This window comes from Streptomyces kronopolitis (assembly GCF_014646275.1).
Lineage (GTDB): Bacteria > Actinomycetota > Actinomycetes > Streptomycetales > Streptomycetaceae > Streptomyces > Streptomyces kronopolitis.
In genome coordinates this window covers 1-112,514 of sequence record NZ_BMND01000022.1, presented here as the reverse complement: position 1 = coordinate 112,514, position 112,514 = coordinate 1, and the positions used below count along the sequence as shown (strand labels likewise).

111 protein-coding genes, 1 tRNA gene and 1 pseudogene (1 of these 113 running past the window's edge) are annotated in these 112,514 nt (G+C 71.1%); 92 read left to right on the top strand and 21 right to left on the bottom strand.

Annotated features, from left to right (window positions below; genetic code table 11):
- Positions 1-645, top strand: partial view of a UDP-N-acetylmuramate dehydrogenase gene (locus IEY78_RS22805; protein ID WP_189101131.1) — the 3' portion only. Its footprint begins 411 nt before the window's first position; 645 of the gene's 1,056 nt are visible here — the last part of the coding sequence; the start codon falls outside the window, past its left edge; its stop codon occupies positions 643-645.
- Positions 646-677: 32 nt separating this feature from the next.
- Here the strand turns inward: IEY78_RS22805 and IEY78_RS22800 are convergent, their stop codons facing one another.
- Both IEY78_RS22800 and IEY78_RS22795 read right to left on the bottom strand, forming a co-directional pair.
- Positions 678-1,736 (bottom strand): adenosine deaminase, encoded by a 1,059-nt coding sequence (locus tag IEY78_RS22800; RefSeq protein ID WP_189101129.1) that lies wholly within the window; start codon positions 1,734-1,736, stop codon positions 678-680.
- A 150-nt stretch (positions 1,737-1,886) separates the two neighbouring features.
- Positions 1,887-3,122 (bottom strand): pyridoxal phosphate-dependent aminotransferase, encoded by a 1,236-nt coding sequence (locus IEY78_RS22795; protein WP_189101127.1) that lies wholly within the window; start codon positions 3,120-3,122, stop codon positions 1,887-1,889.
- Positions 3,123-3,305: 183 nt separating this feature from the next.
- Between IEY78_RS22795 and IEY78_RS22790 the strand changes: the two genes are divergently transcribed.
- From IEY78_RS22790 to truA, 48 genes and pseudogenes are all read left to right on the top strand, one after another.
- Positions 3,306-3,378: transfer RNA gene (locus IEY78_RS22790), tRNA-Trp, on the top strand.
- A 107-nt stretch (positions 3,379-3,485) separates the two neighbouring features.
- The gene (gene secE, locus IEY78_RS22785) at positions 3,486-3,782 is read left to right on the top strand and encodes a preprotein translocase subunit SecE (protein WP_189101125.1); all 297 of its coding nucleotides are present in this window, start codon (positions 3,486-3,488) and stop codon (positions 3,780-3,782) included.
- Between the two features lie 73 nt (positions 3,783-3,855).
- Positions 3,856-4,722, top strand: a complete 867-nt coding sequence (nusG, locus tag IEY78_RS22780; protein WP_189101123.1) for a transcription termination/antitermination protein NusG — start codon at positions 3,856-3,858, stop codon at positions 4,720-4,722.
- 168 nt (positions 4,723-4,890) lie between these two features.
- A complete protein-coding gene (gene rplK / locus IEY78_RS22775; protein ID WP_189101121.1) occupies positions 4,891-5,325 on the top strand; it encodes a 50S ribosomal protein L11 in 435 nt (144 codons plus the stop codon).
- An 82-nt stretch (positions 5,326-5,407) separates the two neighbouring features.
- The gene (gene rplA / locus IEY78_RS22770; protein WP_159481503.1) at positions 5,408-6,124 is read left to right on the top strand and encodes a 50S ribosomal protein L1; all 717 of its coding nucleotides are present in this window, start codon (positions 5,408-5,410) and stop codon (positions 6,122-6,124) included.
- Positions 6,125-6,274: 150 nt separating this feature from the next.
- Entirely contained in the window at positions 6,275-7,129 is an 855-nt protein-coding gene (locus IEY78_RS22765; protein ID WP_229700122.1) for an SCO4651 family lipoprotein, read from the top strand.
- A gap of 317 nt (positions 7,130-7,446) precedes the next feature.
- Positions 7,447-7,998, top strand: a complete 552-nt coding sequence (gene rplJ, locus IEY78_RS22760) for a 50S ribosomal protein L10 (RefSeq protein WP_189101119.1) — start codon at positions 7,447-7,449, stop codon at positions 7,996-7,998.
- Positions 7,999-8,106: 108 nt separating this feature from the next.
- On the top strand, positions 8,107-8,493 hold the full coding sequence (gene rplL, locus IEY78_RS22755) for a 50S ribosomal protein L7/L12 (RefSeq protein ID WP_189101118.1): 387 nt from the start codon (positions 8,107-8,109) through the stop codon (positions 8,491-8,493).
- A gap of 622 nt (positions 8,494-9,115) precedes the next feature.
- A complete protein-coding gene (gene rpoB, locus IEY78_RS22750) occupies positions 9,116-12,601 on the top strand; it encodes a DNA-directed RNA polymerase subunit beta (protein ID WP_096213549.1) in 3,486 nt (1,161 codons plus the stop codon).
- Between the two features lie 100 nt (positions 12,602-12,701).
- Positions 12,702-16,601 (top strand): DNA-directed RNA polymerase subunit beta', encoded by a 3,900-nt coding sequence (locus IEY78_RS22745; RefSeq protein WP_189101116.1) that lies wholly within the window; start codon positions 12,702-12,704, stop codon positions 16,599-16,601.
- Between the two features lie 234 nt (positions 16,602-16,835).
- Positions 16,836-17,315 carry a DUF1707 and DUF4190 domain-containing protein gene (locus IEY78_RS22740; protein WP_189101114.1) on the top strand — a complete coding sequence of 160 codons (480 nt, stop codon included), beginning with the start codon at positions 16,836-16,838 and terminating at the stop codon, positions 17,313-17,315.
- A 390-nt stretch (positions 17,316-17,705) separates the two neighbouring features.
- Complete coding sequence (rpsL, locus tag IEY78_RS22735) at positions 17,706-18,077, top strand: 30S ribosomal protein S12 (protein ID WP_003948652.1); 372 nt, start codon at positions 17,706-17,708, stop codon at positions 18,075-18,077.
- 2 nt (positions 18,078-18,079) lie between these two features.
- On the top strand, positions 18,080-18,550 hold the full coding sequence (gene rpsG / locus IEY78_RS22730; protein ID WP_004571813.1) for a 30S ribosomal protein S7: 471 nt from the start codon (positions 18,080-18,082) through the stop codon (positions 18,548-18,550).
- Positions 18,551-18,589: 39 nt separating this feature from the next.
- Positions 18,590-20,710 carry an elongation factor G gene (fusA, locus tag IEY78_RS22725; RefSeq protein ID WP_189101112.1) on the top strand — a complete coding sequence of 707 codons (2,121 nt, stop codon included), beginning with the start codon at positions 18,590-18,592 and terminating at the stop codon, positions 20,708-20,710.
- A 158-nt stretch (positions 20,711-20,868) separates the two neighbouring features.
- Complete coding sequence (tuf, locus tag IEY78_RS22720) at positions 20,869-22,062, top strand: elongation factor Tu (protein ID WP_189101110.1); 1,194 nt, start codon at positions 20,869-20,871, stop codon at positions 22,060-22,062.
- A 139-nt stretch (positions 22,063-22,201) separates the two neighbouring features.
- A pseudogene (locus IEY78_RS34580) lies at positions 22,202-22,327 on the top strand (aspartate 1-decarboxylase); the annotation flags it as partial.
- A 580-nt stretch (positions 22,328-22,907) separates the two neighbouring features.
- On the top strand, positions 22,908-23,216 hold the full coding sequence (rpsJ, locus tag IEY78_RS22715) for a 30S ribosomal protein S10 (RefSeq protein WP_003948644.1): 309 nt from the start codon (positions 22,908-22,910) through the stop codon (positions 23,214-23,216).
- A gap of 14 nt (positions 23,217-23,230) precedes the next feature.
- Complete coding sequence (rplC, locus tag IEY78_RS22710) at positions 23,231-23,875, top strand: 50S ribosomal protein L3 (RefSeq protein WP_030986140.1); 645 nt, start codon at positions 23,231-23,233, stop codon at positions 23,873-23,875.
- An 8-nt stretch (positions 23,876-23,883) separates the two neighbouring features.
- Positions 23,884-24,537, top strand: a complete 654-nt coding sequence (rplD, locus tag IEY78_RS22705; RefSeq protein ID WP_189101108.1) for a 50S ribosomal protein L4 — start codon at positions 23,884-23,886, stop codon at positions 24,535-24,537.
- Positions 24,537-24,860, top strand: coding sequence for a 50S ribosomal protein L23 (gene rplW, locus IEY78_RS22700; RefSeq protein ID WP_189101106.1), 324 nt, complete (start codon positions 24,537-24,539; stop codon positions 24,858-24,860). Before rplD ends, rplW begins: the two co-directional genes overlap by 1 nt.
- 39 nt (positions 24,861-24,899) lie before the next feature.
- The gene (gene rplB, locus IEY78_RS22695) at positions 24,900-25,736 is read left to right on the top strand and encodes a 50S ribosomal protein L2 (RefSeq protein ID WP_018090900.1); all 837 of its coding nucleotides are present in this window, start codon (positions 24,900-24,902) and stop codon (positions 25,734-25,736) included.
- Between the two features lie 12 nt (positions 25,737-25,748).
- Positions 25,749-26,030 carry a 30S ribosomal protein S19 gene (rpsS, locus tag IEY78_RS22690; RefSeq protein WP_018090899.1) on the top strand — a complete coding sequence of 94 codons (282 nt, stop codon included), beginning with the start codon at positions 25,749-25,751 and terminating at the stop codon, positions 26,028-26,030.
- 43 nt (positions 26,031-26,073) lie between these two features.
- Positions 26,074-26,421 (top strand): 50S ribosomal protein L22, encoded by a 348-nt coding sequence (gene rplV / locus IEY78_RS22685; protein ID WP_037839423.1) that lies wholly within the window; start codon positions 26,074-26,076, stop codon positions 26,419-26,421.
- A complete protein-coding gene (gene rpsC, locus IEY78_RS22680) occupies positions 26,421-27,248 on the top strand; it encodes a 30S ribosomal protein S3 (RefSeq protein WP_189101104.1) in 828 nt (275 codons plus the stop codon). The genes rplV and rpsC overlap by 1 nt, the downstream gene beginning before the upstream one ends.
- Positions 27,249-27,253: 5 nt before the next feature.
- Complete coding sequence (gene rplP / locus IEY78_RS22675; protein ID WP_006604880.1) at positions 27,254-27,673, top strand: 50S ribosomal protein L16; 420 nt, start codon at positions 27,254-27,256, stop codon at positions 27,671-27,673.
- Positions 27,673-27,897 carry a 50S ribosomal protein L29 gene (gene rpmC, locus IEY78_RS22670; protein ID WP_018090896.1) on the top strand — a complete coding sequence of 75 codons (225 nt, stop codon included), beginning with the start codon at positions 27,673-27,675 and terminating at the stop codon, positions 27,895-27,897. The genes rplP and rpmC overlap by 1 nt, the downstream gene beginning before the upstream one ends.
- A complete protein-coding gene (rpsQ, locus tag IEY78_RS22665; protein ID WP_006604882.1) occupies positions 27,897-28,178 on the top strand; it encodes a 30S ribosomal protein S17 in 282 nt (93 codons plus the stop codon). Before rpmC ends, rpsQ begins: the two co-directional genes overlap by 1 nt.
- Before the next feature lie 104 nt (positions 28,179-28,282).
- Positions 28,283-28,651 (top strand): 50S ribosomal protein L14, encoded by a 369-nt coding sequence (rplN, locus tag IEY78_RS22660; protein ID WP_003998823.1) that lies wholly within the window; start codon positions 28,283-28,285, stop codon positions 28,649-28,651.
- Between the two features lie 3 nt (positions 28,652-28,654).
- Positions 28,655-28,978, top strand: coding sequence for a 50S ribosomal protein L24 (rplX, locus tag IEY78_RS22655; protein ID WP_006604883.1), 324 nt, complete (start codon positions 28,655-28,657; stop codon positions 28,976-28,978).
- On the top strand, positions 28,978-29,538 hold the full coding sequence (rplE, locus tag IEY78_RS22650; RefSeq protein ID WP_006604884.1) for a 50S ribosomal protein L5: 561 nt from the start codon (positions 28,978-28,980) through the stop codon (positions 29,536-29,538). Before rplX ends, rplE begins: the two co-directional genes overlap by 1 nt.
- A 5-nt stretch (positions 29,539-29,543) precedes the next feature.
- On the top strand, positions 29,544-29,729 hold the full coding sequence (locus tag IEY78_RS22645; RefSeq protein ID WP_003956452.1) for a type Z 30S ribosomal protein S14: 186 nt from the start codon (positions 29,544-29,546) through the stop codon (positions 29,727-29,729).
- Positions 29,730-29,968: 239 nt separating this feature from the next.
- Positions 29,969-30,367 (top strand): 30S ribosomal protein S8, encoded by a 399-nt coding sequence (gene rpsH / locus IEY78_RS22640; RefSeq protein ID WP_189101102.1) that lies wholly within the window; start codon positions 29,969-29,971, stop codon positions 30,365-30,367.
- A 22-nt stretch (positions 30,368-30,389) separates the two neighbouring features.
- The gene (gene rplF / locus IEY78_RS22635; protein WP_189101100.1) at positions 30,390-30,929 is read left to right on the top strand and encodes a 50S ribosomal protein L6; all 540 of its coding nucleotides are present in this window, start codon (positions 30,390-30,392) and stop codon (positions 30,927-30,929) included.
- A 3-nt stretch (positions 30,930-30,932) separates the two neighbouring features.
- The gene (gene rplR / locus IEY78_RS22630; RefSeq protein ID WP_189101098.1) at positions 30,933-31,316 is read left to right on the top strand and encodes a 50S ribosomal protein L18; all 384 of its coding nucleotides are present in this window, start codon (positions 30,933-30,935) and stop codon (positions 31,314-31,316) included.
- A 46-nt stretch (positions 31,317-31,362) separates the two neighbouring features.
- Positions 31,363-31,965 carry a 30S ribosomal protein S5 gene (gene rpsE / locus IEY78_RS22625; protein ID WP_006604888.1) on the top strand — a complete coding sequence of 201 codons (603 nt, stop codon included), beginning with the start codon at positions 31,363-31,365 and terminating at the stop codon, positions 31,963-31,965.
- Positions 31,965-32,147, top strand: coding sequence for a 50S ribosomal protein L30 (gene rpmD / locus IEY78_RS22620; RefSeq protein ID WP_030074796.1), 183 nt, complete (start codon positions 31,965-31,967; stop codon positions 32,145-32,147). Before rpsE ends, rpmD begins: the two co-directional genes overlap by 1 nt.
- A 1-nt stretch (position 32,148) precedes the next feature.
- Positions 32,149-32,604 carry a 50S ribosomal protein L15 gene (gene rplO, locus IEY78_RS22615; protein WP_189101096.1) on the top strand — a complete coding sequence of 152 codons (456 nt, stop codon included), beginning with the start codon at positions 32,149-32,151 and terminating at the stop codon, positions 32,602-32,604.
- A gap of 226 nt (positions 32,605-32,830) precedes the next feature.
- A complete protein-coding gene (gene secY, locus IEY78_RS22610; protein WP_189101094.1) occupies positions 32,831-34,144 on the top strand; it encodes a preprotein translocase subunit SecY in 1,314 nt (437 codons plus the stop codon).
- Positions 34,144-34,797, top strand: a complete 654-nt coding sequence (locus IEY78_RS22605; protein WP_189101092.1) for an adenylate kinase — start codon at positions 34,144-34,146, stop codon at positions 34,795-34,797. The genes secY and IEY78_RS22605 overlap by 1 nt, the downstream gene beginning before the upstream one ends.
- A 177-nt stretch (positions 34,798-34,974) precedes the next feature.
- Positions 34,975-35,817 (top strand): type I methionyl aminopeptidase, encoded by an 843-nt coding sequence (gene map / locus IEY78_RS22600; protein WP_189101090.1) that lies wholly within the window; start codon positions 34,975-34,977, stop codon positions 35,815-35,817.
- 214 nt (positions 35,818-36,031) lie between these two features.
- Positions 36,032-36,253: a translation initiation factor IF-1 gene (gene infA / locus IEY78_RS22595; protein WP_003956442.1), complete on the top strand. Its 222-nt coding sequence runs from the start codon at positions 36,032-36,034 to the stop codon at positions 36,251-36,253.
- 62 nt (positions 36,254-36,315) lie between these two features.
- Positions 36,316-36,429, top strand: coding sequence for a 50S ribosomal protein L36 (gene rpmJ, locus IEY78_RS22590; RefSeq protein ID WP_003956441.1), 114 nt, complete (start codon positions 36,316-36,318; stop codon positions 36,427-36,429).
- 197 nt (positions 36,430-36,626) lie between these two features.
- The gene (gene rpsM / locus IEY78_RS22585) at positions 36,627-37,007 is read left to right on the top strand and encodes a 30S ribosomal protein S13 (RefSeq protein ID WP_129295752.1); all 381 of its coding nucleotides are present in this window, start codon (positions 36,627-36,629) and stop codon (positions 37,005-37,007) included.
- Positions 37,008-37,071: 64 nt separating this feature from the next.
- On the top strand, positions 37,072-37,476 hold the full coding sequence (gene rpsK / locus IEY78_RS22580) for a 30S ribosomal protein S11 (protein WP_004571845.1): 405 nt from the start codon (positions 37,072-37,074) through the stop codon (positions 37,474-37,476).
- 28 nt (positions 37,477-37,504) lie between these two features.
- Complete coding sequence (rpsD, locus tag IEY78_RS22575; protein WP_042155896.1) at positions 37,505-38,131, top strand: 30S ribosomal protein S4; 627 nt, start codon at positions 37,505-37,507, stop codon at positions 38,129-38,131.
- A 109-nt stretch (positions 38,132-38,240) separates the two neighbouring features.
- Positions 38,241-39,263 (top strand): DNA-directed RNA polymerase subunit alpha, encoded by a 1,023-nt coding sequence (locus IEY78_RS22570; RefSeq protein ID WP_003956430.1) that lies wholly within the window; start codon positions 38,241-38,243, stop codon positions 39,261-39,263.
- A gap of 141 nt (positions 39,264-39,404) precedes the next feature.
- Positions 39,405-39,872 (top strand): 50S ribosomal protein L17, encoded by a 468-nt coding sequence (gene rplQ / locus IEY78_RS22565; protein WP_189101088.1) that lies wholly within the window; start codon positions 39,405-39,407, stop codon positions 39,870-39,872.
- A gap of 90 nt (positions 39,873-39,962) precedes the next feature.
- Positions 39,963-40,817: a tRNA pseudouridine(38-40) synthase TruA gene (gene truA, locus IEY78_RS22560; RefSeq protein WP_189101086.1), complete on the top strand. Its 855-nt coding sequence runs from the start codon at positions 39,963-39,965 to the stop codon at positions 40,815-40,817.
- Between the two features lie 64 nt (positions 40,818-40,881).
- Here truA and IEY78_RS22555 read toward each other — a convergent pair whose 3' ends face one another.
- The gene (locus tag IEY78_RS22555) at positions 40,882-41,754 is read right to left on the bottom strand and encodes a hypothetical protein (RefSeq protein ID WP_189101084.1); all 873 of its coding nucleotides are present in this window, start codon (positions 41,752-41,754) and stop codon (positions 40,882-40,884) included.
- Positions 41,755-41,810: 56 nt separating this feature from the next.
- On the opposite strand from IEY78_RS22555, the gene IEY78_RS22550 reads away from it, so the two are divergent.
- The 4 genes from IEY78_RS22550 to glmM all read left to right on the top strand — a co-directional run bounded on the left by IEY78_RS22550 (position 41,811) and on the right by glmM (position 46,252).
- Positions 41,811-43,445 (top strand): ABC-F family ATP-binding cassette domain-containing protein, encoded by a 1,635-nt coding sequence (locus tag IEY78_RS22550; protein ID WP_189101082.1) that lies wholly within the window; start codon positions 41,811-41,813, stop codon positions 43,443-43,445.
- A 319-nt stretch (positions 43,446-43,764) separates the two neighbouring features.
- The gene (gene rplM, locus IEY78_RS22545; protein WP_006604900.1) at positions 43,765-44,208 is read left to right on the top strand and encodes a 50S ribosomal protein L13; all 444 of its coding nucleotides are present in this window, start codon (positions 43,765-43,767) and stop codon (positions 44,206-44,208) included.
- Positions 44,209-44,251: 43 nt separating this feature from the next.
- Positions 44,252-44,755: a 30S ribosomal protein S9 gene (rpsI, locus tag IEY78_RS22540; protein WP_086719508.1), complete on the top strand. Its 504-nt coding sequence runs from the start codon at positions 44,252-44,254 to the stop codon at positions 44,753-44,755.
- A 138-nt stretch (positions 44,756-44,893) separates the two neighbouring features.
- Positions 44,894-46,252 carry a phosphoglucosamine mutase gene (gene glmM / locus IEY78_RS22535; protein ID WP_189101081.1) on the top strand — a complete coding sequence of 453 codons (1,359 nt, stop codon included), beginning with the start codon at positions 44,894-44,896 and terminating at the stop codon, positions 46,250-46,252.
- A gap of 97 nt (positions 46,253-46,349) precedes the next feature.
- Here glmM and coaA read toward each other — a convergent pair whose 3' ends face one another.
- Entirely contained in the window at positions 46,350-47,333 is a 984-nt protein-coding gene (gene coaA / locus IEY78_RS22530) for a type I pantothenate kinase (protein ID WP_189101079.1), read from the bottom strand.
- A gap of 246 nt (positions 47,334-47,579) precedes the next feature.
- Between coaA and IEY78_RS22525 the strand changes: the two genes are divergently transcribed.
- From IEY78_RS22525 to IEY78_RS22485, 9 genes are all read left to right on the top strand, one after another.
- Positions 47,580-47,807: a hypothetical protein gene (locus IEY78_RS22525; protein ID WP_189101077.1), complete on the top strand. Its 228-nt coding sequence runs from the start codon at positions 47,580-47,582 to the stop codon at positions 47,805-47,807.
- 80 nt (positions 47,808-47,887) lie between these two features.
- Positions 47,888-49,735: a glutamine--fructose-6-phosphate transaminase (isomerizing) gene (gene glmS / locus IEY78_RS22520; RefSeq protein ID WP_189101075.1), complete on the top strand. Its 1,848-nt coding sequence runs from the start codon at positions 47,888-47,890 to the stop codon at positions 49,733-49,735.
- Positions 49,732-50,100: a holo-ACP synthase gene (locus IEY78_RS22515; protein ID WP_189101073.1), complete on the top strand. Its 369-nt coding sequence runs from the start codon at positions 49,732-49,734 to the stop codon at positions 50,098-50,100. The genes glmS and IEY78_RS22515 overlap by 4 nt, the downstream gene beginning before the upstream one ends.
- 81 nt (positions 50,101-50,181) lie before the next feature.
- Positions 50,182-51,606 (top strand): NAD(P)H-hydrate dehydratase, encoded by a 1,425-nt coding sequence (locus IEY78_RS22510; RefSeq protein ID WP_189101071.1) that lies wholly within the window; start codon positions 50,182-50,184, stop codon positions 51,604-51,606.
- A 108-nt stretch (positions 51,607-51,714) separates the two neighbouring features.
- On the top strand, positions 51,715-52,524 hold the full coding sequence (locus tag IEY78_RS22505) for a L,D-transpeptidase (protein WP_229700121.1): 810 nt from the start codon (positions 51,715-51,717) through the stop codon (positions 52,522-52,524).
- Between the two features lie 59 nt (positions 52,525-52,583).
- Positions 52,584-53,771: an alanine racemase gene (alr, locus tag IEY78_RS22500; protein WP_189101068.1), complete on the top strand. Its 1,188-nt coding sequence runs from the start codon at positions 52,584-52,586 to the stop codon at positions 53,769-53,771.
- Positions 53,768-55,105, top strand: coding sequence for an alpha/beta fold hydrolase (locus IEY78_RS22495; protein ID WP_189101066.1), 1,338 nt, complete (start codon positions 53,768-53,770; stop codon positions 55,103-55,105). The genes alr and IEY78_RS22495 overlap by 4 nt, the downstream gene beginning before the upstream one ends.
- 136 nt (positions 55,106-55,241) lie before the next feature.
- Complete coding sequence (gene tsaE / locus IEY78_RS22490) at positions 55,242-55,760, top strand: tRNA (adenosine(37)-N6)-threonylcarbamoyltransferase complex ATPase subunit type 1 TsaE (RefSeq protein WP_189101064.1); 519 nt, start codon at positions 55,242-55,244, stop codon at positions 55,758-55,760.
- A 207-nt stretch (positions 55,761-55,967) separates the two neighbouring features.
- A complete protein-coding gene (locus IEY78_RS22485) occupies positions 55,968-56,249 on the top strand; it encodes a hypothetical protein (RefSeq protein ID WP_189101062.1) in 282 nt (93 codons plus the stop codon).
- A gap of 41 nt (positions 56,250-56,290) precedes the next feature.
- On the opposite strand, the gene IEY78_RS22480 is transcribed toward IEY78_RS22485, so the two are convergent.
- Positions 56,291-56,866, bottom strand: a complete 576-nt coding sequence (locus IEY78_RS22480) for a hypothetical protein (protein ID WP_189101060.1) — start codon at positions 56,864-56,866, stop codon at positions 56,291-56,293.
- A 129-nt stretch (positions 56,867-56,995) separates the two neighbouring features.
- Here IEY78_RS22480 and tsaB point away from each other — a divergent pair, with 129 nt between their 5' ends.
- The 4 genes from tsaB to IEY78_RS22460 all read left to right on the top strand — a co-directional run bounded on the left by tsaB (position 56,996) and on the right by IEY78_RS22460 (position 59,869).
- Complete coding sequence (gene tsaB / locus IEY78_RS22475) at positions 56,996-57,670, top strand: tRNA (adenosine(37)-N6)-threonylcarbamoyltransferase complex dimerization subunit type 1 TsaB (RefSeq protein ID WP_189101058.1); 675 nt, start codon at positions 56,996-56,998, stop codon at positions 57,668-57,670.
- Positions 57,667-58,224, top strand: a complete 558-nt coding sequence (gene rimI / locus IEY78_RS22470; protein ID WP_373294220.1) for a ribosomal protein S18-alanine N-acetyltransferase — start codon at positions 57,667-57,669, stop codon at positions 58,222-58,224. Before tsaB ends, rimI begins: the two co-directional genes overlap by 4 nt.
- A gap of 5 nt (positions 58,225-58,229) precedes the next feature.
- Positions 58,230-59,375: a tRNA (adenosine(37)-N6)-threonylcarbamoyltransferase complex transferase subunit TsaD gene (tsaD, locus tag IEY78_RS22465; protein ID WP_189101056.1), complete on the top strand. Its 1,146-nt coding sequence runs from the start codon at positions 58,230-58,232 to the stop codon at positions 59,373-59,375.
- A 128-nt stretch (positions 59,376-59,503) separates the two neighbouring features.
- Positions 59,504-59,869, top strand: a complete 366-nt coding sequence (locus tag IEY78_RS22460) for a hypothetical protein (protein ID WP_189101054.1) — start codon at positions 59,504-59,506, stop codon at positions 59,867-59,869.
- Here the strand turns inward: IEY78_RS22460 and IEY78_RS22455 are convergent.
- Together IEY78_RS22455 and IEY78_RS22450 are read right to left on the bottom strand one after the other, a co-directional pair.
- The gene (locus tag IEY78_RS22455; RefSeq protein ID WP_189101052.1) at positions 59,853-61,136 is read right to left on the bottom strand and encodes a THUMP-like domain-containing protein; all 1,284 of its coding nucleotides are present in this window, start codon (positions 61,134-61,136) and stop codon (positions 59,853-59,855) included. The two genes, IEY78_RS22460 and IEY78_RS22455, sit on opposite strands and share 17 nt — an antisense overlap.
- Before the next feature lie 648 nt (positions 61,137-61,784).
- Positions 61,785-63,143, bottom strand: coding sequence for an FtsW/RodA/SpoVE family cell cycle protein (locus IEY78_RS22450; protein ID WP_189101050.1), 1,359 nt, complete (start codon positions 63,141-63,143; stop codon positions 61,785-61,787).
- Between the two features lie 568 nt (positions 63,144-63,711).
- Between IEY78_RS22450 and groES the strand changes: the two genes are divergently transcribed.
- Positions 63,712-64,020, top strand: coding sequence for a co-chaperone GroES (groES, locus tag IEY78_RS22445; protein WP_189101048.1), 309 nt, complete (start codon positions 63,712-63,714; stop codon positions 64,018-64,020).
- A 134-nt stretch (positions 64,021-64,154) separates the two neighbouring features.
- Positions 64,155-65,780: a chaperonin GroEL gene (groL, locus tag IEY78_RS22440; protein WP_189101158.1), complete on the top strand. Its 1,626-nt coding sequence runs from the start codon at positions 64,155-64,157 to the stop codon at positions 65,778-65,780.
- 375 nt (positions 65,781-66,155) lie between these two features.
- Here the strand turns inward: groL and IEY78_RS22435 are convergent, their stop codons facing one another.
- Positions 66,156-67,214: a hydroxyacid dehydrogenase gene (locus tag IEY78_RS22435; RefSeq protein ID WP_189101046.1), complete on the bottom strand. Its 1,059-nt coding sequence runs from the start codon at positions 67,212-67,214 to the stop codon at positions 66,156-66,158.
- Between the two features lie 308 nt (positions 67,215-67,522).
- Between IEY78_RS22435 and IEY78_RS22430 the strand changes: the two genes are divergently transcribed.
- Positions 67,523-69,487, top strand: coding sequence for a DUF2264 domain-containing protein (locus IEY78_RS22430; protein WP_189101044.1), 1,965 nt, complete (start codon positions 67,523-67,525; stop codon positions 69,485-69,487).
- 158 nt (positions 69,488-69,645) lie between these two features.
- On the opposite strand, the gene IEY78_RS22425 is transcribed toward IEY78_RS22430, so the two are convergent.
- On the bottom strand, positions 69,646-70,419 hold the full coding sequence (locus IEY78_RS22425) for an SDR family NAD(P)-dependent oxidoreductase (protein ID WP_189101042.1): 774 nt from the start codon (positions 70,417-70,419) through the stop codon (positions 69,646-69,648).
- Between the two features lie 180 nt (positions 70,420-70,599).
- A complete protein-coding gene (locus IEY78_RS22420; protein WP_189101040.1) occupies positions 70,600-71,265 on the bottom strand; it encodes an MOSC domain-containing protein in 666 nt (221 codons plus the stop codon).
- Positions 71,266-71,449: 184 nt separating this feature from the next.
- Between IEY78_RS22420 and IEY78_RS22415 the strand changes: the two genes are divergently transcribed.
- Positions 71,450-72,361, top strand: a complete 912-nt coding sequence (locus tag IEY78_RS22415; protein WP_189101039.1) for a LysR family transcriptional regulator — start codon at positions 71,450-71,452, stop codon at positions 72,359-72,361.
- 836 nt (positions 72,362-73,197) lie between these two features.
- Here the strand turns inward: IEY78_RS22415 and IEY78_RS22410 are convergent.
- A complete protein-coding gene (locus IEY78_RS22410) occupies positions 73,198-73,530 on the bottom strand; it encodes a WhiB family transcriptional regulator (protein ID WP_189101037.1) in 333 nt (110 codons plus the stop codon).
- 380 nt (positions 73,531-73,910) lie between these two features.
- On the opposite strand from IEY78_RS22410, the gene IEY78_RS22405 reads away from it, so the two are divergent.
- The 4 genes from IEY78_RS22405 (at position 73,911) to IEY78_RS22390 (ending at position 78,247) form a co-directional block, all read left to right on the top strand.
- Entirely contained in the window at positions 73,911-74,522 is a 612-nt protein-coding gene (locus IEY78_RS22405) for a response regulator transcription factor (RefSeq protein ID WP_003948568.1), read from the top strand.
- A 279-nt stretch (positions 74,523-74,801) separates the two neighbouring features.
- Complete coding sequence (locus IEY78_RS22400) at positions 74,802-75,374, top strand: sigma-70 family RNA polymerase sigma factor (RefSeq protein WP_283781113.1); 573 nt, start codon at positions 74,802-74,804, stop codon at positions 75,372-75,374.
- A gap of 139 nt (positions 75,375-75,513) precedes the next feature.
- Positions 75,514-77,016 (top strand): IMP dehydrogenase, encoded by a 1,503-nt coding sequence (gene guaB / locus IEY78_RS22395; RefSeq protein WP_189101035.1) that lies wholly within the window; start codon positions 75,514-75,516, stop codon positions 77,014-77,016.
- A gap of 115 nt (positions 77,017-77,131) precedes the next feature.
- Positions 77,132-78,247, top strand: coding sequence for a GuaB3 family IMP dehydrogenase-related protein (locus IEY78_RS22390; RefSeq protein ID WP_189101033.1), 1,116 nt, complete (start codon positions 77,132-77,134; stop codon positions 78,245-78,247).
- 561 nt (positions 78,248-78,808) lie between these two features.
- Here the strand turns inward: IEY78_RS22390 and IEY78_RS22385 are convergent.
- Complete coding sequence (locus IEY78_RS22385) at positions 78,809-80,056, bottom strand: nucleotide sugar dehydrogenase (RefSeq protein ID WP_189101031.1); 1,248 nt, start codon at positions 80,054-80,056, stop codon at positions 78,809-78,811.
- A 218-nt stretch (positions 80,057-80,274) separates the two neighbouring features.
- On the opposite strand from IEY78_RS22385, the gene IEY78_RS22380 reads away from it, so the two are divergent.
- A complete protein-coding gene (locus IEY78_RS22380) occupies positions 80,275-81,981 on the top strand; it encodes a glycerol-3-phosphate dehydrogenase/oxidase (protein WP_189101029.1) in 1,707 nt (568 codons plus the stop codon).
- 25 nt (positions 81,982-82,006) lie between these two features.
- On the opposite strand, the gene IEY78_RS22375 is transcribed toward IEY78_RS22380, so the two are convergent.
- Positions 82,007-83,314, bottom strand: coding sequence for a serine hydrolase domain-containing protein (locus IEY78_RS22375; RefSeq protein WP_189101027.1), 1,308 nt, complete (start codon positions 83,312-83,314; stop codon positions 82,007-82,009).
- Positions 83,315-83,503: 189 nt separating this feature from the next.
- Here IEY78_RS22375 and IEY78_RS22370 point away from each other — a divergent pair, with 189 nt between their 5' ends.
- The 5 genes from IEY78_RS22370 (at position 83,504) to IEY78_RS22350 (ending at position 91,546) form a co-directional block, all read left to right on the top strand.
- A complete protein-coding gene (locus tag IEY78_RS22370) occupies positions 83,504-85,651 on the top strand; it encodes a serine/threonine-protein kinase (protein ID WP_189101025.1) in 2,148 nt (715 codons plus the stop codon).
- 206 nt (positions 85,652-85,857) lie between these two features.
- Positions 85,858-88,134, top strand: coding sequence for a serine/threonine kinase C-terminal domain-containing protein (locus tag IEY78_RS22365; protein WP_189101023.1), 2,277 nt, complete (start codon positions 85,858-85,860; stop codon positions 88,132-88,134).
- Positions 88,135-88,421: 287 nt separating this feature from the next.
- On the top strand, positions 88,422-89,597 hold the full coding sequence (locus tag IEY78_RS22360; RefSeq protein WP_189101022.1) for an acyl-CoA dehydrogenase family protein: 1,176 nt from the start codon (positions 88,422-88,424) through the stop codon (positions 89,595-89,597).
- 7 nt (positions 89,598-89,604) lie between these two features.
- On the top strand, positions 89,605-90,591 hold the full coding sequence (locus IEY78_RS22355; RefSeq protein WP_189101020.1) for an acyl-CoA dehydrogenase family protein: 987 nt from the start codon (positions 89,605-89,607) through the stop codon (positions 90,589-90,591).
- Positions 90,592-91,060: 469 nt separating this feature from the next.
- On the top strand, positions 91,061-91,546 hold the full coding sequence (locus tag IEY78_RS22350; protein ID WP_189101018.1) for an ATP-binding protein: 486 nt from the start codon (positions 91,061-91,063) through the stop codon (positions 91,544-91,546).
- Between the two features lie 67 nt (positions 91,547-91,613).
- Here the strand turns inward: IEY78_RS22350 and IEY78_RS22345 are convergent, their stop codons facing one another.
- Entirely contained in the window at positions 91,614-92,540 is a 927-nt protein-coding gene (locus IEY78_RS22345) for a cyclase family protein (protein WP_189101016.1), read from the bottom strand.
- Between the two features lie 107 nt (positions 92,541-92,647).
- Between IEY78_RS22345 and IEY78_RS22340 the strand changes: the two genes are divergently transcribed.
- From IEY78_RS22340 to IEY78_RS22330, 3 genes are all read left to right on the top strand, one after another.
- Positions 92,648-93,556, top strand: a complete 909-nt coding sequence (locus IEY78_RS22340; RefSeq protein WP_189101014.1) for an SDR family oxidoreductase — start codon at positions 92,648-92,650, stop codon at positions 93,554-93,556.
- Between the two features lie 70 nt (positions 93,557-93,626).
- The gene (locus IEY78_RS22335; protein WP_189101012.1) at positions 93,627-94,817 is read left to right on the top strand and encodes an acyl-CoA dehydrogenase family protein; all 1,191 of its coding nucleotides are present in this window, start codon (positions 93,627-93,629) and stop codon (positions 94,815-94,817) included.
- Positions 94,817-95,887 (top strand): Zn-dependent alcohol dehydrogenase, encoded by a 1,071-nt coding sequence (locus IEY78_RS22330; protein WP_189101010.1) that lies wholly within the window; start codon positions 94,817-94,819, stop codon positions 95,885-95,887. Before IEY78_RS22335 ends, IEY78_RS22330 begins: the two co-directional genes overlap by 1 nt.
- Positions 95,888-96,060: 173 nt before the next feature.
- On the opposite strand, the gene IEY78_RS22325 is transcribed toward IEY78_RS22330, so the two are convergent.
- Complete coding sequence (locus tag IEY78_RS22325) at positions 96,061-96,690, bottom strand: flavin reductase family protein (protein WP_229700120.1); 630 nt, start codon at positions 96,688-96,690, stop codon at positions 96,061-96,063.
- 194 nt (positions 96,691-96,884) lie between these two features.
- Here IEY78_RS22325 and IEY78_RS22320 point away from each other — a divergent pair, with 194 nt between their 5' ends.
- Both IEY78_RS22320 and IEY78_RS22315 read left to right on the top strand, forming a co-directional pair.
- Positions 96,885-97,460, top strand: coding sequence for an RNA polymerase sigma factor (locus tag IEY78_RS22320; protein WP_189101008.1), 576 nt, complete (start codon positions 96,885-96,887; stop codon positions 97,458-97,460).
- 8 nt (positions 97,461-97,468) lie between these two features.
- The gene (locus IEY78_RS22315) at positions 97,469-98,113 is read left to right on the top strand and encodes a hypothetical protein (protein WP_229700119.1); all 645 of its coding nucleotides are present in this window, start codon (positions 97,469-97,471) and stop codon (positions 98,111-98,113) included.
- 55 nt (positions 98,114-98,168) lie between these two features.
- Here the strand turns inward: IEY78_RS22315 and IEY78_RS22310 are convergent, their stop codons facing one another.
- Both IEY78_RS22310 and IEY78_RS22305 read right to left on the bottom strand, forming a co-directional pair.
- Entirely contained in the window at positions 98,169-99,065 is an 897-nt protein-coding gene (locus tag IEY78_RS22310) for an enoyl-CoA hydratase/isomerase family protein (RefSeq protein WP_189101004.1), read from the bottom strand.
- 127 nt (positions 99,066-99,192) lie between these two features.
- Positions 99,193-101,448 carry an acetate--CoA ligase family protein gene (locus tag IEY78_RS22305; RefSeq protein ID WP_189101002.1) on the bottom strand — a complete coding sequence of 752 codons (2,256 nt, stop codon included), beginning with the start codon at positions 101,446-101,448 and terminating at the stop codon, positions 99,193-99,195.
- A 374-nt stretch (positions 101,449-101,822) separates the two neighbouring features.
- On the opposite strand from IEY78_RS22305, the gene IEY78_RS22300 reads away from it, so the two are divergent.
- Together IEY78_RS22300 and IEY78_RS22295 are read left to right on the top strand one after the other, a co-directional pair.
- A complete protein-coding gene (locus IEY78_RS22300) occupies positions 101,823-102,332 on the top strand; it encodes a Zn-ribbon domain-containing OB-fold protein (RefSeq protein ID WP_189101000.1) in 510 nt (169 codons plus the stop codon).
- A gap of 62 nt (positions 102,333-102,394) precedes the next feature.
- Positions 102,395-102,883, top strand: coding sequence for a GNAT family N-acetyltransferase (locus tag IEY78_RS22295; protein ID WP_189100998.1), 489 nt, complete (start codon positions 102,395-102,397; stop codon positions 102,881-102,883).
- A gap of 48 nt (positions 102,884-102,931) precedes the next feature.
- Here IEY78_RS22295 and IEY78_RS22290 read toward each other — a convergent pair whose 3' ends face one another.
- Both IEY78_RS22290 and IEY78_RS22285 read right to left on the bottom strand, forming a co-directional pair.
- Complete coding sequence (locus IEY78_RS22290) at positions 102,932-103,669, bottom strand: pyridoxine/pyridoxamine 5'-phosphate oxidase (protein ID WP_189100996.1); 738 nt, start codon at positions 103,667-103,669, stop codon at positions 102,932-102,934.
- Between the two features lie 80 nt (positions 103,670-103,749).
- Complete coding sequence (locus IEY78_RS22285; RefSeq protein WP_189100994.1) at positions 103,750-104,286, bottom strand: MOSC domain-containing protein; 537 nt, start codon at positions 104,284-104,286, stop codon at positions 103,750-103,752.
- A 205-nt stretch (positions 104,287-104,491) separates the two neighbouring features.
- On the opposite strand from IEY78_RS22285, the gene IEY78_RS22280 reads away from it, so the two are divergent.
- Entirely contained in the window at positions 104,492-105,265 is a 774-nt protein-coding gene (locus IEY78_RS22280) for a VOC family protein (RefSeq protein WP_189100992.1), read from the top strand.
- A gap of 27 nt (positions 105,266-105,292) precedes the next feature.
- Here the strand turns inward: IEY78_RS22280 and IEY78_RS22275 are convergent, their stop codons facing one another.
- The gene (locus IEY78_RS22275; RefSeq protein ID WP_189100990.1) at positions 105,293-106,477 is read right to left on the bottom strand and encodes a thiolase C-terminal domain-containing protein; all 1,185 of its coding nucleotides are present in this window, start codon (positions 106,475-106,477) and stop codon (positions 105,293-105,295) included.
- 657 nt (positions 106,478-107,134) lie between these two features.
- Between IEY78_RS22275 and IEY78_RS22270 the strand changes: the two genes are divergently transcribed.
- The 3 genes from IEY78_RS22270 (at position 107,135) to IEY78_RS22260 (ending at position 109,700) form a co-directional block, all read left to right on the top strand.
- Positions 107,135-107,647 (top strand): allene oxide cyclase barrel-like domain-containing protein, encoded by a 513-nt coding sequence (locus tag IEY78_RS22270; protein ID WP_189100988.1) that lies wholly within the window; start codon positions 107,135-107,137, stop codon positions 107,645-107,647.
- Between the two features lie 251 nt (positions 107,648-107,898).
- On the top strand, positions 107,899-109,230 hold the full coding sequence (locus IEY78_RS22265; protein ID WP_189100986.1) for an acyl-CoA dehydrogenase family protein: 1,332 nt from the start codon (positions 107,899-107,901) through the stop codon (positions 109,228-109,230).
- Complete coding sequence (locus IEY78_RS22260) at positions 109,230-109,700, top strand: nitroreductase/quinone reductase family protein (RefSeq protein WP_189100984.1); 471 nt, start codon at positions 109,230-109,232, stop codon at positions 109,698-109,700. The genes IEY78_RS22265 and IEY78_RS22260 overlap by 1 nt, the downstream gene beginning before the upstream one ends.
- Positions 109,701-109,950: 250 nt before the next feature.
- Here IEY78_RS22260 and IEY78_RS22255 read toward each other — a convergent pair whose 3' ends face one another.
- The gene (locus IEY78_RS22255) at positions 109,951-110,598 is read right to left on the bottom strand and encodes a TetR family transcriptional regulator (protein ID WP_189100982.1); all 648 of its coding nucleotides are present in this window, start codon (positions 110,596-110,598) and stop codon (positions 109,951-109,953) included.
- Positions 110,599-111,549: 951 nt separating this feature from the next.
- On the opposite strand from IEY78_RS22255, the gene IEY78_RS22250 reads away from it, so the two are divergent.
- Positions 111,550-112,514 (top strand): serine/threonine-protein kinase (locus IEY78_RS22250; protein WP_229700123.1); only part of this gene is annotated, 965 nt, incomplete at its 3' end.

Genomic DNA, 112,514 nt, shown 5'->3' with positions numbered 1-112,514 from the left:
GTCGCCTACGACCGCCGGGCCGGCGAGACCGTCACGATCCCGAACGAGGAGTGCGGCTTCTCCTACCGCCACAGCCGCTTCAAGGAGCACCCCGACCGCTTCGTGGTGCTGCGCGTGCGCTTCGCCCTGGAGGACGCCGGGGGCCTGTCCGCGCCCCTGAAGTACCCCGAGACCGCCCGCGCCCTCGGCGTCGGGGCCGGTGACCGGGTCCCGGCCGCCGCCGCCCGGGAGACCGTGCTGGCGCTGCGGGCCGGCAAGGGCATGGTGCTGGACCCCGCCGACCACGACACCTGGTCGGCCGGCTCCTTCTTCACCAACCCGATCCTCACCGAGGCCGAGCACGCCGCCTTCCTCCAGCGGGTCCACGACCGGCTCGGCCCCGAGACCGCCCCGCCCGCCTTCCCGGCCGGCGAGGGCCTGGTCAAGACCTCCGCCGCCTGGCTGATCGACCGGGCCGGCTTCACCAAGGGCTACGGCAGCGGCCCGGCCCGCATCTCCACCAAGCACACCCTCGCGCTCACCAACCGCGGCCAGGCCACCACCGAGGACCTGCTCGCCCTGGCCCGCGAGGTCCGCGACGGCGTCCACGAGGCCTTCGGCGTCACGCTCGTCAACGAACCGGTGACGGTCGGCGTCAGCCTCTAGGCTCCGCCGCTCGCCGGGCGCCGCCGTTCGGATCAGGCCGCCGCGCCCGGCCCGGCCAGCCAGGCGTCGATCCCCGCCAGCAGCCGCTGCTTCTCGTCCTGCGGGGCGCACGAGCCGCGGACCGACTGCCGGGCCAGCTCGGCGAGTTCGGCATCGGTGAAGTCGTGCACACCGCGGGCGATCTCGTACTGCGCGGCCAGCCGCGACCCGAACAGCAGCGGGTCGTCGGCGCCCAGCGCCATCGGCACGCCCGCGTCGAACAGCGTCCGCAGCGGCACGTCCTCCGGCTTCTCGTAGACCCCCAGCGCCACATTCGACGACGGGCACACCTCGCAGGTCACCCCGCGCGCGGCCAGCCGGCGCAGCAGCGCGGGGTCCTCCGCGGCCCGCACGCCGTGCCCCACCCGGCCGGCGTGCAGATCGTCCAGGCAGTCGCGGACGCTGGCCGGCCCGGACAGCTCCCCGCCGTGCGGCGCCGCCAGCAGACCGCCCTCGCGCGCGATGGCGAAGGCGCGGTCGAAGTCCCGGGCGAACCCCCGGCGTTCGTCGTTGGACAGCCCGAAACCGATCACTCCGTGGTCGGCGTAGCGCACCGCGAGCCGGGCCAGCGTGCGGGCGTCCAGCGGGTGCTTCATACGGTTCGCGGCGACCAGCACGCGGATGCCGAGCCCGGTGTCCCGCGACGCGCCGCGCACCGCGTCCAGAATGATCTCCAGGGCCGGGATCAGCCCGCCCAGCCGCGGCGCGTACGAGGTCGGGTCGACCTGGATCTCCAGCCACCGCGAGCCGTCGCGGACGTCCTCCTCGGCGGCCTCACGCACCAGCCGCTGGATGTCCTCGGGCTCCCGCAGACACGACCGTGCGAGGTCGTACAGCCGCTGGAAGCGGAACCAGCCGCGCTCGTCCGTGGCGCGCAGCTGGGGCGGCTCACCGCCGCGCAGCGCCTCCGGCAGGTGGACGCCGTACTTGTCGGCGAGCTCCAGCAGGGTGGCGGGCCGCATCGAACCGGTGAAATGCAGGTGCAGATGGGCCTTCGGCAGCTGGCGCAGGTCTCGAATGGCGGCTCCGCCGCGGGCACGAACGCTCTCCATCCCAAGATCTTGCCGCATGGGACCGGCGCGCCGGTAGGGCCTTTCCCGAAGGGGTGTCCGGGAGAACGGACGAGCGGGCGCCGGGAAGGTCTCCCGGCGCCCGCTCGTGTCACCCCCGGATTTCCGGAGGTGCTGACCGCTTTCGAGGGTCTACTTGGCCTCCGCCAGCAGCTTCTGCAGCCGCGACACGCCCTCGACCAGGTCCTCGTCGCCCAGTGCGTAGGAGAGCCGCAGGTAGCCGGGGGTGCCGAAGGCCTCACCCGGGACGACGGCGACCTCCGCCTCCTCCAGGATCAGCCCGGCCAGCTCGACGCTGGTCTGCGGGCGCTTGCCGCGGATCTCCTTGCCCAGCAGCTCCTTGACCGACGGGTACGCGTAGAACGCGCCCTCCGGCTCCGGGCACAGCACGCCGTCGATCTCGTTGAGCATCCGCACGATGGTGCGACGCCGGCGGTCGAAGGCGACCTTCATCTCCTCGACGGCCGTCAGATCGCCGGAGACCGCCGCGATGGCCGCGGCCTGGGCGACGTTGGAGACGTTGGACGTGGCGTGCGACTGGAGGTTCGCCGCGGCCTTGATGACGTCCTTGGGGCCGATCGCCCAGCCCACCCGCCAGCCGGTCATCGCGTACGTCTTGGCGACACCGTTGACGATGATGCACTTGTCGCGCAGCTCGGGCACGACCACCGGCAGCGACGAGAACTCGGCGTCGCCGTAGACCAGGTGCTCGTAGATCTCGTCGGTCAGCACCCACAGGCCGTGCTCGGCGGCCCAGCGGCCGACCGCCTCGACCTGCTCGCGGGTGTAGACCGCGCCGGTCGGGTTCGACGGCGAGACGAACAGCAGCACCTTGGTGCGCTCCGTGCGGGCCGCCTCCAGCTGCTCCACGGTCACGCGGTAGCCGGTGGTCTCGTCGGCGACCACGTCCACCGGCACACCGCCGGCTAGGCGGATCGACTCGGGGTAGGTGGTCCAGTACGGCGCCGGGACGATGACCTCGTCGCCCGGGTCGAGGATCGCTGCGAACGCCTCGTAGATCGCCTGCTTGCCACCGTTCGTCACCAGGACGTTCGCGGCCTCGATCTCGTAGCCGGAGTCGCGCAGCGTCTTCGCGGCGATCGCGGTCTTCAGCTCGGGCAGGCCGCCGGCCGGGGTGTAGCGGTGGTACTTCGGGTTGCGGCAGGCCTCGACGGCCGCCTCGACGATGTAGTCGGGCGTGGGGAAGTCGGGCTCACCGGCGCCGAAGCCGATCACCGGACGTCCGGCGGCCTTGAGGGCCTTCGCCTTGGCGTCGACGGCGAGGGTCGCCGACTCGGAGATCGAACCGACGCGGGCCGAGACCCGGCGTTCGGTGGGGGACGATGCGGAAGGGGTTGCAGCGCTCATACATGCATCGTTGCAGACCCCCGACGAGCCCGGCACACGGGTTTGCGGGCACCACCCGCATGGATCGTGTTCGACGCCCGGCCCCGAAGCACGTACACTCGCTGACCGTTGGCTCCCAACAGGTCGCCGCGGGACATGCACCAGGTGCAGTCGCCCGTATGCGGTAGGTTGGGGGAACCACAAAGGGTCGTAGCTCAATTGGTAGAGCACTGGTCTCCAAAACCAGCGGTTGGGGGTTCAAGTCCCTCCGGCCCTGCTACACGCACTCTCCACCACGGTGCGTGCACGCGTACGTAGGAAATGCACCGCCGTGCGGCAGGGCAAGGCGCGGCACGGCCACGATCCGGATTCAGGTGAGGACGAGTGACGGACGCCCTGGGCTCCATCGACATGCCTGAGCGCGGTCATTCCGAGGACGACACCGCGGATTCCCAGAAGAAGCCCCGTCGCGGCGGCAAGCGCGGCAAGAAGGGCCCTTTCGCGCGGCTCGCGCTTTTCTACCGCCAGATCGTGGCGGAGCTCCGCAAGGTCGTCTGGCCCACGCGCAGCCAGCTGTCGACGTACACCAGTGTGGTGATCGTCTTCGTTGTCATCATCATCGGTCTCGTAACCGTGATTGACTTGGGAATCAACCGAGTCGTCGGGTACGTCTTCGGCTGATCCCGCGGAGGGCGCCTCAGCGGGCGCCCGTTTCGCATGTTCAACCCCTTGAAGCCAGGAAGAAGCAGCCACCGTGTCTGACCCGAACCTGAACGACGCCGCCGACTCCGCCGAAACGGCAGCGGCCGACGTGGACGCGGCCGCCTCGGCCGAGGTCGAGGGCGACGACACCGCGCGTGACATCGTCGAGAACGCCGACGCGGTCGACGAGGTCGACGCCGAGGACGCCGCCGCCGGTGAGCCCGCCGAAGAGGCCGCTGTGCACGTCGAGGAGGACGCCGAGGCCACCGCCGAGGTCGCCGAGGACGAGGAGCAGGAGCCGGTCGACCCGGTCGCCGCCCTCCGCGAGGAACTCCGCGGCCTGCCCGGTGAGTGGTACGTCATCCACACCTACGCGGGCTACGAGAACCGCGTGAAGACCAACCTCGAACAGCGTGCCGTCTCGCTGAACGTCGAGGACTTCATCTTCCAGGCCGAGGTGCCGCAGGAAGAGGTCGCGCAGATCAAGAACGGCGAGCGCAAGACCATCCGCCAGAACAAGCTCCCGGGCTACGTTCTCGTGCGCATGGACCTGACGAACGAGTCCTGGGGCGTCGTCCGCAACACCCCGGGTGTCACCGGCTTCGTCGGCAACGCCTACGACCCCTACCCGCTGACGCTGGACGAGATCGTCAAGATGCTCGCTCCGGAGGCCGAGGAGAAGGCCGCCAAGGAGGCCGCCGCGGCCGAGGGCAAGCCGGCGCCGTCCCGCAAGGTCGAGGTCCAGGTGCTGGACTTCGAGGTGGGCGACTCCGTCACCGTCACCGACGGCCCGTTCGCGACGCTGCAGGCGACGATCAACGAGATCAACGCCGACTCGAAGAAGGTCAAGGGCCTCGTCGAGATCTTCGGCCGCGAGACCCCGGTCGAGCTGAGCTTCGACCAGATCCAGAAGAACTAGGTTCTTCCGGACCACCAGCCAAACCGACCAGGTCAGACGGGCTCACAGCCGGTCTGACCTGCTCGGTTTTTGGCCGCACGACGATACCCGTTATCGTGGTGCGGTATGCCTCCATCCGGATGACCGGATGGCTCGGCGAAACACCTCTCACTAGGACCCGGAGAGAGCATGCCTCCCAAGAAGAAGAAGGTCACGGGGCTTATCAAGCTCCAGATCAGCGCCGGCGCCGCAAACCCGGCTCCGCCGGTCGGCCCCGCGCTGGGCCAGCACGGCGTCAACATCATGGAGTTCTGCAAGGCCTACAACGCCGCGACCGAGTCGCAGCGTGGCATGGTCGTGCCGGTGGAGATCACGGTCTACGAGGACCGTTCCTTCACCTTCATCACCAAGACCCCGCCGGCCGCGAAGCTCATCCTGAAGGCCGCGGGCGTGGAGAAGGGCTCCGGCGAGCCGCACAAGACCAAGGTCGCCAAGATCACCCGCGACCAGGTCCGCGACATCGCCACCACCAAGATGCCCGACCTGAACGCCAACGACCTGGACGCCGCCGAGAAGATCATCGCCGGCACCGCCCGTTCCATGGGCGTCACGGTCGAGGGCTGATCCCCAGCCCCTCACGGCACCCCGTGGCAGGACCAGGCGCTGGTCCGCACCACGACTCCACCCCACTGCACCAGGAGCAGAAGTGAAGCGCAGCAAGACTCTTCGCAACGCGGACGCGAAGATCGACCGGGAGCGCGTGTACGCCCCGCTCGAGGCCGTCCGTCTCGCCAAGGAGACCACCTCCGTCAAGTTCGACGCGACCGTCGAGGTCGCCATGCGTCTGGGTGTCGACCCGCGCAAGGCGGACCAGATGGTCCGTGGCACCGTGAACCTCCCGCACGGCACCGGTAAGACCGCCCGGGTCCTGGTCTTCGCGACCGGTGACCGTGCTGCGGCCGCGGAAGCCGCCGGCGCCGACATCGTCGGCTCGGACGAACTGATCGACGAGGTCTCCAAGGGCCGTCTGGACTTCGACGCCGTCGTCGCGACCCCGGACCTCATGGGCAAGGTCGGCCGCCTCGGCCGCGTGCTCGGTCCCCGTGGTCTGATGCCGAACCCGAAGACCGGCACCGTCACCCCGGATGTCGCCAAGGCTGTCACCGACATCAAGGGCGGCAAGATCGAGTTCCGCGTGGACAAGCACGCGAACCTCCACTTCATCATCGGCAAGGTCTCCTTCGACGAGACCAAGCTGGTGGAGAACTACGCCGCGGCGCTCGAGGAGATCAACCGCCTCAAGCCGTCCGCCGCCAAGGGCCGCTACATCAAGAAGGCGACCGTCACCACCACGATGGGCCCCGGCATCCCGCTGGACGCCAACCGCACCCGCAACCTCCTCGTCGAGGACGAGGCCGTCTGATCTTCGCGATCAGCGCCTCGTAGCGCGTGATGTTCCACGTCAGGCCCCGTCTCCCCTTCGGGAGGGACGGGGCCTGACGCATGCGTTGTCGGTGCCCTGCATTACAGTCGCCCGCGAGGTCCATAAAGATGATCTAAGGGGGAGCCTCACATGCGGAGCACGCGTATCGCCGCCGCCGTGGCGGGTGCGGTGATGTTGGTCGGCAGCCTGAGCGCCTGCAACGACGACGGCGGCAAGGCGGCCGGCAGCGGCGGTGGGAGCGGCGACGCGGCGGGCGGCAAGCAGGACTCGGCGCAGAGCCCGGTGGACGCGCTGAAGGCCGCCCAGGAGGCGACCGCCGGCAAGAAGACCGCGCAGATCGACGGCACCACGCTCACGACCACCCCGCGCGGCCGGATCACGCAGTCCACCAAGGGCGGGCTGGACTGGACGCACGGCATGCAGATGAACGTGGCGAACACCATGAGCGGCGGGGGCAGCCCCGGTAAGCCGGTCAAGTCGATCTACACCAAGGACGCCGTGTACATGAACATGAGCGCCGTCATGCCGGGTGTGGGCGGCAAGCCCTGGATGAAGTACTCGTACGAGGCACTGTCGAAGGGGCTGGGCGGCTCCGGCACGCTCTTCCAGGACGTCCTGCGGAACGCCGACCCGAGCCAGCCGATCGAGCTGCTGATCGCCTCCGGCACGGCCAAGGCCGTCGGCAAGGAGAACGTGAACGGTGTCCAGGCGACGCACTACACCGGCACCGTCACGATGGACCAGCTGAGCGGCAAGGCCGGCAAGTCGGTCCGGGACCTCGTCCGGAAGCAGCTCGCGAAGGGCGGCGCCAAGAGCGAGCAGCTCGACGTCTGGATCGACGACCACGACCTGCTGGTCAAGAAGGTGGAGAAGCTCGGAGGCAAGCAGCCGAGCAGCTCCACGGCGCTCTTCTCGGACTACGGCAGCAAGGTCGACCTGACCCCGCCGCCGGCCGGCCAGACGAGCACCGCGCCCGGCGCCTGACCGGCTCCACGACGCGTGCGCCGGCCCGGGCGGGGGCCCGCCGATCGCCCCCGCCCGGGCCGATTTGCCTGACCGCGGTCGGCTCCCGTATCTTTTCCCGGAAGCCAAAGACCGCTGGTTGTCTCTGTGCGTCCGGACTCCGGACGTGCGGTGGCCGAAGGATCCGCTAGCTGCGGACGGCCTGCGCAGGTGTGTATGGATGAACTCCCGGACGGATTTCCGTGCGGTGGAGTACGCCCCGTGCGCCTGCGCCGGGGCGTTTGTTTTGCCCAGCCCCTTCTGCGCGGTCCTCATCACCCGGAAGGAGGCCGAGGCTCATGGCGACGTCTGACAAGAACGCAGCCGTTGCGGAGATCACGGAGAAGCTCCGCGACTCCAACGCAGCTGTTGTGACTTCTTACACCGGACTGAGTGTGGCGCAGCTCAAGGAGCTGCGTCGTTCTCTCGGCGAGAACGCTCAGTACCGTGTGGTGAAGAACACGCTGACCAAGATCGCGGCCAAGGAGGCCGGGATTCAGCTGGACGAGCACCTCAAGGGCTCGACCGCTGTCGCCTTCGTGACCGGTGACCCGGTCACGGCGGCGAAGGGTCTTCGTGACTTCGCCAAGGAAAACCCCGCTCTCGTCATCAAGGGCGGTGTCCTTGACGGCAAGGCGCTGTCCGCCGACGAGATCAAGAAGCTTGCGGACCTCGAGTCCCGTGAGGTTCTGCTCGCCAAGCTGGCGGGTGGCATGAAGGCGTCCATGGCCAAGGCCGCGGCGACCTTCCAGGCCCCGCTCACGAAGTTCGCCCGCACCGCGGACGCGCTTCGCAGCAAGGTCGAGCAGGGCGGTGCCGGTACGCCGGCTCCCGCCGAGGCTGCCGAATAGCCACACTCATGCCCCTGCCGGGGCGTGGCATTCGTAGGCCCAGCGGGCCCGTACGCCCGCCATTCATGTACATCCGGCACCCGCCGAATTAGTGGAAGGACCGCCACCATGGCGAAGCTCAGCCAGGAAGACCTGCTCGCGCAGTTCGAGGAGATGACCCTCATCGAGCTCTCCGAGTTCGTGAAGCTCTTCGAGGACAAGTTCGACGTCGAGGCTGCCGCCCCGGTCGCCGTTGCCGCCGCCGGTGCCCCGGGCGCCCCGGCCGCCGCCGCCGAGGAGGAGAAGGACGAGTTCGACGTCATCCTCACCGGTGCGGGCGACAAGAAGATCCAGGTCATCAAGGTCGTGCGTGAGCTGACCTCCCTGGGTCTGAAGGAGGCCAAGGACCTCGTCGACGGCACCCCGAAGCCCGTCCTCGAGAAGGTCGCCAAGGACGCCGCCGAGAAGGCCGCCGAGTCCCTCAAGGGCGCCGGCGCCTCCGTCGAGGTCAAGTGACTTCACTGAGTCTTCCGACTCACGTCCCGGGCGCCTGAGGCGTCAGGGACACGCGCCAAGGGCGATCACCCATGCGGGTGGTCGCCCTTCGGCGTGCTCGTCACGGCTGCATTCCCTCGCGCCTGCGTGCGAGTATGGTGATCTTCGTTGCCCGGACCTGCCCCCATGTGACGATCTCCCAGAGGTGGGGGGCCTTGACGAACCGGACGCGGCGCGCAATTCTCGGGACGCGACGCAGAAGCGATCCAGGGTTCGAGGCATGGATCGCCGACGAAGAGGGAAGCATCGGTGTGCGCCAGTGGCGCAGGGCTTTCGGCAGGCGCAGGGCATTGAGAAGAACAAATGAGGGCTTCCTCCGGTGCGGAGGACACGGCCTCCCGGAGGGAGAAGATCGGTATCACGGTGCTGAACCGGTCTCCGGAAACTCGCTCTGGACATCAGTGTGCCAAGTGGCTACACTGACCCTTTGCGCTGCCTGTTAGCTGCTCCCTGCCCGTCACCAGGGGCATACCCGAGCCCGAGCAAAGCTGAATGATCTGCCCTGACCTGGGCTTTCCCTCAGTCTGTTCGGTTCGGGACCGGTACGCGCGTAGTGAGTCCGAGCCCTCGGAAGGACCCCCTCTTGGCCGCCTCGCGCAACGCCTCGACTGCCAATACGAACAACGGCGACAGCACCGCCCCGCTGCGCATCTCTTTTGCGAAGATCAAGGAGCCCCTCGGGGTTCCGAACCTCCTTGCGCTGCAGACCGAAAGCTTCGACTGGCTGCTCGGCAATGCCGCATGGAAGGGTCGCGTCGAGGCTGCGCTGGAGAGTGGGCAGGAAGTCCCCACCAAGTCCGGTCTGGAAGAGATCTTCGAAGAGATCTCCCCGATCGAGGACTTCTCCGGGTCGATGTCGCTGACGTTCCGCGACCACCGCTTCGAGCCCCCGAAGAACTCCATCGACGAGTGCAAGGAGCGCGACTTCACGTACGCGGCTCCGCTCTTCGTCACCGCTGAGTTCACGAACAACGAGACCGGCGAGATCAAGTCCCAGACGGTCTTCATGGGCGACTTCCCGCTCATGACCAACAAGGGAACCTTCTGCATCAACGGCACCGAGCGTGTCGTCGTCTCGCAGCTGGTCCGCTCGCCGGGCGTGTACTTCGACAGCTCCATCGACAAGACGTCCGACAAGGACATCTTCTCCGCCAAGATCATCCCGTCCCGGGGTGCCTGGCTGGAGATGGAGATCGACAAGCGCGACATGGTCGGTGTCCGCATCGACCGCAAGCGCAAGCAGTCCGTCACCGTCCTGCTCAAGGCGCTCGGGTGGACCACCGAGCAGATCCTCGAGGAGTTCGGCGAGTACGAGTCGATGCGCGCCACCCTGGAGAAGGACCACACCCAGGGCCAGGACGACGCGCTGCTCGACATCTACCGCAAGCTGCGTCCGGGCGAGCCGCCGACCCGTGAGGCCGCGCAGACGCTGCTCGAGAACCTCTACTTCAACCCGAAGCGCTACGACCTCGCGAAGGTCGGCCGCTACAAGGTCAACAAGAAGCTCGGCGGCGACGAGCCGCTCGACGCCGGCGTGCTGACCACCGATGACGTCATCGCCACGATCAAGTACCTGGTCAAGCTGCACGCCGGCGAGACCGAGACGATCGGCGAGAACGGCAACTCCATCGTTGTCGAGACCGACGACATCGACCACTTCGGCAACCGCCGTCTGCGCAACGTCGGCGAGCTGATCCAGAACCAGGTCCGTACGGGTCTCGCCCGTATGGAGCGCGTCGTGCGTGAGCGCATGACCACCCAGGACGTCGAGGCGATCACGCCGCAGACCCTGATCAACATCCGGCCGGTCGTCGCCTCCATCAAGGAGTTCTTCGGCACCAGCCAGCTGTCGCAGTTCATGGACCAGACCAACCCGCTGTCGGGTCTGACCCACAAGCGCCGCCTGTCGGCGCTGGGCCCGGGTGGTCTCTCCCGTGAGCGGGCCGGCCTGGACGTCCGTGACGTGCACCCCTCGCACTACGGCCGCATGTGCCCGATCGAGACCCCTGAAGGTCCCAACATCGGTCTGATCGGCTCGCTGGCCTCCTACGGCCGGGTCAACGTCTTCGGCTTCATCGAGACGCCCTACCGCAAGGTCGTCGACGGCCAGGTCACCGAGGAGGTGGACTACCTCACCGCTGATGAGGAGGACCGCTTCCTGATCGCCCAGGCCAACGCGAAGCTCTCCGAGGACATGCGCTTCTCCGAGCAGCGTGTCCTGGTCCGCCGCCGCGGCGGCGAGGTCGACCTGGTCCCGGCCGACGAGGTCGACTTCATGGACGTCTCGCCGCGCCAGATGGTGTCGGCCGCGACCGCCATGATCCCGTTCCTCGAGCACGACGACGCCAACCGCGCGCTCATGGGATCGAACATGATGCGCCAGGCCGTTCCGCTGATCAAGGCGGAGTCGCCGCTGGTCGGCACCGGCATGGAGTACCGCTGCGCGGTCGACGCCGGCGACGTCATCAAGGCCGAGAAGGACGGTGTGGTCCAGGAGGTCTCCGCGGACTACATCACCGTCGCCAACGACGACGGCACGTACACCACGTACCGCGTCGCCAAGTTCACCCGCTCCAACCAGGGCACCTCCTTCAACCAGAAGGTCGTCGTGGACGAGGGCGCGCGGGTCATCGAGGGCCAGGTCCTCGCCGACGGTCCGTCCACGGACGAAGGCGAGATGGCGCTCGGCAAGAACCTGCTCGTGGCGTTCATGCCGTGGGAGGGCCACAACTACGAGGACGCGATCATCCTGTCGCAGCGCCTCGTGCAGGACGACGTCCTCTCCTCGATCCACATCGAGGAGCACGAGGTCGACGCCCGTGACACCAAGCTGGGCCCCGAGGAGATCACCCGGGACATCCCGAACGTCTCCGAGGAGGTCCTCTCCGACCTCGACGAGCGCGGCATCATCCGTATCGGTGCCGAGGTCGTCGCCGGCGACATCCTCGTCGGCAAGGTCACGCCCAAGGGTGAGACCGAGCTGACCCCCGAGGAGCGCCTGCTCCGCGCGATCTTCGGTGAGAAGGCGCGCGAGGTGCGCGACACCTCGCTGAAGGTGCCGCACGGTGAGATCGGCAAGGTCATCGGCGTCCGCGTCTTCGACCGCGAAGAGGGCGACGAGCTGCCCCCGGGCGTGAACCAGCTGGTCCGCGTCTACGTCGCCCAGAAGCGCAAGATCACCGACGGCGACAAGCTCGCCGGCCGGCACGGCAACAAGGGCGTCATCTCGAAGATCCTGCCGGTCGAGGACATGCCGTTCCTCGAGGACGGCACCCCGGTCGACATCATCCTCAACCCGCTGGGTGTCCCGTCCCGAATGAACCCGGGACAGGTCCTGGAGATCCACCTCGGCTGGCTCGCCAGCCAGGGCTGGAAGGTCGAGGGCGTCGAGGAGGAGTGGAAGAAGCGTCTCCACTCGATCTCCGCCGACGAGGTCGCCCCCGGCTCCAACGTCGCCACCCCGGTGTTCGACGGTGCGCGCGAGGACGAGATCTCCGGTCTCTTCGAGTCGACGATCCCCAACCGCGACGGCGAGCGGATGGTCAAGGGCTCCGGCAAGGCCCGGCTGTTCGACGGCCGCTCCGGTGAGCCGTTCCCGGACCCGATCTCGATCGGGTACATGTACATCCTCAAGCTGCACCACCTGGTCGACGACAAGCTCCACGCGCGTTCGACCGGTCCGTACTCGATGATCACCCAGCAGCCGCTGGGTGGTAAGGCTCAGTTCGGTGGCCAGCGGTTCGGTGAGATGGAGGTGTGGGCGCTGGAGGCATACGGCGCCGCATACGCCCTCCAGGAGCTGCTGACGATCAAGTCCGACGACGTGACCGGCCGCGTGAAGGTCTACGAGGCCATCGTCAAGGGCGAGAACATCCCCGAGCCCGGCATTCCCGAGTCCTTCAAGGTGCTCATCAAGGAAATGCAGTCCCTGTGCCTCAACGTGGAGGTGCTGTCCTCGGACGGCATGTCCATCGAGATGCGCGACACCGACGAGGACGTCTTCCGCGCTGCGGAGGAGCTCGGCATCGACCTGTCCCGGCGCGAGCCGAGCAGCGTCGAAGAGGTCTGACGGGAGTCCGGCCGGGGAGCCAGCGATGGCTCCCCCGGCCGGCCCCAGGACCCCCGTTTCAGACCCCAAGACTTACAACCCTGAGAGGGATTGACGCATAGTGCTCGACGTCAACTTCTTCGATGAGCTCCGGATCGGTCTGGCAACCGCTGACGACATCCGTCAGTGGAGCCACGGCGAGGTCAAGAAGCCCGAGACCATCAACTACCGCACGCTCAAGCCCGAAAAGGACGGACTCTTCTGCGAGAAGATCTTCGGTCCGACCCGGGACTGGGAGTGCTACTGCGGTAAGTACAAGCGCGTCCGCTTCAAGGGCATCATCTGCGAGCGCTGCGGCGTCGAGGTCACTCGCGCCAAGGTGCGGCGTGAGCGGATGGGCCACATCGAGCTTGCCGCTCCCGTGACCCACATCTGGTACTTCAAGGGCGTGCCGAGCCGGCTGGGCTACCTGCTGGACCTCGCGCCCAAGGACCTCGAGAAGGTCATCTACTTCGCCGCCTACATGATCACGTGGGTGGACGAGGAGCGCCGTACGCGCGACCTGCCCTCGCTGGAGGCGCACGTCTCCGTCGAGCGCCAGCAGATCGAGCAGCGCCGCGACTCCGACCTGGAGGCCCGCGCCAAGAAGCTCGAGACCGACCTGGCCGAGCTGGAGGCCGAGGGCGCCAAGGCGGACGTGCGCCGCAAGGTGCGCGAGGGTGCCGAGCGCGAGATGAAGCAGCTGCGCGACCGTGCGCAGCGCGAGATCGACCGTCTCGACGAGGTCTGGAACCGCTTCAAGAACCTCAAGGTCCAGGACCTGGAGGGCGACGAGCTGCTCTACCGCGAGCTGCGGGACCGCTTCGGCACGTACTTCGACGGCTCCATGGGCGCCGCTGCCCTGCAGAAGCGCCTGGAGACCTTCGACCTCGACGAGGAGGCCGAGCGCCTCCGCGAGATCATCCGCACCGGCAAGGGCCAGAAGAAGACCCGTGCGCTCAAGCGCCTCAAGGTCGTCTCCGCCTTCCTGCAGACCCGCAACAGCCCCAAGGGCATGGTGCTGGACTGCATCCCGGTGATCCCGCCGGACCTGCGTCCGATGGTGCAGCTGGACGGTGGCCGCTTCGCGACCTCCGACCTGAACGACCTGTACCGCCGTGTGATCAACCGCAACAACCGCCTCAAGCGGCTTCTCGACCTCGGCGCGCCCGAGATCATCGTGAACAACGAGAAGCGGATGCTGCAGGAGGCCGTCGACGCGCTGTTCGACAACGGCCGCCGCGGCCGCCCGGTCACCGGTCCCGGTAACCGCCCGCTGAAGTCCCTCAGCGACATGCTGAAGGGCAAGCAGGGCCGCTTCCGTCAGAACCTGCTCGGTAAGCGAGTCGACTACTCGGCGCGTTCCGTCATCGTCGTCGGCCCGCAGCTCAAGCTGCACCAGTGTGGTCTGCCCAAGGCCATGGCGCTGGAGCTCTTCAAGCCGTTCGTGATGAAGCGCCTGGTGGACCTCAACCACGCGCAGAACATCAAGTCGGCCAAGCGCATGGTCGAGCGCGGTCGCACCGTGGTGTACGACGTCCTCGAAGAGGTCATCGCCGAGCACCCGGTGCTGCTGAACCGTGCGCCCACCCTGCACCGCCTGGGCATCCAGGCCTTCGAGCCGCAGCTGGTCGAGGGCAAGGCCATTCAGATCCACCCGCTCGTCTGCACCGCGTTCAACGCGGACTTCGACGGTGACCAGATGGCCGTCCACCTCCCGCTGTCCGCGGAGGCCCAGGCCGAGGCCCGCATCCTGATGCTGTCCTCGAACAACATCCTCAAGCCGGCCGACGGCCGTCCGGTCACCATGCCGACCCAGGACATGGTGCTCGGTCTCTTCTTCCTCACCACGGATGAGGAGGAGCGCAAGGTCATCGGTGAGGGCCGGGCGTTCGGCTCGACCGCCGAGGCGATCATGGCGTTCGACGCCAAGGAGCTCTCGCTCCAGGCGAAGGTCGACATCCGCTTCCCGATCGGCACCGTCCCGCCGCGCGGCTGGACCCCGCCGGTTCCGGAGGAGGGCGAGCCCGAGTGGCAGCCCGGTGACAGCTTCCGCCTGCGGACGACCCTGGGCCGCGCGCTCTTCAACGAGCTGCTGCCCGAGGACTACCCGTTCGTCGACTACTCGGTGGGCAAGAAGCAGCTCTCCGCGATCGTCAACGACCTGGCCGAGCGCTACCCCAAGGTCATCGTGGCGGCGACGCTCGACAACCTGAAGGCGGCCGGCTTCCACTGGGCGACCCGTTCCGGCGTCACCGTCGCCGTCTCGGACATCGTCGTGCCGGAGGCCAAGAAGGCCATCGTCGCGGGCTACGAGGCCCAGGACGAGAAGGTCCAGAAGCAGTACGAGCGCGGTCTGATCACCAAGGACGAGCGCACGCAGGAACTCATCAACATCTGGACCAAGGCGACCAACGAGGTCTCCGAGGCGATGAATGAGAACTTCCCCAAGACGAACCCCATCTTCATGATGGTTGACTCGGGTGCCCGAGGAAACATGATGCAGATGCGGCAGATCGCGGGTATGCGTGGTCTGGTGTCGAACGCGAAGAACGAGACCATCCCGCGTCCGATCAAGGCCTCGTTCCGCGAGGGTCTGTCCGTGCTGGAGTACTTCATCTCCACGCACGGTGCCCGTAAGGGTCTGGCGGACACCGCTCTGCGTACCGCCGACTCCGGTTACCTCACCCGTCGTCTGGTCGACGTCTCCCAGGACGTCATCATTCGCGAGGAGGACTGCGGCACCGAGCGCGGTCTCAAGCTGCGGATCGCCTCGAAGGACGCCGCGGGTGTCCTGCGCAAGGCGGACGACGTCGAGTCCAGCGTCTACGCGCGCATGCTCGCCGAGGATGTCGTCGTCGACGGCAAGGTCGTCGCCCCGGCGAACGTCGACCTCGGTGACGTGCTCATCGACGCGCTGGTCAACGCGGGCGTCGAGGAGGTCAAGACCCGCTCGGTCCTGACCTGTGAGTCCGCGGTCGGCACCTGTGCCTTCTGCTACGGCCGTTCGCTGGCCACCGGCAAGCTGGTCGACATCGGTGAGGCGGTCGGCATCATCGCCGCCCAGTCCATCGGTGAGCCCGGCACCCAGCTGACGATGCGTACCTTCCACACCGGTGGTGTGGCCGGTGACGACATCACCCTGGGTCTGCCGCGTGTCGTCGAGCTCTTCGAGGCCCGTACGCCCAAGGGCGTCGCCCCGATCTCGGAGGCGGCCGGCCGCGTCCGGATCGAGGAGACCGAGAAGACCAAGAAGGTCGTCGTCACCCCGGACGACGGCAGCGACGAGATGGCCTACGGCGTCTCCAAGCGTGCCCGTCTCCTGGTGGGCGAGGGCGACCACGTCACGGTCGGCCAGCCGATGACCGTCGGTGCCGTCAACCCGCACGACGTGCTGCGGATCCTCGGCCAGCGTGCCGTCCAGGTCCACCTGGTCGGCGAGGTCCAGAAGGTCTACAACAGCCAGGGCGTGGCGATCCACGACAAGCACATCGAGATCATCATCCGGCAGATGCTGCGCCGTGTGACGATCATCGAGTCCGGCGACGCGGAGCTGCTGCCGGGCGAGCTGGTGGAGCGCACGAAGTTCGAGGGTGAGAACCGTCGGGTCGTGGCGGAGGGTGGCCACCCGGCCTCCGGCCGTCCGCAGCTGATGGGTATCACCAAGGCGTCGCTGGCCACCGAGTCGTGGCTGTCGGCGGCGTCCTTCCAGGAGACGACCAGGGTCCTGACCGACGCGGCGATCAACGCCAAGTCGGACTCCCTGATCGGCCTCAAGGAGAACGTCATCATCGGTAAGCTCATCCCGGCCGGTACGGGCCTGTCCCGCTACCGCAACATCCGGGTCGAGCCCACCGAGGAGGCGAAGGCCGCGATGTACTCGGCCGTCGGTTACGACGACATCGACTACTCGCCCTTCGGCACCGGCTCCGGCCAGGCGGTCCCGCTGGAGGACTACGACTACGGTCCGTACAACCAGTAATCCTGGTCCGTACGACAGCGACAGGGCGGTCACCCCTCGGGGTGGCCGCCCTGCGGCGTGTGCGGCGGCCGGTCTCCCACCGCGGCGGGTGTCCCGCGCGGGGGAACTTGTCCTCCCTTCTCTGCGTCTCTGATGAGAAGATGGGGGAACTGTCGAGCGGGGGAGGTTCGCGAAGTGGCATTCCAGCCGTGGCAGGGTGGGCAGCCTGCTCAGCCGTCGAATCAGGTGCCTGTCATGCGTGCCTCGCACGCCGATCGTGAGCGGGCGGTCGATGTGCTCAAGGCGGGATTCGCCGAGGGCCGGCTGCAGCAGCGGGAGTACGAGCAGCGGATCACCCGGGCCTACCAGGCCCAGACCCACGCCGAGCTGCAGATGCTGGTCGCGGATCTGCCGCAGGGGCCGGTGCCGCAGGCGCAGTTCCTGCCGCAGCGGCCGATGCCGGCGACCTTCATGCCGATGCAGATGCCGCCGCCGGTGGCGACGAACGGTGCGGCGACGGGTGCCCTGGTCTGCGGGATCATGACACCGGTGAGCTGGGGGCTGACGGCGATCCCGGCCGTGATCCTGGGGCACAAGGCGCGCGCCGAGATCCGCCGCACCGGTGAGCGCGGGGACGGGCAGGCCCTTGTCGGCCTGGTGCTCGGCTGGCTGGGCATCGGCGGCTGGACGCTGTTCTTCCTGCTGTCGATCTTGCTGGCCGTGACCCGTCTGTAGGCGGGGTCCGGGCCGCGGGGTGCCGTTTTGGCCCGGGCGGTGACGGGGCGCGGTGCCTTCTTCCGTAGGGCCCTGGATCGCACTACGGTGGCCGCAACGCCGTGAGGAGTCCGGCGTGTCCTTCGCGTGTGCATTTGTTTTGACCGCAGCCCATGCGGTAGGTACGCTCTGACCTTGTGCCTGGGGTGTCCCTGGGCTGCCGCATGCGCAATCTCCCGAGCTTCTGCCGGGAGTGCCCTCACCGCGGTGGCCAGGTTTTGACACCGCAATCTGCCGCCACGCTCGTTCCAGCGAGGGTTCGGACTGCAGTATTCGACACACCCGACCGCGTGGGTCGGGGAAGTTCCAGGTTAGCTTTACCGAGACTGGCACACAGAAACCGGAGAAACGGTGCCTACGATCCAGCAGCTGGTCCGCAAGGGCCGGCAGGACAAGGTCGAGAAGAACAAGACGCCCGCGCTCGAGGGTTCCCCCCAGCGCCGTGGCGTCTGCACGCGTGTTTTCACGACCACCCCGAAGAAGCCGAACTCGGCCCTGCGTAAGGTCGCGCGTGTGCGTCTGACCAGCGGGATCGAGGTCACCGCTTACATTCCGGGTGAGGGCCACAACCTGCAGGAGCACTCGATCGTGCTCGTGCGTGGTGGTCGTGTGAAGGACCTGCCGGGTGTTCGGTACAAGATCATCCGCGGCTCCCTCGACACGCAGGGCGTCAAGAACCGCAAGCAGGCTCGCAGCCGCTACGGCGCCAAGAAGGAGAAGTAAGAATGCCTCGTAAGGGCCCCGCCCCGAAGCGCCCGGTCATCATCGACCCGGTCTACGGTTCTCCTCTGGTGACCTCCCTCATCAACAAGGTGCTGCTGAACGGCAAGCGCTCCACCGCCGAGCGCATCGTCTACGGCGCCATGGAGGGTCTGCGCGAGAAGACCGGTAACGACCCGGTCATCACGCTCAAGCGCGCGCTCGAGAACATCAAGCCGACCCTTGAGGTCAAGTCCCGCCGTGTCGGTGGCGCGACCTACCAGGTCCCGGTCGAGGTCAAGCCCGGCCGCGCCGCCACCCTCTCGCTCCGCTGGCTCGTGGGCTACTCCCGCGCCCGCCGCGAGAAGACCATGACCGAGCGCCTCATGAACGAACTGCTCGACGCCTCCAACGGCCTCGGCGCTTCGGTCAAGAAGCGTGAGGACACGCACAAGATGGCCGAGTCCAACAAGGCCTTCGCGCACTACCGCTGGTAGTCGCAACCCACATCGAGACCGAGAGAAGATTGAGCCACTATGGCCACCACTTCGCTTGACCTGGCCAAGGTCCGCAACATTGGGATCATGGCCCACATCGACGCGGGCAAGACGACCACCACCGAGCGGATCCTGTTCTACACCGGTGTTTCGTACAAGATCGGTGAGGTCCACGACGGCGCTGCCACGATGGACTGGATGGAGCAGGAGCAGGAGCGCGGCATCACCATCACGTCTGCCGCGACGACCTGCCACTGGCCGCTGGAAGACGTCGACAACACCATCAACATCATCGACACCCCGGGCCACGTCGACTTCACGGTCGAGGTGGAGCGCTCGCTGCGCGTCCTGGACGGTGCGGTGACGGTGTTCGACGGCGTTGCCGGTGTCGAGCCCCAGTCCGAGACCGTCTGGCGTCAGGCGGACCGCTACGGCGTGCCGCGTATCTGCTTCGTCAACAAGCTCGACCGCACGGGTGCCGAGTTCCACCGCTGCGTCGACATGATCGTCGACCGCCTGGGCGCGACCCCGATCGTGATGCAGCTGCCGATCGGCACCGAGGCCGACTTCAAGGGCGTCGTCGACCTCGTGACGATGAAGGCCCTGGTCTGGTCGGCCGAGGCCGCCAAGGGCGAGATGTACGACACCGTCGACATCCCGGACACCCACATCGAGGCTGCCGACGAGTGGCGCGGCAAGCTGCTCGAGGCCGTTGCCGAGAACGATGAAGAGGTCATGGAGCTGTACCTGGAGGGCCAGGAGCCCACCGTGGAGCAGCTCTACGCGGCGATCCGCCGGATCACCATCGCTTCGGGCAAGGCCGACAGCACCACCGTCACCCCGGTGTTCTGCGGCACCGCGTTCAAGAACAAGGGCGTGCAGCCCCTGCTCGACGCGGTCGTGCGCTACCTCCCCTCCCCGCTGGACGTCGAGGCCATCGAGGGCCACGCGGTCAACGACTCGGACGAGGTCATCAAGCGCAAGCCGTCCGTGGACGAGCCGCTTTCCGCCCTCGCGTTCAAGATTGCGAGCGACCCCCACCTGGGCAAGCTCACCTTCATCCGGGTGTACTCGGGCCGCCTTGAGGCCGGCTCGCAGGTGCAGAACTCGGTGAAGGGCAAGAAGGAGCGCATCGGCAAGATCTACCGGATGCACGCGAACAAGCGTGAGGAGATCGACTCGGTGGGTGCCGGTGACATCGTCGCCGTCATGGGTCTGAAGCAGACCACCACCGGTGAGACCCTCTGTGACTCCGCCAACCAGGTCATCCTGGAGTCGATGGAGTTCCCGGCCCCGGTCATCCAGGTCGCCATTGAGCCCAAGTCCAAGGGCGACCAGGAGAAGCTGGGTGTCGCCATCCAGCGTCTCGCCGAAGAGGACCCCTCGTTCCAGGTTCACACCGACGAGGAGACCGGCCAGACCATCATCGCGGGTATGGGCGAACTGCACCTCGACGTGCTGGTCGACCGTATGAAGCGTGAGTTCCGGGTCGAGGCCAACGTCGGCAAGCCGCAGGTCGCGTACCGCGAGACCCTGCGCAAGCCGGTCGAGCGTCTCGACTACACGCACAAGAAGCAGACTGGTGGTTCCGGCCAGTTCGCGAAGGTGCAGATCGCGATCGCGCCGCTCGAGGGCGACGGGTACGAGTTCGAGAACAAGGTCACCGGTGGCCGTATCCCGCGGGAGTACATCCCGTCCGTGGACGCGGGCTGCCAGGAGGCCATGGAGTTCGGTGTTCTCGCCGGCTACCCGCTGACCGGTGTCAAGGTCACCCTCCTCGACGGTGCCTTCCACGAGGTCGACTCGTCGGAAATGGCCTTCAAGATCGCCGGTTCGATGGCCTTCAAGGAGGCCGCCCGCAAGGCCTCCCCGGCCCTGCTCGAGCCGATGATGAAGGTCGAGGTCACCACGCCCGAGGACTACATGGGCGATGTGATCGGCGACATCAACTCCCGCCGTGGTCAGATCCAGTCCATGGAGGACCGCAGCGGCGCCAAGCTCGTCACGGGCCTGGTTCCGCTCTCGGAGATGTTCGGCTACGTCGGAGACCTCCGCAGCAAGACGTCGGGTCGCGCAAGCTACTCGATGCAGTTCGACTCCTACGCCGAGGTTCCCCGGAACGTCGCCGAGGAGATCATCGCGAAGGCCAAGGGCGAATAGCTCCGTCTCCCGAGAGCCGGAACACGCTTTAGGCTTGACACCGTCTGGTGGGGCATTCCCCGCAATCCGTGAGGATTGCCCCGCCAGCCGGCACCCCAGCAAAGATCACCTGGCGCCGATGAGTAAGGCGTACAGAACCACTCTTCAGGAGGACCCCCGTGGCGAAGGCGAAGTTCGAGCGGACTAAGCCGCACGTCAACATCGGCACCATCGGTCACGTCGACCACGGTAAGACGACTCTTACCGCGGCGATCACCAAGGTGCTGCACGACGAGTTCCCTGACCTGAACCCCTTCACGCCTTTCGAGGACATCGACAAGGCGCCGGAGGAGCGGCAGCGCGGTATCACGATTTCGATCGCGCACGTGGAGTACCAGACGGCCAACCGTCACTACGCCCACGTCGACTGCCCGGGTCACGCTGACTACATCAAGAACATGATCACCGGTGCCGCCCAGATGGACGGCGCGATCCTCGTGGTCGCCGCGACCGATGGTCCCATGCCGCAGACCAAGGAGCACGTGCTCCTGGCCCGCCAGTCCGGTGTTCCGTACATCGTTGTCGCCCTGAACAAGGCCGACATGGTGGACGACGAGGAGATCATGGAGCTCGTTGAGCTCGAGGTCCGTGAGCTCCTGTCCGAGTACGAGTTCCCGGGCGACGACCTGCCGGTCGTCAAGGTCTCCGCTCTCAAGGCGCTCGAGGGCGACCCGGAGTGGACCAAGACCGTCGTCGAGCTGATGAAGGCCGTGGACGAGAACGTCCCCGAGCCCAAGCGTGACGTCGACCAGCCGTTCCTGATGCCGATCGAGGACGTCTTCACGATCACCGGTCGTGGCACCGTCGTCACCGGCCGCATCGAGCGCGGTGTCCTCAAGGTCAACGAGACCGTCGACATCATCGGCATCAAGACCGAGAAGACCACCACCACGGTCACCGGTATCGAGATGTTCCGCAAGCTGCTCGACGAGGGCCAGGCCGGTGAGAACGTCGGTCTGCTGCTCCGCGGCATCAAGCGCGAGGACGTCGAGCGCGGCCAGTGCATCATCAAGCCGGGTTCGGTCACCCCGCACACCGAGTTCGAGGCCACGGCCTACATCCTGTCGAAGGACGAGGGTGGCCGTCACACCCCGTTCTTCAACAACTACCGCCCGCAGTTCTACTTCCGTACGACTGACGTGACCGGCGTGGTGACCCTCCAGGAGGGCACCGAGATGGTCATGCCGGGCGACAACGCCACCATGAACGTCTCGCTGATTCAGCCTGTCGCCATGGAGGAGGGCCTGCGGTTCACCATCCGTGAGGGTGGCCGTACCGTCGGCGCCGGCCAGGTCACCAAGGTCATCAAGTAATTGGTGAGCTGACCCGGTAGCTCCTCGGAGCGTGCGAGCCGTGTGCTCGTGAGAAGTGGCCGAACGACCTCGGTCGTTCGGCCACTTCTGCGTGCGGCGGGGGAGGGGCGGCGCCGGCCCCGCGGGCCTTGTCGGGCGGGCGCGCACGCTGCGGCCGCGGGTGGTCCGTGTCGACGCCGGCAACCGCGTCGTCGACCTGGGCGCGGACCCCTCGGAGCCGGCCCCGGGCGCAGCGGGACGGCTCCCTCCGGAGGCGGTGGGGGCGCCCCTCGCCGCGCGGCGCGGCGCGGGGGTCCAGGGCGCCGCCTTCCCCGGCGGAGGGCCGGAGCGGGGCGACGAGCCGTCCTCCCGGGCGGTCGCAGTCGGGGTGCCGCGGTCGGGGCGCCGCGGTCGGGTTCCCGTCGCGTGACGCGGGGGAAATCCGGCGACTTTCCCGCGAGTTCCCCCTCCCGGGGGCGCCGCCCCGTCCGTCGGTCGGGTAGTGTCTCCCGCTTCGGTTGGCCAGTCGTATAGCACGTGTGGCACACTGTCCAGGTTGCTCGGTTGAGTGCCGATGCTGCGCGCCTCCCGCCGGGAGGACCGGAAGCGAGTCCCAGGTATTCGTCGTCCCTTCTCAGGGCCGGAAATACGGGAATCTTCCGGGAAGCGTCAGCGGGGTGCCTCGGCCAGGCACCCGGTGGGTGTTCTTCCCCCGCCATCTCCTTCTTGAAGGATCCCCCGTGTGGGGATTTACGAGAAGGGGTGCGACACGCCCGACCGCGTGGGTCGGAGAAGAACAGCGCTTCCCAGGAGGCGCAGCGCACCGGGTCCCAGAGCGTTACGAGAGACAGGACTACGAAGTAGCCATGGCGGGACAGAAGATCCGCATCCGGCTCAAGGCCTACGACCACGAGGTCATCGACTCTTCGGCGAAGAAGATCGTCGAGACGGTGACCCGTACTGGTGCGTCGGTCGCGGGCCCGGTGCCGCTGCCCACTGAAAAGAACGTGTACTGCGTCATCAAGTCGCCGCACAAGTACAAGGACTCGCGCGAGCACTTCGAGATGCGCACGCACAAGCGCCTGATCGACATCCTCGACCCGACGCCCAAGACCGTTGACTCGCTGATGCGCCTGGACCTTCCGGCCGGCGTTGACATCGAGATCAAGCTCTGAGAGGCGCGGAAGAGATGGCAAAGCAGATCAAGGGCATCCTGGGCGAGAAGCTCGGCATGACCCAGGTCTGGGACGAGAACAACCGTGTCGTCCCGGTGACCGTGGTGAAGGCCGGCCCCTGTGTCGTTACCCAGGTGCGCACCAATGACCAGGACGGCTACGACTCCGTCCAGATCGCCTTCGGCGAGATCGACCCGCGCAAGGTGAACAAGCCCCTCAAGGGCCACTTCGCGAAGGCCGACGTCACCCCCCGTCGCCACCTCGTCGAGGTCCGTACCACCGATGCCGGTGAGTACACCCTCGGCCAGGAAGTGACCGCTGAGACCTTCGAGTCCGGCGTCAAGGTGGATGTGACCGGCAAGAGCAAGGGCAAGGGCTTCGCCGGTGTCATGAAGCGTCACGGCTTCCATGGCGGCAAGGCCTCCCACGGTGCCCACCGCGTGCACCGTAAGCCTGGCTCCATCGGTGGCTGTGCCACCCCGGGCCGCGTGTTCAAGGGCATGCGGATGGCCGGCCGTATGGGCAATGAGCGGGTCACCACCCAGAACCTGACCGTCCATGCCGTTGACGCGGAGAAGGGCCTGCTGCTCATCAAGGGCGCAGTTCCTGGTCCGAACGGCGGCCTCGTCCTGGTCCGTACCGCGGCCAAGGGGGCCTGAGGTAACCGATGAGCACCATTGACATCCTTTCGCCGGCAGGCGACAAGGCCGGTAGCGTCGAGCTCCCCACGGAGATCTTCGACGCCAAGGTCAGCGTTCCGCTGATCCACCAGGTCGTTGTCGCACAGCTGGCCGCGGCCCGTCAGGGCACGCACAAGACCAAGACTCGCGGCGAGGTCCGCGGCGGTGGCAAGAAGCCTTACCGCCAGAAGGGCACCGGCCGGGCGCGTCAGGGTTCGACCCGTGCGCCGCAGTTCGCCGGCGGTGGCATCGTCCACGGCCCCGTGCCGCGTGACTACAGCCAGCGGACCCCGAAGAAGATGAAGGTCGCCGCCCTGCGCGGTGCCCTCACCGACCGGGCCCGCAACAGCCGTATCCACGTCGTTTCCGGCGTGGTCGAGGGCGACATCTCCACCAAGGCCGCCAAGACTCTCCTCGGCAAGGTCAGCGAGCGCAAGAACGTGCTCCTGGTCGTCGAGCGCAGCGACGAGGCCGCGTGGCTGTCCGCCCGCAACCTGCCCCAGGTGCACATCCTGGAGCCGGGCCAGCTGAACACGTACGACGTGCTCGTCTCCGACGACGTGGTCTTCACCAAGGCCGCCTTCGAGTCCTTCGTGTCTGGCCCCAAGGCCAACGCTGAGACCGAAGGGAGCGACGCCTGATGACTGAGGCCGTCGTCACCAGCAAGACCTTCACGGACCCGCGTGACGTTCTCGTCAAGCCGGTGGTTTCCGAGAAGAGCTACGCGCTGCTGGACGAGAACAAGTACACGTTCATCGTCGCGCCCGGCTCGAACAAGACCCAGATCAAGCAGGCCGTCGAGGCGGTCTTCTCGGTCAAGGTCACCGGGGTCAACACGATCAACCGGCAGGGCAAGCGCAAGCGCACCCGCACCGGTTACGGCAAGCGCGCGAACACCAAGCGCGCCATCGTGACCCTCGCCGAGGGCGACCGTATCGACATCTTCGGCGGCCCGGTCTCCTAACGGAGTCCGAGTCGTCCGGAATCGGACGAGGACTGAGAAATGGGTATCCGCAAGTACAAGCCGACGACCCCGGGCCGTCGTGGCTCCAGCGTCGCCGACTTTGTCGAGATCACGCGGTCCACGCCGGAGAAGTCGCTGGTCCGCCCCCTGCACAGCAAGGGCGGCCGTAACAACGCCGGTCGTGTGACCGTTCGCCACCAGGGCGGTGGCCACAAGCGCGCCTACCGAGTGATCGACTTCCGTCGTCACGACAAGGACGGCGTGCCGGCCAAGGTCGCGCACATCGAGTACGACCCCAACCGCACCGCGCGCATCGCGCTCCTGCACTACGCAGACGGCGAGAAGCGCTACATCATCGCGCCCCGTGGCCTGGCCCAGGGTGCTCGGATTGAGAACGGCCCTGGCGCCGACATCAAGCCGGGCAACAACCTGCCGCTGCGTCACATCCCCGTGGGTACGACGATCCACGCGATCGAGCTGCGTCCGGGCGGCGGTGCGAAGTTCGCCCGCTCGGCCGGTGCCTCCGTGCAGCTGCTGGCGAAGGAGGGCCGCATGGCCCACCTCCGTATGCCGTCCGGTGAGATCCGCCTGGTCGACGTGCGCTGCCGCGCCACCGTCGGCGAGGTCGGCAACGCCGAGCAGTCGAACATCAACTGGGGCAAGGCCGGCCGTATGCGCTGGAAGGGCGTCCGCCCGACCGTGCGTGGTGTCGTCATGAACCCGGTCGACCACCCGCACGGTGGTGGTGAGGGCAAGACCTCCGGTGGTCGCCACCCGGTCTCGCCCTGGGGTCAGAAGGAGGGTCGTACTCGTTCGCCGAAGAAGGCGAGCAACAAGTACATCGTCCGCCGCCGCAAGACGAACAAGAAGCGCTAGGAGCGGGTTTAGATGCCGCGCAGTCTCAAGAAGGGGCCCTTCGTCGACGACCACCTTTCCAAGAAGGTGGATGTTCAGAACGATGCCGGCACCAAGAACGTCATCAAGACCTGGTCCCGCCGCTCCATGATCGTCCCGGCCATGCTCGGCCACACGATCGCGGTGCACGACGGCCGCAAGCACGTCCCGGTGTTCGTCACCGAGTCGATGGTCGGCCACAAGCTCGGCGAGTTTGCGCCGACCCGCACCTTCCGCGGCCACGAGAAGGACGACCGCAAGTCGCGGCGTCGTTGATCGGCGGAGTGCGAAGACTATGACTGACACCGAAGGGACAACCATGGAAGCCAGGGCCCAGGCGCGGTACATCCGCGTCACGCCCATGAAGGCCCGCCGCGTGGTGGACCTTATCCGTGGCATGAATGCCACGGAGGCTCAGGCGGTCCTGCGTTTCGCCCCGCAGGCCGCGAGCGTGCCGGTGGGCAAGGTGCTGGACAGCGCCATTGCCAACGCCGCGCACAACTACGACCACACCGACGCCGGCAGCCTCGTCATCTCCGAGGCATACGTCGACGAGGGCCCGACCCTGAAGCGGTTCCGTCCGCGTGCCCAGGGCCGTGCCTACCGGATCCGCAAGCGGACCAGCCACATCACCGTGGTCGTCAGCAGCAAGGAAGGAACCCGGTAATGGGCCAGAAGGTTAACCCGCACGGGTTCCGGCTCGGCATCACCACCGACTTCAAGTCGCGTTGGTACGCCGACAAGCTGTACAAGGACTACGTCAAGGAAGACGTCGCCATTCGTCGCATGATGACGAAGGGCATGGAGCGCGCCGGTATCTCCAAGGTGGAGATCGAGCGCACCCGTGAGCGCGTCCGCGTTGACATCCACACCGCTCGTCCGGGCATCGTCATCGGCCGCCGCGGCGCCGAGGCGGACCGCATCCGCGGCGAGCTGGAGAAGCTGACCGGCAAGCAGGTCCAGCTGAACATCCTCGAGGTCAAGAACCCCGAGGTGGACGCTCAGCTGGTGGCCCAGGCCGTCGCCGAGCAGCTGTCCTCCCGCGTCTCCTTCCGTCGCGCCATGCGTAAGAGCATGCAGTCGACGATGAAGGCCGGCGCCAAGGGCATCAAGATCCAGTGCGGTGGCCGCCTCGGCGGCGCCGAGATGTCCCGCTCGGAGTTCTACCGCGAGGGCCGTGTGCCCCTGCACACGCTCCGCGCGAACGTCGACTACGGCTTCTTCGAGGCCAAGACCACCTTCGGCCGCATCGGCGTGAAGGTCTGGATCTACAAGGGCGACGTCAAGAACATCGCCGAGGTGCGTGCCGAGAACGCTGCCGCCCGTGCGGGTAACCGCCCGGCCCGCGGTGGCGGCAACGACCGCCCGCGCCGCGGTGGCGAGCGTGGCGGCCGCGGTGGCCGCAAGCCGCAGCAGCAGAACGCCGCTGCCGAGGCCCCCAAGGCCGAGGCCGCAGCCGCTGCTCCGGCGGAGACCCCCGGAACGGAGGCCTGACCGACATGCTGATCCCTCGCAGGGTCAAGCACCGCAAGCAGCACCACCCGAAGCGCAGCGGTATGGCCAAGGGTGGCACCGAGCTGGCCTTCGGTGAGTACGGCATTCAGGCCGTCACCCCGGCTTACGTGACGAACCGTCAGATCGAGTCCGCTCGTATCGCGATGACCCGTCACATCAAGCGTGGCGGCAAGGTCTGGATCAACATTTACCCGGACCGCCCGCTCACGAAGAAGCCGGCCGAAACCCGCATGGGTTCCGGTAAGGGTTCTCCGGAGTGGTGGGTCGCGAACGTCAAGCCCGGTCGGGTGATGTTCGAGCTGTCCTTCCCGAACGAAAAGGTTGCCAAGGAGGCGCTGACCCGCGCCGCCCACAAGCTTCCGATGAAGTGCCGCATCGTGCGGCGCGAGGCAGGTGAGTCGTGATGGCGGCCGGTACCAAGGCGACCGAGCTGCGCGAGCTGAATGACGAGGACCTCGTCGGCAAGCTTCGTGAGGCCAAGGAGGAGCTGTTCAACCTCCGCTTCCAGGCGGCGACCGGACAGCTCGAGAACCACGGTCGGCTCAAGTCCGTCCGTAAGGACATCGCCCGGATCTACACCCTGATGCGTGAGCGCGAGCTGGGCATCGAGACGGTGGAGAGCGCCTGATGAGCGAGAAGAATGTGACTGAGACGAACGAGCGCGGCTTCCGCAAGACCCGTGAGGGTCTCGTCGTCAGCGACAAGATGGACAAGACCGTCGTCGTCGCTGTCGAGGACCGCGTCAAGCACGCGCTGTACGGCAAGGTCATCCGCCGTACCAACAAGCTCAAGGCGCACGACGAGCAGAACGCTGCCGGTGTCGGCGACCGCGTCCTCCTGATGGAGACCCGGCCGCTGTCCGCCACCAAGCGCTGGCGCATCGTCGAGATCCTCGAGAAGGCCAAGTAATCACTCCTAGGGGTACGCCCTAGGAGCAGTTCCGCCAGGCTCGGTGAGAAGCGCGAAGCACTCGCGCTTCTCGCCGGGAACCGGCAGACAATCAGGAGATAGACGTGATCCAGCAGGAGTCGCGACTGCGTGTCGCCGACAACACTGGTGCGAAGGAGATCCTTTGCATCCGTGTTCTCGGTGGTTCCGGTCGCCGCTACGCGGGCATCGGTGACGTCATCGTCGCCACCGTCAAGGATGCGATCCCCGGTGGCAACGTGAAGAAGGGTGACGTCGTCAAGGCCGTCATCGTTCGCACCGTCAAGGAGCGCCGCCGTCCGGACGGCTCGTACATCCGCTTCGACGAAAACGCGGCCGTCATCCTCAAGAACGATGGCGACCCCCGCGGCACCCGCATCTTCGGCCCCGTGGGCCGGGAGCTGCGCGAGAAGAAGTTCATGAAGATCATCTCGCTCGCGCCGGAGGTGCTGTAACCGATGAAGATCAAGAAGGGCGACCTGGTCCAGGTCATCACCGGTAAGGACAAGGGCAAGCAGGGCAAGGTCATCCAGGCCTTCCCCCGCGAGGACCGCGTCCTGGTCGAGGGTGTCAACCGGGTCAAGAAGCACACCAAGGCCGGACAGACCGCTCGTGGGTCGAAGACCGGCGGCATCGTGACGACCGAGGCTCCCGTCCACGTCAGCAACGTGCAGCTGGTTGTGGAGAAGGACGGGAACAAGGTCGTCACCCGCGTCGGATACCGCTTCGACGACGAGGGCAACAAGATCCGCGTTGCCAAGCGGACCGGTGAGGACATCTGATGACTGCCACCACCAACGCGCCGCGTCTCAAGACGCGCTACCGCGAAGAGATCGCCGGGAAGCTGAAGGACGAGTTCTCGCTCGAGAACGTCATGCAGATCCCCGGTCTGACCAAGATCGTGGTCAACATGGGTGTGGGCGACGCCGCCCGCGACTCCAAGCTGATCGAGGGCGCCATCCGCGACCTCACCACGATCACCGGCCAGAAGCCGGCCGTCACCAAGGCCCGGAAGTCCATCGCGCAGTTCAAGCTGCGTGAGGGTCAGCCGATCGGCGCCCACGTCACCCTCCGCGGTGACCGCATGTGGGAGTTCCTGGACCGTCTGCTGTCGCTCGCGCTGCCGCGCATCCGCGACTTCCGTGGTCTGTCCCCGAAGCAGTTCGACGGCCGGGGCAACTACACCTTCGGTCTCACGGAGCAGGTCATGTTCCACGAGATCGACCAGGACAAGATCGACCGTACCCGGGGTATGGACATCACCGTGGTCACCACGGCGACCAACGACGACGAGGGCCGTGCCCTCCTTCGTCACCTCGGCTTCCCGTTCAAGGAGGCGTGAGCGAGATGGCGAAGAAGGCTCTGATTGCCAAGGCTGCTCGCAAGCCGAAGTTCGGTGTGCGTGCGTACACGCGCTGCCAGCGCTGCGGCCGTCCGCACTCCGTTTACCGCAAGTTCGGCCTGTGCCGCGTGTGCCTTCGTGAGATGGCTCACCGTGGCGAGCTGCCGGGCGTGACCAAGAGCTCCTGGTAATCCCTTAGTTGGGATGACCAGAAGCTCTCGGTAAGCATTCGGTCGGTGGGCGCCCGGGCCCTTCTTTCCCGTAGGGTGGAAGGGTTTGGGCGCACCGCCGCCGAGACCGACCGCGGGCCGAGCCCGCATAACGTCGCTTACTACGCCGTAGGTCCCCGCGCCGCACCCGTCCCGACTCTGATCGGGGAGAGGGATGGCGCACATAGGAAACCCCGGCGAGAGAGGCCGAAGGCCAATTCATGACCATGACTGATCCCATCGCAGACATGCTGACCCGTCTGCGGAACGCGAACTCGGCGTACCACGACACCGTCGGGATGCCGCACAGCAAGATCAAGTCGCACATCGCGGAGATCCTCCAGCAGGAGGGCTACATCACCGGCTGGAAGGTCGAGGACGCCGAGGTGGGCAAGAACCTCGTCCTCGAGCTGAAGTTCGGCCCGAACCGCGAGCGCTCGATCGCCGGCATCAAGCGGATCTCGAAGCCGGGCCTCCGGGTCTACGCAAAGTCCACCAACCTGCCGAAGGTCCTCGGCGGCCTGGGCGTGGCGATCATCTCCACGTCCCACGGTCTCCTGACCGGTCAGCAGGCCAGCAAGAAGGGCGTGGGTGGGGAAGTCCTCGCCTACGTCTGGTAACCAGGGAACGGAGGAATAGCTAATGTCGCGTATTGGCAAGCTGCCCATCCAGGTTCCCGCTGGTGTGGACGTCACCATCGAGGGCCGCACGGTCGCGGTGAAGGGCCCCAAGGGTTCCCTCTCGCACACCGTTGTGGCGCCCATCGAGGTCGCCAAGGGTGAGGACGGCGTGATCAACGTCTCCCGCCCGAACGACGAGCGTCAGAACAAGGCCCTGCACGGCCTGTCCCGCACGCTGGTGGCGAACATGATCACCGGCGTGACCCAGGGGTACAGCAAGGCGCTCGAGATCAGCGGTGTCGGCTACCGCGTCCAGGCGAAGGGCTCCAACCTGGAGTTCTCGCTGGGCTACAGCCACCCCATCATCGTCGAGGCGCCCGAGGGCATCTCCTTCAAGGTCGAGTCCCCGACCAAGCTCAGCGTCGAGGGCATCGACAAGCAGAAGGTCGGCGAGGTTGCGGCGAACATCCGCAAGCTGCGCAAGCCTGACCCGTACAAGGCCAAGGGCGTCAAGTACGCCGGCGAGGTCATCCGCCGCAAGGTCGGAAAGGCTGGTAAGTAAGCCATGGCATACGGTGTGAAGATCGCCAAGGGCGACGCTTACAAGCGGGCCGCCGCCAAGCGGCGCCACATCCGCATCCGTAAGCGGATTTCGGGTACCCCGGAGCGTCCGCGTCTGGTGGTGACGCGGTCCAACCGTGGCATCACCGCGCAGGTCATCGACGACATCCAGGGCCACACGCTGGCCTCGGCGTCGAGCCTGGACGCGTCGATCCGCGGTGGCGAGGGCGACAAGAGCGCCCAGGCCCAGAAGGTCGGCTCCCTGGTCGCTGAGCGTGCCAAGGCCGCCGGTGTCGAGGCCGTCGTGTTCGACCGTGGTGGCAAGCAGTACGCCGGGCGGATTGCCGCTCTGGCCGACGCCGCCCGCGAAGCCGGGCTGAAGTTCTAAGCCCCGGTTCCGGAGCTAGCGGACGTAACAGAGAGAGGTAATTCCAATGGCTGGACCCCAGCGCCGCGGGAGCGGTGCCGGTGGCGGCGAGCGGCGGGACCGGAAGGGTCGCGACGGTGGCGCTGCCGCCGAGAAGACCGCGTACGTTGAGCGCGTTGTCGCGATCAACCGCGTCGCCAAGGTTGTCAAGGGTGGCCGTCGCTTCAGCTTCACCGCGCTGGTCGTGGTGGGCGACGGTGACGGCACCGTAGGTGTCGGTTACGGCAAGGCCAAGGAAGTTCCGGCTGCCATCGCCAAGGGCGTGGAAGAGGCCAAGAAGAACTTCTTCAAGGTCCCCCGTATCCAGGGCACCATCCCTCACCCCATCCAGGGCGAGAAGGCTGCGGGCGTCGTCCTGCTCAAGCCGGCTTCCCCCGGTACCGGTGTGATCGCCGGTGGCCCCGTGCGTGCCGTTCTGGAGTGCGCGGGCATCCACGACGTGCTGAGCAAGTCGCTCGGCTCGTCGAACCCGATCAACATCGTGCACGCCACGGTGACCGCGCTTCAGGGCCTTCAGCGCCCCGAGGAGATCGCGGCCCGTCGTGGCCTGCCGCTGGAGGACGTTGCTCCCGCCGCTCTGCTGCGGGCGCGTGCAGGGGTGACCGCGTAATGGCGCACCTCAAGATCACGCAGACGAAGTCCTTCATCGGTAGCAAGCAGAATCACCGCGACACCCTTCGTTCGCTGGGCCTCAAGCGGCTCAACGACGTGGTTGTCAAGGAGGACCGTCCCGAGTTCCGCGGCATGGTGCACACCGTCCGCCACCTCGTGACGGTTGAGGAGGTCGACTGACATGGCGGAAAACAACCCGCTGAAGGTCCACAACCTCCGGCCCGCCCCGGGTGCCAAGACCGCCAAGACCCGTGTCGGTCGTGGTGAGGCGTCCAAGGGTAAGACCGCTGGTCGTGGTACCAAGGGCACGAAGGCCCGTTACCAGGTTCCGGAGCGCTTCGAGGGCGGGCAGATGCCCCTCCACATGCGCCTCCCGAAGCTGAAGGGCTTCAAGAACCCCGCCCACAAGCAGTTCCAGGTCGTGAACCTGGACAAGCTGGCCGCGCTCTACCCGCAGGGTGGCGAGGTCACGGTGGCCGATCTGGTCGCCAAGGGCGCGGTGCGCAAGAACGAGCTCGTCAAGGTGCTCGGCGCCGGCGAGGTCTCCGTGGCGCTGCAGGTTTCGGTTGACGCCGTTTCCGGCTCCGCCAAGGAGAAGATCGCCGCTGCCGGCGGCAGCGTGACCGAGCTCATCTGAGCTGTTCGGTTCAACTGACCGGGGATGCCCATCGATTGGGGCATCCCCGGTTGGTCGTTCCACGGGGGTTCCGTCGCCGGTAAGGTGGCATGGACCGTTATTTCCGGGGCCCCGGCCCCGGCCCCCGCCGCGCGGACCGATTTCCGCACGGTTGTGGCCGCCAAGTATTCGTCGATCCTCAAGACCGTCACCTCCCGCATTCGAGGCGGGAGGCGCAGGAGGCACCGTGCTCACCGCGTTCGCCCGAGCGTTCAAGACGCCCGACCTGCGCAAGAAGCTGCTGTTCACGTTGGGCATCGTTGTGCTCTACCGGATCGGCGCACATGTCCCGGTCCCCGGGGTGAACTACGCGAACGTCGAGACCTGCATGAAGCAGGCCGGCGGCAACAGCGGGTTGTTCGCCCTGGTGAACATGTTCAGCGGTGGTGCGCTGCTGCAGATCACGATCTTCGCGCTGGGGATCATGCCGTACATCACGGCGAGCATCATCCTCCAGCTGCTGACCGTGGTGATCCCGCGGCTGGAGGCCCTCAAGAAAGAGGGGCAGTCCGGCCAGGCGAAGATCACCCAGTACACCCGCTATCTGACCGTGGCGCTCGCCATCCTGCAGGGCACCGGCCTGGTGGCCACCGCCCGCAGCGGCGCGCTCTTCCAGAGCTGCCCGGTCGCCAGTGAGATCGTGCCCAGCGACTCGATCTTCACCACCATCACCATGGTCATCACGATGACCGCCGGCACCGGCCTGATCATGTGGCTCGGTGAGCTCGTGACCGACCGCGGCATCGGCAACGGCATGTCGATCCTGATGTTCATCTCGATCGCCGCCGGCTTCCCGGGCGCGCTGTGGCAGATCAAGCTCCAGGGCAAGCTGGCCGACGGCTGGATCGAGTTCTTCGCCGTCATCGCGGTCGGCCTGGCGATGGTCGCCCTGGTGGTCTTCGTCGAGCAGGCCCAGCGGCGCATCCCTGTGCAGTACGCGAAGCGGATGATCGGCCGCCGGTCCTATGGCGGTACGTCCACGTACATCCCGCTCAAGGTGAATCAGGCGGGTGTGATTCCCGTCATCTTCGCGTCATCGCTGCTCTACATTCCAGCCCTCATCGCACAGTTCAGCGGGTCGAAGGCGGCATGGGCGACGTGGATCGCCACCAACTTCACCAAGGGAAATCACCCGGTTTACATCGTTACGTACTTCCTGCTGATCGTGTTCTTCGCCTTCTTCTACGTGGCCATCAGCTTCAACCCCGAAGAAGTTGCCGACAACATGAAGAAGTATGGTGGCTTCATCCCGGGTATCCGGGCTGGTCGCCCGACGGCCGAGTACCTCAGCTACGTGCTCAACCGGATCACGTGGCCGGGCTCGCTGTACCTGGGGCTGATCGCGCTCGTACCAACAGTGGCGTTGGTGCTTTTCAACGCGAACCAGAACTTCCCGTTCGGCGGGACGAGCATCCTCATCATCGTGGGTGTGGGCCTGGAGACCGTGAAGCAGATCGAGAGCCAGCTTCAGCAGCGCAACTACGAAGGGTTCCTCCGCTGATGCGAATCGTCCTCGTCGGACCCCCGGGGGCCGGCAAGGGTACGCAGGCTGCGTACCTTGCCAAGAACCTCGCGATCCCGCACATCTCCACGGGGGACCTGTTCCGCGCCAACATCAGTCAGGGCACGCCCCTGGGTGTCGAGGCGAAGTCATACATGGACGCCGGCAACCTGGTCCCGGACTCGGTGACCATCGGGATGGCCGAGGACCGTATGGAGCAGGCCGACGCCGCCGAGGGTTTCCTTCTGGACGGCTTCCCGCGCAACCTCGGCCAGGCCGAGGCGCTGGACGAGTACCTCAAGAACAGCGGCCTCAAGCTGGACGCCGTTCTGGACCTGGAGGTCCCCGAGGAGGAGGTCGTCAAGCGGATCGCCGGCCGGCGCATCTGCCGCAACGACTCCAGCCATGTCTTCCACGCGGAGTACAACAAGCCCAAGGCCGAGGGCGTCTGCGACGTCTGCGGCGGCGAGCTGTACCAGCGCGACGACGACCGCGAGGCGACCGTCCGCAAGCGGCTGGAGGTCTACCACACGGAGACCGAGCCGATCATCGACTACTACAAGGACCAGGATCTGGTCGTCACGATCCCGGCCCTCGGCAAGGTCGAAGAGGTCACCAAGCGCGCGATGGACGCCCTCCAGCGCGGCGAATAAGCAGCAGGCCGACGGCCGCGGTGCCCCTGGCGGGTACCGCGGCCGCGGTGTATCCGGGGTGCGCCGGTCCGGCTTCCGAACGGTTACCGTAGGCATCGACCATCGAGTGAGAGACCACAGCGGCGGTCGGCCGGCCCCGCGGGAGCGGCGGCGGCCCAGCCGCGAAGGAAGGCCGTAATGGTGGAGATCAAGACCCCCGAGCAGATCGCGAAGATGCGCGAGGCGGGGCTGGTGGTCGCCGCCATCCACGCGGCCACCCGGAAGGCCGCGGTGCCCGGCGCCACGACCAAGGACCTGGACGACGCGGCACGCGCGGTGCTCGCCGATCACGGAGCGAAGTCGAACTTCCTCGGGTACGGGGGCTTCCCCGCGACGATCTGCACCTCGGTGAACGACGTCGTGGTCCATGGCATCCCGGACAGCGAAACGGTCCTGCAAGACGGCGACATCATCTCCATCGACTGCGGCGCGATCATCGACGGCTGGCACGGCGACGCGGCCTACACGGCCTTCGTCGGCACCGGTCACTCCGAGGAGCTGATCGAGCTCAGCCGGGTCACCGAGGAGTCGATGTGGGCGGGCATCGCGGCGGTCGCCAAGGGCAACCGGCTGGTCGACATCTCCAAGGCGATCGAGGGCTACATCCGCCGCCAGCCGCGGCCGGCCGGCGGTAAGTACGGCATCGTCGAGGACTACGGCGGCCACGGCATCGGCTCGCAGATGCACATGGACCCGCACCTGCTGAACTACGTCGACCGCAAGCGCGGCCGCGGCCCCAAGCTGGTGCCCGGCTTCTGCATCGCCATCGAGCCGATGGTCAACCTCGGCACGGCCAAGACCCACGTCCTGGACGACGACTGGACGGTCAAGTCGAACGACGGCAGCTGGTCCTCGCACTGGGAGCACTCGGTCGCGCTGACCGAGGAGGGCCCGCTGGTGCTCACCGCCCCGGACGGCGGCAAGGCCAAGCTGGCCGAGCTGGGGATCACGGTCGCCCCCGACCCCGCCGCACGGTCGTAAGGACCCGGTGGAGACACCCCGCGGACGGGCCGGAGCGGGGCGCGCGGCGCCCTGGGCGCGTAAGGATCACTCGCCGTGGGCAATAATGCTGGATTCGTCTTTTCCCAGGCACTGACGTAGACTGACGCGTCGGCTCTCGTGCATCCGTATGCCCTCTTGGTTGAGGGCGTGAGGCGAGAGAGTCGATCAAGGTAGCCGATTCGAAGGGCGAAGCGTGGCCAAGAAGCAAGGTGCCATCGAGATCGAGGGCACCGTGATCGAGTCCCTCCCGAACGCCATGTTCAAGGTGGAGCTCCAGAACGGTCACAAGGTCCTCGCGCACATCAGCGGCAAGATGCGGATGCACTACATCCGTATCCTCCCGGATGACCGGGTCGTCGTGGAGCTCTCTCCCTACGACCTGACGCGTGGCCGGATCGTCTACCGCTACAAGTAGATCTTGTCGCCGCCCCGCTCTCCCGTGGGGTGACGGCACTGACCCGGAGAACCTCACATCCCATGAAGGTCAAGCCGAGCGTCAAGAAGATCTGCGACAAGTGCAAGGTGATCCGCCGCCACGGCCGGGTCATGGTCATCTGCGACAACCTGCGCCACAAGCAGCGCCAGGGCTGACGCACGCCGACCACCTGCATTTCGCAGTTTTCGCGCGACGCAAGCACATACGTACATACGCAGTCACCCGACCCCCGCATCTCTCGCGTGGGACGACACCCCCGGCTCGGAGGCCGGGGACCCGGCTCGTAATTCTCCAGAGTCTTACGGGAACGGTGCTGCGGAAGACCTCCGAATAGCCATCAGGAGCCACATCAATGGCACGCCTCGCAGGCGTTGATCTCCCGCGCGAAAAGCGCGTGGAGGTCGCCCTCACCTACGTCTTCGGTATCGGGCGGACGCTCTCGCAGCAGACCCTTGCCGCCACCGGCGTGGACCCGAACACCCGGGTTCGCGACCTGGCCGAGGAAGACCTGATCAAGATCCGCGAATTCGTGGACAACAACCTCAAGACCGAGGGTGACCTCCGTCGCGAGATCCAGGCCGACATCCGCCGCAAGGTGGAGATCGGCTGCTACCAGGGTCTGCGTCACCGTCGTGGTCTGCCGGTGCACGGTCAGCGCACCAGCACGAACGCCCGTACCCGCAAGGGTCCGCGTCGCGCGATCGCCGGCAAGAAGAAGCCGGGCAAGAAGTAGTCCTCAGCAGGACGCTCACCAGCGGTCTTCGCTGTAGGACCGACCACCTCCACGGGAGTAATGAATGCCTCCGAAGGGCCGTACGGCCGGCGCCAAGAAGGTGCGCCGCAAGGAGAAGAAGAACGTTGCCCACGGGCACGCTCACATCAAGAGCACGTTCAACAACACGATCGTCTCGATCACGGACCCCACGGGCAACGTGATCTCTTGGGCCTCTGCCGGCCACGTCGGCTTCAAGGGCTCGCGCAAGTCCACCCCCTTCGCCGCGCAGATGGCCGCCGAGTCGGCCGCCCGTCGCGCGCAGGAGCACGGCATGCGCAAGGTCGACGTCTTCGTCAAGGGTCCCGGCTCCGGCCGTGAGACCGCGATCCGCTCCCTCCAGGCCACCGGCCTCGAGGTGGGTTCGATCCAGGACGTCACGCCCACTCCGCACAACGGATGCCGCCCGCCCAAGCGTCGCCGCGTCTGACCACCCTGAAGTAGGAGACAACTAGACAATGGCGCGTTACACCGGGGCCGACTGCAAGCGTTGCCGTCGGGAGAAGCAGAAGCTCTTCCTCAAGGGGAGCAAGTGCGAGAGCGCGAAGTGTCCGATCGAGATCCGTCCTTACCCCCCGGGTGAGCACGGTCGCGGGCGCACCAAGGACAGCGAGTACCTGCTCCAGCTTCGTGAGAAGCAGAAGTGCAGCCGTATCTACGGTGTCCTTGAGAAGCAGTTCGTGAACTACTACAAGGAAGCGAACCAGAAGACCGGCAAGACCGGTGAGAACCTTCTGCGCATCCTTGAGACCCGCCTCGACAACGTGGTCTACCGGGCCGGCTTCGCCAAGTCCCGCGACCACGCCCGTCAGCTGGTGCGTCACGGACACATCACCGTGAACGGCCGCAAGACCGACATTCCGTCGGCCCGCGTGGCCGTGAACGACATCGTCGAGGTCCGCGAGGGCTCTCGGAACCTGACCCCCTTCGAGGTGGCCAAGGCCGAGGCCGGCGAGAAGACGGTTCCGGCCTGGCTGGAAGCGATTCCGTCGAACCTGCGGATCCTCGTGCACAGCATGCCCGAGCGCCAGGTGATCGACACCCAGGTGCAGGAGCAGCTGATCGTTGAGCTCTACTCCAAGTAAGAGCTGACCGGTGGGGGCGGTACGGAGCGTAATGCGCCGTGCCGCCCGTACCCTTGTCAGTACAGCGGGCGTCAAATAGCGGGCGTCCACGACTGAAGGATCGAACACCATGCTGATTGCTCAGCGTCCCTCGTTGACCGAAGAGGTCGTCGACGAATACCGCTCCCGGTTCGTGATCGAGCCGCTGGAGCCGGGCTTCGGCTACACCCTCGGCAACTCCCTGCGTCGCACCCTCCTCTCCTCGATCCCCGGTGCTGCCGTGACCAGCATCCGGATCGACGGTGTCCTGCACGAGTTCACCACCGTGCCGGGCGTCAAGGAGGACGTCACCGACCTGATCCTCAACATCAAGCAGCTGGTCGTCTCCTCGGAGCACGACGAGCCCGTCGTGATGTACCTGCGCAAGCAGGGCCCGGGTCTGGTCACCGCCGCGGACATCGCCCCGCCGGCCGGCGTCGAGGTGCACAACCCCGACCTGGTCCTCGCCACGCTCAACGGCAAGGGCAAGCTGGAGATGGAGCTGACCGTCGAGCGCGGCCGCGGCTACGTCTCCGCCGTCCAGAACAAGCAGGTGGGCCAGGAGATCGGCCGTATCCCGGTCGACTCCATCTACTCGCCGGTGCTCAAGGTCACCTACAAGGTCGAGGCGACCCGTGTCGAGCAGCGCACCGACTTCGACAAGCTGATCGTCGACGTCGAGACCAAGCAGGCCATGCGCCCGCGTGACGCCATGGCGTCGGCCGGTAAGACCCTGGTCGAGCTGTTCGGTCTGGCCCGCGAGCTCAACATCGACGCCGAGGGCATCGACATGGGCCCGTCCCCCACGGACGCCGCCCTCGCCGCCGACCTGGCGCTGCCGATCGAGGAGCTGGAGCTCACGGTCCGCTCCTACAACTGCCTCAAGCGTGAGGGCATCCACTCCGTGGGTGAGCTCGTGGCGCGCTCCGAGGCCGACCTGCTCGACATCCGCAACTTCGGTGCGAAGTCGATCGACGAGGTCAAGGCGAAGCTGGCCGGCATGGGCCTGGCCCTCAAGGACAGCCCGCCCGGATTCGACCCGACCGCCGCGGCGGACGCGTTTGGCGCCGACGACGACGCCGATGCGGGTTTCGTGGAGACCGAGCAGTACTGAGCCTGCGGGTTCGTTGTGCCTGAGGCTTTGTCCTCAAGCGCCGGACGGGCTGATTTTTTTGAATCTTCCGCGGGGCGGCCGCCTCGTGGGAACTGACACCGGTACCTGATACGGCCGGTGCAGCAATGAAGGAGAAACACCATGCCGAAGCCCGCCAAGGGTGCCCGTCTGGGCGGCAGCGCGGCGCACGAGCGTCTCATGCTGCGCAACCTGGCCACCGCGCTCTTCGAGCACGGCCGCATCACGACGACCGAGGCCAAGGCCCGCCGTCTGCGTCCGTACGCCGAGCGTCTGGTGACCAAGGCGAAGAAGGCGGACCTGCACAACCGCCGCCAGGTCATGCAGCTGATCTCGGACAAGAGCGTCGTCCACACGCTCTTCACCGAGATCGCCCCGCGGTTCGAGAACCGTCCGGGTGGCTACACCCGCATCACCAAGATCGGTAACCGCCGTGGCGACAACGCGCCCATGGCCGTCATCGAGCTGGTGGAGGCCCTGACCGTGGCCCAGCAGGCCACCGGTGAGGCCGAGGCCGCGACCAAGCGTGCCGCCAAGGACGCCGAGGCCGCCCCGGCGACCGAGGCGACCGAGGAGTCGAAGGACGCCTGAGTCCTGCCGTGCGTGAGCGGGTCCGCCCTTCGGGGCGGGCCCGCTTTCGTGTGTGCGGGGCCGTCCGGGGCGTGAGGGAGGATGGCTGTCGTGAGTGACGAAGTGGAGCCCGGGTTCGTACGGGTGCGGCTGGACCTGTCGTACGACGGAGCGGAGTTCTCCGGCTGGGCCAAGCAGCCCGGCGGCCGGCGGACCGTGCAGGGAGAGATCGAGGACGCGCTGCGGACCGTGACGCGGTCCGAGGAGACCCATGAGCTGACCGTCGCCGGGCGGACGGACGCGGGGGTGCACGCGCGCGGCCAGGTGGCGCACGTCGACCTGCCGGCCGAGGTGTGGGCCGCGCACGCGGACAAGCTGCTGCGGCGGCTGGCCGGGCGGCTGCCGAAGGACGTGCGGGTGTGGCAGGTCAGCGAGGCGCCGTACGGCTTCAACGCGCGGTTCTCGGCCGTCTGGCGGCGCTATGCCTACCGGGTCACCGACCACCACGGGGGCGTGGACCCGCTGCTGCGCAGCCATGTGCTGTGGCACGACTGGGAGCTGGACGTCGACGCCATGAACGAGGCGTCGCGGCCGCTGCTGGGGGAGCACGACTTCGCGGCGTACTGCAAGCGGCGGGAGGGCGCGACGACGATCCGCACGCTGCAGCGGCTCAGCTGGGAGCGGGGCGCGGACGGGATCATCACGGCGACCGTGCGGGCCGACGCCTTCTGCCACAACATGGTGCGCTCGCTGGTCGGCGCGATGCTGTTCGTCGGGGACGGGCACCGGCCGCCGGACTGGCCCGGCAAGGTGCTGGCGGCCGGGGTGCGGGACTCCGCGGTGCACGTCGTGCGGCCGCACGGGCTGACGCTGGAGGAGGTCGGCTATCCGGCCGACGAGCTGCTGATGGCGCGCAACCAGGAGGCGCGGAACAAGCGGACGCTGCCGGGGGGCGGCTGCTGCTGAGGCGGCGGGGCACCCGGCCCGGCGGGGGCGCCGCCCGCCCCGCGGGCGGCGCCACCGGTCGGCGTCAGGAGTGGCCGGCCTTGCGCCGGGCTTCCTTGAGCTGGCGCTCGGCGGCCTTCGCGGCCTGGTCCTTGCCGCGCTGGGTGATCTGGGCGAAGGCGTAGGCCCCGCCGTCCCGGGCGATCTGCCGGGCCCTGGTCTCGGAGCCGGTGACGTCCTTGCCGTTGAGGTAGCCGGCGATCGTGAAGTAGGCGTAGCGGCCGGTGGCGTTGGTCGCCATCCGGCACTTGGTGCCCTGGCAGAAGTCCGACGGGACGCCGCCGCCGGCCAGCGGCATCAGGTTGGGCCTGCCCTCGTTCATGACCTTGGCGGCCCGGGCGGGCGAGTCGAAGACCGCGACGCCGATGGTGACCGCGACGCCGCCCTTGGAGTACGTGGCCCTCAGCAGCTGCTTGCAGCCGTTGTGGGACAGCGAGGAGACCAGCGCGCCCTGGGCCGCGGCGGTGCAGTCCTTGGTGGTGGCGGTCGCGGTGCGCGGGTAGCTGTGCTCGCCGACGACCATGGTCTTCTGCGGGAAGAGGGTGGCCGGGGTGAGCGGCGCGGTGTCCTTCTTCGGGTCGGTGATGTAGTCCCGCGGGTTCGGCGGGGGCGGCACCGAGACGTCGGGGAAGGACGGCTTGTCGTCCGGCGCCGCGGCCTGGTCGGACGCGGTGGGAGCCGCCGTCGGCCCGCCGCCCGCCGAGCCGCCGCCGCTGGCCATGACGGCCGCGGTCACGATGCCGGCCACCGCGAGGGTCGCCAGGGCGCCGCCGCCGATCCACAGCCGGCGTTTGCGGCGGGCCTGCGCCTCGCTCTCCTCGGCGAGCGCGCCCCAGTCCGGCGTGGACGACGAAGAACCCCCGGGGCCGTCGAACGGCCCCCCTTGCCCAAAGCTCATGCCGCGCATCCTAATCGGGTTGGTGGAACGCGGAACGACCGGTGACAATCGCGCTCATGGGACATCTTGAGGCCGGGCATCTGGAGTACTACCTGCCGGACGGGAGGGTCCTGCTGGGAGATGTGTCCTTCCGTGTGGGCGAGGGCGCGTCGGTCGCACTGGTGGGAGCCAACGGCGCCGGGAAGACGACGCTGCTGCGGCTGATCGCGGGGGAGCTGCAGCCGCACGGCGGGGCGGTGACGGTCAGCGGCGGGCTGGGGGTGATGCCGCAGTTCGTGGGCTCGGTGCGGGACGAACGCACGGTGCGTGACCTGCTGGTCTCGGTGGCGCAGCCCCGGATCAGGGAGGCGGCCGCGGCGGTGGACGCCGCCGAGCTGGCCATGATGAGCGCCGAGGGCGACGACGAGGCCGCGCAGATGGGCTACGCGCAGGCGCTCAGCGACTGGGCCGAGGCGCGCGGCTACGAGGCCGAGACGGTCTGGGACATGTGCACGATGGCGGCGCTGGGGATGCCGTACGAGAAGGCGCAGTGGCGGCAGGTGCGCACGCTGTCCGGGGGCGAGCAGAAGCGGCTGGTGCTGGAGTCGCTGCTGCGCGGCACCGACGAGGTGCTGCTGCTGGACGAGCCGGACAACTATCTGGACGTCCCCGGCAAGCGCTGGCTGGAGGAGCAGCTGCGCACCACCCGCAAGACCGTGTTGTTCGTCTCCCACGACCGGGAGCTGCTGGCCCGGGCCGCGGAGAAGATCGTCAGCGTCGAGCCGGGCCCGGCGGGCTCCGACGTCTGGGTGCACGGCGGCGGCTTCGGCACGTACCACGCCGCGCGCAAGGAGCGCTTCGCCCGCTTCGAGGAGCTGCGGCGGCGCTGGGACGAGAAGCACGCGCAGCTGAAGAAGCTGGTGGTCTCGCTGCGGCAGGCCGCCTCGGTCAGCCATGAGCTGGCCTCGCGCTATGCGGCGGCGCAGACCCGGCTGCGGAAGTTCGAGGAGGCCGGGCCGCCGCCGGAGCCGCCGCGCGAGCAGGACATCACGATGCGGCTGCGCGGCGGGCGCACCGGCGTCCGGGCGGTGACCTGCGAGGACCTGGAGCTGACCGGTCTGATGCGCCCGTTCGACCTGGAGATCTTCTACGGCGAGCGGGTCGCGGTGCTGGGCTCCAACGGCTCGGGCAAGTCCCACTTCCTGCGGCTGCTGGCCGGGGACACCGACCGCCCCGTGCCGCACACCGGCAGCTGGAAGCTGGGCGCCCGGGTGGTCCCCGGCCACTTCGCCCAGACGCACGCCCACCCCGAGCTGATGGGCCGCCCGCTGCTCGACATCCTGTGGACCGAGCATGCCAGGGACAAGGGCCAGGCCATGTCGGCGCTGCGCCGCTACGAGCTGGAGAAGCAGGCCGAGCAGCGCTTCGAGCGGCTCTCCGGCGGCCAGCAGGCCCGCTTCCAGATCCTGCTGCTGGAGCTGGCCGGCACCACCGCCCTGCTGCTCGACGAGCCCACGGACAACCTGGACCTGGAGTCCGCTGAGGCGCTCCAGGAGGGGCTGGAGGCGTACGAGGGCACGGTGGTGGCGGTGACCCACGACCGGTGGTTCGCGAAGGCCTTCGACCGGTTCCTGGTGTTCGGGTCGGACGGGCTGGTGCGGGAGACCGCCGAGCCGGTGTGGGACGAGCGCCGGGTGGAGCGCAAGCGGTAGCGGCGGGCGGCGGCGGGCGCCGGGCGGCGGATGCCCGCCGTAGGGCGGGGGGTACCGACGGTGACCGGGCGGAAGGCGGCGGCCCGGAACCGTACGCCGGTTCGGGGCGTGTTTTGACCCCACTGGGGACGGCCCGGTATTCTGCCAGTTCGTTATGCGTATTGGCTTGCTCTATCTCACGTGAGGGGCCCTTACGCCGGTCCCTGGGCCGATAACCAGCGGCGGACGATCGGGTTGCGTCACCCGTAGTGCCGCCCTGCTGTGTGTCAGCCACGGCGACCAGTACAGGACCCATTCACTCAGAAGCGAAGGCTAAGACGTGCGTACGTTCAGCCCCAAGCCCGGCGATGTCCAGCGCCAGTGGCACATCATTGACGCGCAGGACGTTGTCCTGGGCCGTCTGGCCACCCAGGCCGCGTCCCTCCTGCGGGGCAAGCACAAGCCGGTCTACGCGCCGCACGTTGACATGGGTGACTTCGTCATCATCGTCAACGCCGACAAGGTGCACCTGTCCGGCAACAAGCGGACCCAGAAGATGGCCTACCGTCACTCCGGCTTCCCGGGTGGTCTGCGCTCCGTCCGCTACGACGAGCTGCTCGACAAGAACCCCGAGAAGGCCGTCGAGAAGGCCATCAAGGGCATGCTCCCCAAGAACACCCTCGGCCGTCAGATGCTCTCGAAGCTGAAGGTCTACGCGGGTGCCGAGCACCCGCACGCTGCGCAGCAGCCGGTCCCGTTCGAGATCACCCAGGTCGCGCAGTAAGTCCGGCCACCCCCTAAGACGACAGAGAATTCTGAGGAGCATCGTGGCTGAGACCACCCCCGAGACCCCGCTGGACGAGGTCGAGGAGTACACCACCGAGACCGAGGTCGTGGAGTCGGAGTACACCTCCGAGTCCCTCGCGTCCCGCTTCGGCGACCCGCAGCCGGCGGCCGGCCTGGGCCGTCGCAAGAACGCCATCGCCCGCGTCCGGATCGTCCCGGGCACCGGCCAGTGGAAGATCAACGGTCGCACCCTTGAGGGCTACTTCCCCAACAAGGTGCACCAGCAGGAAGTCAACGAGCCCTTCAAGGTGCTCGAGCTCGACAACCGCTACGACGTCGTGGCCCGCATCTCCGGCGGCGGCATCTCCGGCCAGGCCGGTGCGCTGCGCCTGGGCGTGGCCCGTGCGCTGAACGAGGCGGACGTGGACAACAACCGCGGCGCGCTGAAGAAGGCCGGGTTCCTCAAGCGTGACGACCGTGCGGTCGAGCGCAAGAAGGCCGGTCTGAAGAAGGCCCGCAAGGCGCCGCAGTACAGCAAGCGCTAACCGCGCGCTGCTCCATGCAGCCCTTGGCGTACGCCCCGGTGGCACCTCCGTGCTGCCGGGGCGTTCGGCTATCCGGGACCGGACGCGTATACCTGGACGTACATCTCTGGTCCAAGCTCATCTACTCGGAGGACACCAGTGGGACGACTCTTCGGCACGGACGGTGTGCGCGGTGTCGCCAATGCGGACCTGACGGCGGAGCTGGCGCTCGGTCTGTCGGTCGCTGCGGCGCACGTGCTCGCCGAAGCGGGCACCTTCGAAGGTCACCGGCCGGTGGCCGTGGTCGGGCGCGATCCACGCGCTTCCGGGGAATTCCTGGAGGCCGCGGTCGTCGCGGGCCTGGCCAGCGCCGGGGTGGACGTGCTGCGGGTGGGCGTGCTCCCGACCCCGGCGGTCGCGTATCTGACCGGCTCGCTCGGTGCGGACCTCGGTGTGATGCTCTCGGCCAGCCACAACCCGATGCCCGACAACGGCATCAAGTTCTTCGCCCGCGGCGGCCACAAGCTCGCCGACGAGCTGGAGGACCGGATCGAGCGGACCTACCGCGCGCACAGCTCCGGTGAGCCCTGGGAGCGGCCGACCGGCGCCGGCGTGGGCCGGGTCACCGTCTACGACGAGGGCTTCGACAACTATGTCGCGCACCTCGTCGGTGTCCTGCCCAACCGCCTGGACGGGCTGAAGATCGTCATCGACGGCGCGCACGGCGCGGCGGCGCGGGTCTCGCCCGAGGCGTTCGCCCGGGCCGGCGCCGATGTCATCACCCTCGGCACCGAGCCCGACGGCCTGAACATCAACGACGGCTGCGGCTCCACCCACCTCGCGCTGCTGCGCGCGGCCGTCGTCGAGCACGGCGCCGACCTGGGTGTCGCCCACGACGGCGACGCGGACCGCTGCCTGGCCGTGGACCGCGAGGGCAACGAGGTCGACGGGGACCAGATCCTGGCGGTGCTGGCGCTGGGGATGCGCGAGGCCGGCACGCTGCGCCAGAACACCGTGGTCGCCACCGTCATGTCGAACCTGGGCTTCAAGCTGGCCATGGAGCGCGCGGGCATCGAGCTGATCCAGACGGCGGTCGGCGACCGCTACGTCCTGGAGGAGATGAAGGCGCACGGCTTCGCGCTGGGCGGCGAGCAGTCCGGGCACGTCATCGTGCTGGACCACGCCACCACCGGTGACGGCACGCTGACCGGTCTGATGCTGGCCGCGCGGGTCGCCGCGACCGGGCGTCCGCTGGCCGAGCTGGCGGGCGTCATGGAGCGGCTGCCGCAGATCCTGATCAACGTCCCCGACGTCGACAAGGCGCGGGTGGCCACCTCGCCGGAGCTGACCGCGGCGGTCACCGAGGCGGAGCGGGAGCTGGGCGCGACCGGGCGGGTGCTGCTGCGGCCCTCCGGCACGGAGCCGCTGGTGCGCGTGATGGTGGAGGCGGCCGACATCGAGCAGGCCCGGGCGGTCGCCGGACGGCTGGCCGACGCGGTCAAGTCCGCACTGGGCTGAGCGCGGCGGGGTGCTTTTGCGGGCGGGTTCCTGACGGTGGTCGGGGGCCCGCCCGCTCGCATCGGCGGCGCCGCCGGGGTCCGTGGCCGGTGGCCGTTCAGAGCTTGCGCAGTGACAGCCGCTGCACCTTGTGGTCCGGCCCCTTGCGCAGGACCAGGTTCGCGCGGCCGCGGGTCGGGGCCACGTTCTGCTGCAGGTTGGGCTTGTTGATGGTCCGCCACATCTTCCGGGCGTAGTCGAGGGCCTCGTCCTCGGAGACCTGGGTGTACTTGCGGAAGTACGAGAACGGGTTCTGGAAGGCGGTCTCGCGCAGCTTGCGGAAGCGGCCGAGGTACCACCGCTCGATGTCCTCGGTGCGGGCGTCGACGTAGACGGAGAAGTCGAAGAAGTCGGCGAGGCCCAGGCGGGTGCGGCCGTCCTTGCCGGGCAGCGCCGGCTGGAGGACGTTCAGCCCCTCGACGATGAGGATGTCCGGGCGGCGTACGGTCAGCCGCTCGTCGGGCACGATGTCGTAGATCAGGTGGGAGTAGACGGGCGCGGAGACCTCGGCCCGGCCGGACTTCACGTCCGCGACGAAGCGGGTCAGCGCCCGCCGGTCGTAGGACTCCGGGAAGCCCTTGCGGGACATCAGGCCGCGCCGGTGCAGCTCGGCGTTGGGGAAGAGGAACCCGTCGGTGGTGACCAGCTCCACCCGCGGGTGCTCGGGCCAGCGGGCCAGCAGGGCCTGGAGCAGCCGGGCGGTGGTGGACTTGCCGACCGCCACGCTGCCGGCGACCCCGATGACGAAGGGGGTGCCGGTCTGCGGGCCGCCGCCGGCGTCGCCGAGGAAGGTGTTGAGCGCGCCGCGCAGATTGCTGGTGGCGCCGACGTAGAGGTTGAGCAGCCGGGACAGCGGGAGGTAGACGTCGCGCACCTCGTCGAGGTCGATGACGTCGCCGAGCCCCCGCAGCCGTTCGACCTCGTCGGCCGTCAGGGGCAGCGGGGTCTTCTCCCGCAGGGCGCTCCACTGCGCGCGCGTCAGATCGACGTACGGGGAGCTGTCGGCGCGGCGTCGTTGCTGCGGATCGGTCGTCGAGGGCACGCGCCCATTGTGCTCAGGCGTCATGTGCCGTTCACCTCCGGGTGCCAGGCTGACGTCTGCGAGGGGGGTTGTGCCTGTCAGGGCGGGCTTGGGTGCATCTCCACCTCGCTGTCTGTACCCGAATGGATATTGCCCGGTACGGTCGGTGGCGGGGACACGCCCGCCCAGGGCCGTGGACGACGCAAGGGGGCACGTGTGGGAGCGCGTAAGGCCGGTCTGCTGGGACAGCGACCGTGGGGGAGGACCGTGAGCGCGGTCCGGGGCCGGGGTACGAAGGCCGCGTCGGACTGTTTCGCCGCGCGGGTGTACGCCGAGCTGGCGGAGGATCTGCCGGACGAGGACCTGGGTGAGGACCTCGGCGATTTCCTGGAGCGCTACGAGCCGGTCAGCGGGCTCGGCGTGGACGCGGAGGCGGACGAGGAGTTCCTGGAGACGGTGCGCGAGGCGCACGACCGGATAGCGCTCGGGTACTGACCCGCGGGCCGGTTCTCCGGCCGTGACCCGCCGCGACGTGACGCTGCGGACCGTGCAGGCCCGCAGCGTACGCTGCCCCCATGTGCGGAATCGTGGGATATGTGGGCGGGCAGAGCGCCCTGGATGTCGTCCTGGCCGGGCTGAAGCGGCTGGAGTACCGCGGCTACGACTCGGCGGGCGTGGCCGTGCTCGCCGACGGCGGACTGGCCGCGGCCAGAAAGGCCGGCAAACTCGCCAATCTGGAGAAGGAGCTGGCGGACCGTCCGCTGCCCGCGGGCGCGGCCGGTATCGGGCACACCCGGTGGGCCACCCACGGCGCGCCCACCGACGCCAACGCCCATCCGCATCTGGACAACGCCGGCCGGGTCTGCGTCGTGCACAACGGCATCATCGAGAACTTCGCCGCCCTGCGCGCCGAACTCACCGACCGCGGGCATGAGTTGACATCCGAGACGGACACCGAGGCGGTGGCCCATCTGCTGGCCGAGGCCTATTCGTCCTGCGGGGAGCTGGCCGAGGCGATGCGGCAGGTGTGCCGGCGGCTGGAGGGCGCCTTCACGCTGGTCGCGGTGCATGCCGACGAGCCGGACGTGGTGGTCGGGGCGCGCCGCAACTCGCCGCTGGTGGTGGGTGTCGGGGACGGCGAGGCCTTTCTCGCCTCGGACGTCGCGGCGTTCATCGCGCACACCCGCGAGGCGATCGAGCTGGGCCAGGACCAGGTGGTGGAGCTGCGCCGGGAGGCGGTGACGGTCACCGGCTTCGACGGGGCGCCCGCCGAGGTGCGGGAGTACCACGTCGACTGGGACGCCTCGGCCGCCGAGAAGGGCGGCTACGACTACTTCATGCTCAAGGAGATCGCCGAGCAGCCGAAGGCCGTCGCGGACACCCTGCTGGGCCGGATCGACGCCTCGGGGGTGCTGTCCCTGGACGAGGTGCGGATCCCGCCGGAGGTGCTGCGCGAGGTCGACAAGGTCGTCATCGTGGCGTGCGGGACGGCGTACCACGCGGGGATGATCGCCAAGTACGCGATCGAGCACTGGACGCGGATCCCCTGCGAGACCGAGCTGGCCAGCGAGTTCCGCTACCGCGACCCGATCCTGGACCGGCACACCCTGGTCATCGCCATCAGCCAGTCCGGCGAGACCATGGACACCCTGATGGCGCTGCGGCACGCCCGTGAGCAGGGCGCGAAGGTGCTCGCCATCTGCAACACCAACGGGTCGACCATCCCGCGGGAGTCGGACGCGGTGCTGTACACCCACGCCGGGCCCGAGGTCGCGGTGGCGTCCACGAAGGCGTTCCTGACCCAGCTGGTGGCCTGCTACCTGGTGGCGCTGTACGTGGCGCAGGTGCGGGGCACGAAGTGGGGGGACGAGATCCGGGCCGTGGTGCGCGAACTCGCCGCCATCGGCACCCAGGTCGAGCAGGTGCTCGGCACGATGGAGCCGGTACGGGAGCTGGCGCGCAGCCTCGCCGACAAGAACACGGTGCTCTTCCTCGGCCGGCACGTGGGCTATCCGGTGGCGCTGGAGGGCGCGCTGAAGCTCAAGGAACTCGCGTACATGCACGCGGAGGGCTTCGCGGCCGGCGAGCTGAAGCACGGGCCGATCGCGCTGATCGAGCAGGATCTGCCGGTGGTGGTGGTCGTGCCGTCGCCGCGCGGGCGGTCCGTGCTGCACGACAAGATCGTGTCCAACATCCAGGAGATCCGGGCCCGCGGCGCGCGGACCATCGTGATCGCGGAGGAGGGCGACGAGACGGTGGTGCCCTACGCCGATCACCTCGTACGGATCCCGCGGACGCCGGTGCTGCTGCAGCCGCTGGTGTCCACGGTGCCGTTGCAGGTCTTCGCCTGCGAGCTGGCCACCGCCCGCGGCAACGAGGTCGACCAGCCGCGCAACCTCGCCAAGTCGGTGACCGTCGAATGATCATCGGGGTGGGGATCGACGTGGCGGAGATCGAGCGCTTCGGGGCGGCGCTGGACCGCACGCCCGAGCTGGCGGGGCGGCTGTTCCTCCCCTCGGAGCTGTGTCTGCCGAGCGGGGAGCGCCGCGGCACCGCCTCGCTGGCGGCCCGGTTCGCCGCGAAGGAGGCGCTGGCCAAGGCGCTGGGGGCGCCGGGCGGGCTGCACTGGAGCGATGCCGAGGTGTACGTCGAGGACAGCGGACAGCCGCGGCTGCGGGTGCGCGGGACGGTCGAGGCGCGCGCCGCGGAACTCGGCGTCCGGTCCTGGCACGTCTCGCTGAGCCATGACGCGGGCGTGGCCTCCGCCGTGGTGATCGCCGAGGGGTGACGCGGTCTCCGGCGGGCGCCGCCGTGGTGCGGCGGGTGGGAAATCCGCCGCACCCCGTCGGCGAGGGGCGAGACTTGGCGTATGAGGACTGCCTACAGCGTGGAGACCGTGCGGGCCGCCGAGCGGGAGCTCATGGCCCGGCTGCCCGAAGGGGCCCTGATGCAGCGGGCCGCGGCCGGACTGGCCGTGGCCTGCGCGGAGTTGCTGGGGCGGGTGTACGGCGCCCGGGTGGTGCTGCTGGTGGGCAGCGGCGACAACGGAGGGGACGCGCTGTACGCCGGCGCCCGGCTGGCGAGGCGGGGGGCCGGGGTGGCGGCCGTGCTGCTGTCGCCCGGGCGGGCCCACTCCGGCGGGCTCGCCGCCCTGCGGTCGGCCGGCGGGCGGGTGTCGGACGACGCGCCGCGGGACCTGGCCCGGGCGGATCTGGTGGTGGACGGCATCGTCGGGATCGGGGGACGCGGCGGACTGCGGCCCGAGGCGGCCCGACTGGCCCGGGTGGCACGGGAGTCGGCGCCGGTGGTGGCCGTCGACCTGCCGAGCGGGGTGGACGCGGACACCGGCGAGGTGAGCGGGGAGGCGGTGCGGGCCGACGCCACGGTGACCTTCGGCGCGTACAAGCCGGGCCTGCTGGTTGACCCGGCGCGGGAGCGGGCCGGCGCGCTGCGGCTGGTGGACATCGGGCTCACGCTGCCCCCGGAGGCCGCCATGGAGGCGTTGCAGCACGCGGACGTGGCACGGCTGCTGCCGCGCCCGTCGGCCGAGAGCGACAAGTACCGGCGGGGCGTGGTGGGCGTGGTCGCCGGGTCCGCGCGGTATCCGGGGGCGGCGGTGCTCGCGGTGGCCGGGGCGCTGCGCGGCGGCGCGGGCGCGGTGCGCTACGTCGGCCCGGCCGCGGACGCGGTCCTGGCCCGCTTCCCGGAGACGCTGGTGCACGCCGGGCCGCCGGACAAGGCCGGGCGGGTGCAGGCATGGGTGATCGGGCCCGGCATCGGGGACGAGTCGGACGCGCTGGAGGACGTGCTGGCGTCGGACGTGCCGGTGCTGGTGGACGCGGACGGGCTGCGGTTCCTGACGCCGCGTCGGGTGCGGGAGCGGGCCGCGCAGACGCTGCTGACGCCGCACGCCGGGGAGGCGGCGGCGCTGCTCGGGTGCGGGCGCGCGGAGGTCGAGGCGGCACGGCTGGCGTCCGTACGGGAGTTGGCGCGGAGCTTCGGCGCCACGGTGCTGCTCAAGGGCTCGACGACGCTGGTCGCGGGGGCCGGCGGCCCGGTGCGGGTGAACCCCACCGGGACGGGCTGGCTGGCGACGGCCGGGAGCGGGGACGTGCTGTCGGGGGTGACGGGCTCGCTGCTCGCCGCGGGGCTGCCGGCCCTGGACGCGGGATCCGTCGGCGCGTATCTGCACGGGCTGGCCGCGCGCCGGGCGGCCGGGCGGGAGGGCGCCCCGATCCTCGCCTCCGAGGTGGCCGCCCATCTGGACGCGGCCTGGCGGGATGTGACGGACTGACAGCTCTCGCGCGAGCGTTACGCCCCGCGGGGGAAAGGGTCGGGCACCAGGGCGAACCTGGCGTCCGGAGGGCTTGTATGACCGCGCGGCCACGGCATGCGTGAGGGCATGAAACGCACCTTTTCGGCGCTGCTGGTCTGCGCCTCGCTGCTCGCCGCCGCCGGACCGTCCGCGGTGGCCGTCGCCCCGCCGTCCGCGCCGTGGCAGGTGACCGGGCTGGTACCGGGCCGCCCGCAGGAGCCGGGCCGGGCGGCCGCGGTCTCCCCGGGAGCGCCGCGGCCGCACCTGGAGTACGTGCCGCGGTCCGGGGCGGTGCGCGGCCTGCGGGAGCCGGCGTGCAGCCGGACGACCGGGCCCTACCAGCGGCAGGCGGAGCGCTATCTGGGGCGCGAGGTGGACGGGCGGCAGAGCCAGGGGGACTGCCGGGCGATCCGGCGCTTCCAGCAGGCGCACCGGATCGCGCCGGCCACCGGCTTCGCCGGGCCGGTCACCGGTGCGACGGTGCGGCTGATGCGGGCCAGGAAGGACCCCAACCGGGCCGGGCACTGCCCCGACACCGCCGAGCGCACGGCCTGCGTCGATCTGGACCGGCAGCTGATGTGGGTGCAGCAGGACGGGCGGGTGATCCTCGACCCGGTCACGATCCGCTCCGGCGCGCCGACGATGGAGACCCGCACCGGGGCGTACCGGATCTATCTGCGCCACCGGCGGCACATCTCGAACCTCTACCACACGGCCATGCCCTACGCGCAGTTCTTCGACCGCGGGGAGGCGCTGCACGGCGTCTACGAGGACATCTACTCCGGACCGGGCTCGCACGGCTGCGTCAACCTCACCATGACGGACGCGCGCCGGGTCTGGGAAGTGCTGAGGAAGGGCGACGTCGTGTACGTCTGGGGGCGGAAACCCAGCGTGTGAGCGTGGTTTTCCCGCCCGTCCCCCGGGGTGTCGCGGTGCCGCCTGCGACACTGAGGGGGATGAACGAGACAGCGAAGCGCGCCCGCGCCACCATCGACCTCGCCGCCGTGCGGTCGAACGTGCGTGCCCTGGGGGACCGCGCACCCCGGGCAGAGCTGATGGCCGTGGTCAAGTCCGACGGCTACGGACACGGGGCGGTGCGCTGTGCGCGCGCCGCCCGTGAGGCCGGCGCGGGCTGGCTGGGTACGGCGCTGCCCGAGGAGGCGTTCGCGCTGCGCGCGGCCGGCGACACCGGACGGCTGATGTGCTGGCTGTGGACGCCGGGCGGCCCCTGGCGCCGGGCCGTCGAGCAGGACATCGACATCTCTGTGAGCGGGCTGTGGGCACTGCGCGAGGTGACCGCGGCGGCGCGGGAGTGCGGCCGCACCGCCCGCGTCCAGCTCAAGATCGACACCGGCCTCGGCCGCAACGGCTGCGCGCCCGCCGACTGGCCGGAGCTGACCGCCGCGGCCCGCGCCGCCGAGGCCGAGGGCACGCTGCGGGTCACCGGCGTCTGGTCGCACTTCGCCTGCGCCGACGAGCCCGGCCACCCCTCGATCGCCCTCCAGCTGACCGCCTTCCACGAGGCGTTGGCGATCGCCGGTCGGGCCGGGCTGCGCCCCGAGGTCCGGCACATCGCCAACACCCCGGCGCTGCTGACCCTCCCCGAGGCGCACTTCGACCTGGTCCGCACCGGCATCGGCATCTACGGCATCTCGCCCAGCCCCGACCTCGGCACCTCGCAGGAGCTGGGGCTGCGGCCGGCCATGACGCTGGAGGCCGCGCTGGCGTCGGTCAAGCGCGTCCCGGGCGGCCACGGCGTGTCGTACGGGCACCAGTACACGACGCCCCGCGAGACGACCCTGGCGCTGGTCCCGCTCGGCTACGCCGACGGCATCCCGCGGCACGCCTCCAACGGCGGCCCGGTGCTGATCGCCGGCGCGTGGCGGACGGTCGCCGGGCGGATCGCGATGGACCAGTTCGTGGTCGACCTGGGCGGCGACCACGCCGAGCCGGGCGACCGGGCGGTGCTGTTCGGCCCCGGCGACGGCGGCGAGCCGACCGCCGAGGACTGGGCCCGGGTGGCCGGAACCATCGGCTATGAGATCGTCACCCGGATCGGAACCCGGGTCCCGCGCGTCCATGTGGACAGCGCCACACGCAGCGAAGCCGGAGGAGACCGCACGCTCACGGGGGGTACGGCATGACCGAGGGGCAGGAGGCCGCCGCGGCGGCGGTGGAGGCGGCGGCCGAGGCCGCCGGCAACTGGGCACGGGCGGGCCGGCACGCCGGTATCGCCGGCGCTGCCATCGGCGTGGTCGCGGCGGGTGCCGCGGCCGGGGTGGCGATAGAGCGGATGACGGTCGGCCGCGGGATGCGCCGCCGGGCCCGGCTCGCGCTGGACGCCGCCGGCCCGTACGGCACGCTGCGCGGCACACCGGGCGCGGCGATCGCCGAGGACGGCACCGAGCTGTACTACGAGGTCGACGAGCCGGGCCCGGAGCCGGGCGGCGCGGAGAAGGACGAGCGGACGGCCAAGGGCGCCAAGAACGCGAAGAACGGCAAGGGCGACCGTTCGGCCAAGCCCGTCCGCGGCAAGGAGGCCCGTGCCGCGCAGGAGGCCCACAGCGGTCTGCGCAAGCGGCTGACCGCGGCGCTCGGCCGGCGGGCCACGGCTCCCACGGTCGTTTTCAGCCATGGCTACTGCCTCAGCCAGGACTCCTGGCACTTCCAGCGCTCGGCGCTGCGCGGCACGGTCCGCACCGTCCACTGGGACCAGCGCAGCCACGGCCGCTCCTCGCGCGGCCACGGCCAGATCGACGGCACCGAGGAGGTCACCATCGACCTGCTGGGCCGCGACCTGAAGGCGGTGCTGGACGCCGCGGTCCCCGAGGGGCCGATCGTGCTGGTCGGGCACTCCATGGGCGGGATGACCGTGATGGCGCTGGCCGACCAGTTCCCGGAGTTCGTCGCGGAGCGGGTGGTCGGGGTGGCCCTGATCGGCACGTCCGCGGGGCGGCTGAGCGAGGTCACCTACGGGCTGCCGTCGATGGGCATGAAGGCCTTCCACTGGCTCGCGCCGGGCGTGCTCAAGGCGCTGGGCTGGCAGCACGAGATCGTCGAGCGCGGGCGGCGGGCCACCGCCGACCTCTTCGCCGGGCTGATCAAGCGCTATTCGTTCGGGACGCCGGAGAAGGTGGACCCGGGCATCGCGCGGTTCGGCGAGCGGCTGATCGAGGCGACCCCGATCGATGTGGTCGCCGAGTTCTTCCCGGCCTTCGCGGTGCACGACAAGACCGAGTCGCTGGTGGCGTACGACGCGGTGCCCGCGCTGGTGCTCGCCGGGGAGAGCGACCTGATCACCCCCGCCGACCACAGCCGGACGATCGCCGAGGTGCTGCCCGACGCCGAGCTGGTGTGCGTACCGGAGGCCGGGCACCTGGTGATGCTGGAGCGGCCCGAGCTGGTCAACGAGCACCTGGTGTCGCTGGTGGAGCGGGCGAGCGCGGCGGCCCGCAGCTCCCGGCACGCCCGCGCCTGAGCCACGGTCGGGGTGCCGGGGCGGCCCGGCCCCGCGCCGCCGCCGGGCCCCCGACCAGGCATGATCCACTTTCCGGGCGGCCCGCCCGAACCCCGGCCCGGAGCCGCCACCGCGTCCGGGCCGTACCATTTGCGGCATGAGCACCACCGGCGCGATGGCGCACGTAACCGTCAAGTCCCCCGACCAGATGCAGGAGTTGGGCCGTCGGCTGGCCCCGCTGCTGCGCCCCGGCGACCTGGTGCTGCTCACCGGTGAGCTGGGGGCCGGCAAGACCACGCTGACCCGCGGCCTGGGGGAGGGGCTGGGCGTGCGCGGCGCCGTCACCTCCCCCACGTTTGTCATCGCCCGGGTCCACCCCTCGCTGGTAGGCGGCCCCGCGCTGGTGCACGTCGACGCCTACCGGCTCGGCGGCGGCCTGGACGAGATGGAGGATCTCGACCTCGATGTCTCGCTGCCGGAGTCGGTGGTGGTCGTGGAGTGGGGCGAGGGCAAGGTCGAGGAGCTGTCCGAGAACCGGCTCCAGGTGGTCATCGGGCGCGCCCTGGGCAGCGACGGGGTGCCGGAGGACGACGCGGACGACGTCCGCGAGGTGACGGTGACCGGCCTCGGCCCGCGCTGGGCGGACGCCGGGCTGCCCGCGCTGGAGGCCTGCTGACCTCGGTGGCCGGGAGGCCGCCCGGGCCGGGGAGGGATTCGCGGGGGCCGGAGCCGGTCGCGGCCCGGTAGTTTCCGACAAGCCGTCGGTAAGATGTTGCGCACCCGGTGCCGGGCGTGGTGACATGGGAAGAGACCCCTAGTTAGGTCAGCCTAAGTAGCCAGCCTAGCTTCTGTCGCTTTGCCCCAGGAGCCCCGGGAGGCGTCCATGTCCGCCCACCAGCCCACTCCCACGCCCGACGGGCGCGGGATCGCCGCCCTCGCGGCGGCCGGGCGCGCCGCCGACGAGGCGCGCGAGACGCCGACCATGGATGAACTGCTGGCGGCCTGCGCGGCGGCGAGCGCCGTCTCCACACCCCCCGACGCAGCCGACGAGGCCCGCAGCGACGCCGCGGGGCCGGACGGCGAGACGCGGGAGCAGGACGAGCCGGATGGGGCGGACGGGGCCGGGAGCGGCCCGCTGTCCACCGGCGGCCGCGACGCGGCGTAGCCCGTAGGGGCGACAACCGGCGGCGGCCCGGCCACGCGCGGTCAGGGGACGACGACGACCTTGGTGCCGTGCAGCGCGAAGTCCCACATCGCCTTGCCGTCCTCGCGCGACTCACGGATGCCGCCGGTCTTCTTCCCCGCGCCCGGATCGGGCCGCGAGCCGTCCACGGCCGCGCTGAAGCCGACCGTGACGCCGCTGACGCCGGCGAACCGCACGACGTGCTCGATGGCGACGCCGTCCGAGCCCATGACGCTCACCGACCGCGAGCCGACCGCGTAGGTGCCGCGCGGCGGGCTGACCGTGCTGGGCGTGACCGCGAACGTCCGCTGCGCGGTGCCCTTCGGGCCGACCAGCCAGACCCGCTTGGCGGCGAGCGAGTAGACGATCCGCCGGCCCGCGCCGGAGGCGGCGGGGACCGGGGCCGGGGCGGGGGCGCGGTCCTTCGTGTCCTTCTTGCCGTGCCCGTCCGGGTGGCCCTCGGGGGCCTGGTGGCCGCCCTTGCGGGCCTGGCTGAGGGTGTCCGGGGCGGACGCCGAGGCCTGGTACCCGAGCACCCCGACCGCGACCAGGGCCGCCGCCGTCAGCGCGGTGACGATCGTGCTGCTCTTAGCGGGCACCGCTGTGCACCTTTCCTCCCTCTCCCCGGCGGGGAGACCCGGTCCTGGCGCCGGGCTGCGTGCTGCTGACTACGGGGGCGACGGTAGCACCGGAACGGGGACCGCCCGCCGAGCCGTAGTCTTGAGGGCGTGCTGCTGCTAGCTCTTGACACCGCCACCCCCGCCGTCACCGTCGCGCTCCACGACGGATCCGGCGTCCTCGCCGAGTCCCGCCAGGTGGACGCCCGCCGGCACGGCGAACTGCTGCTGCCCGCCGTCGACCGGGTACTGGCCGAGGCCGGCCGCACGCTCGACGCGGTCAGCGACATCGTGGTCGGCGTGGGCCCGGGTCCCTACACCGGCCTGCGGGTCGGCCTGGTGACCGCCGCCACCTTCGGGTCGGTGCTCGGCGTCCCCGTCCACGGCCTGTGCACGCTGGACGGCCTCGCCCACGCCGCCGGGCTCACCGAACCCTTCGTCGTGGCCACCGACGCCCGCCGCAAGGAGGTCTACTGGGCGCGCTACGAGCCCGGTACGGCGTCCGCCCCGGCGACCCGGGTGACCGAGCCGGCCGTCGACCGCCCCGCCGACATCGCCGCCGAGGTGGCCGGCGTCCCCGCCGTGGGCGCCGGCGCGCTGCTCTACGACACGGTGTTCACCGGCGTACGGCGCGACGGGCCCGAGCACCAGTCGGCCGCAGCCCTGGCCGGGCTGGCCGTGCGGAAGCTGGCGGCGGGCGAGGAGCTGCTGCCCCCGCAGCCGCTGTACCTGCGCCGCCCGGACGCCCAGGTCCCGGCCAACTACAAGGTGGTCACGCCCCGGTGAGCGTCCGCCCCTCGCCCGACCCGCGTCCCCCGGCGCCGCCGCCGGCCGGCTCCGCGGACCGCGACCCGGTGCTGCGCGAGATGCGCTGGTGGGACCTCGGGCCGGTGCTGGAGCTGGAGCGGGAGCTGTTCCCCGAGGACGCCTGGTCGCCCGGCATGTTCTGGTCCGAGCTGGCCCACGCGCGCGGCCCGCGCGCCAGCCGCCGCTACCTCGTCGCCGAGCGGGACGGCCGGCTGCTCGGCTACGGCGGGCTGGCCGCCGTCGACGGCACCGGCGACATCCAGACCATCGCCACCGCCCGCGACCAGTGGGGCTCCGGCCTCGGCTCCCGGATGCTGACCGAACTCCTCGGCGCCGCCACCGACTTCGAGTGCCACGAGGTGCTGCTGGAGGTGCGGGTCGACAACCTCCGCGCCCAGCGCCTCTACGAGCGATTCGGCTTCGAGCCGGTCGGCTTCCGCCGCGGCTACTACCAGCCCGGCAACATCGACGCCCTGGTGATGCGCCGCACCACCCAGACCTCCTCCGAAGCACCTCCCGTACAAGGAACTTGAGACTCATGGCTGACTCACGCGGCGGACCGCTCGTCCTCGGCATCGAGACCTCCTGCGACGAGACCGGTGTCGGCATCGTCCGCGGCCACACCCTGCTCGCGGACGCGGTCGCCTCCAGCGTCGACGAGCACGCCCGCTTCGGAGGGGTGGTGCCCGAGGTCGCCTCGCGCGCCCACCTGGAGGCGATGGTCCCCACCATCCAGCGTGCCCTGAAGGACGCCGGCGTCGCCGCCTCCGACCTGGACGGGATCGCGGTCACCGCCGGACCGGGCCTGGCCGGCGCGCTGCTGGTGGGCGTCTCGGCCGCCAAGGCGTACGCCTACGCCCTCGGCAAGCCGCTCTACGGCGTCAACCACCTCGCCTCGCACATCTGCGTCGACCAGCTGGAGCACGGCCCGCTGCCGGAGCCGACGATGGCGCTGCTGGTCTCCGGCGGCCACTCCTCCCTGCTCCTCGCGCCCGACATCACCTCCGACGTGCGCCCCCTGGGCTCGACGATCGACGACGCGGCCGGCGAGGCCTTCGACAAGATCGCGCGGGTGCTCCACCTCGGCTTCCCCGGCGGGCCGGTCATCGACCGCTACGCCCGCGAGGGCAACCCCGACGCGATCCGCTTCCCGCGCGGGCTGACCGGCCCCCGCGACCCGGTCTACGACTTCTCCTTCTCCGGCCTGAAGACGGCGGTCGCCCGCTGGATCGAGGCCAAGCGGGCGGCCGGCGAGGAGGTGCCGGTGGCGGACGTCTCGGCGTCCTTCCAGGAGGCCGTGGTGGACGTGCTGACCCGCAAGGCCGTCCGGGCCTGCAAGGACAACGGCGTGGACCACCTGATGATCGGCGGCGGGGTGGCGGCCAACTCCCGGCTGCGGGCGATGGCCCAGCGCCGCTGCGAGGACGCCGGCATCACGCTGCGGGTGCCGCGGCCCAAGCTGTGCACCGACAACGGCGCGATGGTCGCTGCCCTGGGCGCGGAGATGGTGGCCCGCGGCCGGGCGGCCTCCGCCTGGGACCTGTCCGCGGACTCCTCGCTGCCGGTCACCGAGCCGCACGTCCCCGGCGAGCCCGCCGCCCCGGAAGCGCACGGCCACAGCCGCGGGCACGGCCACGATCACGACCACGTCCACGAGGTGAGCAAGCACAACCTCTACTCCTGACCGGGCACCGCCCGCCGGGGCGTCGTTTGTCGTTCTTCGCGCGCAGGTGCCTCCGCCCGCCCGGTGCGCGGCCCGAGGTCTTACCCTGGCAACCAGCACCGGGCGCGCACGTGGGGAGGCGGCAGGCTGTGGACTGGTTCTGGTGGGTCTTCATCTTCTTCATGGCGGGCGGATTCGCGAAGGTCGCCGACACCGCCCGCACGGCGCTGCGCACCCGTCACGAACGGAAGATGGAGCGGCTGGAGTCCGCGCGCCAGGAGCGCCAGGAACTCGCCGCCGCCCACAAGCAGCCCGAGCCGGTGTGCGGCTGCACCCACCACCTCGCCAAGCACGACAAGCGGGGCAAGTGCCATGAGCGGGTGGAGGTGGCGGTGGTCTGGGACGAGGAGCACCGGCCGGTGCAGTACGAGGCCGGGCAGTGCACCTGCCAGCAGTACATCGGCCCGCAGCCACTCTCCCAGGTCTACGCCGAGGACCTCACCGACCTGGCGTGACCGGCCCTTCGGCCGCCTCGGCGGCCGGCCGGCCCAGCAGCATCGCGGGGGCGCCGCCGACCCGGGTGAGGAAGATCGTGCAGGAGGTGCGGCCGCCGCCCAGCTTCAGCTTCTTGCGCAGCTCCTCGGGCTCCACCGCGGACCCCCGCTTCTTGATCACCGCGATCCCGACCCCGCGCTCGCGCAGCAGCGCCTTGAGCTTCTTGACGTTGAACGGCAGCACGTCGGTGAGCGCGTAGGCGGTCGCGTACGGCGTGGCCGTCAGCCGGTCCGCGGTGATGTACGCGATGGTCGGGTCGATCAGCCGGCCGTCGAGCTGCCCGGCGACGTCCGCGACCAGATGGGCCCGGATCACCGCGCCGTCCGGCTCGTACAGCCAGTCCCCGACCGGTCCCACGGGGGCGCGGTCCGCCTCGTCCCCGGCCGGGTCCAGCCGCGCCGCGCCGAGAAGGGAGTCGCCGGCCGGCAGCAGGGTGGCGCGGCGGCCGCCCGGGACCGGACCGCCCGGGCCGAACCACACCACGGCCTCCTTGACGTCGCCCCCGTCCGAGATCCACTCCGTCTCGGCGTCCGCGGGCAGGGCCTCGTGCGGGACCCCGGGCGCGATCTTCAGCGCCGCGCACGGTGCCGCGCGGGCCGCCTCGACGGCCCACGACAGCGGCGGCTCGTACGCCTCCGGGTCGAAGATGCGCCCACCCGCCGGCCGGCCCGAGCCGCCGCGCCCGGCCCCTCGTGCCGGGGTCTTGCCGCGCCGGGCCGGATCGACGAACACCGCGTCAAATCCGGCGGTGTCCACCTCCGTCACGTCCGCGCAGCGCACCTCGATCAGCTCGGCGAGCCCCAGCGCCTCCGCGTTGGCCCGGGCCGCCGCGCAGGCCAGCGGATCCCGGTCGACGGCCAGCACCCGGATCCCGGCCCGGGCCAGCGCCAGCGCGTCACCGCCGATGCCGCAGCACAGATCGGCCAGCGTACGGACGCCGAGCGCGGCGAAGCGGGCCGCGCGGTGGTCGGCGACGGTGGCGCGGGTGGACTGCTCGACGCCGTTCGGCGTGAAGTACATCCGCCCCGCGTCCGCCCCGAACTTCGCCACCGCGCGCTGCCGCAGCCGCGCCTGGCCGAGAGCGGCCGAGACCAGCGCCGCGGGATGCTCACGCCGCAACCGGGTGGCCGCCGCCAGCTCGTCTGCCGGGTCATGGTCCCGCAACTCGGCCAGCAGAGCCTGTCCCTCCGGGGCGAGGAGGTTGGCGAAAACGTCGAGGTCATTCACGGTGCCATTGTCTCCCCACGCTTTTGTCTTTCCCGCCGTGGGGGTTTCCCGCCGCTTTACGCCCGCTTCGCGGTGCGCCTCCGCTGCGCTTGGCGGCCCTCCCGCGTTGTTTTCTGCGGCGGCGCAGTGGTTTTTCGCCGTTGCGCCTGCGGCGGGCGGTGGGTGTTGGGTGCGGTGACGGACCTCCGGGGCTGGTCTGTGGACTGCTTCGCTTTACGTCCACAGACCAGGCCCCTCCGGCCCGTCCCCTCCCGTGGGGGAGTACGTAACGGTGGGTGGGGGCGGGCGTCGTGCCCGGCCAGGGCCTCGGTCCGTCGTCGGTCGTTTTGGTACGACCACGAGGCGCACTCGCCCACCCACGTGCACCCCCACCGGCCTTTCCCCCACCCCTCAACGGGAGGGGGCGGGCCGGAGGGGTCGGTGTGTGGGACGTAAAGCGAAGCAGTCCCACACACCGACCCCGGAGGACCGTCACCGCACCCGACAGCCCCGCGCAGCGGACCCGCCCGCCGCAGGCGCAACGGCGAGAAGCCCCACGGCGGGCCAGCCGACAACGTGGGCGCAGCCCGCGCAGCGGAGACGCACCGCGAAGCGGGCGTAAGACGGCGAGCAACCCGCACGGCGGGAAAGACAAAAACGTGGGAAGACTTACACCGGCTCACGCCGGCGCTGCGCATGGTCGCTGATGCGGAGCAGTAGGGCCACCATCACCCAGTTCGCGACGAGGGAGGAGCCGCCCTTGGCGAGGAAGGGGAGGGCCTTGCCGGTCAGGGGGATGAGGCCGGTGACTCCGCCGGCGACGACGAAGACCTGGAGCAGGAGGGCCCCGGAGAGGCCGACCGCCAGCAGCTTGCCGAACGGGTCGCGTGCCGTCAGGCCGACCCGCATCCCGCGCTGGGCGAGCAGCACGTACAGCATCAGGACGACCATCACCCCGGCCAGGCCCAGTTCCTCGCCGACGGTGGTGAGGATGAAGTCGCTGTTGCCGGCGAAGCCGATCAGCTCGGGGTGGCCCTGGCCGAGGCCGCTGCCCGAGATGCCGCCGCTGCCGAAGCTGAACAGGGCCTGCGCGGCCTGGTCGGAGATCAGGCCCGGCGGCCGCTTCCCCTCGGGCAGGAAGATGTCCATGGGGTGCAGCCAGGCCATGATCCGGCCCTTGACGTGCGGTTCCGTCGAGCCGACGACGGTGGCGCCGACCACGGCCATGGCGAGGCCGCACAGCACCCAACTGGTGCGCTCGGTCGCCATGTAGAGCATGATCACGAAGACCCCGAAGAAGATCAGCGAGGTGCCCAGGTCCCGTTCGAAGACCAGTACCAGCAGGCTGATCACCCAGATCGTGAAGATCGGCGCGAGCTGCCGTCCCGGGGGCAGCTGGACGCCCAGGACCCGCCGTCCGGCCAGCGCCAGCGCATCGCGGTTGACGGTGAGATAGCCCGCGAAGAACACCGAGATCATTATCTTCACGAACTCGCCCGGCTGCAGCGACAGCGGGCCCAGCAGGATCCAGCGCTTGGCGCCGTACATGTCGGCGCCGAAGAAGGCCGGTGCCATCAGCAGGACCAGCGCGACCGCCATCGTCAGATAGATGTAGCGCTGGAGGATGCGGTGGTCGCGCAGCACCAGCAGGATGACGATGCAGCTCGCCACCCCGATCACCGTCCACACCAGCTGGCCGCTGGCCGCCTCGGCGATCTTCAGCCGGGGCGTCTGCGCGTACGTGACGTCCAGGCGGTGCAGCAGCACCAGGCCGATCCCGGTCAGCAGCGTCGCCAGCGGCAGGATCAGCGGATCGGCGCGCGGCGCGTAGCGGCGCAGCACCAGATGCGGGACCAGCGCCACGAACAGCATGCTGACCGCGAAGCCGGTCATCCCGCCGGGCAGCCGGCCGGTCATCGACAGCCCGGTGTAGGCGTAGCCGAAGTCCGCGATCAGGACGACGAGGGCGAGCAGCCACGCCTCGGTCCGCCGCCGGTCCGGTGCCCGGGCCAGCGCGGCGAACGTCATGGTGCGTTCCGCTTCGCTCTCCGGCCGCGCGGCAGCCCGGGGAACGCTGGTCAGTCCACGCACGGGAGTCCTCCGCCATCGGTCGTCGAGGCCGCCGGCCGGCCGGGAGGGCTCCCCGGTTCCCCGGTTCGGCAACCGGGGAGGTAGACGAGGCAGCCGGTGGCGTGGTTGCGAGGGAAGGGAAGGTGTGTCGTTTTTGACGGAAAACGGCCGGAGAATGCCCCCGAATCCGCCCGGATCCCGTCGCGAGGGAACGCCCGAATCCGCCGGGGCCCGTCGCGGGAGTGCCCGAACCCGCCCGGAACTCGCCGCGGATGGGCCGCGATCGGGCGGCGGGGGCCGGTCCGTCGCGGGGCGGGTCAACCGGCGGTGGCGGAACCTCCCCCCGCCGCGCTGGCACTCCGCTTGACCGAGTGCTAACCGCGTCATAGTCTCGGCGTTGGCACTCTCCAGTGGGGAGTGCCAGACATACAGCGACGGGCAGGTCCGGCACCCGCGACGACGGATCGACCTGGTCGCCACCTCAGACAGTTAACCCCGTGAGATCTCCGAAGGGGGAGGTCGGATCGTGACGACCACCAGCTCCAAGGTTGCCATCAAGCCGCTCGAGGACCGCATTGTGGTCCAGCCGCTCGACGCCGAGCAGACCACGGCCTCGGGCCTGGTCATTCCGGACACCGCCAAGGAGAAGCCCCAGGAGGGCGTCGTCCTGGCCGTGGGCCCGGGCCGGGTCGAAGACGGTAAGCGCATCGAGCTCGACGTCACCGTCGGCGACGTCGTTCTCTACAGCAAGTACGGCGGCACCGAGGTGAAGTACAACAACGAGGAGTACCTCGTTCTCTCGGCTCGCGACGTTCTCGCGATCGTCGAGAAGTAAGTCACCGGATTTGCCGTGATCTGCGCCCCTGGTTCCCGCGTCTAAACAACCCGGGGCAGGGGCGCAGTTCGTTTGAGCGACAGCGGTCCCCACTGCGTGGCCGAGGATCGCAATGAGAGGACTTGAAGCAACCCATGGCGAAGATCCTGAAGTTCGACGAGGACGCCCGTCGCGCCCTTGAGCGCGGCGTCAACAAGCTTGCCGACACCGTCAAGGTGACGATCGGCCCCAAGGGCCGCAACGTCGTCATCGACAAGAAGTTCGGCGCCCCGACCATCACCAACGACGGTGTCACCATCGCTCGTGAGGTCGAGATCGACGACCCGTACGAGAACCTTGGCGCGCAGCTCGTCAAGGAGGTCGCGACCAAGACCAACGACATCGCGGGTGACGGCACCACCACCGCCACCGTGCTGGCCCAGGCGCTGGTCCGCGAGGGTCTGCGCAACGTCGCCGCGGGTGCCTCCCCGGCCGCGCTCAAGAAGGGCATCGACGCCGCCGTCAAGGCCGTGTCCGACGAGCTCCTCGCGACCGCGCGCCCGATCGACGACAAGTCCGACATCGCCGCCGTGGCCGGCCTGTCCGCCCAGGACAAGCAGGTCGGCGAGCTGATCGCCGAGGCGATGGACAAGGTCGGCAAGGACGGTGTCATCACCGTCGAGGAGTCCAACACCTTCGGCCTGGAGCTCGACTTCACCGAGGGCATGGCCTTCGACAAGGGCTACCTCTCGCCGTACATGGTCACCGACCAGGAGCGTATGGAGGCCGTCCTCGAGGACCCGTACATCCTGATCCACCAGGGCAAGATCGCCTCGATCCAGGACCTGCTGCCGCTGCTGGAGAAGGTCATCCAGGCCGGCGCCTCGAAGCCGCTGCTGATCATCGCCGAGGACGTCGAGGGCGAGGCCCTGTCGACCCTGGTCGTGAACAAGATCCGTGGCACCTTCAACGCCGTGGCCGTCAAGGCCCCCGGCTTCGGTGACCGCCGCAAGGCCATGCTCGGCGACATCGCCACCCTCACCGGTGCCACCGTCATCGCCGAGGAGGTCGGCCTCAAGCTCGACCAGGCCGGTCTGGACGTGCTGGGCACCGCCCGCCGCGTGACCGTCACCAAGGACGACACCACCATCGTCGACGGTGGCGGCAAGTCCGAGGACGTCACCGGTCGCGTCGCGCAGATCAAGGCCGAGATCGAGAGCACCGACTCGGACTGGGACCGCGAGAAGCTCCAGGAGCGCCTCGCCAAGCTCGCCGGTGGCGTCTGCGTCATCCGCGTGGGTGCGGCCACCGAGGTCGAGCTCAAGGAGAAGAAGCACCGTCTGGAGGACGCCATCTCCGCGACCCGCGCCGCGGTCGAGGAGGGCATCGTCTCCGGTGGTGGCTCCGCTCTGGTCCACGCCGCCAAGGTGCTGGAAGGCTCCCTCGGCAAGGAGGGCGACGAGGCCACCGGTGTCGCCGTCGTCCGCCGCGCCGTCGTCGAGCCGCTGCGCTGGATCGCGGAGAACGCGGGCCTCGAGGGCTACGTCATCACCTCGAAGGTCGCCGAGCAGGACAAGGGCAACGGCTTCAACGCCGCCACCGGCGAGTACGGCGACCTGGTCAAGGCCGGCGTCATCGACCCGGTCAAGGTCACCCGCTCCGCCCTGGAGAATGCCGCGTCCATCGCGTCGCTGCTGCTGACGACCGAGACCCTGGTCGTCGAGAAGCCCGCCGAGGACGACGCGGCCGAGGCCGGCCACGGCCACGGCCACGCGCACTGACGTGCTGACACGGTGACGGTGGGCCTTCGGGCTCGCCGCGGACCGTCTTCCGAAAACCCGGTTTCCGCTTTGGCGGGGGCCGGGTTTTCGGGGTTTTGGGGGCCCGGGAGGGCTCGGGCCTCAGGGGCCCCGGATTGGGCTGGGCTTTCGGGTTCCCCGGGGCGGCCGCCGACTTCAGGGGTCCCGGGGTGATGGCTTCCGTGGCCCATCCCCAGGGGTGTTGTTTCCCCGCCGCCCGCCCCCTGGTGTGTTGTTTCCCCGCCGCCCACCCCCCTTCGGGGGGTGGGCGGGACTGGAGGGGAGTTTCGTGTGCGGCCGCGTGGGTGTCGAGGCCGCCCTCCGTGCACGCGCCTGCCGCGCCCCCGGCCCGTCGCGCTAGGCCGAGTGGTGCAGATGCTCCGGCAGTACGGGGGCGCTGAAGGGGCGGCCGTGTGCGTAGCGTTCGAGTTCGTCGAGGGCGTGGTCGGCCAGGCGGTGGAGTTCGGTGCCCAGGGACCCCGCCACGTGAGGCGTCAGCAGGACGTTCGGGAGGTCCCACAACGGCGACGCGGGCGGCGGGAGTTCGGGCTCGGTGACGTCGAGGACGGCGTGCAGGCGGCCGCTGACCAGCTCGGGGAGCAGCGCGTCCGGGTCGACGAGGGAGCCGCGGGCGGTGTTGATCAGGGTGGCGCCGTCCGGCATCAGGGCCAGTTCGGGGGCGCCGAGCAGATGGCGGGTGGCGGGCAGTTGCGGGGCGTGCACGGTGACGAGGTCGCTGCCGCCGCAGAGCGCGTCCAGCGGGACCGGCGTCACGCCGAGCCGGGCGGCTTCGTCCGCGTCCACGTACGGGTCGTACAGCAGCACCCGCAGGTCGAACGGGCGCAGCAGCTCGATGACGCGGCGGCCGATACGGGAGGCGCCGATGATGCCGATGGTGCGGTGGTGGTTGCCGGTGCCGTCGAGTGCGTCGGCCCAGTCGTGTGGTGCGCGCAGGTCCCGGTAGCGGTGGGCGGCGTGCAGCACGCGTTTGTTGGCGAAGAGGATCGCGGCGAGCGTGTACTCGGCGACCGGGAGCGCGTTGGCGGCGGCGGCCGAGCTGACGGCGATGCCTCGCTCCCAGCAGGCGTCGGTGAGGTGGTGCCGTACCGAGCCGGCGGCGTGGACGACGGCGCGCAGCCGGGGCGCCGCGGCCAGGACGGTGCTGGTGAGCGGTGGGGCGCCCCAGCAGGTGAGAAGGACCTCGGCCTCGGCGAGGGCGGCGGCGACCGCGGGGGTGGGGGCGGTCAGTTCGTGGGCGACGAGGCGCGGATCGGTACGGGCCAGGGTCGTCAGGCGGGTGCGATGGCGGGTGTCGAGCAGCCGGGCGGCGATGTCGGGCGCCATCGACAGCAGCACGGAGGGCCGGGCAGGAGGGTTATCCACAGGCCTGGCGGCGTGGTCAGGGGTCGGGTGCATAGTGAGGAACGTGCTCCTTCGCGGTCGCCCGTCAGTGCGCGTCACCTGCCGCCACCGTCGAGCGGGAGCGGCATCTCAGTGTGTCGCCGCGGAGCCGTCGGTGCGAGGGCGCCGGCGGCGGACGGCGGGGAGTTGACCGGTACGGAAGGAGAGGAGCGGAGACGTGAGGGTGCGGGGGAGCGCGAGGCGCGGGAGTGCGGGGCGCGGGAGGAAGAGGGAGCGTGGGCCGGATGCCCGGTCGACGTGTCGGTCTGTCGCGGCTGAAGGGTGCCGGCGCCCGGCCACCATCCGCCGTATCAGGGGGAGTCATGGCCGAGTCGCAGCCTGAGTGGCAGCCCGATTTCCCCGCCGTGCGTCGTCGGCCTCCTCCGGGGCATCCGCCCTGGGCGCTGCCGCCCGAAGACCGCCGCCGCAGCCCGTACACCGGCTGGACCCGGGCCCATTGGGAGGTGACTGCCGATGCCCTGCTGCGGGCCACCGCCCGTTATGCCTCCCCGCGCCACGGCCTGATCGTGCTCCCCGGAGCCCGCCCCAGCTCCTCCGGTCCCCGTTCGGACGGTCTCGAAGGCTTCGCCCGTACGTTCCTGCTCGCCGCGCTCCGGGTGGCCGGCGACGGCGGGCGTGACCCGCACGGCCATCTCCCCCGTTACGCCGAGGGGCTCGCCGCGGGCACCCGCAGGCCTGGCGCCGCACGCGAACCGACCCCCGCCGACCCGGAGTCCTGGCCCCGCATCGAGACCGTGCGCCAGGCCCGCGTCGAGGCCGCCTCGCTCGCCCTCGGGCTGCGCCTGACCCGGCGATGGCTGTGGGACACCCTCGACGAGAGCGTCCGCAGCCGCGTCGCCGAGTGGCTGCTGCCGGCCCTGGGCCCGTCCCCCGTCGACAACAACTGGTGGCTCTTCGGGCTCACCGTCGGCGGTTTCCTGCGTGAGGTGGGCATCGAGACCGACCGTGCCGGGGCGGCCATCGACCGTGCGCTGACCCGCATCGAGGACTGGTACCAGGGAGACGGCTGGTACGCGGACGGCGACAACCGCGCCTTCGACCACTACAACGGCTGGGCACTGCACTTCTACCCGGTCCTGCACGCCCATCTGGCGGCCGACCGGGCCCTGCTGGCGACCCACGGCCCCCGTCTGCACGCCCAACTGGACGCCTGCACCCGCCTCTTCGACACCGATGGCGCGCCCCTGCCCTTCGGCCGCTCCCTCACCTACCGCTTCGCCGCCGCGGCCGCCCCGTGGCTCGGTGCGCTCACCGGCCACACCCCGCTCACCCCCGGTGCCACCCGCCGCCTCGCCTCCGGCGCCGTGCGCCACTTCCTCGACCGCGGCGCCGTCACCCGAGACGGCCTGTTACCCCTTGGCTGGTACGGACCGTACGCGCCGATGCTCCAGAGCTACTCCGGCCCGGCCTCGCCGTACTGGGCGGCCAAGGGCTTCCTCGGCCTGCTGCTCCCCGCCGGCCATCCCGCCTGGACCGCCACCGAGGAGGCGCTGCCCGCCGAAACCGCCGACGCCGCCGGGCCCTTCGGCACCACGGGCCTGCTGCTCCAGTCCACCGCCTCCGACGGACTGGTCCGGCTCCACAACCACGGCAGCAACTCCGTCCGCACCACCCCCGACCCCTATTACGCCCGCTTCGCCTACTCCACCCGCACCGGGCCCACGGCACCCACCGACGACGACCCGGCCCTGCCCGACAACCACTTTGCCCTGCTCCTCGACGGCCGCCCGACCACCCGCGGCCCCGCCACCCCGCAGGCCACCGGACCCGACCGGGCCTCCTCCGTCCACACCCCGCGCGCCCCCGACGGCACCGAACTCGCCGGTGTCCGCATCCTGTCCGCCACCCTCGTCCACGGCAGCGCCGAAATCCGCGCCCACCGGGTCACCGGCGCCGCCCCCGGCACCCGCGTCCGCCAGACCGGCTGGGCCACCACCCCCGGCGGTCCCACCGCCCAACTCCACCCCGTCCACGGCTACGACACCCCGGCCCGCCGCACCCCTACGGGAAGCACCCTCATCGGCCCCCGTACCGCGACCCTCTCCGTGGAGGGCACCGTCACCGCCGACCCCGGGGGCACCCTCTTCGCGGCCCTGGTGTCGCTGACCGCCGACCCCGACCCGGCGCCCGTCCACACCCTGGCGACCGTCCGCCCCACCCGCCACGGCATGGAGGTCACCTGGCAGGACGGCACCCGCACCCACCTGGACCTGCCCCCGCCGGGCACGGAGGGTGGCGAGGTGTCAGGGCAGGTGGCCCGGCCATGACGCGAATCCTCCCCGGACTCGGGCCCCGGCCCGCCACCGCCCGCCGCCACCGCTCCCTGCGCCACCGCTCCCTGCCGTCATGGCTCTGCGCGCTCCTGCGCTCCGGGCCGGCGCACCCCCACGGCGCCGCGCCCGCCGGCACGGAAGGCGACCGTGCGTCAGCGCGGCCCGAACTTCCGGCCCGTACGGGAGGTGACCCCGCCCAGCACGCCGCGGGGCGCCAGCTTCACCGCGCCCATCAGCGCCTTGTAGCGGGGGTCCGGAATGGACAGCGACTTGCCCCGCGTCAGGTCCTTCATCGCGGCGTCGACGAGCTTGTCCGCGTCCAGCCACATCCACCCGGGGATGTTGTCCGTCCCCATCCCGGCCCGCTGGTGGAACTCGGTCCGGACGAACCCGGGGCACAGCGCCATCAGCCGCACCCCGCTGCCCGCCAGATCCCGCGCGGCGCCCTGGGTGAACTGCACGACCCACGCCTTGCTCGCGCCGTAGGTGCCGCGCGGCACGAACGCCGCCACCGACGCCACATTGACCACGGCGCCCCGCCGGCGGTCCCGCATCCCGCGCACCCCGGCCGTGGTCAGCCGCAGTACGGCCTCGCAGTGCACCTTCAGCATCGTCAGCTCGTCGGCCATCGGGACTTCGAGGTACTCGCCCTTGTTGCCGAACCCGGCATTGTTCACCAGCAGATCCACCGGGTGCCTGGTGTCCGAGAGCCGCGCCTCGACGGCCGCGATGCCCTCCTCGGTGGCCAGGTCGGCGCTCAGCACCTCCGCCTCGATGCCGTGCCGGTCGTGCAACTCGGTGGCCTGCTCGTGCAGTCGCTTCTCGTCCCGGGCCACCAGCACCACGCTGTGGCCGTCGCTCGCGAGTCGTCGGGCGAACGCCGCTCCGATGCCCGCCGTGGCTCCTGTGATCAGTGCAGTCGTCATACGGGCACGCTATCCGCACCGGCCGCGGGGCCCGAGCCCCAACCCCACCGACGCGGCCACCCTCTCCGGCCGCCGGGCCGCCGCTTGCCGCCCGGCCCGGGAGCCCACCGCCCCCCGTCCGCAGGGGCCTTGCCGCCCGAGCACCCCGCACCGCCGGTGCCGGCCGCCCGGCCCCGGGGCTCAGCCGCGCTTTCGCTCCTGGTACGCCAGCACCCGCCGCCGTGCCTCCTCCGGGAGCGCCTCGCCCGCCTCCAGCAGCCGCGGCAGCAGTTCCCGACGGAGGGTCAGGGCCTGGAACATCAGCTGGATGGTCACCTCGTGCGCCGGGCGGTGCACCAGCTCGACGGCGTCCCCGGCGCGGATCTCGCCCGATTCGATCACCCGCAGATAGGCGCCCGGCACCGCGGTCTGGGTGAACCGCTTCAGCCAGCCGTGCTCGCCCAGCCACCCCTGGAACGTCCGGCAGGGAATGCGCGGACAGCTCACCTCCAGCAGCAGCCGCGGACCGACCCGCCAGCGGTCACCGATCAGCGCACCGGTGAGTTCCACGCCCGCCGTGGTGAGGTTCTCGCCGAACGACCCGTTGGCCAGCTCGCGGCCCAGCTCCCGCTCCCATTCGTCCAGATCCTCCCGGGCATAGGCGTAAACGGCCTGGTCGTCGCCGCCGTGATGGCGCAGATCGACCACCGCGTCACCGGCCAGCCCGCTGCCGCCGGTGCCCTTGGGCCCCGGGGCGGTCACCGCCACCGGGCCGTCCACGGGACGCTTGTCGATACCCGTGCCGCCCGCCGCGTCGGTGTGCTCGGACGGTTCGGGCCGCCCCACGTTCACGGTCAGCAGCTTCATGTGGCGCTCCGATTGCTCGCTCGACGTGGCCCCCGAGGGCCTTATCTGCATCTTCATCTGCATCTTCCCCGTTCATCGCCCGTCATGGACCACCGCAGCGGGTGGGGGCCACGTATCGCGCAGCCGCCCAAAAGCATCGGCGCACTTTTTCCCGATCAACCCAAGACCCGCTTATGCTTGAGGCATGATCGAGGCCCGTCATCTCCGTGTGCTGCGTGCGGTCGCCCGGACCGGTTCGTTCTCCGCCGCCGCGCGCGAACTGGGCTGTACCCAACCGGCCGTCAGCCAGCAGATGAAGGCGCTGGAGCAGTCCGCCGGCACCCCGCTGCTGGTCCGTACGGGCCGGGAGATGCGGCTGACCCAGGCGGGCGAGTCCCTCGTGCGGCACGCCGTCGGCATCCTCGCCGGCCTCACCGCCGCCGAGGAGGAGATCGCGGCCATCGCGGGCCTGCGCGCCGGGCGGGTGCGGCTGGTGTCCTTCCCCTCCGGCAGCTCGACGCTGGTCCCGACCGCCTTGGCGGCCATGCGCGCGGCCCACCCGGGCACCCGGGTCTCGCTGGTCGAGGCCGAGCCCCCGCGCTCGATCGAGATGCTGCGCAACGGCGACTGCGAGATCGCCCTCGCCTTCCGCTATCCGGAAGTGCGCGGCGCGGACCCGGCGGCCGCCGCCGAGTGGGACGACCTGGTGGTGCGGCCGATCCTGGCGGACCGGCTGGTGGGCCTGGTGCCGGACGGCCACCGGCTGGCGACGGCGAAGAGCGCGCACTTCTCCGAGCTGGCCGACGAGCCCTGGATCGCGGGCTGCCCGCGCTGCCGCCGGCATCTCGTGGAGGTCTGCGAGAGCGCCGGCTTCACCCCGCGCATCGACTTCGCGACGGACGACTACCCCGCGGTGATCGGCCTGGTCGGCGTCGGCCTGGGGGTCGCCGCGCTGCCCGAGCTGACCCTGACGTCGGTACGCCTCAAAGGGGCGACGGCCGTACGGATGGAGCCCGCCGTCCACCGCGAGATCGTCGCGCTCACGCTGCCGGACCTGGCGCACGTCCCCGCCGTCGAGGCCACGCTCGACCAGCTGGCGGACGCCGCGGGCCGCTGAACGGCCCCACGCACCCGACCGCTCCGGCTCCGCCTGTACGCCCCGATTCCGGCACTCCGCGGCCGCCCGCTCCGTCTCATTGCGCCCGGCCGCATCCGGCCGCTCCCGTTCCGCCCTCCGCCGCGGATTCAGGCACGCCGACACCGCCCGCCCGCCCCGCCTCCGTCGCCGCGCCCGGCAGCACACGCGTCCGGCCGTACTCGCAGCCCCGACTCCGCACCGCACTCGGCCGCACGCGTCCGCCCGCTTCTGTAACCGCCCGGCCGCATCCGCACCCGCGCCGGGCCGCACCCGCGCCCAGCACCACCCGCGGCCGACAGCGCCCTCCCGCCCCGCCTCCGTAACTGCGCTCGGCAGCACCCGCACCCGCCCGACCCGCCTCCGTGACCACGCCCGGCCGTACCCGCCCGTCCCGTCGCCGCGCCCAGCAGCATCCGCCGCACCCGCACCCGCACCCGCACCCGCACCCGCACCCGACCGCACCCGCCCGTCCCGTCGCCGCGCCCAGCAGCATCCGCCGCACCCGCGCTCGACTGCCCCGCCTGCGTCACCGCGCCAAGCCGTACCCGCCCCGCACTCGCACCCGCGCATGGCCGCACCCACGGCCGACCGCACCCGGCCGCTCGGCCGCCCCGCCTCAGTCACCCCCCGACCGCACCCGCACCTGCGCCCGCCCGCGCCCGGCTACACCTCCACCCGCACCCGACCGCACCCGCACCCGGCCCGCCGCTCCCGCTGCCCACCACTCACCACTCACCGCAAAAACTCCCCACCCAGCCCCGCAGGTGCACAGCATTTGCAGGAACGTTTCTTCAGGGGTGATCCGCTGTCGTGGGTCAGGCGCCCGGGGTGCCCGCGTGGCCGGTCATGGAGGAGGCGGGGATCAGGCGGTGGCGGGCCCGGCCCATGAGCTCCTCGCGTTCGTCCTCCGTCAGGCCGCCCCACACCCCGTAGGGCTCGCGGACGGCCAGTGCATGTGCCGCGCACTCGGCCCGTACCGGGCAGCGCATGCAGACCTCCTTCGCCGATGTCTCACGCGCGCTGCGGGCCGCTCCGCGCTCACCCTCCGGATGGAAGAAGAGGGAGCTGTCCACGCCACGGCAGGCGGCCAGCAGCTGCCAGTCCCACAGGTCGGCGTTCGGGCCCGGGAGGCGGGAGAAATCTGCCATTGCGTGTCCCCTCGAAGCGATGCTGATGCGGGCTCGGTGCTCACGACGGTACATCTACTGTCGAAGTAGATGTAAATATGACTCATTGCGAATCTAGTCATAGTCACCACGAAAATGGAAGAAAGAGAGCCAAATAGGGCATAGGGTGCACGCGCGGATGCCGGTCGCCCGTTGAGTCGTCTGCGTATCCGGCTCCTCACGGAGCGTGCTGAACTCGGTCGCCGAAGCCGTAACTCTTTCGAGTGACCGTCGTTGAGTGTGCGGAGGCGATTGGCAGAGGTAGCCGTAGGGCAGGTGTCCGAGGCCGTCAATCGCAACAGGTGACGATACGTACCAGCCTGGAGGCTCAAGGTGACGCGCATCAGCTGCGGAGGACGGTCATGACATCCGTCCTCGTCTGCGACGACTCCCCGCTTGCCCGAGAGGCGCTCCGTCGGGCGGTTGCGACCGTGCCCGGCGTCGAGCGCGTGACGACCGCGGCCAACGGCGAGGAAGTCCTCCGCCGCTGGGGCGCCGATCGCTCGGACCTTATTTTGATGGACGTACGGATGCCCGGTCTCGGCGGTGTCGAGACCGTGCGCCGGCTGCTGTCCGCCGATCCCGGCGCCCGGATCATCATGCTCACGGTGGCCGAGGATCTGGACGGGGTCGCGCTCGCGGTCGCCGCCGGTGCCCGCGGCTATCTGCACAAGGACGCCTCGCGCGCCGAACTGCGGGCGACGGTGACCCAGGCGCTGGCCGACCCGACGTGGCGGCTCGCCCCGCGGCGGCTGCGGTCCGCCGAGATGGGCGCCGCACCGACGCTCACCGCGCGGGAGATCCAGGTGCTGGAGGGTATGAGTCACGGCCGCTCCAACGCCGAGATCGGCCGTGAGCTGTTCCTCTCCGAGGACACCGTCAAGACGCATGCCCGGCGCCTCTTCAAGAAGCTCGGCGCCTCGGACCGCGCGCATGCGGTGGCCCTCGGCTTCCGCTGGGGACTGGTCCGCTAAGGCGTTATGACGTGCAGCGATGCGGGGGAGTGAAGATCCCCGCCCGCCCTGCGGCGGGCGGGGTGACAGGGTGCCCCGCAGGCCGCCGCGTCCGCCGGCGGTCCGATTCGCCGCGCGGTGCCGCATCCTTGAGGTATGGAGTTCCTCGGGGACGGGTCGGTCGGGCACGAGGGGAGGGCGCAGGACATGACAGCCGGCGCACCTGCCGCGCATAACGCTTCAGTGCACAAGTACGGACCTGATGCCGCGGATCGTGCGGCGCCAAGGCACCATGGTCCGATGCGTGAGGACGGGAAGCAGGAAATCGGCGATCTCGTCGCCCGCGCAGTCGAGGGCGACCAACGGGCCACCCACGACCTGCTGGCCCATGTGCACCCCCTCGCCCTGCGCTACTGCCGCACCCGGCTGTCACGGCTGCCGGGTGACGCCCGGCACTTCGTCGAGGATCTGGCACAGGAAGTGTGTGTCGCGGTGCTCTGTGCGCTGCCGCGCTACCGCGACACCGGCAAGCCCTTCGAGGCGTTCGTCTTCGCCATCGCCGGCCACAAGGTCGCCGATCTGCAGCGGGCGGCGATGCGGCACGGCAGCACGGCCGTGCCGTCCGACGAGATGCCGGAGCAGCCGGACGACTCCCTCGGTCCCGAGGAGCGGGCGCTGCTGAGCAGCGACGCGGAGTGGGCCAAGAAGCTGCTGGCGAATCTTCCGGAGAACCAGCGGGAGCTGGTCCTGCTGCGGGTCGCCGTCGGGCTGACGGCGGAGGAGACCGGGCAGATGCTGGGGATGTCGCCCGGCGCCGTCCGGGTCGCCCAGCACCGTGCGCTGAGCAGGCTGCGGGCGCTCGCCGAGCAGTAGCAGATTCCCGCCCCGCGCGGCGGGGATTCGCCGTAGAAATACACAAGTGACGAGGCCCTCACCGCTCGTGGATTGGGACACTTCCTTAGGCCGTTAGCATGGGAGTCCGCGCTGAGGCAAGAGCATTGGGGAAGGTGTCATGAGTGACAACGTCGACGGTATGCCCGCCAAATTCGCCATGCTCGGGCTGACATACGACGACGTGCTGCTGCTGCCGGGTGCGTCGGAGGTGCTGCCCAACGCGGTGAGCACCGCGTCCCGGGTCTCGCGCAATGTCACGGTGAACATCCCGCTGCTGTCGGCGGCGATGGACAAGGTGACCGAGGCGCGGATGGCCATCGCCATGGCGCGGCAGGGCGGCGCGGGCGTACTGCACCGCAATCTGTCCATCGAGGACCAGGCCAACCAGGTCGACCTGGTCAAGCGCTCCGAGTCCGGCATGGTCACCGACCCGATCACGGTCCGTCCGGACGCCGAGCTGTCCGAGGCCGACGCCCTGTGTGCCAAGTTCCGCATCAGCGGGGTGCCGGTCACCGACGCCGCGGGCAAGCTGCTGGGCATCGTCACCAACCGTGACATGGCCTTCGAGATGGACCGCAGCCGTCAGGTCCGCGAGGTCATGACGCCGATGCCGCTGGTCACCGGCAAGGTCGGCATCTCCGGCGAGGACGCCATCGAGCTGCTGCGCCGCCACAAGATCGAGAAGCTGCCGCTGGTCGACGACGCGGGCGTGCTCAAGGGCCTGATCACGGTCAAGGACTTCGTGAAGGCGGAGAAGTACCCGAACGCCGCCAAGGACGCCGAGGGCCGGCTGGTCGTCGGTGCCGCGGTGGGCGTCGGCGGTGAGGCGTACGAGCGGGCGCAGGCGCTGGTCGAGGCCGGTGCCGACTTCCTCGTCATCGACAGCGCGCACGGCCACAGCCGCGGCATCCTCGACATGATCGCCAAGGTCAAGTCCAACATCAGCGTCGATGTCGTCGGCGGCAACGTCGCCACCCGCGACGGCGCGCAGGCGCTGATCGACGCGGGCGCCGACGGCATCAAGGTCGGGGTCGGCCCCGGCTCCATCTGCACCACCCGCGTCGTCGCCGGTGTCGGCGTCCCGCAGGTCACCGCGATCTATGAGGCGGCGCGGGCCGCGCACGCCGCGGGCGTACCGCTGATCGGTGACGGCGGCCTCCAGTTCTCCGGTGACATCGCCAAGGCCATCGCGGCCGGCGCGGACACCGTCATGCTGGGCTCGCTGCTGGCCGGCTGCGAGGAGTCGCCCGGCGAGATGGTCTTCATCAACGGCAAGCAGTTCAAGTCCTACCGCGGCATGGGCTCGCTGGGCGCGATGCAGTCCCGCGGCCAGGGCCGCTCCTTCTCCAAGGACCGCTACTTCCAGGACAACGTGCTGTCCGAGGACAAGCTGGTCCCCGAGGGCATCGAGGGCCAGGTGCCCTACCGCGGCCCGCTCTCCTCGGTCGCCCACCAGCTCGTCGGCGGTCTGCGGGCCTCCATGGGCTACGTCGGCTCCGCCGACATCCCCGAGCTCAAGGAGAAGGGCCACTTCGTGCGCATCACCTCCGCGGGTCTCAAGGAGAGCCACCCGCACGACATCCAGATGACCACCGAGGCTCCGAACTACACTCGGCGCTGACCTGCGCGTACGGCACCGCCCGTACGCGTGCACAAGCCCGTGGCCGCACCCCGGCCGCGGGCTTCGGCGTGTCGGGGATACTGGTACGGCAGACGTAGAGGGAAAGGCCACACACGTGACTGAGATCGAGATCGGGCGCGGCAAGCGCGGCCGCCGGGCATACGCATTCGACGACATCGCCGTCGTACCGAGTCGCCGCACCCGCGACCCGAAGGAGGTCTCGATCGCCTGGCAGATCGACGCCTACCGCTTCGAGCTGCCCTTCCTGGCCGCTCCCATGGACTCCGTGGTCTCGCCGCAGACCGCCATCCGCATCGGCGAGCTGGGCGGCCTGGGCGTCCTCAACCTCGAAGGCCTGTGGACCCGGTACGAGGACCCGGAGCCGCTGCTCGCCGAGATCGCGGAGCTGAACGGCCCCACAGCCACCAAGCGGCTCCAGGAGATCTACGCCGCGCCGATCAGGGAAGAGCTGATCGGCCAGCGCATCAAGGAGGTGCGGGACGCGGGCGTCGTCACCGCCGCCGCGCTCTCCCCGCAGCGCACGGCCCAGTTCTCCAAGGCCGTCGTGGACGCCGGCGTCGACATCTTCGTCATCCGCGGCACGACCGTCTCCGCCGAGCACGTCTCCTCCGCGGCCGAGCCGCTGAACCTCAAGCAGTTCATCTACGAGCTGGACGTCCCGGTCATCGTCGGCGGCTGCGCGACCTACACCGCGGCGCTGCACCTGATGAGGACCGGCGCGGCCGGTGTGCTGGTCGGCTTCGGCGGCGGCGCCGCGCACACCACCCGCAACGTCCTGGGTATCCAGGTCCCGATGGCGACCGCCGTCGCCGATGTCGCGGCCGCCCGCCGTGACTACATGGACGAGTCCGGCGGCCGCTACGTCCACGTCATCGCCGACGGCGGCGTGGGCTGGTCCGGCGACCTCCCCAAGGCGATCGCCTGCGGCGCCGACGCCGTGATGATGGGCTCCCCGCTGGCCCGCGCCACGGATGCGCCCGGGCGCGGTCACCACTGGGGCATGGAAGCCGTGCACGAGGACGTGCCGCGCGGCAAGCGGATGGACCTCGGGGCGGTCGGCACCACCGAGGAGGTGCTGCTGGGGCCGTCGACGGTTCCCGACGGCTCGATGAACTTCTTCGGCGCACTGCGCCGGGCGATGGCGACGACCGGCTACTCGGAGCTGAAGGAATTCCAGCGGGTCGAGGTGACGGTCGCGCCACGGCGCTGAGGCCTTCCCACGTTGCCGGGTGTCCCGCCGTGCTTGTTTCTGTTCGTTTTTTTCGCCTTTGGCGGGGCGGGGTTGGTTGTGGGGTGGGGTCCGGTTGCTGCGTGGGTGGTGGCGGTGGCAGGGGCTCCGGGGTGTGTTGTCGGACTGCTTCGCTTTACGTCCGACAACACACCCCTCCGCCCCTGCCCCCTCCCGTAGTTGTGGGGCCCCACCCCGGCGGGGGGAGTGTCAAAGACAAAAGCCAGAAGCTCGGCCTATCCATTGGGAGGCCGAGCTTCTGGCTTTTTGACCATTCCCCTCACCGGGCGGGGGTGCCGATCCGGACGGGAGGGGGTGGGCCGGAGGGGCCTGTGTGTGGACGTAAAGCGAAGCAGTCCACACACAGGCCCCGGAGGTCCACCACCGGCACCCACCACACACCAAAGGCGCCCCCGCCCAACCACACCCCACCCCGCCGGAGGCGAAAGGCGCCCCCGCCCAACCACCCCACCCCGCCGAAGGCGAAAGACAGAACAGACGAGGCACGGTGCCACAGCCGAAAACGTCCGCCGCTGCCCGGCGCTAAAGCCGATGCGCCGCACCGGCCGGCGTCGCCCCCCGCGTGTCCAGGAGGAGTTGGGCCTTGACCGACAGGCCCTGGAGGTCATACGTGCGATGGGCCTGGAGCAGCACGGTGAGGTCCGCGGCGGCAGCCGCTTCGTAGAGGGAGTCGGCGCGGGGGACGGGGCGGTCCAGGACGTTCCACCGGTGGACGTAGGGGTCGTGGTAGGTGAGGTGCGCGCCCAGTTCCCGCAGGCGGGAGGCGATCTCGTGGGCCGGGGAGCCGGTCAGGTCGGCGATGTCCGGCTTGTAGGTGACGCCGAGCAGCAGGACGCGGGCGCCGCGGGCGGATTTGCCGTGGTGGTTGAGGAGGGTGGCGCAGCGCTGGATGACGTAGCGGGGCATCCGGGCGTTGACCTCGTGGGCGAGTTCCACCATGCGGAGCGGGTGGCCCGGTGAACGCCCCGTGCGGGCGAGGTGGTTGGGGTCGATGGGGGCGGCGTGGCCGCCGACGCCGGGGCCGGGGCGGAAGGACTGGAAGCCGAACGGCTTGGTCTCTGCGCAGCGGATGACGTCCCACAGGTCGACGCCGATGTCATGGCAGAAGACCGCCATCTCGTTCATCAGCGCGATGTTGAGGTGGCGGTAGTTGGTCTCCAGCAGCTTGGTGGTCTCGGCCTCGCGCAGGCCGCGGGCGCGGACGACCTTGTCGGTGAGGCGGTTGTAGAAGGCGGCGGCCGCCTCCGTGCAGGCGGGGGTGAGGCCGCCGATGACCTTGGGGGTGTTGGCGTAGTGGTGGGTGCGGTTGCCGGGGTCGTGGCGGCCGGGGGAGCAGGCGAGGTGGAAGTCGCGTCCGGCGGTGAGGCCGGAGCCCTCCTCCAGGAGGGGGCGCAGGAATTCCTCGGTGGTGCCGGGGTACGCGGTGGATTCGAGGATCACCGTGGTGTGCGGGCGCAGCTGTGCGGCCAGGGTGCGGGCGGCGTCGGCGATGCCGCCCAGGTCCAGGGTGCGGTCCTCGCCGAGGGGGGTGGGCGCACAGATGACGGCGGTGCGGACGCGGCTGAGGGCGGTGGGGTCGGTGGTGGTGCGGAAGCCGGCCGAGAGCAGGCGGCGGAGTTCGGTGGCGGACAGCGGCCCGTCGGCGCCCGAGAGGGCGGCGGAGTGCGGGTCGGGGTCGTAGCCGAGGGTGGTGATGCCGGCGGTGGTGGCGGCCTGGGCGAGGGGGAGGCCGAGGTGACCGAGTCCGATGACGGCGAGATCTGCGGGCATGCTGCGGCCGTCCTTCCCGAGCGACTGCGAATGACGTGTGCGCATGACGTATGCGGATGGCGCATAAGTAGACTAAGCGGATATTTGACCCAGAATAGGGATTGGTGGATCAAGGCGGCGGGGTGTTGCCGTCGTGAGCGGAGGGTGGATACCGGAACGCAGCGCGGACAGAATCGACGGACCAGGGGGTGTGGCCCCGATCACAGCGGGAGGCAGCGGTGCAGACAGCGATACTGGGACCGGCGCAGCGGGCCGAGGCGCTCGCCCGAATGGCGGAGCGGGAGCTGGACATCCTCGTGGTCGGCGGGGGAGTCGTCGGCGCGGGGACCGCGCTGGACGCGGCGACCCGCGGCCTGTCCACCGGGCTCGTCGAGGCGCGGGACTGGGCCTCGGGCACGTCCAGCAGGTCGAGCAAGCTCATCCACGGCGGTCTGCGGTATCTGGAGATGCTGGACTTCGCGCTGGTCAGAGAGGCGTTGAAGGAGCGGGGGCTGCTGCTGGAGCGGCTGGCGCCGCATCTGGTCAAGCCGGTGCCGTTCCTCTATCCGCTGCGGCACAAGGGCTGGGAGCGCTGGTACGCGGGCGCGGGCGTGGCGCTGTACGACGCGATGTCGGTCTCCTCGGGGCACGGCCGCGGGCTGCCCGTGCACCGGCACCTCTCGCACAAGCGGGCCCTGCGGGTCGCGCCCTGTCTGAAGAAGGGCGCGCTGGTCGGGGCGTTGCAGTACTACGACGCCCAGATGGACGACGCGCGCTATGTGGCGACGATGGTGCGGACCGCGGCGTCCTACGGGGCGGCGGTCGCCAACCGGGCGCGGGTGGTGGGCTTCCTGCGCGAGGGCGAGCGGGTGGTCGGCGCGCGGGTGGAGGACGTCGAGGGCGGCGGTGAGTACGAGATCCGGGCGCGGCAGATCGTCAATTCCACCGGGGTGTGGACGGACGACACCCAGGCGCTGATCGGGGAGCGCGGGCAGTTCCACGTCCGGGCGTCGAAGGGGATCCACCTGGTCGTCCCGAAGGACCGGATCCATTCGACGAGCGGGCTGATCCTGCGGACCGAGAAGAGCGTGCTGTTCGTCATCCCGTGGGGGCGGCACTGGATCGTGGGGACCACGGACACCGACTGGGATCTCGACAAGGCGCATCCGGCGGCCTCCAGCGCGGACATCGACTATCTGCTGGAACACGTCAACGAGGTGCTCGCGACACCGCTGACCAGGGACGACGTGGAGGGCGTCTACGCCGGGCTGCGTCCGCTGCTGGCCGGGGAGTCGGACGCCACCAGCAAGCTGTCGCGCGAGCACACCGTCGCCCATCCGGTACCGGGCCTGGTCGTGGTCGCGGGCGGCAAGTACACGACGTACCGGGTGATGGCGAAGGACGCGGTGGACGAGGCGGTGCACGCGCTCGACCAGCGGGTCGCGGAGTGTGTGACCGAGGACGTGCCGCTGGTCGGGGCGGAGGGCTACCGGGCGCTGTGGAACGCGCGGGCCCGGATCGCGGCGCGCACCGGGCTGCACGTGGCGCGCATCGAGCATCTGTTGAACCGTTACGGCGCGCTGGCCGAGGAGCTGCTGGAGCTGGTGGTGGCCGACCCGTCGCTGGGCGAACCGCTGGCGGCCGCGGACGACTATCTGCGGGCCGAGGCGGTCTACGCCTGTACGCACGAGGGCGCCCGGCACCTCGACGACGTGCTGACCCGGCGCACCCGCATCTCCTTCGAGACCTTCGACCGCGGCGCCCGCAGCGCCCGCGAGGTGGCCGAGCTGATCGCCCCGGCGCTGGGCTGGGACGACGACCAGGTCGAGAAGGAGATCGCGCACTACCACAAGCGGGTCGAGGCGGAACGCGAATCGCAGCGCCAGCCGGACGATCTGACGGCGGATGCGGCGCGGCTGGGCGCGCCGGACATCGTGCCGCTGTAGGCCGCGAGCCCTACGGCCGGGAGTCCTACGGCCGGGGCGGCGGGCCGGTGCTGGTGCCGGGCCGGTCCTCGGGTCGCCGGGGGCAGAACTCCGCGGTCAGGACGTCGGTGCCGTGCGCCGGGTCGGCCAGATGGTCGGTGTTGAGGCGGTAGCTGACGACGTGACGGCCGTCGGCGGTGCCCGCGGTCCGGGCGAAGGAGCCGTTGATGTCGCCGTCGTGGCCCCAGACCGTGACGCCGCAGGGCAGCTCGGTGGCGTACAGGCCGAGGCCGTAGGCGCCGCCGGTGCCCTTCTCGCTGCGTATCTCGGCCATCTGGCGCGGCGCCAGGAACCGGCCGCCGAGCAGCGCGGAGAAGAAGCGGTTGAGATCGCCGAGGGTGGTGATCATCTCGCCGGCCGCGCCGGCCCGGCTGGGGTCCAGGGAGGTGGCGTCGACGCGGTGGTGGCCGACGCGGGAGTAGGCCCGGCCGTGCGGCTCGGGCAGCGCCGGGTCGGTGCCGGGGAAGGAGGTGTGGCCGAGACCGGCGGGGGTCAGGAGGCGGTGGCGGATCTCCGTGGCGTACGGGTGCCCGGTGACGGCCTCGATGACCAGTCCGAGGACGAGGTAGTTGGTGTTGGAGTAGGCGTAGCGGGCGCCCGGCGCGGCCACCGGGGGGTGGCCGAGCGCGATCCGCAGCAGCTCGCCCGGGGTGTGGCTGTCGTAGCGGTGGGTGCCGAAGCCCGCGCCGCTCAGCTGCCGGGACAGCCGGGGGTCCGCGGTGTAGTTGAACAAACCACTCGTGTGGTCCAGCAGCTGGCGGATCGTCACCCGCCGCAGATCGCTGCCGGTGCCGTTCCCCCTGGTCGGGAGGCCGGGCGGGAGGTGGGCGGCGGCGCTGTCGTGGAGGGTCAGCCGGCCCTCGCCGACGAGTTGCAGGATCACCGTCGCGACCAGGGTCTTGGTGATGGAGCCGGCCCGGAAGTGGTCCTGCCGCCCGATCCGGCGGCCGCTGTGCAGATCGGCGACCCCGGCCGTGGCGAACCGCGCGGCCGAGGGGGCGCCCGCGCGGGTGGTGAGGGCGGCGGCGCCCGGCGCACCGTCGCGGACCAGACGGCGCAGTGCGGACGCGGCCTTCTCGCCGGACGGACCGGGCGGGGCCGGGCGGGCCGTCGCCGTCCCCGCCGCCGGCGTTCGGTGGGCGACGTGCGCGGGTGGGGCGGGGGAGAGGACCGGCCGGGCGGTGCAGGCCACCAGGGCCAGCGCGGCCAGCACGCCCGTGTGGACCGCGGCGTGGCGGCGCCCGGCCGGGCGCGGGTCACCGGCCGGGGCCGGGCGCGGCGGGCGCATCGTCATCGGGACTCCCGTTCGTCCGGGCCATCATGACGGGTACGCGGTGTCGCCCGGCACCGACCCGGGCCTTCCGCATGGCTCCGGATGAGGGAGAATGAAGGCTCTGCCAGGGTGGGTTGTCCGAGTTGGGTCAGTTTGGTGATCGATGGGACGTCGAAGCTGCCAACTCGACTGGATTGCAGAGGGGATTCAGTGGGTGACGAGGTCGAGATGGACGGCAAGGAGGGCAGGCTGCTCGCCGGCCGGTACCGGCTCGCCGATGTTCTCGGCCGGGGCGGTATGGGCACCGTATGGCGGGCACGCGACGAGGTCCTGGGCCGTACGGTCGCAGTCAAGGAACTGCGCTTCCCGGGCGGGGTCGAGGAGGACGAGAAGCGTCGTCTGATCACCCGTACGCTCCGCGAGGCCAAGGCGATCGCCCGGATCCGGAACAACGGCGCCGTGACGGTCTATGACGTGGTCGACGAGGACGACCGCCCGTGGATCGTGATGGAGCTGGTCGAGGGCCGCTCGCTGGCCGAGGTCGTCCGTGACGACGGACCGCTCACCCCGCGCCGCGCCGGCGAGGTGGGCCTGGCCGTGCTCGACGTGCTGCGTGCCGCGCACAGCGAGGGCATCCTGCACCGCGATGTGAAGCCGTCCAACGTCCTGATGTCCGACGACGGCCGGGTCGTGCTGACCGACTTCGGCATCGCCCAGGTCGAGGGCGACCCCTCCGTGACCTCGACCGGCATGCTCGTCGGCGCCCCCTCCTACATCTCCCCGGAGCGCGCCCGCGGCCACAAGCCCGGCCCGCCGGCCGACATGTGGTCGCTGGGCGGCCTGCTGTACGCCTGCGTCGAGGGCGTGCCGCCGTACGACAAGGGCTCGGCCATCGCCACCCTGACCGCGGTCATGACCGAGCCGGTCGAGCCGCCGAAGAGCGCCGGCGTCCTGGAAGAGGTCATCTACGGGCTGCTGGTGAAGGACCCGGCGGCCCGGCTGGACGACGCCGGCGCGCGGGCGCTGCTGCTGGACGTGGTGCACGCCCCCGAGCCGCAGAAGCCCGAGCCCCCGCTGGACGAGACCCGCGCCATGGTGCTGCCGACGGCGCCCAAGGAGCGGGCGGAGGCGAAGCCCAAGGCCGCGCCGAAGCCCGCCCCGAAGGCGCGGCCGGCGCGCAAGCCGAAGGCGAAGCCGGCCGCCTCGACGGCCGCCGAGCCGGCGGCCGGGAGCGCGAGCGGATCCGGTAGCGCCCCCGTGGACGAGAAGCCGGCCGCGCCCGGCAAAACCGCCGCGGCGCGTACGCCGGAGCGGACCGGGCGCCCGCAGAAGGCGGCCGCGAAGCCCGCCCCGGACGCCGCCGGTGCCGCGCCGGCGAAGGCGGAGGCGGCGAGCAAGACGACCGCCGTGGAAGCGGACCGTCCGGCGGGCGCCCGCCCCGGGTTCGACACCGAGGCCGCCAAGGAGCGGATGCGCGGGGCCCTGCAGACCGTGCGCGCCGCTGCCGCCGCCGCGAAGGCCCGTGTGGAGGCCCGTGCGGACGCCGGGTCCGGCGGCGGCAACCGCCCGTCCACCCGGGCGTCGGTGACCGATGTCGTCCCGCGCCGCACGCTGATCATCGTGGCCGTGGTCGTCGCCCTGGCGGTGCTGGGCACAGTGCTGGCCCTCACGCTCAGCGGCGACGACTCCGCGCAGACGCACGGCAAGGCGGCCGGCGCGCACGACAAGGCGGCCTCCGCGGGCCGGACCAAGCCCTCGGCGGAGTCGGACACCTCCGGCGGGGACACCGCGAAGGACGCGCCGGGCGATCCTGCCCCGCAGTCGACGGAGGTCACACCGGCCGGCGACACGAGCGGTACGGACGCCGGGGACGGCAAGGGAGACAAGGGCGGCAAGGCGGTGCCGGACGGCTTCACGGATGTCTCCAACGGCGGCTACCACTTCCGTATGGCGATGCCCAAGGACTTCCACCAGACGGGCACCGCGGGCCAGGGCTCCGGCGTCATCTACAGCGCCTCGGGCGGCTTCCCGCGGGTCCAGATCGACTACAACGCCAAGCCCGGCACCGACGCGGCGGCCTCCTGGCGCAGCCTGGAGCCGGCCGTCCGCGGCTCCAGCGAGGACTACCACCTCATCGGCATCAAGTCGGTGAAGTGGCGGGACTATCCGACGGTCGCCGACTGGTCGTTCACCCGCCGGCAGAGCGGGCAGAAGGTCCGGGTCCTCGACCGCGGCTTCCGGGCCGACGACCAGCACGGCTACGCGATCATGATCACCTGCAAGGCGGACGCCTGGTCGGACAAGGCGTGCCAGGAGCTGATCCACACCGCCTTCAAGACCTTCGCGCTCAAGGACTGAGGACGGTCCGGGTGAAGAACGGACGGGGCGCGCGTCGTTGGGCCGAGCGGGCCGCGCGCTCCGGCGGTGGCACGTATCGTGAGACGGCGAGGACCGTACGCATCCGCAATCGGCGGGAATGCGACCGGAAGTGACCGGAGGCGCCGGCGCCGATGGGCGGCTCCGGCGCGCGACGGCAGACACAGTGCGCGCTGCGGGGAGGCGTCGTGGACGAGTACGCGGGACGGGTGCTCGCCGAGAGATACCGCCTGCCGTTGCGGCCCCTCGGCGAGGACGAGTTCGCCGAGACCCGGGCCTTTGACACCTTCAGCGGGCAGGAGGTCCTGCTCCGCCAGGTGCCGCTGCCGGAGGTCGTCGAGGCGGAGGTCGTGGGGGCCGAGCCGGTGGGTCCGCCTGCGGCGGGGCCCGGCGGCCGTCCGGGCGGGGCGCGCCCGCCGGGCGTGTCCGCGGCCGACCGCAACCCCCGGGATCCCGCCGTGCGGCGCGCGCTGGAGGCCGCGACGACGGCGGCCCAGCTGGCCGACCACCCCCGGCTGGAGCAGGTCTTCGACGTCTTCGTGCAGGACGGCAGCCTGTGGGTGGTCGCGGAACTCCTCACCGCGCGCCCGCTATCCGCGCTGCTCGCCGAGCGGGCGCTGTCCCCGCACCGCGCCGCGGAGATCGCCGCGGATCTGCTGGCCGCGCTGCGGGTGCTGCACGCGGACGGCTGGCTGCACCGCAACATCACCGCCCGTACGGTCCTGGTCTGCGACGACGGCCGGGCCATCCTGACCGGTCTGGCGGCGGGCGCGGCCCAGGAGGCGCTGTGCGGGGACGAGCCGCCCGCCGCGGCCGGGACCCCGCATGCCGCGGCGGCACCGGACGGCCCGGCGGCGAAGGCCCCCGCGCCGGGCGGATCCGTCGACCGGACCTCACTGACCAAGTCCGCGCCGGACGAGCGGCCCGCGGCGGACGGCGCCGCCACCGCCTTCGGCCGCCCCAGCGCCGGGCTCGCCGCCGAGCGGGCGCGGCAGGCGCGGCTGACGGTGATCGGCCCGGTCACCGAGCGCTGGGCGCCGGAGCAGGCCGGACCGGTCCACACGAACTGGCAGCTGGCGCCGCCGGTCGGTCCGGCCACCGACCTGTGGGCGGTCGGCGCGCTGCTCTACCGGTGTGTGCAGGGGGAGCCGCCGTTCCCGGAGGACAGCGCCGCCGAGCTGGCGCAGCTGGTCTGCTCCCGGCCCCCGGCGGTGGCCGAGGAGTGCGGGGCGCTGCGGCCCGTCGTCGAATCGCTGCTGCGTCAGGACCCCGTCGACCGTCCGGACTTCGAGGAGCTGAACGGCTGGCTGCGGTCGCTGATCCGTACGGCGCCGGAGCCGGTGGCGCAGAGCCGGCCGGTGACCGTGCCGGCGCTGGAGCAGGAGGCCGATCCGCGGCGGCTGCCGATCGTGCGGCGCCGCGGTGAACTCGTGCGCAAGGGGCGGCACAAGAAGACCCGGGCGTCCCGGCGGGCCCGGCCGCAGCCCGCACCGGCCGCCGTCGCGGCCGCCGCACCGCTCGCCCCACCGCCGACCGCGCCGCTCGCCCCACCACCCGCCGCACCGGCGCCGCGCGATGCCGCGCCGGAAGCGGAGCAGTCCACTCCGCTCGCCCCCGCCCCCCGTCCGCCCCGCCCCCCGAAGCAGCCCAAGCCGCTCCGGCCGCCCCGGCAGGCCCGGCCCGTCCGGCCGTCCGCGCCGATGGGGGCCGGGACCTCGGCAAGCGAACCGGCCGGGCAGCACGGCCCGGACGCCGCGCCCCCGTCGCCGCGCCCGGCCCGCGGCCCGCGCCCGCCGGTCCGGCTGCTGCTGGTCGCGGTGGTGGTGCTGCTCGTCGGCGCGGTCGTCTACGCGCTGGCGTTCCTGCCGGACTCCGGCCAGGACTCCAAGGCCGGCGGGCACGGCGCGGCACATCCGGGCGCGAGCGCGGCGCCCGGCCGCAGCACCGCACCGTCCGACGGCGGCGAGCGGGGCGGCGGCACCGGCGCGTCGCAGACCACCGCGCCCGCGGGCGTCGCCAAGGGCTTCGAGGTACGCACCGACCCGGAGGGCTTCCAGGTCGCGGTCCGCAAGGGCTGGCAGCGGCGCGGGGCCAACGACCGGCGCCAGGTGCGGTATGTCGGCGGGGACTACGAGCTGGTGGTCGTGCCCGGCCGGGACACCACGGCGCGCTTCGGCACCGACCCGATGGCGTACCTCCAGAACAAGGAAGCCGAGCTGGCGCCGTACCGCTCCTCGGGCTGGGCCTCGGCCTCCGGTCTCCAGCGGATCGACGTCGGGAAGACGGCGATGGCCGAGGGCACCTTCTCCTGGCGCGACAACAGCGGCCGGGTGGTCTACGTCCGCAACCTCGCGATGATCCACAACGGCCGCTACCACCTCGTCCTGGTGATCGGCCCGGACAGCGGGCGGCGCGAGATCGACCAGCTGTACGCGCAGGCGACCAGCGCCTACCGCCCGGGCTGAGCCGGGTCCGTGCGAGGGGTCGCTCGCGAAGACTTGTAACTGACGAATCGTCAAATCACTTGCAGCAGTGGGGAGTCGACGTCTTGTTGACTCGCCGCGCTCGCGGTTAAGCTATTTCTGACGGAGCGTCAGTTTCATCGACGCCTGTCGGCCCGGCCGGACACGGGGTGAGGGGACGACGATGGGAAACCCCATGGAGCCACCGCGCCTGCCCGGCGCCGACGACCTGGTGAGCCCGCCCGCGAGCCGCCGCCCGCCCGGCGCGGGCCCCGGTCGGTAGGCGCGCCATGGACCTCACCTTCACGGAGGAGGAGGACGCCTTCCGGGCGCGGCTGCGGCGATGGCTCGGCGAGGTGATGCCCGCCCTCCCCGCGAAGCCCGCGGCGGACGACTGGCCCGGCCGGCGGGCGTATGACGCGGCCTGGCAGCGGATGCTGTACGACGCCGGATACGCGGGCCTGCACTGGCCCGAGGACGCCGGCGGGCGGGGCGCCACCCCCACCCAGCACCTGATCTTCCTGGAGGAGACCGAACGGGCCGGCGCCCCCTATGTCGGGGCGAACTTCGTCGGGCTGCTGCACGCCGGGCCGACCGTCGCCGCCGAGGGGAGCGCGGAGCAGCGGGCCCGCTGGCTGCCGCCGATCCTGCGCGGCGACGAGATCTGGTGCCAGGGCTTCAGCGAACCGGACGCCGGCTCCGACCTCGCCGCGCTGCGCACCACGGCGGTGCGCGACGGGGACCACTACGTCGTCAGCGGCACCAAGCTGTGGACCTCGCACGCCGAGGTCGCCGACTGGTGCGAACTCCTCGTCCGCACCGACCCGGACGCGCCCCGGCACCGCGGCATCAGCTGGCTGGCGATGCCCATGGACGCCCCGGGGGTGACGGTCCGGCCGCTGCGCACCCTCGCCGGCTCGGCGGAGTTCGCCGAGATGTTCCTCGACGAGGTCCGGGTGCCGATCAGCCACCGGGTCGGCGCGGAGAACGACGGCTGGCGGGTGACGATGGTGACGCTGTCCTTCGAGCGTGGCACCGCCTTCGTCGGCGAGGTGGTGGCGTGCCGCCGGATGCTCGGCGCCCTCGCCCGCACGGCCCGCGACAACGGCCGCTGGGACGACGCCGTGCTGCGCCGCCGGCTGGGCCGGCTGCACGCGGAGTTCGCGGCGCTGTGGCGGCTGACCCAGTGGAACGTGAGCGAGGCGGCCGCCGCCCGGCCGCCCGGCGGTGGGGGCGGGGGCGTCCCGGGGACCGGCGGCTCCGTCTTCAAGTTGCGCTACTCGCACGCCCGCCAGGAGCTGTACGACGCGGCGGCCGAGGTGCTGGGGGCCGGTGCGCTGGACGCGGACCACGAGTGGGTGGCCGGCCGGCTGTCGTCCCTCTCGTACACCATCGCGGCCGGCACCTCGCAGATCCAGCGCAACATCGTCGCCGAGCGGATCCTCGGCCTGCCGAAGGGGCGGTGACCGGCCGGTGGACTTCCAACTCACCGAGGACCAGCGGGCGTTGCGGCGGGCCGCCCGGGAGCTGCTGGCCAAGCGGTTCGGGCCGGACCGGCTGCGGGCCGCGGTCGGTGACCCGGCGCCGGACCGTGCGCTGTGGCGGGAGCTGGGCGCGGCCGGGTTCTTCGCGCTGCGGCTGCCTGAGGAGGCCGGCGGGGTGGGGCTGGGGCTGCCGGAGGCGGTGCTGGTCCTGGAGGAGACCGGGCGGGCGCTGCTGCCCGGACCGGTGGTGGCGTGCCAGCTGCTGGCCGGGGTGGTGGACGGGGTCGCGTCCGGGGAGAAGATCGTCGGGCTGTGCGAGGGCGGGCGGGAGCCGGTGCTGTGGGAACACCCGGCCGCCTGCGATGAGTTGATCTTGGTGGAGACCGGCACGGAGTGCCGCGACGGCGTGGGTGGGGGCGCACGGGGGCGCACGGCCGGTGTGTGCCGTAGCGCGGCGGAGCGGGTGTCCTGCGCCCCCTTTGCCTCCGTCGATCCGCTGACCCCGCTCGCCCGCGTCACGGGGCTGCCGCGCGCCGAAGCCCTCGCGCTGGACGCCTCGCGACTGCGCCGCGAGGCCGCCCTGCTCACCGCTGCCCAGCAGCTGGGCAGTGCGGCCCGGACGGTCGAGCTGGCGGTCGCCCACGCCCGCCGGCGCGAGCAGTTCGGCGCCCCCGTCGGCTCGTTCCAGGCGGTCAAGCACCTCTGCGCGCAGATGCTGGTACGGGCGGAGATGGCCCGGTGTGCGGTCTACGCGGCATCGGTCACGGAGGGTGATCTCGATGTCACCGGGGCGAAGTTGCTGGCCGACGAGGCCGCGGTGCGCAACGCACGGGACTGTGTGCAGGTCCACGGAGGGATGGGCTTCACCTGGGAGGCCGATGTCCATCTGCACCTCAAGCGGGCCTGGCTGCGGGCGGAGTGCTGGGGCACCGCCGGCGAGGCGGAAGAACTGCTGGCAGCAGGCTTGATCACCTGACGGCGGGGGTGGGGCGGTGACGGCGGTGCCGGGAGGGGCGGAAGTCAGACTCTGGCAACCTCTGCGCGAAATGCCGGACTCACTACGCAGAAGTGGTCACGGAGGGTCGATATCGGGTTGTGTCCTAGGCGTGACTCGTCACAGGGGGGAGTCGGCGTTCCGCTCGGGTACGCTCCGTTGGGTGCGAGTGGTTCTGAGGCGCAACGAACCCGGTGTCGTCGTGGCGACGGCTCCGGGTGACGGACTGCGCGCCGCCCGCCCAAGGCGTGGGCCCGGTCGCCCCCCTTGTTCGACTCCCCGCAAAGTGCGTCGCACAGTATGCAGGATGCATACTCCCTTGCGCTGGAATATGCCCGAAGCGCTTGTTGGGGTGACTCAACGTCAACCATGCTGTGCTCCACCGGGGTCACGCACCGTGACTCCGTGGAGGCGCGAGGCGATGTTTCCGCCGGTTCGGATGGTGTGAGCGGTGCAGGTGCTTCAGGTGCAGTTGGACGTACGACCCGACCCCGCGGAGGTGGGGCGGGCTCGGCGATGGGCCCGGTCGCGGCTCGTGGGCTCGGGTATAGGGGTCGATGAGCCGGTGGCGGAGACGCTGATCCTGCTGATCTCCGAACTCGTCACCAATGCAGTGGTCCACACCGGCGCGTCGGCCGTGCTCCGGATGTGCTTCTCCGGGTCGGGCGCCGTGGTGGGCACCGTACGGGTCGAGGTCGCGGACGCCAGCGGCCGCCCGCCGCGCCAGCGGCACGCCGAGGGCGACGACACCAACGGCCGCGGCCTGGAGCTGGTCGACGGCCTGGCCGACCGGTGGGGCTGGCAGCAGGAGGGCACCGGCAAGCGCATCTGGTGCGAGGTGGACCGCGGCCAGCCGCTGCTGATGGCGGCGGGGGCCGATCTGGGGACCTTCGAGCCCCGTCACGCGGCGCCGCGCGCCGTGACCCACCAGGCGTAGACGCGCGCGGGCCGGCACCCACCCGCGCCGCTCACCCCGGCGCGGAGGGTGCCCCGGCGCGGCCGCTTCAGAGCACCGCCACCGGCGCGACCGGTGCGCCGGTCCCGCCGACGAAGGGCTCGGCCGTCGCGGACAAGAAGAACGCGCCGCGCCCCGCCTCCGCGCAGGCCGCGGACAGCTCCTCCAGATTCCAGTTCTGGCCCTGCGGCATGCCCATCTCGACCAGATGGAGGGCGTGCACCGGCATCCACAGGTCCTCGATCTCCGGCGGGAAGATCTCGAAGGTCAGGGTGTCGTTGGCGACCGCCGCGACATCGCGCGCCCGGAACCATTCCGGGGTGCGCAGCGACAGGCCGGGTGACGGGAAGGCGTACGCCTGGCGGTCGCCGTCCAGGTAGTGCCGCAGCTGGCCGGTCCGTACGAGGACGATGTCGCCGGGCCGGACCGCGGTGCGCGCCAGTTCCTCGGCGGCGTCCAGGTCCTCCGGGGTGACGGCGTGGCCGGGGGGCAGCCGGTCGGTGCCGTGGGCGCGGGCCACGTCCAGCAGGACGCCGCGGGAGACGATCGGGGTGGCGCGCTCGATGCCGAGGGCGGTGGCGCCGAGATGCGCGGTGACCGTGTGGGCGGGGCGGCCGTTGTAGAGCCGCCCGGAGTGCGAGACATGGGCCAGGCCGTCCCAGTGGGTGGCGCACTGCAGGCCCATGGTGACCGCGTCGTCCGAGGTCGCGACGGTGCCGGGGCCGAAGATCTCGTGGTTGACGGCGGTCATGGTGTGCAGCGGGTTGACCCGGCCGGGGATCGCGCCGGTCTGCACGCCGTCCTGGCGGAGCGGCAGGGCGAGCGGGACGCGGCGGCCGCTGCGGACGCAGGCGGCGGCCTCCCGTACGACCCGGCCGGTGATCAGGTTGAGGGTGCCGATCTCGTCGTCCGCCCCCCAGCGCCCCCAGTTGTTCACGCGTGCGGCGATGTCGTGGAACTCCTGCGGCAGGGGCATCAGGCCCTCCTCGGGGCGGCGGGGTCCGTTCGGCCCGGGGTCTTGTGTTCGTACCGGGTCTGCTCAAAAATCTAACGGTCCGTCAGAAACTGTGGGAGGGGCTGGGCATGGGGAACTTCTTGGCCGGCAAGGTGATCGCGGTCACGGGGGCGGGCCGGGGCATCGGCCGGGCGGTGGCGCTGGCCTGCGCGGCACAGGGCGCACGGGTGGTCGTCAACGACTACGGCGTCTCCATCGCGGGCGGTGAGCCGAGCAGCGAGGTCGCCGAGGCCGTGGTCAAGGAGATCCGGGCGGCGGGGGGCGAGGCGGCCGCGGTCGCCGACGACGTGTCCACCATGGCCGGCGGCCAGCGGATCGTGGACACCGCGCTGGCGCAGTACGGGGCGATCGACGGTGTGGTGTGCGTGGCCGGGATCCTGCGCGAGCGGATGCTGTTCAACATGTCCGAGGAGGAGTGGGACCCGGTCGTCGCCACCCATCTGAAGGGGACGTTCACGCTCTTCCGGGCGGCCTCGGCGGTGATGCGCCGCCAGGGGTCGGGCACCCTGCTGGGGTTCACCAGCGGCAACCACCAGGGCTCGGTGTCGCAGGCCAACTACGCCTCCGCGAAGGGCGGGATCATCTCGCTGGTGCGCAGCGCCGCGCTGGGCCTGCACAAGTACGGGGTGACGGCCAACGCGGTGGCGCCCGTCGCGCGCACGCGGATGTCGGCGAACGTGCCGATGGAGCTGACGGAGATCGGCGAGCCGGAGGACGTGGCGGCGCTGGTCGTCTACCTGCTGAGCGAGCGGGCCCGGGAGATCACCGGGCAGGTCTACACCGTGGCCGGGCCCAAGATCGCCGTATGGGCGCAGCCGAGGGAGCTGCGCTCCGTATATGCCGACGAGGGCGGGTGGACGCCGGAGCGGGTGGCGGACGTGCTGCCGGGGTCGGTGGGCACCGATCCGATGCCGATGCTGGCGCAGCTGTCGCGGATGGCCGCCGCGGCCGCGGCCAAGGAGCGGCCCAACCGGTAACGGGTGGGGCCGAAGCGGCAGATGGGGCCCGTGCGGGGGCGGTCGGCGGTGGGTGCGTGGGGAGGGCGGCGTGGACTTCGGTTTCGGGCATGCGGACGACCAATTCCGGGCGGAGGCCCGGGGCTGGCTCGGGAGTCATCTGGTGGGGCCGTACGCCGAGTGGGCGGGGCGCGGCGGACCCGGCAGCGAGCACGAGGGGGCCGCGGTGCGCCGGGCCTGGGAGCGGGAACTCGGGGCCGGGGGATGGATCGGGCTCGGGTGGGACTGCCCGGAGGGCGCGTACGGCAGCCGGCCGGTGAGCCTGACCCGGCAGGTCGTCTGGGCCGAGGAGTACGCGCGCGCCCGGGCGCCGGGGCGGGTGGGGCACATCGGGGAGAACCTGCTCGCGCCGACGCTGCTCGCGCACGGCGACGAGGCGCAGCGGCGGCGGTTCCTGCCGCCCATCGCCCGGGGCGAGGAGCTGTGGTGCCAGGGCTACAGCGAGCCGGACGCGGGCTCGGACCTGGCGGCGCTGCGGACGGTGGCGGTCCGCGACGGCACCGGGTACCGCGTCACCGGGCAGAAGATCTGGACCTCGCTGGCCCGGGAGGCCGACTGGTGCTTCGTGCTGGCGCGCACCGATCCGGGCGAGCGGCGGCACCGGGGGCTGTCCTTCCTGCTGGTGGCGATGGACCAGCCGGGGCGGATCGAGGTGCGGCCGATCCGCCAGATGTCCGGGACGGCGGAGTTCAACGAGGTGTTCTTCGACGGCGCGGTGGCCGGGCACGTGGTCGGCGGGGAAGGGGCCGGCTGGCGGGTCGCGATGGGGCTGCTGGCGTGTGAGCGGGGGGTGTCCACGCTGGTGCAGCAGATCGGGTTCGCCGCCGAGCTGTCCGCGGTGCTCGCCGCCGCGGTCCGGTGCGGGACGCTCCGCGATCCGGTGCTGCGCGAGCAACTCCTGTCCCAGTGGGCCGAGTTGCGGGTCATGCGCTGGAACGCGCTGCGGACCCTGGGCGCGGCCGGGGACGCCGGTGCGCCGAGCGTCGCCAAGCTGCTGTGGGGCGGCTGGCACCAGCGGCTCGGGGAGCTGGCGATGCGGGTGCGGGGCGCCGCGGCCGCGCTGGGGCCGGTCGACTGGAGCGCGCGGGAGCCGTACGCGCTCGACGCGTGGCAGCGGCTGTTCCTCTTCACCCGGGCCGACACCCTCTACGGCGGTTCGGACGAGATCCAGCGCAACATCATCGCCGAGCGTGTGCTCGGCCTGCCCAGAGGGGAGCGGTGATGAGAGGCGTCATCTTCGACGGTGAGCGGCCGCGGGTCGTGGACGACCTGGAGGTGCGGGCGCCGGGGCCGGGCGAGGTGCTGGTCGGGATCCGGGCCGCGGGCCTGTGCCACAGCGATCTGTCGGTGATCGACGGGACGATCCCGTTCCCGGTGCCGGTGGTGCTGGGGCACGAGGGGGCGGGGGTGGTGGAGGCGGTCGGCGCGGGCGTCGACCATGTGGTGCCCGGCGACCATGTCGCGCTGTCGACGCTGGCCAACTGCGGGGCGTGCGCGGAGTGCGACCGGGGGCGGCCGACGATGTGCCGCAAGGCGATCGGGATGCCCGGCAAGCCGTTCCGGCGCGGGGAGGGCGAGCTGTTCAACTTCGCGTCGAACTCGGCGTTCGCGGAGCGCACGGTGGTCAAGGCGGTGCAGGCCGTCAAGATCGACCGGGACATTCCGATGGCGTCGGCCGCGCTGATCGGGTGCGGGGTGCTGACCGGGGTCGGGGCGGTGCTCAACCGGGCGAAGGTGGACCGCGGGGACTCGGTCGTGGTGATCGGCGCCGGCGGCATCGGCCTGAACGTGCTCCAGGGGGCGCGGATCGCCGGGGCGTCGACGATCGTGGCGGTGGACGCCAACCCCGCGAAGGAGCCGGTGGCGCGGCAGTTCGGGGCTACGCACTTCATCGACGCGTCGGCGGTGGCGGACAGCGTCAAGGCGGTGAAGGCGATCCTGCCGACCGGCGCCGACCACGCCTTCGAGTGCGTGGGCAGCACCCGGCTGATCCGGCAGGCCGTCGACCTGCTGGACCGGCACGGGCAGGCGGTGCTGCTCGGGGTGCCGCCGGCCACCGCCGAGGCCTCGTTCCTGGTGTCCTCGATGTATCTCGACAAGTCGATCCTGGGCTGCCGTTACGGGTCGGCGCGGCCGCAGCGGGACATCGCGCTGTACGCCCGGCTGTACCGCGAGGGGCGGCTGCTGCTGGACGAGCTGGTGACCCGGACGTACCCGGTGGAGGACTTCGCGAAGGCGGCGGACGACGCGCACCACGGGCGGGTGGCGCGGGGGGTGTTGACGTTCGGGTAGGGGCTTTGAAGAGCCCCTAGGGGGCGGGGCGTCGCGGCTGTCGGACCGGGGCCGGGCGGGGCTCGCGGCCGGGGGCGCGGCTCGGTCCGGTGGCCGCCCGGGGGCCTGCGCGGCCGGGCGGGTCGTGGGGGCGCCGTTACGCGTCGGCCGCCCCGTCGCCCTCCCTCACGGACTCACGGACGGAACCGGCCGAAGCCGCCGCGGTGGAAGAGGAGCGGGCCGGTGCGGGCGGCGGCCGGGTCCGTGCCGAGGGCCTCGACCCGGCCGACCACGATCAGATGGTCGCCGCCGGTGTGCACGGCCTGGACCGTGCAGTCGATCCAGGCGGGGACCTCCGCCAGCCGGGGCGATCCGGTCGCCGGCGCGGGCCCGTAGGAGACGCCGGCGAACTTGTCGCCACCGCGGACCGCGAACCCGCGGCACAGCGCGCCCTGGTCCGCGCCGAGGATGTTCACGCAGAACACGCCGGCGCGGGCGATCCGGGGCCAGGTGGTCGACGTGCGCCCCACCATGAACGCCACCAGCGGCGGATCGAGGGACAGCGAGGCGAAGGACTGGCAGGCGAAGCCGGCCGGCTCCGGGTCCCCGGGGGACGTGATGATCGTGACGCCGCTGGCGAAGTGCCCCAGGACATCGCGGAATTCGGCCGGATCCAGCGGGGCGCGCTCGTCGTCACGCACGGCGCGCAGCGCGGGCCGCGGTGGCGCGGAGGGTGATGCGGCGGCTGTGGTGGGCGCGCCGACGGAGCGCAGATACCGCACGGCCGTGGCCGCCATTCCCGCATGTCCCATCATGCCTTTCATTGAATCTGATGCAGCGTCAGATGTGAAGCCCGGTGCGGCGGCGGGCCACCCGCACGTGTGGTTTACCGGTGGATCAGGCCTGGTCTCGGCGGATTCGCGCGAGATGGCCGGCGGATTCCCGATTGCGCCCCGCCCGCACGGGCAGCCTCCTGCACGGCCGCGACCGCGGCCGCACACGGGGAGAGTTCCGGTACATGGCCGATGCGAGACCGACGCCGGCGTCGCCCGCCGCGTCACCCACCTTCGACGAGGTCTTCTGCGGGCTGCTGCCCCGCCTCTACCGCAGAGCGGTGATGCTCGCGGGATCGAGACAGTCCGCGGAGGACGTGGTGCACGAGGCCTACCTCAAGCTCGCCCGCCGCCCCCAGCGCTTCCTCGCCCACCCGGAGCCGTACGCCTACGCCTTCACCGCCGTGCTCAGTGTCGCCCGCGACGCCCACCGCAAGGATCGGCGGCAGGTGCTGGTCGACGGCATGGCGGAGGTCGAGGAGACCGGGGCGGGCGGGGCGGCCGCGGGCGGTGGGCCCGGCGGCTGGGACGGTGGGGTGGAGCGCCGGCAGGCCGAGATCGAGGCGGTGCGCCTGCTGGGGAAGCTGTCGCACCGGCAGGCCGGCATCGTCATCCTCGTCGACCTCGACGGCTACACCCTCGACCAGGCCGCGAAGATCATGAAGGTGCATCGGGGCACCGCCGCCCGCCATCGCGCCCGCGCGCTGGACAGGCTGCGTGCCTTCCTCGTTGAATCCGAGCACGGGCAGGCCGGGAGGTGAGCGGCGCGGTGGGTGTGGGGTCACGGCACGACAGTGGTGCGGGCGGCGGCGGACGGGATACCGGGGGCGGCCGGGGGGACGGCGCCGGCGACGATGCCGGGGCGCTGCTGCGCGCACGGCTGCGGCGCGCGGACGAGCAGATCGAGACCCCGCCCGGCCTGTGGGACCGCGTCAAAGGGCCCGGCACCGGACCGGTGCCGTGGGCGGTGGCGCCGCCCCGGAGGCGGCCCTACGCGGTCGTGCTCGCGGTGGCGGCCGCGGTCGCGGCGGTGCTGCTGGGGGTGTGGTGGCTGGTGCGCCCCGGGCCGGTGGCCGTGCGGCCGTCCGGGCCGCCCCGGACGGTGAAGATCGATGTCTACAACAGCGAACGGGCCTGCCGCACCGGCCGTTCCCTGGAGTGCGCGCTGCGGCTGGCCAGGGACCCGCGCACCGCGTACGCCGCGCGCGGCAACGCCGCCGGCCGGGTCTGGCACGGCGATGAGGTGACCGCGCGCTGTGTCGTGACGGACGGCCTGCTGATCCGCGACGAGGCGGGTGTCACCTCCACCCGCTGGTATCTGGTCACCAGCGGGCAGGGCGTGCGCGGGTGGCTCCCGGGGGTGCGGACGCGCAACACCCGCGAGGTGCCGGAGTGCGCGGACGACATGCCGTAGGGCGGGTGAGAGCCGGGGTGACGGGGCCCGGCGGCCCGGTGTGGTGGGGGCCGGGTCAGCGCCCCCGGTACACCGGGTCACGGCGCGCCACGAAGGAGGCGACCCCCTCCTGGGCGTCCGCCGTCGTCATGTTGATCTCCTGGGCGGTGGCCTCCGCGCCCAGCGCCGCGGCCCGGTCGCCGTCGAGCGAGGCGTTGACCAGCTGCTTCGTCAGCGCCAGCGCGCGGGTCGGGCCGGTGGCCAGCCGCTCGGCCCACTCCCGTGCCACCGCCGCGAGTTCGCCGTCCGGGACGACCCGGTTGACCAGCCCCAGCCGCTGCGCCTCCGCGGCCGGCACCGCGTCGCCGAAGAACAGCAGCTCCTTGGCGCGCTGCGGGCCGATCAGCCGCGGCAGGAGGTAGGCGCCGGCGCCGTCCGGGACCAGGCCGCGGCGCACGAACACCTCGATGAAGCGGGCCGATTCGGCGGCCAGCACCAGATCGCAGGCGAGCGCGAGATGGGCGCCGAGCCCGGCCGCGGTGCCGTTGACGGCGGCGATGACCGGCTTCTCGCAGTCCAGCACGGCCGTGATGAGCCGCTGGGCACCCCGGCGGATCATCCGGGCGACATCTCCGGCGACCCGCTCCCCGGTGGCGGGCGCGCCGCGCAGATCGGCGCCGGCGCAGAAGCCGTTGCCGGTGGCGGTCAGGACGACGGCGCGTACGTCCGGGTCGGCGGAGGCGTCGGCGAGCCGGTCGATGAGGCGTTCGCGCTGCTCCCAGGTGACCGCGTTCCGCACCTCCGGCCGGTTGAGGGTGAGCCGGCGGACGCCGTTGTCAGTGGTCTCGAGTATCAAGGAGTCGACGGGATCCGCGCGGTCGGCAGGGCCGGGCCGGGCGGTGCGGCCGTCGGGCCCGGCGGGCTCGCCGGGCGCTTCGGGAGGAACGGACGCGGGGGACGGTGAGCGGGTCATGGGGGAGCGGCTCCAAAGGGGACGGCCGGGAAGTCTGCGCCGGGTCGCGGAAGGGGCGTTGCTCTTATGGCGGTGGGCGTGGTGGTTGCTGTCGGCCCGGGGGCCGAGGGGGCCCGGGCCGGCACGGTCAAGGGCAGACGGCGAGCGCGTCCAGGGCCACGGCGCCCTCTCCGCGCGGCAGGACCACCAGCGGATTGATGTCCAACTCGGCCAGTTCACCGTCGAGTTCCAGAGCCATCCGCTGCACCCTGAGCACGACCTCGACCAGTGCGTCGACATCCGCGGGGGGCGCGCCGCGCACGCCGTCCAGGAGGGCGTGGCCGCGGAGTTCGCCGAGCATCGCGCGCGCCTGGTCCTCCCCGAAGGGCGGTACGCCCACCGCGACATCCCGCAGGACCTCCACCAGCACCCCGCCCAGGCCCACGGTTACGGTCGGCCCGAAGAGGCTGTCCCGAGTGACGCCGACGACCATCTCGACGCCCCGCTCGATCATCTGGCAGACCAGCACCCCGTCCAGCGGCACGTCCTCGTAGCGGGCGATGTCGGTGAGCTCGCGATAGGCGTCCCTGATCTGGCTGGCCGAGGTCAGACCGACCTTGACCAGGCCGAGTTCGGTCTTGTGCGCCAGCTGCGGCCCGGAGGCCTTCATCACCACGGGGTAGCCGACCAGGCTCGCCGCCCGTACGGCCGCCGCCGCGCTGGTCACCAGCTGCTCGCGCGGGACCCGGATGCCGTAGGCGCGCAGCAGCTGCTTGGCGGCGTGCTCGCTGAGCTGCTGGCCCGGGCGCATCAGGGCCCGGGCCTTGCGGGCGGAGGGGGACAGGACGCGCGGGGCGTCGTCGAAGGGGGAGCGGTAGGCCGCTGCGAAGCGGTGGTGCTCGAGATAGGCGCGGACGGCGGTGACGCAGTTCGCGAAGGTGCGGAAGGTCGCCACCCGCGAGGACCCGAGGAGGGTGTCGCGGTAGGCGTCCTCGGTGCCGACCGGCGAGCCCCACACCACGCACACCAGCTTGTCCGTGCGCTCCGCCGCGTCCACCAGATCCCGCGCCAGCTTGTCGCTCATCGGCGGGAAGGGCCCGGTGATCGGGCAGATCAGGACCCCGATGGACGGGTCGGCCAGCAGCGCGTCGATGATCTTCGGCCCGCGCCAGTCGCCGACCGGGTGCCCGCCGTTGTCGACCGGATTGGCGACGCTGAGGTAGTCCGGTATCCACTGGTGCAGTTCGGCCTGCCGGGCGTCGCCGAGGGTGGGCAGCCGCAGCCCCGCCGCGGTCGCCAGATCGGCGAAGTGGGCGCCGGTGCCGCCGGAGATCGAATAGACCGCGACGCCCTCGGCGGTGGGCTTCCTGGCGCGGGCCAGCAGCGCCGCGGTGTCCTGCAGCTCGTCCAGCCCGTCCACCCGGATCACGCCGAACTGCCGCATCGCGGCGTCCACGACCCCGTCGGCGCCGGTCAGTTTGCCGGTGTGCGAGGCGGCGGTCCGGGCCCCCGCCTCGGTACGGCCGACCTTGACGGCGACGACCGGCACCTTGTTGCGGGCGGCGCGGTCGGCGGCGAGCAGGAAGCTGCGGCCGTCCTTGAGCCCTTCCACATACGCGGCGATGGCACCGACCTCGGGCCGGGTGGCGAAGTAGGAGAGGAAGTCGGCGGTCTCCAGATCGGCCTCGTTGCCGGTGGGGGCCCAGTGCGAGAGGCGGATGCCCAGTTCCTGGAGGCTGAAGACCGGCCTGCCCTGGTGGCCCGACTGCGTGATGAGGGCGATGGCCGGGCCGTCGAGGTCCGTGCGGAACTTCTCGAAGGCGTTGAGATTGGTGTTCGGGCCGAGCAGCCGCAGGCCGGAGCGGGCGACGGCCTCGGCCAGCCGGTCCTGGGCGGCCGCGCCCTGCTCGCCGGTCTCGGCGAAGCCGGAGGCGAAGGCCACCGCGAACTTGACCTTGGCCTCGCCGAGTTGCTCGATGACCGGCAGCGGGTCGCCGACCAGCAGGACGGCGAGATCGACGGCCTCCGGCAGATCGGCGACGGTGGCGTGGCAGGGCCGCCCGAAGACCTCGGCGCGTCCCGGGTTGACGGGATGGAGGCGGGCTCCGACGCGTTCCGCCCAGGCGATCAGCTGGCGGGTGATGCCGGTGTTGGGGCGGCCCTCGCTGTCCGAGGCGCCGACCACCGCCACGGACTCGGGCCGGAAGAAGCGGTCCAGGTCGGGCACCGGGGCGTGCAGCGGCCGCCCGCTGACATCGCGGTCGACGGTGCCGGTGCCCTGTCCACCGTCACCGGGTTGCGGTTCACTGATGCCGTGGACGGTGTGTGGTCGTTGCTCCCCACAGGCCACGACGCGGGCCGGACGGGAGTGCGTGGTGAGGGTGCCGTGAGTCGATCCAAGCATCGCAGACGCCCGCTCCTGTGAGACGGCTCTGATTACCTGACACTCAGTCAGATTACTTGAACTGACGCTGCGTCAGGAATATGGGTGCACGGTAAACATTGCGGTGGGGTTCGGGTTCGAGCCTGGGGGTGGGGTGGAGGCTGGGGGCAGATGCCGGGCGCTCGGTGCCGGGCCGGGGGCGGGTTCCAGTGCAGAGGTCGGGGTCCGAGGGCGGGGTCCGGCGTGGGGTCGGCGGGGGCGTGGAGGCTGGAGGGCGAGAGTCGGGCCCCTCTTGCGTACCCGTCCCGGATCGGCTGAACTGACGTACCGTCAGTGAATTCGCGATCCAGTGGTGCCGGTGCGCGTGGGCCGGTGGGGGCGGGAGGGGTGCCGGGATGGGGAAGACCGGGCGCGGAGGGGCCGGGCCGGCGGGGGCCGTGGCACGTTTCGACCTGCCGGAGAGCGATGCCTTCACCCGTCCGTACTGGGACGCGGCGGCCGAGGGGCGGCTGCTGCTGCGCCGGTGCCGGGCCGAGGGGTGCGGCGCGGCCCACCACTACCCGCGGGAGTTCTGCCCGTACTGCTGGAGCGAGGACGTCGGCTGGGAAGCGGCCAGCGGCCGGGCCACGCTCTACACCTGGTCCGTCGTGCACCGCAATGACCTGCCGCCCTTCGGCGACCGGGTCCCGTACACCGCGGCCGTGGTCGATCTCGCCGAAGGCCCGCGGATGATGACCGAGATCACCGACTGCCCCGAGCCTGCACTGCGGATCGGGATGCCGCTGCGGGTGCACTTCCGCGACGCGGGCGCGACGGGCGACGGGGAGTCGACGGGGGACGCGGGTGCGACGGGCACAACGGATGCCGGGGCCGGGTTCGCCTTACCCGTCTTCCGGCCCGCCTGACCCGCGGCGGGCCCCGGCGATTTCCGGTGGCGGGCCGTCCGGGCGCGCGGCATGCTGAGGCCGTGCTGATCCGTACGGCGACCGGGGCCGACTGGCCCGCCATCTGGCCCTTCCTCCGCGCCATCGTGGCGGCCGGGGAGACCTACACCTATCCGCGGGACCTCGACGAGGCGACGGCCCGCGAGATGTGGCTGCTGGCACCGCCCGGCCGCACGGTCGTCGCCGTCGACGACGACGGGACGGTGCTCGGTACGGCCAAGATGAACCCCAACCACATGGGCGGCGCCTCGCACATCGCCAGTGCCAGCTTCATGGTCGACCCGCGGTACGGGGGCCGCGGCGTCGGACGGGCCCTGGGCACGCACGTACTGGACTGGGCCCGCGCCGAGGGCTACCGGGCGATGCAGTTCAACGCCGTCGTGGAGACCAACACGGGCGCCGTCGCGCTCTGGAAGTCCCTGGGCTTCCAGATCATGACGACGCTGCCCGAGGGCTTCCGGCATCCCACCGAGGGCTATGTGGGGCTGCACATCATGTACCGGCTGCTGTGAGGTCGGCTGCTGTGAGGTCGGCGGCTGTGGGGCCGACCGCCGATCCCGCTACGGCCAGAGCAGTTCGCGCACCCAGCGCCCGCCCTCGCGGCGGTAGTTGAGGCGCACATGCCGGCGTTGCGCATCACCCTGGAAGAACTCGACCTCCTCGGGGTGCAGCACATACAGCGTCCAGCTCGGCACCGGCGCCTCCGGTTCGCGCCGGGCGCGCTCCCACGCCGCCTCCGAGGCACGCGCCAGCTCCTCGACCGAGCCGAGCACCTCGCTCTGCCGGCCGACCAGCGCCGCCGCCAGCGCGCCCGTGGAGCGATGGTGCAGATCGGCCGCGCTCTCCTCGGGACCGGCCGCCGTCACCGGTCCGCAGACCCGTACCTGGCGGCCGACCGCCGGCCAGTAGAAGCCGAGGGCCGCCCGCGGCCGTGCCCGCAGTTCGCGGCCCTTGCGGCTGCCGCGGTGCGAGGCGAAGTGCCAGCCCCGCTCATCGGCGTCGTGCAGCATCAGGGTGCGCACGGAGGGGGCGCCGGCCGCGTCGGCGGTGGCCAGGGTCATCGTGTGCGGCTCGGTGACACCGGCCTCGGCGGCCTCCCGCAGCCACTGCCGGAACAGCGGCAGCGGATCGTCGGGCGCCGCCGCCGGGTCGAACGACGGCAGCTCGGTGTCCCAGACCCGCAGCCCGCGCAGCAGTTCACGGAACGCGCGGGCCCCGTCCTCGTCGGCAGGGTGCGCCGCCGGGCTGCCGGCGGGGGCGGGGTCCGGGGTCTCCCGGCGCGCGGGGTGATCGGTCATGCCAGGCAGCGTACGGCGGTGCGCGCACGGGGCGGGGGAGCGGGCGGCGAACGACGCCCGGAACGGCATCGGGGGCCGGGTCAGAGCAGTTCGACGGTGTCCCCGAGCCGTACCCGCCCCGGCCGCGCCACCGTGGCCAGCGCGTCCAGCCGCATGTCGTGTGCCCGCGCGAGGGCGCGCAGGATCCGCGGGGAGTGCGGCAGGTCCTGCTGGGCCTCGTTGGCCATCGGGCACCGCTCGCTGGAGCGCTCGAACCGCAGGCGCGGGGTACCGCCGATGCGGACGGTGCCGCCGAACCACTCGTCCGCCACGCACGCGGGCGTGCCCGGCGGCGTCCGCACCAGCAGGTTCGGCCGGAACCGGCGCTCGTCGACGGGCACGCCGGGCACGGCCGCGCGGACCCAGTCGAGGGTGGCGGTGGTCAGCAGGCTGACGGGGAGCTGGTCGAAGTGCCAGATCGCCTCCTCACGAGCCACTTCGACATCGTCGCGGCCCAGGTAGCGCCGCACATAGGCGGAGGCGTCCGGTACCGGCTCACTGTCCGGGTCCAGCAGCTCGGGCGGTCGGCCGACCGCGTCGCCGGGGTAGCGGGACCGCAGGCGCAGCAGTCCCGGCATGCGGCGGAAGTGGCGGGTGTTCTTGCCCGAGCCGAACCCTCGAAGCCGAGGAGTGCCACGCCACACGCCCCGTCACGTGGTCAGCGCGGCGAGCACTCCGGCCGCCCCTAGGGGCATCCCCGAAGGCCCGCGCCATTGAGGACATCAGCTGTCCTCGACGCTCACTAGCGTGGGCTCCGGCAGCGTCACTCGTGAAGGAGATCCGATGAGCGAGATCAGCAGCAACCAGCCGTTCGGGACGCCGACATGGGTCGACCTCGGGGTGCCCGACCTCGACCGGGCGCGGGAGTTCTACCACGCGCTGTTCGGCTGGGAGTACGCGCAGCTGCCGACGGCCGACGGCCCGCTCACCCTGTGTCTGCTGCGCGGACGGTGGGTGGCGGCGCTGCGGCCCCGCTCCGCCGCCGACACCGCGGGCGAGTCCTGGTGGCTCCCGTACCTCGCCGCCGACGACTGCGACGGAGCCGTCCGGCGGATCACCGAGAGCGGCGGGACCGTGCTCGCACCGCCGGCCGACCTGGCGGACCTGGCCCGCACGGCCGTCGTGACGGACGCCGTCGGCGCCCCCTTCGGACTCTGGCAGGGACACGCGCTGCCGGGCTGTGAGCTGGTCAACGAGCCCTGCACGCTGGTCCGCAACGATCTGTCGTCCCCGGCCCCCGAGCCGGCCCGCCGCTTTTACGCCGGCGTCTTCGGCTTCACGCTCGACGGCAACGACGCCGTCCCCGACCTCGACTTCACCTTCCTGCGCCGTCCCGACGGACATGAGATCGGCGGCATCTTCGGTGCGCCGACCGCCACCGCGTCCCGCTGGCAGACGGTGTTCGAGGTGGCGGACACCGATGAGCTGGTCGCTCGCGCCCGCGCCGCGGGCGGCACGGCGGACGACCCCGAGGACGCCCCCTACGGGCGGATGGCCGCGCTCACCGACCCGTTCGGCACGGCCTTCAGCGTCATCACCCGCCCGACCGTCCCGTAGGCCCGGTCACCGCGGTCGCCCCGTCCCTCACTCCCGCCCCAGCACCACCGTCCCCGAGGAACAGAACCAGCCACCGGTGCCCGAGGCGACCGCCAGCCGGGGCAGCGCGCCGTCGGCCCTGTGGACCTGGCGGTCCGGACCGGCCTCGCCCCGCAGCTGGCGTACCGCCTCGACCAGCAGGAACAGCCCCCGCATACCGGGGTGGCAGGCGGACAGCCCGCCGCCGTCGGTGTTGACCGGCAACTCCGCGTCCCGCAGCAGCCGCCCCGTCCCGACGAACGCACCGCCCTCGCCCTTGGCGCAGAACCCCAGGTCCTCCAGCGTCACCAGGGTCATATAGGTGAAGGCGTCGTACAGCTCGGCGAGATCGATCTCGTCGGGGCGGACCCCGGCGCGGGCGAAGGCCTGCCGGCCGGAGACGGCCGCGGGCGAGACGGTGAAGTCGTCCCACTGCGACATGGTGGTGTGGGAGACCGCGGTACCCGAACCGAGCACCCATATCGGGGGCTTGGCGAGATCCTGGACGCGGTCCTCGGCGACGAGCAGCACCGCACAGCCGCCGTCGGAGCGGATGCAGCAGTGCAGCATGGTGAACGGGTCGGCGATCACCGGGCCGCCGAGGACGTCGTCGACGGTGATCGGATCGCGGTACATGGCCTCCGGGTTGGCCGCCGCGTTGGCGCGGGTCTGGACCGCCACCTGGGCCAACTGCTCCAGCGTGGTGCCGTATTGGTGCATGTGGCGGCGGGCGGCCATGGCGTATTTGGCGATCAGGGTGTGCCCGTAGGGGACCTCGAACTGGAGGGGGCCGCGGGCGCCGAACGAGAGGTTCGAGGTGCGGCGCCCCGCCTTGATGTCGGCGCGGGCGGTGGAACCGTAGACGAGGAGCACCGCGTCGGCATGGCCGGCGGCGACCGCCTCGGCGGCGTGCGCGGCCAGTACCTCCCAGGTGGCGCCGCCGACCGAGGTCGAGTCGACCCAGGTGGGGCGCAGTCCCAGGTACTCGGCGACCTCGATGGGCGCGAGGGTGCCCAACCCGGCCGAGGCGAAGCCGTCGATCGCCGAGCGGTCCAGGCCGCTGTCGGCGAGCGCCCGGCGGGCGGCCTGGGCGTGCAGGGCGTACGGGGTGGCGTCGTCCACGCGTCCGCAGTCGGACAGGGCGACTCCGGCGACAGCGACCTTGCGATGCCCGTAAGGGGCCCCTGAAGTCATGAATCTGACGGTACATCAGATGTGGGGCGCCGGGGCAGGGTGCGGACCGGGGTGGGTGGGGGGGCGAGGCCGGGGGCGGGAGCGGTGCCGCGGGGCATCGGGCCGCGGACCGGGCCGAACGGGGCGGCCGGTCGGGCATCGGACGCACCTTAAAGCGATTATCGGAGGTTTCCCGCGACCTTTAAATGCTTTCCCGTGGAGGGTATTCTCCGTTTGCGTGTGAAATTGCCGGCGAGGTGTACGGCCGGTTCACTGCTCGCTGTTTGCCCATACGGCGGAGCAGACATTTCCGTGTGCGGGACGCATCTTTCCCGCCGAGCCCGGGGAGTGTCATGTTCGCCTTTGTTCCACGGTCTCCGGGGCGTGCCCGGGTGCCTGGCTCCCTTACGTATACGCGGGTGTGGCGGCTGCTGCTCTTTCGCGGGTGACGTGCGCCGGGAAAATGTCCCCGCGGCGTCCGAGGCGGGTTCCCGCGCGATCGACGACAACTTGAGTGCGTGACATGCCGCCGACTAATGCCCAGGTCACGGGCCAGTAATCGGCGATTCCACCGCCACACTCCCCTTCCCTTCCTTCCCTTTCCCTGCCCTCCTTCCGCGTGTGCGCCTTCATTTCCCTAGCCAAGTGCATTTCCCTTCCAGTCCCACAGGAGAAATCGTGCGTCACTTCAACGTCAAGGGCCTCGTGCTGAGTGCGGTCACCGGATTCACGGCCCTGGTTTTCTGCGCGCAACCGGCATCGGCGGTCACCGGCTCCGGCGGCGGCGGGGACTATCCGTCCGGAGAGGAGGTATTCCAGCTGACCGCACAGCAGACGCAGGGCACATTCGTCGATGTGGACGGGTCGTCCGGCCCCAGCCTCGGGGATGAATTCGTCGTCAGCGGGAATCTGCTGCGCGGCAGTGCCACGGTCGGCACCTACAGCGAGATCTGCACGCTGACCCGCACCGCCCCCGCCGATGAGTTCGACCTCCAGTGCGCGGCCGACCTCGCCCTCCCCCAGGGGCAGCTCACCCTCCAGGGCGGCTTCACCGTCACCAGCGCGGGACCCGGCGACATCGACCTCGCGATCACCGGAGGCACCGGGCGCTACCGCACCGCGCACGGCACCGTCCACGGCGTCGCCACCAGCAGCACGGAGACGCGGCTCACGGTGCATCTGATCCGCTGAGCCGGGCCGCAGGCGTCCGAGGGCGGCCCTAGGGGAAGCCCCGGGGTCGCCCATCGGGCGTGCGGGAACTGCGGGCTCGCCCGAGGGCGTGTCCGCAGCGTCCCGCCCGGTGAACCCCGCCCGGCTCGGACTTTGCCTGCTCGCCCTAGGAAAGTGCACCGCCCGTCCTTACTATGACGGCCCGTCAGATCGGAAGCCGGCGGCCCGTCGGACCGGACGGGTGTTGTCGCACGGTCGGGAGGAGCCCGCCGATGGATGCCGCGTTCACCGAGGAGCAGCACGAAATCCGCCGTACGCTGCGCGAACTGCTGCTCAAGCGCTGCGGCCCGGACAGCGTCAAGGCGGCGGTGCGCACCCCCGAGGGATACGACCGGGAGCTGTGGGGGGAGCTGGCCGGGCGGCTCGGACTGCCGGGGCTGGCGCTGCCGGCCGCGTACGGCGGCGTCGGCTGCGGACCCACCGAACTCGCCCTGGCCTGCGAGGAGACCGGCCGCGCCGTGCTCCCCTCGCCACTGATCGCCACCGCCGCGCTGGCCGCCCCGCTGATCCTCGCGCTCGGCAGTGCGCGGCAGCGGGCCGGACTGCTGCCGGCCTTGGCCGGCGGGGAGCTGACCGGCACGCTGGTCGTACCGGGCGGGCAGCTGGCCACCGCGCTGGCGCTGACCGGGCCGAACGACGGTGACTGGGCGGGCGGCGGCCGGGCCGGGGGGATCCAGGCGCGGCCGGTGGACGGTGGCTGGCGGCTGTACGGCGAGGCCGGGCAGGTGCTGGCCGGGCACACCGCGGAGGTGCTGGTGGTGGCCGCCCACGCCGGCGGGTTCACGCGCAGCCGCACCCTGCTCTTCGTCGTCCGGGCGGAGTCGGCGGGCAAGGCGGCCGGGGGCGCCTGCGAGCCGGGAGCCGGCGGGGCCGGCGTGCCCGGTCTGCTGCGCACCCGGCAGACCGTGCTGGACGAGACCCGTGCACAGGCCCGCCTCGAACTGCGCGAGGTACCGGCCGAGTTGCTGGGAGAGGGGGAGGGCGAGGGAGAGGCGGCCGGTGCGGAATCCGCGGTGACCGCGGCGCTTGCCGCGACCGGGGTGGTGGCGGCCGCGGCACTGGCCGCCGAGGCGGTCGGGGCGGCCGACGCGGCACTGGCCCGCACCGTCGCGCACGTCAAGGAGCGCGAGCAGTTCGGCCGGCCGATCGGGTCCTTCCAGGCGGTGCAGCACCGCCTCGCCGATCTGTACGTACGGCTGCAGGCGGCGCGCTCGGCCGCGTACTACGCGGCCTGGTCGGCGGGCGCCGCGGCGGCAGGCACGGCGGGACCGGACGGCGTGGGTGAGCCCGGGGCGGCGGCGCTGGCGCTCGCGCAGGCGCTGGAGACGCTGCGCGCGGTGGCGGCCGAGGCGGTGCAGCTGCACGGCGGGATCGGCTTCACCTGGGAGCACGAGGCGCATCTGTACTTCAAGCGCGCGGCCTGCGACGAACTGCTGCTGGGCCCCGTGCACCGGCTGCGGGCGCGGGCCGCCGAGGAGGCGGGGCTGTTCGCGGGCGCCGGCGGTGGTCCGGCGGCCCTCGCGTCCGAGGCGGTGGACGTCTGATGCCGCCCGGTGAGCGGCTGGTCCGGAAGGTCTCCGCGACCCGGGCGTTCGCCCGGATCGCACCGCACGTCATCCCGGGGCTGGACCGCGCCCTGCACCGGCTGACCCGGGGAAAGGTGCTGCTCAGCACCCGGATGCTGCCCGGGGTGGTGCTCACCGCGACCGGTGCGGTCAGCGGGCGGCCGCGGCGTACCCCGCTGGCGTGCCTGCCGCAGGAGGACGGCAGCTGGATAGTGGTCGGCAGCAACTTCGGGCGCCCGGGGCATCCGGCCTGGACCGGAAACCTCCTCAAGCATCCGGAGGCCGAGGTGAGTTGGCGGGGTCGGGACGTTCCGGTGCGGGCCCGGCTGCTGACCGGCGGAGAGCGGGCGCTGGCCTGGCGGGCGGCGCTGGCGTTCTGGCCGCCGTACGCCGCGTACCAGGCGCGGGTGGCACGGGAGATCCGGCTGTTCCGGCTGGAGCGGCGCTGAACGAGCCGGCCGGCGGGTGGCACGCCCGGGACGGGACGCGGGCGCAGACGGCGGCGGGCGCCGCGGCGGACCCTTGAGGATCGCGCGGCGCCCGCTGCGTGGGTAATACAGCTATGGCAGGACGAATACAGGACCGACGGCGAACCGTCCCGGGCACACCGGGACTTCGGGGCGCGGCGGCCTCTCGGGCCGCTTCCCCGGCTGCTGTCGCGGGTGCTTTCTCAGGCGGCGGAACTCACAAGAGGCGACGCTATTTGGTCGGCTTCTTTCCGGTGACGCCGAAGTGCACCAGCAGTGCCAGGTTCGGCTTGAGTTCCGTCTGCTTGACACCCCAGCTCTGGAAACCCTTCTGGTGTCCGGCGACGGCCGCCAGCATCGCGACGAGCGAGCCGGCCATGGCGGGCGCGCTCACGTCCTTGTCGACCTTGTTCTTGCTCTGGAGATCCTTGATGGAGTCCGTAAGAGAGTTGGTCACGGCATTCAGGATCTTCATGCGGATCTTGTAGAACCGCTTGTCGCCCTCGGCCGCGCCCAGGTCGACGACGCGCAGAATCGCGTCGTGCCGGCGCCAGAAGGAGAGGAAGCCCTCGACCAGCTCTTCCGCGGTCTGCCAGCCGGACTTGCCCACCCAGGAGCGTTCGGCGACAAGATCGGTCAGAGTGGCGCCTTCTTTGGCCATCTCCTCGGCGATTTCGAGGACAGCGCCCTCGACGTCCGGGAAGTACTGATAGAACGTAGCGGGTGAAGTCCCCGCTTTTCGGGCTACATCGATGACCTTGACGTCCCGATAGGGGGACGAACTGAGCATTTCGCTGAGGCAGTCGAGAAGCTTTTGCCGCGTCGCCTGTCCGCGGCGGCCGGCAACTCTGCCGTCGACGGTTCGCACTTGTCCTGTCATGCCGTCAGCTTACCGAGGGGTGATCGGAGCGCGATTTGGCTGCCTGCAAATGGGGATGGGGGAGTTCGGGTTGCGTAACCCGTCCGTAGGGGCGGGTGGCGGGTCCGGCCGCGGTCGCCACGGGCGCTGCCCCGCTTGGTCCGAACCGGTGAACGGTCTTATCAACAGCCTGTGGACAACTTTGGTGGATAAGTGGTCACCCCCTGTGCGGCAAGTGCACTTCGATGTCCGCCAGTTGAACACTTGCCCCCTCCGTTACTCGCCGTCGCCGGTCCTGCCGCGGCCCCTGTGGATCGCTCAGGCATTCGAATGTTCGCCGGGCGGGGTGGCCGGAGCGCGGCTAGCGTGGGCCTGCGGCCGGGGTGACGGCCGTCACTCTGTGTTGCCCGATCCGCCTCGCGGCGCGATATCGGGAGGGGGTGGCGCCGAAGTGACCTCCGAGCGCGCAGAATTGGGCCGGGGACGTGAGTCCGGTCCAGGGCGGGGGCATGGTCGGTGGGGGAGAGGTGCGCGCGGTCGCGGGGAGGGCATGCTTTCGGCCACCGCGGCCCTGTGTGCCGGAGAGTGTGAACCTCTTCCGTGGTAAGCGCGTCAAACGGAATGGTGAACGTCCGTATATCCGGCGGCACCACGCGAAGGACGTCCGCAACCGGCCGGTAACCCCTGCGGCAACCGCCCGTCGGCGGACGTATCGGAGCACGTCAGGCGGGGTTGGGTGACATCGGGTGACGGGCCCGGTGCGGACTACGGGGGGTATGCGGTGACACGGCGGACAGGCCCCGGGTTCGCAACCGTCGGCCCGGCCAGGAAGAATCAGCACGCGTACGGCCGTTTCGGCGGTCCTCGCCACAAGCGGGGAGGCGCCGCACGGGGCAGTGGCTCTCGGCGGCTCGTGGCTATGGAGAGTCATTTTTCGCCCCACGGGGAGGTGGCAGGCAAGTGGTGGAGCAGCTGAAGCAGCTGACGCAGCACGATCCCCGGCGGATCGGCCCGTTCGAGGTGCTCGGCCGTCTCGGGGCCGGCGGCATGGGGCTGGTCTATCTGGCGCGCTCGGCGTCCGGCCGGCGCGTGGCGATCAAGACGGTGCGTACCGAGCTCGCCGAGGACCAGCTGTTCCGGGTCCGCTTCACACGCGAGGTCGAGGCGGCCCGCGCGGTCAGCGGCTTCTACACCGCGGCCGTGGTGGACGCCGACCCGCGCGCCGCGGTGCCCTGGCTCGCGACGGCCTACGTCCCCGCGCCCTCCCTGGAGGAAATAGTCAATGAGTGCGGGCCGCTCCCGGCCCAGGCGGTGCGCTGGCTGGCGGCCGGCATCGCCGAGGCGCTGCAGTCCATCCACGGCGCGGGCCTGGTGCACCGCGACCTGAAGCCGTCGAACGTGCTGGTCGTCGAGGACGGCCCGCGGGTGATCGACTTCGGGATCGCCTCCGGGGTGTCCAACACCCGGCTCACGATGACCAACGTGGCCGTCGGCACGCCCGCCTACATGTCGCCCGAGCAGGCGCGGGACTCGCGCAGCGTGACGGGCGCCAGCGACGTCTTCTCCCTCGGCTCCACGCTGGTCTTCGCCGCCACCGGGCACGCCCCGTTCCACGGCGCCAACCCGGTCGAGACGGTCTTCATGCTGCTGCGCGAGGGCCCCGACCTGGCCGGACTGCCGGACGAACTGCGTCCGCTGATGGAGTCCTGTATGCAGATGGAGGCCGGCCAGCGGCCGTCCCCCGCCGATCTGCAGTCCCAGCTCGCGCCGCATCTCTTCGGCTCCGGCAGCGACGACAGCGGCACCGCCTCGGCCTGGCTGCCGGCCGGTGCGGTGGCGCTGATCGAGGGCCGGCGCGGCGGTCGCACCGCCGTGCCCGCCGGCGGTCAGCGGGCCGGCTCGGGCCGTGCCGCTGCCCGTCCGGCCCCGGCCGCGCC

Bases quoted from the DNA above. Each gene is read 5' to 3' on its own strand.
- IEY78_RS22345 (WP_189101016.1), bottom strand. From the start codon at position 92,540: ATGCCCCTGCCGCAGGAGTTCCACGACATCGCCGCACGCGTGAACAAC.
- rplF (WP_189101100.1), top strand. From the start codon at position 30,390: ATGTCGCGTATTGGCAAGCTGCCCATCCAGGTTCCCGCTGGTGTGGAC.
- rplW (WP_189101106.1), top strand. From the start codon at position 24,537: ATGACTGAGGCCGTCGTCACCAGCAAGACCTTCACGGACCCGCGTGAC.
- rpsM (WP_129295752.1), top strand. From the start codon at position 36,627: ATGGCACGCCTCGCAGGCGTTGATCTCCCGCGCGAAAAGCGCGTGGAG.
- IEY78_RS22330 (WP_189101010.1), top strand. From the start codon at position 94,817: ATGAGAGGCGTCATCTTCGACGGTGAGCGGCCGCGGGTCGTGGACGAC.
- rpsD (WP_042155896.1), top strand. From the start codon at position 37,505: ATGGCGCGTTACACCGGGGCCGACTGCAAGCGTTGCCGTCGGGAGAAG.
- IEY78_RS22305 (WP_189101002.1), bottom strand. From the start codon at position 101,448: ATGCTTGGATCGACTCACGGCACCCTCACCACGCACTCCCGTCCGGCC.
- IEY78_RS22290 (WP_189100996.1), bottom strand. From the start codon at position 103,669: ATGACCGATCACCCCGCGCGCCGGGAGACCCCGGACCCCGCCCCCGCC.
- rpmC (WP_018090896.1), top strand. From the start codon at position 27,673: ATGGCGGCCGGTACCAAGGCGACCGAGCTGCGCGAGCTGAATGACGAG.
- IEY78_RS22495 (WP_189101066.1), top strand. From the start codon at position 53,768: ATGACCGAGGGGCAGGAGGCCGCCGCGGCGGCGGTGGAGGCGGCGGCC.
- rpsS (WP_018090899.1), top strand. From the start codon at position 25,749: ATGCCGCGCAGTCTCAAGAAGGGGCCCTTCGTCGACGACCACCTTTCC.
- rpsC (WP_189101104.1), top strand. From the start codon at position 26,421: ATGGGCCAGAAGGTTAACCCGCACGGGTTCCGGCTCGGCATCACCACC.
- IEY78_RS22570 (WP_003956430.1), top strand. From the start codon at position 38,241: ATGCTGATTGCTCAGCGTCCCTCGTTGACCGAAGAGGTCGTCGACGAA.
- IEY78_RS22410 (WP_189101037.1), bottom strand. From the start codon at position 73,530: ATGGCAGATTTCTCCCGCCTCCCGGGCCCGAACGCCGACCTGTGGGAC.
- rplV (WP_037839423.1), top strand. From the start codon at position 26,074: ATGGAAGCCAGGGCCCAGGCGCGGTACATCCGCGTCACGCCCATGAAG.
- rpsH (WP_189101102.1), top strand. From the start codon at position 29,969: ATGACCATGACTGATCCCATCGCAGACATGCTGACCCGTCTGCGGAAC.
- IEY78_RS22260 (WP_189100984.1), top strand. From the start codon at position 109,230: ATGCCGCCCGGTGAGCGGCTGGTCCGGAAGGTCTCCGCGACCCGGGCG.
- IEY78_RS22360 (WP_189101022.1), top strand. From the start codon at position 88,422: ATGGACCTCACCTTCACGGAGGAGGAGGACGCCTTCCGGGCGCGGCTG.
- rpsG (WP_004571813.1), top strand. From the start codon at position 18,080: ATGCCTCGTAAGGGCCCCGCCCCGAAGCGCCCGGTCATCATCGACCCG.
- map (WP_189101090.1), top strand. From the start codon at position 34,975: ATGGTGGAGATCAAGACCCCCGAGCAGATCGCGAAGATGCGCGAGGCG.
- IEY78_RS22320 (WP_189101008.1), top strand. From the start codon at position 96,885: ATGGCCGATGCGAGACCGACGCCGGCGTCGCCCGCCGCGTCACCCACC.
- rplO (WP_189101096.1), top strand. From the start codon at position 32,149: ATGGCGGAAAACAACCCGCTGAAGGTCCACAACCTCCGGCCCGCCCCG.
- IEY78_RS22375 (WP_189101027.1), bottom strand. From the start codon at position 83,314: ATGACGATGCGCCCGCCGCGCCCGGCCCCGGCCGGTGACCCGCGCCCG.
- IEY78_RS22300 (WP_189101000.1), top strand. From the start codon at position 101,823: ATGGGGAAGACCGGGCGCGGAGGGGCCGGGCCGGCGGGGGCCGTGGCA.
- IEY78_RS22645 (WP_003956452.1), top strand. From the start codon at position 29,544: ATGGCGAAGAAGGCTCTGATTGCCAAGGCTGCTCGCAAGCCGAAGTTC.
- groL (WP_189101158.1), top strand. From the start codon at position 64,155: ATGGCGAAGATCCTGAAGTTCGACGAGGACGCCCGTCGCGCCCTTGAG.
- IEY78_RS22800 (WP_189101129.1), bottom strand. From the start codon at position 1,736: ATGGAGAGCGTTCGTGCCCGCGGCGGAGCCGCCATTCGAGACCTGCGC.
- IEY78_RS22450 (WP_189101050.1), bottom strand. From the start codon at position 63,143: ATGACGTTCGCCGCGCTGGCCCGGGCACCGGACCGGCGGCGGACCGAG.
- rplX (WP_006604883.1), top strand. From the start codon at position 28,655: ATGAAGATCAAGAAGGGCGACCTGGTCCAGGTCATCACCGGTAAGGAC.
- IEY78_RS22795 (WP_189101127.1), bottom strand. From the start codon at position 3,122: ATGAGCGCTGCAACCCCTTCCGCATCGTCCCCCACCGAACGCCGGGTC.
- IEY78_RS22280 (WP_189100992.1), top strand. From the start codon at position 104,492: ATGAGCGAGATCAGCAGCAACCAGCCGTTCGGGACGCCGACATGGGTC.
- IEY78_RS22420 (WP_189101040.1), bottom strand. From the start codon at position 71,265: ATGAAGCTGCTGACCGTGAACGTGGGGCGGCCCGAACCGTCCGAGCAC.
- rpmJ (WP_003956441.1), top strand. From the start codon at position 36,316: ATGAAGGTCAAGCCGAGCGTCAAGAAGATCTGCGACAAGTGCAAGGTG.
- IEY78_RS22255 (WP_189100982.1), bottom strand. From the start codon at position 110,598: ATGACAGGACAAGTGCGAACCGTCGACGGCAGAGTTGCCGGCCGCCGC.
- rpsK (WP_004571845.1), top strand. From the start codon at position 37,072: ATGCCTCCGAAGGGCCGTACGGCCGGCGCCAAGAAGGTGCGCCGCAAG.
- IEY78_RS22550 (WP_189101082.1), top strand. From the start codon at position 41,811: ATGGGACATCTTGAGGCCGGGCATCTGGAGTACTACCTGCCGGACGGG.
- fusA (WP_189101112.1), top strand. From the start codon at position 18,590: ATGGCCACCACTTCGCTTGACCTGGCCAAGGTCCGCAACATTGGGATC.
- rplK (WP_189101121.1), top strand. From the start codon at position 4,891: ATGCCTCCCAAGAAGAAGAAGGTCACGGGGCTTATCAAGCTCCAGATC.
- IEY78_RS22310 (WP_189101004.1), bottom strand. From the start codon at position 99,065: ATGACCCGCTCACCGTCCCCCGCGTCCGTTCCTCCCGAAGCGCCCGGC.
- alr (WP_189101068.1), top strand. From the start codon at position 52,584: ATGAACGAGACAGCGAAGCGCGCCCGCGCCACCATCGACCTCGCCGCC.
- IEY78_RS22385 (WP_189101031.1), bottom strand. From the start codon at position 80,056: ATGCCCGCAGATCTCGCCGTCATCGGACTCGGTCACCTCGGCCTCCCC.
- rpmD (WP_030074796.1), top strand. From the start codon at position 31,965: ATGGCGCACCTCAAGATCACGCAGACGAAGTCCTTCATCGGTAGCAAG.
- rplE (WP_006604884.1), top strand. From the start codon at position 28,978: ATGACTGCCACCACCAACGCGCCGCGTCTCAAGACGCGCTACCGCGAA.
- IEY78_RS22740 (WP_189101114.1), top strand. From the start codon at position 16,836: ATGCGTGCCTCGCACGCCGATCGTGAGCGGGCGGTCGATGTGCTCAAG.
- rpsQ (WP_006604882.1), top strand. From the start codon at position 27,897: ATGAGCGAGAAGAATGTGACTGAGACGAACGAGCGCGGCTTCCGCAAG.
- IEY78_RS22405 (WP_003948568.1), top strand. From the start codon at position 73,911: ATGACATCCGTCCTCGTCTGCGACGACTCCCCGCTTGCCCGAGAGGCG.
- IEY78_RS22415 (WP_189101039.1), top strand. From the start codon at position 71,450: ATGATCGAGGCCCGTCATCTCCGTGTGCTGCGTGCGGTCGCCCGGACC.
- IEY78_RS22425 (WP_189101042.1), bottom strand. From the start codon at position 70,419: ATGACGACTGCACTGATCACAGGAGCCACGGCGGGCATCGGAGCGGCG.
- rplD (WP_189101108.1), top strand. From the start codon at position 23,884: ATGAGCACCATTGACATCCTTTCGCCGGCAGGCGACAAGGCCGGTAGC.
- rplQ (WP_189101088.1), top strand. From the start codon at position 39,405: ATGCCGAAGCCCGCCAAGGGTGCCCGTCTGGGCGGCAGCGCGGCGCAC.
- IEY78_RS22400 (WP_283781113.1), top strand. From the start codon at position 74,802: ATGCGTGAGGACGGGAAGCAGGAAATCGGCGATCTCGTCGCCCGCGCA.
- rpsE (WP_006604888.1), top strand. From the start codon at position 31,363: ATGGCTGGACCCCAGCGCCGCGGGAGCGGTGCCGGTGGCGGCGAGCGG.
- IEY78_RS22555 (WP_189101084.1), bottom strand. From the start codon at position 41,754: ATGAGCTTTGGGCAAGGGGGGCCGTTCGACGGCCCCGGGGGTTCTTCG.
- IEY78_RS22435 (WP_189101046.1), bottom strand. From the start codon at position 67,214: ATGCACCCGACCCCTGACCACGCCGCCAGGCCTGTGGATAACCCTCCT.
- IEY78_RS22325 (WP_229700120.1), bottom strand. From the start codon at position 96,690: ATGAAAGGCATGATGGGACATGCGGGAATGGCGGCCACGGCCGTGCGG.
- guaB (WP_189101035.1), top strand. From the start codon at position 75,514: ATGAGTGACAACGTCGACGGTATGCCCGCCAAATTCGCCATGCTCGGG.
- IEY78_RS22765 (WP_229700122.1), top strand. From the start codon at position 6,275: ATGCGGAGCACGCGTATCGCCGCCGCCGTGGCGGGTGCGGTGATGTTG.
- IEY78_RS22605 (WP_189101092.1), top strand. From the start codon at position 34,144: ATGCGAATCGTCCTCGTCGGACCCCCGGGGGCCGGCAAGGGTACGCAG.
- rplP (WP_006604880.1), top strand. From the start codon at position 27,254: ATGCTGATCCCTCGCAGGGTCAAGCACCGCAAGCAGCACCACCCGAAG.
- IEY78_RS22485 (WP_189101062.1), top strand. From the start codon at position 55,968: ATGTCCGCCCACCAGCCCACTCCCACGCCCGACGGGCGCGGGATCGCC.
- rplB (WP_018090900.1), top strand. From the start codon at position 24,900: ATGGGTATCCGCAAGTACAAGCCGACGACCCCGGGCCGTCGTGGCTCC.
- IEY78_RS22285 (WP_189100994.1), bottom strand. From the start codon at position 104,286: ATGCCGGGACTGCTGCGCCTGCGGTCCCGCTACCCCGGCGACGCGGTC.
- rplC (WP_030986140.1), top strand. From the start codon at position 23,231: ATGGCAAAGCAGATCAAGGGCATCCTGGGCGAGAAGCTCGGCATGACC.
- IEY78_RS22265 (WP_189100986.1), top strand. From the start codon at position 107,899: ATGGATGCCGCGTTCACCGAGGAGCAGCACGAAATCCGCCGTACGCTG.
- IEY78_RS22275 (WP_189100990.1), bottom strand. From the start codon at position 106,477: ATGACTTCAGGGGCCCCTTACGGGCATCGCAAGGTCGCTGTCGCCGGA.
- IEY78_RS22340 (WP_189101014.1), top strand. From the start codon at position 92,648: ATGGGGAACTTCTTGGCCGGCAAGGTGATCGCGGTCACGGGGGCGGGC.
- IEY78_RS22515 (WP_189101073.1), top strand. From the start codon at position 49,732: ATGATCATCGGGGTGGGGATCGACGTGGCGGAGATCGAGCGCTTCGGG.
- rplL (WP_189101118.1), top strand. From the start codon at position 8,107: ATGGCGAAGCTCAGCCAGGAAGACCTGCTCGCGCAGTTCGAGGAGATG.
- glmS (WP_189101075.1), top strand. From the start codon at position 47,888: ATGTGCGGAATCGTGGGATATGTGGGCGGGCAGAGCGCCCTGGATGTC.
- IEY78_RS22430 (WP_189101044.1), top strand. From the start codon at position 67,523: ATGGCCGAGTCGCAGCCTGAGTGGCAGCCCGATTTCCCCGCCGTGCGT.
- tsaE (WP_189101064.1), top strand. From the start codon at position 55,242: ATGAGCACCACCGGCGCGATGGCGCACGTAACCGTCAAGTCCCCCGAC.
- IEY78_RS22505 (WP_229700121.1), top strand. From the start codon at position 51,715: ATGAAACGCACCTTTTCGGCGCTGCTGGTCTGCGCCTCGCTGCTCGCC.
- rpsJ (WP_003948644.1), top strand. From the start codon at position 22,908: ATGGCGGGACAGAAGATCCGCATCCGGCTCAAGGCCTACGACCACGAG.
- rplJ (WP_189101119.1), top strand. From the start codon at position 7,447: ATGGCGACGTCTGACAAGAACGCAGCCGTTGCGGAGATCACGGAGAAG.
- rplR (WP_189101098.1), top strand. From the start codon at position 30,933: ATGGCATACGGTGTGAAGATCGCCAAGGGCGACGCTTACAAGCGGGCC.
- tsaD (WP_189101056.1), top strand. From the start codon at position 58,230: ATGGCTGACTCACGCGGCGGACCGCTCGTCCTCGGCATCGAGACCTCC.
- IEY78_RS22510 (WP_189101071.1), top strand. From the start codon at position 50,182: ATGAGGACTGCCTACAGCGTGGAGACCGTGCGGGCCGCCGAGCGGGAG.